Origin of the sequence: Pseudomonas sp. EZ-C24 (assembly GCF_014525325.1) — a bacterium.
Lineage (GTDB): Bacteria > Pseudomonadota > Gammaproteobacteria > Pseudomonadales > Pseudomonadaceae > Aquipseudomonas > Aquipseudomonas shirazensis.
In genome coordinates, this window is record NZ_JACDIU010000006.1 from 1 (window position 1) to 110,126 (window position 110,126).

The window sequence follows — 110,126 nt, forward strand, 5'->3', positions numbered from 1 at the left end:
GTGGGGTCTCCCCATGTGAGAGTAGGTCATCGTCAAGATTCATTTCGCAAAACCCCTATCTGCGCAAGCAGGTAGGGGTTTTGTCTTTTCTGCGATCCATAAGATCCAGAGCTGCTGCGCAGCCTAAAATTGTCGCTCCAGCTACCATTCCCGGCACTTTTTACCCCATCCAGCGCTCATAACGAAGTGCCAGTATGCTTATGTCTCGCATCAGGGCGGCCACGCGTCTCCCACAATGCGAGCCAGAACACTAGAATAGAGCCCACGCTTCCACTCAGACGCCCATATGCCCAACCCTGCCGACCCCGAAGTGCTGGCCAATCTGCCGCTGGACGACCTCATCGCCTGCCATGAGTGTGACCTGCTGCTGCGCAAGCCGCCCCTGCAGCACAATGAGAAGGCGCTGTGCCCACGTTGCGGCTACGAGCTGTACGCCCACCGCCATAACGTGGTCAATCGCAGCCTGGCGCTGGTGCTGGCTGCGCTGCTGCTTTATATACCCGCCAACTTCTTGCCGATCATGCAGCTGCACCTGCTCGGGCAGACCTCCGACGATACCGTCTGGAGCGGTGTGCTTGGCTTGTACAACTCGCAAATGCACCTGATCGCCGTGGTGGTGTTTCTCTGCAGCATGGCCATCCCCTTGCTCAAGCTGCTGTGTCAACTGGCAGTGCTGCTTAGCATCCGTCTGGACATCGGTCGCAGCTACGGCTTGCTGATCTACCGGGTGTACCACCACCTGCGCGAGTGGGGCATGCTCGAGGTGTACTTCATGGGCGTGCTGGTGGCCATGGTCAAGCTGCTCGACCTTGCCCAACTGAATATCGGTATTGGCCTGGTCTGCTTTATCAGCCTGCTGCTGGTGCAAGTCTGGTTGGAGGTGGTGATGTCGCCACATCAGATCTGGGTGGCGTTGTCCGGGGAGGATCTGCATGCGGGCGATTGATGCCGGGATTCTGGTGTGCAATGAATGCCACGAGCTGAACCGTCAGGAAGGCGATGACGCCGGGCAGACCTGTGTCCGCTGCGGTGCCATCGTCCACCCTCGACGGCCTAACAGCATCGTGCGCACCTGGGCACTGCTGATCACTGCTTTCATCCTGTACATCCCAGCCAACCTGCTGCCGATCATGACGGTCAGCTCGCTGGGCAAGGGCAGCCCCGACACGATCATGTCCGGGGTCATCACGCTGATGCACCACGGCATGCTGCCTATCGCAGCCGTGGTGTTCATTGCCAGTATTCTGGTGCCGACCTTCAAATTAGTCGGCATCGGCCTGCTGCTGTACTCGGTGCAAAGACATCAGCCGCTGTCGGCCCGGCAGCGCATCTGGATGTACCGCTTTATCGAATTCATCGGGCGCTGGTCGATGCTGGACATCTTTGTCATTGCCATTTTGGTGGCGGTGGTCAATTTTGGCCGGATTGCCAGCGTCGAAGCTAATCTGGGCGCCATCGCTTTCGCCTGCGTGGTGATCCTGACGATGTTTGCTGCCTTAACTTTCGATCCCCGACTGATCTGGGATAACACGGAGTCGGATGACGACCATGAGTGACGTGCCTACGGCAAAAACCCGCCCTGCCTCGAACTGGTCGGCCATCTGGATCCTGCCCCTGATCGCGTTGATCATCGGCGGCTGGCTGGGCGTTCAGGCCTACCGTTCTGCGGGGGTGGAGATCCAGGTGCGCTTCAAGACTGGTGAAGGGATCGTCGCCAACAAGACCGAGGTGATCTACAAGGGTATGCCAGTCGGCAAGGTTACCGAACTGGAGCTGGATGCCACCGGCAGCAACACCGGGGTGATCGCCACCATCGAGATGAACAAGGCGGCAGACACCCAGCTGACCACCGGCACGCGCTTCTGGCTGGTCAAGCCGAGCGTTACCCTGGCGGGCATCTCCGGCCTGGAGACACTGGTATCGGGTAACTATATTGCCGTTGACCCGGGCAAAGGCGAGCCGACCAAAAGCTTCAAGGCGCTGGCCTCGGCGCCGCCGCTGTCTGACTCCGAGCCCGGCCTGCACCTGACCCTCAAGGCCGATCGACTTGGCTCGCTCAATCGCGACAGCCCGGTGTTCTACAAGCAGATCCAGGTCGGTCGGGTGAAGAGCTACAAGCTGTCCGAGGATCAGGGCACCGTTGAGGTCAAGGTGTTCATCCAGCCCGCCTACGCCAGCCTGGTGCGCAAACATACTCGCTTCTGGAATGCCAGCGGCATCAGCATCGATGCTGACCTGTCCGGGGTCAAGGTGCGCAGTGAGTCGCTCAGCAGCATCGTTGCCGGTGGTATTGCCTTTGCTACCCCTGAGCACCGCAAGGACAGTCCGCCGACTGATCCAAGCTTGCCATTCCGCCTCTATGAAGACTTTGACGCTGCCCAGGCGGGTATCCGCATCAAGGTCAAACTGACTGATTTTGAAGGCCTGCAGGCAGGGCGTACGCCAGTATTGTACAAAGGCATTCAGATCGGCTCGCTGAAGACCCTGAAGATCGAAGACGACCTGGCCAGTGCCTCAGCCGAACTGACCCTTGACCCTCTGGCCGAGGATTATCTGGTCGAGGGCACGCAATTCTGGGTGGTCAAGCCGTCCATTTCCCTGGCGGGCATCACTGGCCTGGAGGCGCTGGTGAAGGGTAACTACATTGCCATCCGTCCAGGTGACAAGGGCGCACGGCCACAACGCGAGTTCGAAGCACGGGCCAAGGCGCCGCCGCTCGATCTGAAGTCGCCAGGGCTGCATATGGTGCTGTTTGCCGACAGCCTCGGCTCGCTCGAGGTCGGCAGCCCGGTGATGTATCGCCAGGTCAAGGTCGGCAACGTGCAGAGCTATCAGTTTGCCCGCAACAGCAAACGCATCCTGATCGGTGTGCACATCGAGAAGGAGTACGCCAACCTGGTCAACGGCTCAACGCGCTTCTGGAATGCCAGTGGTATCACCCTGACCGGCGGCCTGTCCGGGATCAAGGTCAAGAGCGAGTCATTGCAGACCCTGATGGCGGGCGGCATTGCCTTCGATACGCCGAAGCCGGATGTGCCGCTCAAACGTCATATCCCGCGCTTCCGTCTGCATGAGAGCGAAGAGGCAGCCAATCGCGCCGGTACCCTGATCACCATCCGTGTCGAGCGCGCTGATGGCCTCAAGCCGGGCACGCCGATCCGCTTCCGCGGCCTGGAGGTGGGCAGTATCGAGAGTACCGACCTGACCGACGATCTGCAGGCGGTACTGCTGCGTGCGCGCATCAACGAAGCTGCCGACCGCATCACCCGTGTCGGTACGCAGTTCTGGGTGGTCAAGCCAGCATTGGGGCTGGTCAAGACCGAGAATCTCGATACGCTGATCGGTGGGCAGTACATCGAGGTGCAGCCAGCCGCCAGGAGCCAAGGCTCACAGCGTGACTTCATCGCTCTGGCCGAGGCGCCAGAGGTGAAAGGCCAGGAGATCGGCTTGCCGATTACCCTGAGTGCTCCGCGACGTGGCTCGATCAAGCCGGGCGTGCCGGTCACCTACCGCGAGGTGGCGGTGGGCAAGGTCACTGGCTTTGAATTGGGACAGAACGCTGATCGAGTGCTGATCCACATCCTCATCGAACCGCGCTATGCCGGGCTGGTGCGCGGTGGCAGCCGGTTCTGGAACAGCAGCGGCTTTGGCTTCGACTGGGGCTTGTTCAAGGGGGCAACGGTGCGTACCGAGTCGCTGGAGACGCTGATCGACGGCGGCATTGCTTTTGCCACGCCAGAGGGCGAGCAGATGGGTAACCCGGCACGACCGAAGCAGACCTTTGCCTTGTTCGACAAGCCTGATGACGTGTGGCTGCAGTGGGCGCCGAAGATCCAGTTGGGCAAGTAAGCAATATGGCTGCGCTGCAGATCTTGCAGCAGCGGCCTTGTGTCGCGAAAGGGGGGCGCAGCGCCCCCCAGCAGTTCTGCGGCGTTGCCTAAATCGCGGGGCCGCTGCGCGCCCCTTTCGCGACACAAGGCCGCTCCTACAGGGGTCGCATCCAAGCGGGGATAAATCGCAGGCAATAAAAAACCGACCCTAGGGTCGGTTTTTAACAAGCGCGTCGCTTAGGCAGCTGCAGTTTCTTTCAGCGCCTTGATGTGGCCATTCAGACGGCCTTTATGGCGAGCAGCCTTGTTCTTGTGGATGATACCTTTGTCGGCCATACGGTCGAGGACAGGCACAGCCAGGGTGTAAGCGGCTTGCGCTTTTTCGGCGTCTTTTGCGTCAATGGCTTTAACTACATTCTTGATGTAGGTACGAACCATGGAACGCAGGCTGGCGTTGTGGCTGCGACGCTTCTCAGCCTGTTTTGCGCGTTTCTTGGCGGAAGGTGAGTTGGCCACCGTCGAGCTCCTTGAAAGACTTTAGGGAAATAGCAAACAAAATAGGCCGCGAATCATGCCGATGCGTACGACAGATGTCAAGGCCACCTGCAAGGTTCCGCCGAGTGGTGGGTCCGCGAGAGGGAAATATTCCTTTCTGCGCCGCGACCTGTAAACTCGGGAATTTTGGCTCCCCTGCGAAGGCGCGGGAGTATCGCACATCTTGGCGGCTTTAGTAGCGTCCTCCGTCCCCAGCGTGAAAATTTTTCGATGAACCTGCTCAAATCCCTGGCTGCAGTCAGCTCCATCACCATGATTTCACGGGTGCTGGGCTTTGTCCGCGACACCATCCTGGCGCGCGTATTCGGTGCCGGCGCGGCAACCGATGCGTTCTTCATCGCCTTCAAACTGCCCAACCTGCTGCGGCGTATCTTCGCTGAGGGCGCATTCTCGCAGGCCTTCGTGCCGATCCTGGCCGAGTACAAGACCCAACAGGGCGAAGAGGCGACGCGCACCTTTATTGCCTACGTCAGTGGCTTGTTGACTCTGGTACTGGCAGTTGTTACTGCGCTGGGCATCTTCGCCGCGCCGTGGATCGTGTGGGTCACGGCGCCGGGCTTTGCCGCCGACGCCGAGCGCTTCGCCCTGACCACCGACCTGCTGCGGGTGACCTTCCCTTATATATTGCTGATCTCGCTGTCATCGCTGGCAGGGGCGATCCTCAATACCTGGAACCGCTTTGCGGTACCGGCGTTCACCCCGACCCTGCTCAACGTGGCGATGATCGCCTTCGCCCTGCTGCTGACGCCGTACTTCGAGCAGCCGATCATGGCCCTGGCCTGGGGTGTGTTGGCGGGCGGCCTGGCGCAGTTGCTGTATCAGCTGCCGGCATTGAAGAAGATCGGCATGCTCGTGCTGCCGCGCCTGAACCTGCGCGACAGCGGTGTATGGCGGGTGCTCAAGCAGATGCTGCCGGCGATTCTCGGCGTGTCGGTCAGCCAGATCTCGCTGATCATCAACACCATCTTCGCTTCCTTTCTGGTGGCCGGATCGGTGTCGTGGATGTACTACGCCGACCGCCTGATGGAGCTGCCCTCAGGCGTGCTCGGGGTAGCGCTCGGCACTATCCTGTTGCCGACCCTGGCCAAGACCTACGCCAATCGCGACCGCCACGAGTACTCGCGGATTCTCGACTGGGGCCTGCGCCTGTGCTTCCTGCTGGTACTGCCGTGTACCCTGGCCCTGGCAATTCTGGCCGAGCCGTTGACCGTGTCGCTGTTCCAGTACGGCAAGTTCAGCGCATTCGACGCGGCCATGACCCAGCGCGCCTTGATCGCCTACTCGGTCGGCCTGCTGGCGATCATCCTGATCAAGGTGCTTGCGCCGGGCTTCTATGCCCAGCAGAACATCCGCACGCCGGTAAAGATCGCCATCTTCACCCTGATCTCGACCCAGCTGCTCAACCTGGTGCTGGTCGGCCCGCTGGCCCATGCCGGGCTGGCCCTGGCCATCAGCATCGGCGCCTGCCTCAACGCCGGCTTGCTGTACTGGCGCCTGCGCCGCCAGGACCTGTTCCAGCCGCAACCAGGCTGGGCGCGGTTCCTGCTCAAGCTGATCCTCGCGGTCAGCCTGATGTCGGCCGTGTTGCTGCTGGGCATGCATTACATGCCAGCCTGGGAAGAGGGCGGCATGCTCGAGCGCTTCCTGCGCCTGGGTGCCCTGATCGGTGCCGGCGTCGTGACCTATTTCGGTTGCCTGTTCGCCTGCGGCTTGCGTCCTCGGCAGTTTGCCCGCAATGCCTTGCATTAAGGTGCCAGGCGGCCAGGCGTCGGTTTTACACATTAGTCGCCACCCCAGGGCGCTGCTGCCTGTCACCAGCGCCCGGGTGTGGTTATAATCGACCACTTTATGAGCAAGAAGCGCGTTATGCAGCTGGTTCGAGGTCTTCACAACCTGCGCCCCGAGCACCGGGGGTGTGTCGCCACCATTGGCAACTTCGACGGGGTTCACCGTGGCCACCAGGCAATCCTGGCGCGCCTGCGCGAGCGCGCCCGGGAGTTAGGCCTGCCCACCTGCGTGGTGATCTTCGAGCCACAGCCGCGCGAGTACTTTGCCCCCGAGACTGCGCCGGCACGCCTGGCGCGGCTGCGTGACAAAGTGCAGCTGCTGGCCGCCGAAGGCATCGACCTGGTCCTGTGCCTGGCCTTCAACCAGCGCCTGAGCCAGCTCAGCGCCGATGAATTCGTCAAGACGATCGTGGTCGATGGCCTCGGCGTGCGCCACCTGGAGGTCGGTGACGACTTCCGCTTTGGCTGCGACCGTGCCGGCGACTTTGATTTTCTGGTCGAGGCCGGCAAAAAGTACGGCTTTACCGTCGAGGCCGCCAACACGGTCGTGCAGGACGGCTTGAGGGTCAGCAGTACCAAGGTGCGTACCGCCCTGGCCAATGCTGACTTTGCCCTGGCTGCACACCTGCTGGGCCGCCCGTATACCATTACCGGGCGCGTCCTGCACGGCCAGAAGCTGGCTCGTCAGCTCGGCACGCCGACCGCCAACATCCAGCTCAAGCGCCGCCGCATCCCACTCAGCGGGGTCTACTTGACCAGCGCCGAGATCGACGGCAAGCGCTGGCCGGGTGTTGCCAATATCGGGGTACGACCCACCGTTGCTGGTGATGGTCGTCCTCACCTGGAGATTCATCTTCTTGATTTTGCCGGCGACCTGTATGGCCGGCGTCTGACGGTGGAGTTCCACCAAAAGCTGCGCGAAGAGCAGCGATTCGCCTCCCTGGAGGCGCTGAAGTCGGCGATCGACGCGGACATCGCCGCCGCACGTGCCCACTGGCACGCTCAACCGCTAACCAAGAGCCTGAAATGACCGACTACAAAGCCACGCTTAATCTTCCGGACACCGCCTTCCCGATGAAGGCCGGCCTGCCCCAGCGCGAACCGCAGATCCTGCAGCGCTGGGACAGCATTGGCCTGTACCAGAAGCTTCGCGAAATTGGCAAGGATCGTCCCAAGTTCGTCCTGCACGATGGCCCGCCCTACGCCAACGGCAAGATCCACATCGGTCATGCGCTGAACAAGATTCTCAAGGACATGATTGTCCGCTCCAAGACCCTCTCCGGTTTCGACGCGCCGTACGTCCCGGGTTGGGACTGCCACGGCCTGCCGATCGAGCACAAGGTCGAGGTCACCCATGGCAAGCACCTGAGCCCGGACCAGACCCGTGAGCTGTGCCGTGCCTATGCCGCCGAGCAGATCGAAGGGCAGAAGACCGAGTTCATCCGCCTGGGTGTGCTGGGTGACTGGGACAACCCCTACAAGACCATGAACTTCGCCAACGAAGCGGGCGAAATCCGCGCGCTGGCCGAAATCGTCAAGCAAGGCTTCGTGTTCAAGGGCCTCAAGCCTGTGAACTGGTGCTTCGACTGCGGCTCGGCCCTGGCTGAAGCCGAAGTCGAATACGCCGACAAGAAGTCCTCGACCATCGACGTCGCCTTCCCGATCGCCGACGCCGACAAGCTGGCCAGCGCCTTTGGCCTGGCCGCGCTGGCCAAGCCTGCCGCCATCGTCATCTGGACCACCACGCCGTGGACCATTCCCGCCAACCAGGCGCTGAACGTCCACCCGGAGTTCACCTACGCCCTGGTCGACACCGGCGAGCGTCTGCTGGTACTGGCCGAAGAGCTGGTCGAAGCCTGCCTCAAGCGCTGGGACCTGCAAGGCTCGGTCATCGCCACCGCGCCAGGTTCGGCGCTGGAACTGATCAACTTCCGTCACCCGTTCTACGAGCGTATGTCGCCTGTCTACCTGGCTGAATACGTCGAGCTGGGCGCCGGTACCGGTGTTGTCCACTCGGCACCTGCCTACGGCGAAGACGACTTCGTGACCTGCAAGCGCTATGGCATGGTCAACGACGAAATCCTCACCCCGGTGCAGAGCAACGGCGTCTACGTGCCATCGCTCGAGCTGTTTGGCGGCCAGTTCATCTGGAAGGCCAACCCAGCCATCGTCGACAAGCTGCAGGAAGTCGGTGCGCTGCTGCACACCGAAACCATCAGCCACAGCTACATGCACTGCTGGCGCCACAAGACCCCGCTGATCTACCGCGCCACCGCGCAGTGGTTCATCGGTATGGACCGCGAACCGGCCAGCGGCGACACCCTGCGTGAGCGTGCGCTCAAAGCCATCGAAGAAACCAAGTTCGTGCCGGCCTGGGGCCAGGCGCGCCTGCACTCGATGATCGCCAACCGCCCTGACTGGTGCATCTCGCGTCAGCGCAACTGGGGTGTGCCGATTCCGTTCTTCCTCGACAAGCAGAGCGGCGAGCTGCACCCGCGTACAGTCGAGCTGATGGAAGAGGTCGCCAAGCGCGTTGAACAAGAGGGCATCGAAGCCTGGTTCAAGCTCGACGCCGCCGAACTGCTCGGTGACGAAGCCGGCCAGTACGACAAGATCACCGACACCCTCGATGTCTGGTTCGACTCCGGTACTACCCACTGGCACGTACTGCGTGGCTCGCATGACATCGGTCACGCCACCGGCCCGCGCGCCGACCTGTACCTGGAAGGCTCCGACCAGCACCGCGGCTGGTTCCACTCGTCGCTGCTGACCGGCTGCGCGATCGACAACCATGCGCCGTACCGCGAGCTGCTCACCCACGGCTTCACCGTCGATGAGAACGGCCGCAAGATGTCCAAGTCGCTGGGTAACACCATCGAGCCGCAGAAGGTCAACGACACCCTCGGCGCCGACATCATGCGTCTGTGGGTTTCGGCCACCGACTACTCCGGTGAAATGGCCGTCTCCGACCAGATCCTCCAGCGTAGCGCCGACGCCTACCGGCGAATCCGCAATACCGCGCGCTTCCTGCTGTCGAACCTGTCCGGCTTCGATCCGGCCCGCGACCTGCTGCCGGCCGAAGACATGCTCGCTCTGGACCGCTGGGCCGTCGACCGCGCGCTGCTGCTGCAACGCGAGCTGGAAGAGCACTATAGCGAATACCGCTTCTGGAACGTCTACTCCAAGGTGCACAACTTCTGTGTGCAGGAGCTGGGCGGGTTCTACCTCGACATCATCAAGGACCGCCAGTACACCACCGGCGCCAACAGTGTTGCCCGGCGTTCGTGCCAGACCGCGCTGTACCACATCAGCGAAGCGCTGGTGCGCTGGATCGCGCCGATCCTGGCGTTCACCGCCGACGAGCTGTGGCAGTACCTGCCAGGCGAGCGCAACGAGTCGGTGATGCTCAACACCTGGTACCAAGGCCTGACCGAACTGCCAGAAGGCTTCGAGCTGGACCGCGCCTATTGGGAGCGGGTCATGGCGGTCAAGGCAGCGGTCAACAAGGAACTGGAAAACCAGCGTGCGGCCAAGGCCATCGGTGGCAACCTGCAAGCCGAAGTGACCCTGTTTGCCGAAGAAAGCCTGAGCGCCGACCTGGCCAAGCTTGGCGACGAACTGCGCTTCGTGCTGATCACCTCGGCTGCGAGCGTGGTGCCGTTCGTGCAGGCGCCGGCCGATGCCGTGGCCACCGAAGTCGAAGGCCTCAAGCTGAAAGTGGTCAAGTCCGGTCACGCCAAGTGTGGCCGTTGCTGGCACTTCCGCGCCGATGTCGGCGCCAACCCTGAGCATCCGGAAATCTGCGCACGCTGCGTCGACAACCTGAGCGGTGCGGGCGAGGTGCGTCACTATGCCTAATCCTGCAGTGGGGCGCTTCGGGCGCCTCGCCTGGCTGTGGTTGAGCCTGCTGATCGTGGTGGTCGACCAGGTGACCAAGCTGTACTTCAACAGCAACCTGAGCATGTACCAGCAGATCGTGGTCATCCCTGACTACTTCAGCTGGACCCTGGCCTACAACACCGGCGCTGCATTCAGCTTCCTGGCCGACGGCGCCGGCTGGCAGCGCTGGCTGTTTGCCCTGATCGCGATCGTGGTCAGCGCGGTGCTGGTAGTCTGGCTCAAACGCCTTGGCCGTAGCGAAACCTGGCTGGCAGTTGCCCTGGCGCTGGTACTCGGCGGCGCGCTGGGTAACCTGTACGACCGTGTCGTGCTCGGTCATGTGGTCGATTTCATCCTGGTCCACTGGAAGAATACGCATTACTTCCCGGCATTCAACGTTGCCGACAGTGCCATTACCGTGGGCGCGATCATGCTGGCGCTGGATATGTTCAAGAGCAAGAAGTCCGAGGAGCCTGCGCATGACTGAGACCCGTATCGGCCAGAACAGCGAAGTCACTCTGCACTTCGCCCTGCACCTGGAAAACGGCGACACCGTCGACAGCACTTTCGACAAGGCTCCGGCCGTGTTCAAGGTTGGCGATGGCAACCTGCTGCCGGGTTTTGAAGCCGCGTTGTTCGGCTTCAAGGCCGGCGACAAGCGCACCGTCAGCGTGCCCCCGGAAAACGCCTTCGGCCAGCCGAACCCGCAGAACGTGCAGATCATGCCGCGTTCGCAGTTCGCTGACATGGAGCTGTCCGAAGGGTTGCTGGTGATCTTCAATGATGCAGCCAACGCCGAGCTGCCTGGAGTGGTCAAAGCCTTTGACGAGCACCAGGTGACGATCGACTTCAACCACCCATTGGCTGGCAAGACCCTGAGCTTCGAGGTGGAGATCCTCGCGGTGAAGGCCTTGTAAGCCTGGAGCCGAGCATGCAAATCAAACTCGCCAACCCTCGCGGCTTTTGTGCGGGGGTCGACCGGGCGATCGAGATCGTCAACCGTGCCCTGGAAGTGTTCGGCCCGCCGATCTACGTGCGTCACGAAGTGGTGCACAACAAGTTCGTGGTCGAAGACCTGCGCAACCGTGGCGCGATCTTCGTTGAAGAACTCGACCAGGTGCCGGACGACGTCATCGTCATCTTCAGCGCCCACGGCGTCTCCCAGGCTGTCCGCCAGGAGGCCGCAGGCCGTGGCCTGAAGGTTTTCGACGCCACCTGCCCGCTGGTGACCAAGGTCCACATCGAGGTGGCCAAGTACAGCCGCGATGGCCGTGAGTGCATCCTGATCGGCCACGCCGGCCACCCGGAAGTCGAAGGCACCATGGGTCAGTACGACGCCAGCAACGGTGGCTCCATCTACCTCGTCGAAGACGAGAAAGATGTGGCCAATCTGCAGGTGCGCGACCCTGATCATCTGGCCTTCGTCACCCAGACCACCTTGTCGATGGACGACACCAGCCGGGTTATCGACGCCCTGCGCGCGCGCTTCCCCAACATCGGCGGGCCGCGCAAGGACGACATCTGCTATGCCACCCAAAATCGCCAGGACGCGGTCAAGCAGCTGGCTGACGAGTGCGATGTGGTGCTGGTGGTCGGCAGCCCGAACAGCTCCAACTCCAACCGCCTGCGCGAGCTGGCCGAGCGTATGGGCACTCCGGCGTACCTGATCGACGGCGCCGAGGACCTGCAGCAAAGCTGGTTCGACGGCATTGGCCGGGTGGGTGTCACTGCCGGTGCTTCGGCACCTGAAGTGCTGGTGCGCGGCGTGCTTGAGCAGCTCACGGCCTGGGGCGCAACCGGTGCCGAAGAGCTCGACGGGCGCCCGGAGAACGTGACCTTCTCGATGCCCAAGGAACTGCGGGTGCGCTCGCTGCTCTGAGCCACCCCTCAGGGGCCTGCGCACAATGGCTCAACGGCCATGTCCGTGCGCAGGCGCACCCTGCCGCTGGGCGCCAGGACGATCTGGCGTGGTTGCCCGCCTTCTGCGTGTGGGCATATCTGCAAACTCCCGCCGTGAAACCCGCCGTTACCGCGCAACGGTACGCCCTGTGCGCTGAAGCGCACACCGTCAGCCAAGTTGCCAACGATCCGTACCCGCTGCGGTAAACGTTGCTCAGCCAGTAACAGCCCGCTATCCGCGTCCACCACGCGCCAACCCACTCCCCAGCCTGCCTCCAATGGCTCGACCCGCACGGCCTGCTGCTGCAACAAGGCCTGGCTACGTGCTGAGCGAAAGGCCTGGAGCAGCTGTTGCGCCGCTGCCGCCCGTTGCAAGTCCTGGCTGAGCGCGGTGTAGGACGGCGTCGCCAGCTGCGCCAGAACCGCGACCAGCGCGAGCGCCAACATCATTTGTATCAGTGTTGCCCCGTGTTGCCACACCGTGCATTCCTCCCTGGAAGTGCTTCGCTGTAGCTTCAGGCACGGCGGACATGAGGTCCAGTCGGCCACTTGGCTGGCACATTGCGGGAAATTTCCCAAGGAGCGCATGGATGCGCAAAGGACAGCAGGGCATCACGCTGCTCGAGGTCGTGCTGGGCATGCTGGTGCTGGCGCTTGGCCTGTTTGCGGCAGCGGCTTTACAGGTCAAGGCATTGCAGGCTACCGCCAGCGCTCGGCAGCACAGCCAGGCGACCTATCTCGCCAAGAGCCTGCTGGAGCAGGCGAGGGCGGGCGGGTCAGTGGAGGATTTAGGACAATGGCAGGCGCAGGTAAGGCTGACCCTTGGCGCGCAGGCCGAGGGCTGGGTGCGAAGTTCAGGGTCATCGCTGAAGGTCATCGTCGACTGGCCCGATGCGCGTGACCCGGAGCATCAGGGCGTAAGCCTGCAGGGCTGGCCATGAACGGCAGTCAGGCGGGTTTCAGCCTGCTCGAAGGGCTGCTCGCGCTGGCCTTGGGCTTGATGCTGCTGGCCGCAGCGAGCCAAGTGTTTGTCGCTACGGTGCAAGCCTGGCGCTTGCAGGGCGCGCTGGCGCAGCAGCAAGAGGATGCCCGCCTGGCGCTGCAACGGATCGCCCAGGATATCCGCATGACCGGTATGTTCGGCTGTTTGCGCTTGCACGCCAGCGACTTCGACTCACCCAGCGCAGCGGCCGCCTTTGCCAGGCCTGTGCAAATCAGCCAGGGCGGCGCACAACTGAGTCTGTTGGTGGGGCAGTTGCCCGGCAGCGGTAGCCGGGCCGACTGGACGGTGTTGAGTGATTGCCGCAGTTGGGCTCAGGTCAGGGCCGACGTCCACGAGGGTGACGAGCAGACCCTGGCCTTGCCGGTCAGCCGCATCACCTACGAGCTGCGCGATGGCAGCCTGCGGGTGGTGCGCCGAGGCTCGCCGCAGGGTTTGATCGACAATGTGCGCAGCCTGCACGCTAGCCTGGTAACGAACGCGCAGGGCCAGCGGGTCGACCTGCAACTAAGCCTGTTCGACCCACAGCACGATCTTGAACAGCAGTACGCCATCAGCGTCGCTCTACGCAATCGGCTGCCAGAACAATGAAGCGCCAACGCGGCATGGTGCTGCTGACCGCTCTCATATTGAGCCTGCTGCTCGGTCTGCTCGCCGCCGCCGCCCTGCGCGAAGCAGCGCTGCAGACACGCATGGCCGGGCTTTTGCTGGCCAGCAGCCAAGCGCTGGAGCAGGCCGAGGCAGTCTTGCTGGAGGGCGCAGCGCGGCTCGCCGTGGCGCCACCCAACGAGTGCCAGCCCTGCTCGCCGCCAGCCGACTCCCATGACGTAAACGCCGCTGGTGGCGACTGGCAGGCAGCCGGGCAGGGCTGGTTCAACCTGCAGAACCTTGGCCAAAGCGACCGGGCTGCGCACCTGCCCGTGGGCACTCAGGCCACCCTCTACCGAGTGACCGCAGTCAGCCAGCAAACCCGCGCGCGGCATGTGCTCGAAGCCGTATACGCGCAGCCCGTAGACCCGTCGCAGGCACCGCAAAGAATCCTCTGGCGGCAGAGAGTGCAGGAGCCATGACATGCAGCAAGGCCTGAGCCTGATCGAGTTGTTGATTGTCGTCGCCGTCAGCGGCATTCTGGCAGCCATTGCCTACCCCGCTTACAACGAACAATTGCGCCGCGCCGCCCGCAGCGAAGTGGTCGGCCTGCTGCACGACGCTGCGTTGCGTCTGGAGCGCCACCATGCGCGCAGCGGCCAGTACAGCGACACTGACCAGCATCAATTGAGCTTGCCCGCCGACAGCCGCTATTACCGCCTGCAGTTGCAACGCGATGACGCCAGCTTCCGCCTGCAGGCGCAGCGCTTGTCGACCGGTTTGATGGCGCAGGACCAGTGCGCTGACTATCAGCTCGATCAGGCGGGTGTGCGTAGCAACCCGGGCAGCCAGGACGCTGCGGGTTGCTGGAGCGGTTGACGGGGTAGCTCGGTTTTTTCAGGTATTGGATCGACAGATGAACAAGCAAGTAGTGGTTGTCGGCGGTGGCGTGATCGGCCTGCTGACTGCGCTCAACCTGGCAGCAAAGGTCGAGCGGGTGGTGGTGTGTGATCAAGGCGAAGTCGGCCGCGAGTCGTCGTGGGCCGGTGGCGGCATCGTCTCGCCGCTGTATCCGTGGCGCTACAGCCCGGCAGTCACGGCGTTGGCGCATTGGTCACAGGCGTTTTATCCACAGCTGGGCGAGCGCCTGTTCGCCAGCACCGGCGTCGACCCCGAGGTGCACGTCACCGGCCTGTACTGGCTGGACCTTGAGGACGAAGCCGAGGCGCTGGCGTGGGCGGTGCGTGAGCAGCGGCCGTTGACGGCTGTGGATATCTCGGCGGCATATGACGCCGTGCCGGGCCTCGGCGCCGGCTTCACACGGGCGATCTTCATGGCTGGGGTGGCCAATGTGCGCAATCCACGGCTGGTCAAGTCGTTGAAAGCAGCGCTGGCGGCTCTGCCCAATGTCACTCTGCGCGAGCACTGCCAGATCACCGGCTTTGCCCAGCAAGACGGGCGTATCAGCGGTGTGCACACGGCCGATGGCCTGCTCGAAGCCGATGACGTGGTGCTCAGCGCGGGCGCCTGGAGTGGTGACCTGTTGGCCACGCTGGGCCTGACCTTGCCGGTCGAACCGGTCAAGGGCCAGATGATCCTCTACAAGTGCGCCGAAGACTTTTTGCCGAGCATGGTTCTGGCCAAGGGCCGCTACGCGATCCCGCGGCGCGACGGGCATATCCTCATCGGCAGTACGCTGGAGCATGCCGGCTACGACAAGACCCCGACCGAGCATGCACTGGAGAGTCTCAAGGCCTCCGCCGTTGAGCTGTTGCCCGGGCTTGCTGACGCCACGCCGGTGGCGCACTGGGCCGGTCTGCGTCCAGGCTCACCCGAGGGTGTGCCGTATATCGGCCCGGTGCCGGGGCATGCCGGGCTGTGGCTGAACTGCGGGCATTACCGCAACGGCCTGGTGCTGGCGCCGGCTTCGTGCCAGCTGTTTGTAGATTTGCTGACGGGCGTTGAGCCGATCATTGATCCCACCCCATATGCCCCGGCCGGGCGGCTGGCTTGAGATTTTGGGGCTGCAAAGCAGCCCCCGGCGCCCCTCAGCCGATAACCGGTGCCTGCAGATGGCGAGTCGGGTAATGCTGCTCGTACGCCTTGCACACCCGCAGCACCTGCTCATCGGCGAAGCGCCCGGCCACCACCTGCAGTCCCACCGGCAGCCCTTCGCGGGTGAAGCCACACGGCACCGAGGCCGCCGGTTGCTGGGTCAGGTTGAACGGGTAGCTGAACGGCGTCCATTCCATCCACTGCTCCAGCCCAGAGCCCGGCGGCACATTGTGCCCGGCGGCAAACGCCACCAGCGGCATCATTGGCGACACCAGCACGTCGTAGCGCTGATGGAAGGCGTTCATCCGCGCCACCAGCTCAGCCCGTGCTTCCAGCGCTGCGGTGTACTGCTCGAGACTGATGGCCGCGCCTTGCTCGGCAATCCAGCGCAAGCCCGGATCGAGCAGCTCGCGCTGGGCTGACGTCAACTGGCTGGCCAGCCGCGCCGCGCCGGCGAACCACAGGGTATTGAAGGTTGCCAGCGGGTCGGCAAATCCTGGGTCGACTTCTTCGACCTGCGCCCCTAATCGCGCCAGGCGCTGCACTGCCTGAGCGGTCAGAGCGTGAATCTGCGGGTCGACGCTGACGTAACCGAAGTCGGCGCTGTAGCCGATGCGCAGCCCGCTCAAGTCCTGCTCTGCGGCCAGCCAGGGTCGCTGGCGCGGTGCTCCGGCGAGACCGTCGCGCGGATCGGGGCGAGCCACACAGTCGAGCATCAGCACAGCATCGTCGACCGTGCGCGTCATCGGCCCCAGGTGCGAGAGGATGGTCATGGCACTGGCCGGCCACTGCGGCACATAACCAAAGGTTGGTTTGATGCCAAAGGTGCCAGTGAACGCGCAGGGGATGCGGATCGAGCCGCCGGCATCGCTGCCCTGGTGCAACACGCCGAGATTGAGCGCCGCTGCCGCCGCCGCACCGCCCGATGAGCCGCCGGCAGTCAGGCGCGTATCCCACGGGTTGCGCGTGATGCCATACAGCGGGTTGTCGGTGACACCCTTCCAGCCGAACTCAGGCGTGGTGGTCTTGCCCAGCAGCACCGCGCCGGCTTCGCGCATGAACCCGCTGAACGGTGCGTCGATGTCCCATGGCCCAACTGCCGAAGACGTCAGCGAGCCCTTGCGGGTGGGCATGCCACGGGTCAGGGTCAGGTCCTTGATCGAGGTCGGCAAGCCATCCAGGCGGCCACAGGGCTCTCCGCGCTGCCAGCGCTGTTCGCTGGCGCGAGCGGCGGCGCGGGCGCCTTCGGCATCGACATGGCAGTAGGCGTTGACGGCCGGGTTGTGCTGGTCGATGCGGGTCAGCACGTCATCTATCACCTCGAGCGGAGACAGCTGGCGCCGTTGATACAGGTCGAGCAGCTCGATGGCGGTGAACTCGCCGATAGCGGTTTTGCCGGTCATCTCAATGGGCTCCCTGATTGGCGGCCTGGACCATTGCCCGCAGCAGTACATCACAGCCATCGGCGAGGTCCTGCGGCGCAGCGTTTTCGATTTCGTTGTGGCTGATGCCGCCTTCGCACGGCACGAAGATCATCCCCGCCGGGCCCAGCTCGGCGACGAAGATCGCATCGTGGCCAGCGCCGCTGACGATATCCAGATGGCTCAGGCCCAGCGCGACTGCGCCCTGGCGCACAGCGTCGACACACTGCTCGGCAAAATACAGCGGCGGGAAGTCAGCGGTTGGCGTCAGCTCGAAGCTCAGGCCATGCTTGGCCGTGGTGGCTTCGATCACCGCGCGCACCTCGGCGACCATCGCATCGAGCTGCTGCGGGTCGAGGTGACGCAGGTCGATGGTCATGTGCACCTGGCCGGGGATCACGTTGCGCGAGCCAGGATGCAGGCTCAGGCAGCCGACCGTGCCGCAGGCATGCGGTTGATGGGCATGGGCGATGCGGTTGACCGCGCTGACTACATCGGCGGCGCCGACCAGTGCATCCTTGCGCAGGTGCATCGGCGTAGGCCCGGCGTGGGCTTCGACGCCGGTCAACACCAGGTCGAACCACTTCTGCCCGAGGCAACCCTGCACCACGCCAATGGTGGTGCGCTGGTCTTCCAGCACCGGGCCCTGTTCGATATGCGCCTCGAAGTAGGCGCCGACCGCATGGCCGGTGGGCACACGCGGGCCGGCGTAGCCGATGCGCGTAAGCTCGGCGCCGACTGACAGGCCTTGCTCGTCGCGCTTGGCCAGGGTCTCGTCGAGGTCGAACTTGCCGGCAAATACCCCGGAACCCATCATGCATGGCGGGAAGCGCGAGCCTTCTTCGTTGGTCCACACCACCACTTCCAGCGGTGCTTCGGTTTGCAGGCCGAGGTCGTTGAGGGTGCGGATCACCTCCAGCCCGGCCATCACCCCGTAGCAACCGTCGAACTTGCCGCCGGTGGGCTGGGTGTCGATATGGCTGCCGGTCATCACTGGCGCCAGGTCCGGGTTGCGCCCCGGACGGCGGGCGAAAATATTGCCGATGGCATCGACACTGACGCTGCAGCCCGCCTCGGTGCACCATTGCACGAACAGGTCGCGCGCCTGGCGGTCGAGGTCGGTCAGAGCCAGCCGGCACACGCCGCCCTTGGCGGTGGCACCGAGGCGGGCGAGGTCCATCAGCGACTGCCAGAGGCGCTCGCGGCTGATCAAGGCGCCCTGGCCGAGTGTTGCTTGCGTTGGATCGATAGGGTTTTGGCTGTTCATGGTCGGTCTCCTTCAGGCGCTCAAGGCCAGGTAGCGGTTCTTGATGCTCGGGTCGGCGCGGAACTGCTCGGCGCTGCCCTGATAGGCCACGCGGCCTTGTTCCAGCACGTAGTGACGGTCGGCGAGGGCGTCGCAGACCTTGAGGTTCTGCTCGACCAGCAGGATCGACAGGCCTTCGTCCTTGATCCGCCGCAGGATCTTCACCAGTTCGTCGACGATCACCGGGGCCAGGCCTTCAGTCGGCTCGTCGAGGATCAGCAGCTTGGGCCCATTGAGCAGCGCGCGGGCAATCGCCAGCATCTGCTGCTCGCCCCCGGACAGGGCAAAGCCGCTGTTGCGGCGACGTTCCTTGAGCCGCGGGAACATCGCGTAAACGTCCTCCAGCTGCCAGCGGCTGTGCTTGCGCGCGGCGATCTTGAGGTTCTCTTCGACGTCCAGCTGGCGGAAGATGCCGCGGTGCTCCGGCACCAGCGCGATGCCTTGGCGGGCGATGTCAAAAATCTCGCGACCGACCAGCGGCTGGCCGTTGAAGTGAATCTGGCCCTGGCGCGGGCGGACGATGCCGAGAATGCTGCGCAGGGTGGTGGTTTTGCCGGCGCCGTTACGCCCGAGCAGGGTCACCAGCTCACCGGCCTCGACCTTGAGCGAAACGCCCTCGAGCACATGGCTCTTGTCGTAGTAGGAATGGATCGATTCGACGCTGAGCATCAGGCGGCCTCTCCAAGGTAGGCGGTACGCACGCGTTCGTCGTTGCGCACCTGATCCGGGGTGCCTTCGACCAGGATCTGGCCGTGGCTCATGACGGTAATGCGTTGGCTGATCGACATGACGATGCTCATGTTGTGTTCGATCAGCAGCACGGTGTGGTCGCGGCCCAGGTCGCAGATCAGGTCGGTCATCACCGGGATGTCATCGATGCCCATGCCCGAGGTGGGCTCGTCAAGCATCAGCAAGGTGGGCTTGGCGCAGATCGACATGCCGACTTCCAGCACCCGCTGCTGGCCGTGCGACAGCTCGCCAGCGAAGGTCTCGGCGCGGCCGTTGAGCTTGAGCCGTTCGAGCACCTGGTCAGCGGTGTCCCAATGGCTGCGCTTGTGCTCGACGCTGCGCCAGAAGTTGAGCGCGCCAAGGCCATCGCGGCCCTGCGCGGCCAGGCGCAGGTTCTCGCGCACGCTTAGGTTCTGGAACAGGCTGGTGAGCTGGAACGAGCGCGCCATGCCCAGAGCGACGCGGCCGTGAGACGGTTTGCGGACGATGTCCTGGCCGTTGAGGAGGATCTTGCCGGCGGTGGCCTGGCGCTCACCGGTGAGGCAGTGGAACAGGCTGGTCTTGCCGGCGCCGTTGGGCCCGATCACGGTGTGGATGGTGCCGGCACGGACTTTCAGGTCGACACCATCGACGGCATGGAACGGCCCGTAGGCCAGTTGCAGGTTGTGTGTTTCGAGGAGGAATTCGCTCATTACAGCTGCTCCTTGGTTTTGCCATCGACGGCAGGCGAAGGGCGCAGGCGCTTGGCCAGATCAGCCAGGCCACCCCACAGCCCACCGCGCATGAACACCACCACCAGAATCAGGATCACCCCCAGCAGCATCAGCCAGCGCGGCCACAGCTCCGACAGCACGTCCCCGAGCAGCACGATCGCGCCGGCGCCGAGCAACGAGCCGAACAGCGAGCCGGTGCCGCCGACGATGGTCATGATCAGGATGTTTTCACTCATCATCAGGTCGATGTTCGACAGCGGGGCAAAGTGCAGCAGCATCGCGTACAACGCCCCGGCGATACCGGTGATGGCGCCAGACAACATGAACACCAGGATCTTGAAGTGGCGAATGTCATAGCCGATGGCCGCAGCGCGGGTTTCGTTTTCGCGGATCGCCAGCAAGGTGCTGCCGAACGGTGAGCGGATCACCCGCAGGGCGCCGGCAAAGATCAGCAGGAACAGCACCGCGACAAACGCGTAGAAGTGGCGCGGGTCGGCAAGGTCGAGCAACACATGCCCGGCAACCGTGATGTTCGGCCGTGGCACGTCGAGCAGGCCGTTGTCGCCGCCGGTCCAGCCGCTCAGGGTGTAGGCCAGAAAGTACGCCATCTGGCTGAAGGCCAGGGTCAGCATGACGAAGTAGATGCCCTTGCGCCGAATCGCCAGCGCACCGACCAGCAAGGCCAGCAGCGCGCCGAACAGCGCCGCGCCAACCAGAGCGCCGAGCATGCCCCATTGCAGGTGAATCATCAGCAGCGCCGCGCCGTAGGCACCGGCACCAAAGAAGATGCCCTGGCCGAACGAGAGCAGGCCGGTGTAGCCCAGCAGCAGGTTGCAGGCCAGCGCGGCCAGGCCAAAGATCAGGATCTCGGTGGCGAGGGTGGTCGACGGCAGGATCAGCGGCAAGCCGATCAGGGTCACAAGCAGCAACAGCAGCAGCGCCGGGCCATGCCCTTTGGCCACGGCCAGTGGATTTTTCTCAGTCATGTTCATGCTCTCCCGAACAGGCCGTAGGGACGAACCAGGATCACCGCCGCCATCGCGCCGTAGATCATCAGGCTGGCGCCTTGCGGCCAGAGGCTGCTCATCATGCTTTGCACCACCCCGACCAGCAGGCCGCCAACCAGCGCACCGCCAAACGAGCCCATGCCGCCGATCACCACCACGACGAAGGCGATGCCGAGAATCTCCGGGCCAACGAACGGCTGCGCCCCGCGCAGTGGCGCAAACAGCACCCCGGCCACGCCCGCCAGGCCCACGCCAAGGGCAAAGGTCAGAGAGAACAGGCGGAAGATGTTGGTGCCCAGCAGCGACACCGTCTCGGTGCTTTCACTGCCGGCTCGCACCAGGGCGCCGAAGCGGGTGCGCTCCAGCAGCAGCCACAGACCAAGGCCGATCAAGGCGGCGAAGCCGATCAGGAACAGGCGGTAATAGGGGTAGATGAAGTCGCCGATGATCAGCACCCCGCGCAGCTCCGGCGGCACCGCGATGTGCTTGCCGACCGGGCCCCAGATCAGCACCGAGGCTTCCTGGATGATCAGCGCGATACCAAGGGTGACGAGAATCTGGAAGGTGTGCGGCAAGTGGTAGATGCGCTTGATCAGCACCCGCTCAACCACCCAGGCCAGCGCGGCTACCGCCAGCGGCGCGATCAGCAGCGCCAGCCAGAAGTTGCCGGTCAGCGCCACGGCGGTGTAGCACAGGTAGGCACCCAGCAGAAAAAACGCACCGTGGGCGAAGTTGACGAAGTTGAGCAAGCCGAAAATGATTGTCAGGCCCACGGCAATGAGGAAGTAGATCATCCCCAGGCCAAGGCCGTTGAGCAGCTGGAACAGGTACAAATCGAGCATGAACGTGCCCTCTGCAGCGCGCCGCGCGCCTGCAATTTTGTCGAGTGGGAAGGCGTGGCGTCAGGCCAGGGCGCAACCGGTTTGAGAGACCTCGATGAACGAACGGCCGGCGTGCAGCACTTCGGCCAGATCATCGTCATCTCGCATCTGTGCTTGAGGTTTGCCGCGCAGCAGGTAGTAGTCCTTGAGCACCTGATGGTCACCCGGGCGGATCAGCTCGTCGCCGGTCGGGCCCTGGAAACTCATGCCCTGCAGGGCTTTGGACACTGCGGCGCCGTCGAGGCTGTTGGCCTTGATGATGGCTTCGAGCATGACCCGGGTGCCGATGTAGTCGGCCGCCAGCGGGTAATTGGGGTTGATGCCGTAGGCCTTGCGCGTGGCCGCGACCAGCTCGCGGTTGAGCGGGGTGTCAACCTGATGCCAATACTGCGCGCCGAGGTACACGCCTTCCAGTACATCGCTGCCCAGCTCCTGGAATTGATCGAGCCCGGCCGACCACACCAGCAGCACTTTCATCCGATCCTTGATGCCGAAGTTGACCGCCTGGCGCAGTGCATTGGATGACTGGCTGCCGAAGTTGAGCAGCACCAGTACGTCCGGCTTGGCGGCAATGGCGTTGGTCAGGTAGCCGGAGAACTCCTGCTCCTGCAGCGAGTGGTAGCTGTTGCCGATGTGCTCGATGCCGTGTTCGCTGAAGACCTTGCGTGCATTGTCCAGCAGGGCATCGCCAAACACGTACTGCGGGGTGATGGTGTACCAGCGCTTGGCCTCGGGCAGCAGCTTGATCAGCGGCACCAGGGTTTCGCGAATGGCGCCGTAAGTCGGCACCGACCAGCGGAAGGTAGAACTGTTGCAGTCCTTGCCGGTGATCTCGTCGGCGCCGACCGGGGTCATGAACACGCCGCCGGCCTTGTTGATTTCCTTCGACACCGCCAGCGCCGAGGACGACAGCGTGCAGCCTTGAAAGAACCGCGCTCCGTCCTGGCCGATGGCTTCCTGGACCTTGCGTACCGCCTTGCCGGCGTTGCCCTCGGTATCGATGACCTTGTACTTGAGCGGCTGACCGAGCAGCTGCGGGTGCTCGGCAATCGCCAGGCGCGAGCCCATGTCGGCATATTTACCGTAACTGGCAAACGGCCCGGACATCGACTTGAGGCCATAGAAGGTCAACGGTTGCTCGGCGAACACCCGCGACGCTCCCAACGGGAGGCTGCCGAGGGCGCCGAGGGCAAGGCCTGCTTTGAGCAGGGTACGTCTTTGCATGAGTAACTCCTTGTTTGTGGTTATTAGGCAGGAGTGGCAATGACAAAGCGGGTACGGCCGGGCCTGTGTGCAGGCCTCTGTCCAGGCGAATCAGTGGTTGTGGCTGAACTCCAGGAGGAAATTGCGGGCGACTTCGCCTTCCAGCGCAGTCATGTGGTGTTCGGCGTCGCACATGTGCTCGTGCATCAAGCGGCGCACGGCGGCTTCATCGTTGGCGCGCAGGGCGTCGAGCAGCTGCTTGTGATAGTCGATGTTGGCCGCGGCGAACTGCTGGCGCTTGGGCAGGTAGGCTTTTTTCAGCACCACCAGGTCGCGCAGCAGGTCGTTGAGAAACACTGCCATGAAGCTCAGCAGCGGGTTGGCGCAGCGCCCGGCCAGCAGGGTATGAAACTCAAGCTCGGCCAAACGCTGCTCGCGCTGGCCTTCTTCGCTGTCTTCCGGGGTGCTGCAGAAATCGATGTTGGCTTGCAGCGCGGCATAGTCGGCGTCGCTGAGGCGGCCCATCACTGAAACCGCCAGCTCGACCTCGATGACTTTGCGCAGTTGGTACACCTGCTCGCCATCCAGGTGCTGAAAATGCAGGTAGTTGCGCAGCGCACGGCTGGCCGGTTCGGTGCCGACTTCATTGAGGTAGGCGCCGCCGCTCGGGCCGGTGCGGGTGCTGACCAGGCCCTCGACCTCGAGCGCCTTGAGCGCCTCGCGGGCGGTGCCCTTGGAGCATTCGAAGTGCTCCATCAGCTCGCGCTCGGTTGGCAGACGGTCACCGGGGTGCAGCGCCTCGGTGACGATCGAGCGCTTGACCGACTCGACGATCATGTCCGACAGCTTCTGACGTTTGCGCTTGGGTTTGAGCATGCGGGCTATTTTTCATATTTATGCGGATAAATAGGATTTAGCGAATTTGCCGCCGGTGGGTCAAGAGTTGAGGCGGGGAGGGGGTCGTAAATGGAGCGGATGGGTCGGCTACGGGTATGTGTGTTCAGCGGGCGGACATGAAAAAGCCGCTGTAACCGGGTTACAGCGGCTTGGCCGGAGCAGACCGTTGATCAGTCTTTCGGGCCTTGCTCCAGATGGGCTGGGCTGCAGTACCACTGACTGCCACGGTGCAGCGCCCGGTCATTGGGCAGGTGCACGCCGCAGTGCGCGCAGCGCACCATGGTCAGCGGGTCATCCAGGCGCTGCGCGGGGCGCGCCTGCTGGCTGAGCTTGAATTTGCGCCACAGCCAGAACGCTGCGGCGATCAGGGCGATCCAGAAAAGTAGGCGAACCATGGTGTCCAGCTTGGTCGAGAAGAAGAGCCGACAGTCTAGGACGCGGGCAAAAAAAAAGGGAGGCCTTGGGCTTCCCTTTCTTTTTTGTTTTTCCGACATCGTGCTTGCTGTGTGTAGGAGCGGCCTTGTGTCGCGAAAGGCCTGCGCAGCGGGCCCAGCAATTCTGCGGCGCTGCGTAGATCGTGGGGCCGCTGCGCAGCCCTTTCGCGACACAAGGCCGCTCCTACAAGGGCAGCCTGTATCAAATCAATCAAACAGACCAAAGGTTGCGTAGCTGAACCACGAACGGCTCTCTTCGGCTTCTTTCGGACCGGCCGGCAGAATCGGATCACCGTCTTCATCTTTAGGCAGCAAGTCTTGCGGAATCTCCGAACGGGCATCCTTGAACTGGCGAACCACGTCCTGATTGGCGCGGGTCTCACCTGGCGGCAGCGGCGTGTCGGTCTCGATCAGGCCCAGGGTCGCCTTGGACAGCCACGAACGCTGATCACCATCAGCTTGCTTGGGCTCGAAGCTGCCGTCGACCAGGCTTGGGTGATCTGGGTAGTTGAGCTTGAGGGTTTCCAGGCTGGTATTGGCCAGCTCGTCCAGGTGCAGATGCTGGTAAGCCTCGACCATCACCGCCAGGCCGTCACCGACCGATGGGGTTTCCTGGAAGTTCTCGACCACGTAACGGCCACGGTTGGCCGCAGCGACATAGGCCTGGCGGCTCATGTAGTAGTCGGCAACGTGGATTTCGTAGGCGGCCAGCAGGTTGCGCAGGTAGATCATGCGCTGCTTGGCGTCAGGCGCGTAGCGGCTGTTGGGGAAGCGGCTGGTCAGCTGGGCGAACTCGTTATAGGAGTCGCGGGCAGCGCCCGGGTCACGCTTGGTCATGTCCAGCGGCAGGAACCGCGCCAGCAGGCCACGGTCCTGGTCAAACGAAGTCAGGCCCTTGAGGTAGTAGGCGTAGTCGACGTTCGGGTGCTGCGGGTGCAGCCGGATGAAGCGCTCGGCAGCCGACTTGGCAGCCTCTGGCTCGGTGTTCTTGTAGTTGGCGTAGATCAGCTCGAGCTGGGCCTGGTCGGCGTAACGACCGAACGGGTAGCGCGATTCCAGGGCCTTGAGCTTGTTGACGGCACTGGTGTAGCTCTTGTTGTCCAGGTCGGCCTGCGCCTGCTGGTACAACTCGGCTTCGCTGAGGTTCTCGTCAATCACTTCCTTGTTCGAGGAACAGGCAGCGGTAAGCCCGAGGAGGGCGATCAGCAGCAGGTGTTTCACTTGCATGGCGGCTTGCGTCCTTTGACGGCCGCTGTCTTGGGCGGTGCCGTCCTGTTATGATGAGCGCCCCCGGGTTGACCCCAGGGCAAAAGAAGCCGTATTTAACCACAAGCGCGCAGTTGAAACCAAAGGCTGTGCGCCAGCCGAATCGAGCATGTCCGAGATCATCCAACTTAGCGAAGAGGTCCCGTCCGAAATGGGCGGCCAGCGCCTCGACCAGATCGCCGCCCAACTGTTCGGCGAGTACTCGCGTTCGCGCCTGACCACCTGGATCAAGGACGGCCGTCTGACGGTCGACGGTCAAGTCGTGCGTCCACGCGATCCGGTCTATGGCGGTGCCAAGCTGGTCCTTGAGGCCGAGCAGGAAGCCCAGGGCGAGTGGATCGCCCAGGACATCCCGTTGAACATCGTCTACGAAGACGAGCAGATCCTGGTGATCAACAAGCCTGCCGGGCTGGTTGTCCACCCGGCTGCCGGGCATGCCGATGGCACCCTGCTCAATGCCTTGCTGCACCACGTGCCAGACATCGTCAATGTGCCGCGTGCGGGCATCGTCCACCGCCTGGACAAAGACACCACCGGCCTGATGGTGGTGGCCAAGACCCTGCAGGCGCAGACCAAGCTGGTCGAGCAGATGCAGAGCCGCAGTGTCAGCCGCATCTACGAGTGCATCGTGATTGGCGTGGTCACCTCCGGTGCCACCATCAACGCCCCGATCGGCCGCCACGGTGGCTCGCGTCAGCGCATGGCGGTGACCGAGACCGGCAAGCCTGCCGTCAGTCACTACCGCGTGCTCACCCGCTTCCGTTCGCACACCCATGTGCGGGTCAAGCTGGAGACCGGCCGTACGCACCAGATCCGCGTGCACATGGCCCACGTCGGCTATCCGCTGATTGGTGATCAGACCTACGGCGGTCGCTTCCGCATCCCGCCTGCGGCCGAGCCGGAAATGGTCACTGCGCTGAAGACCTTCCCGCGTCAGGCCCTGCACGCACGCTTCCTCGCCCTCGATCACCCGCTCACGGGTGAGCGGATGCAATGGAAGTCGGCCCTGCCGGAAGACTTCGTCGGCTTGCTGGAGCTGCTCCAGGAAGACCGCGACAGCTTTATCGGATGAACGGTCTGACGCAGTTGCTGCGCCCTGATTGGCCAGCCCCGGCCACAGTGCGCGCCTGCGTCACCACTCGTGCGGGTGGCATCAGCCTGCCGCCGTACGACAGCTTCAACCTCGGCGATCATGTCGGCGACGACCCGGCTGCCGTCAGTGAAAACCGCCGACGCCTCAGTGAGCAATTCGACATTCATCCCGCCTGGCTCAAGCAAGTCCACGGCGTGGTGGTGGCTGATGCTAACCCGGCGCAGGTGATGGAAGCCGATGCGAGCTGGACCGACCAGGCGCACATTGCCTGTACGGTGATGACCGCCGACTGCCTGCCAGTGTTGTTCTGCGATCGCGCCGGTACCCGCGTTGCCGCAGCCCATGCCGGCTGGCGCGGGCTGGCGGGCGGCGTGCTCGAGGCTACCCTCGAGCGCCTGGCAGTGCCGGCCGATCAGGTGCTGGTCTGGCTCGGCCCGGCCATTGGCCCGAGCGCATTCGAAGTAGGCGAAGAAGTCCGTGACGCCTTCACTGCCGAGCACCCGCAAGCCGCCGAAGCATTCGTGCCGGGTGAGCGCCCGGGCAAACTGCTGGCCGACATCTACCAGCTGGCACGCATCCGCCTTGCGGCGCGCGGCATCACTGCTGTCTATGGTGGTGGCCTGTGCACGGTCAGCGACCCACGCTTCTATTCCTATCGGCGCACCCCGCAGGGTGGGCGCTTCGCTTCGCTGGTTTGGCTCGATCCGCTCTGCGTCTGATTTGAGAGCGCCGGGGCTGCGTTGCAGCCCTTTCGCGACACAAGGCCGCTCCTACAGGGGACCGCGTACTACCTGTAGGAGCGGCCTTGTGTCGCGAAAGGGGCGCAAAGCGCCCCAGCATTGCCAGCTCCTCATGCAGTCATCGTTCTTGTAGGACATTCCCGTAACTGATCTCGATCAACCCCGCTAAGCTTGAAACTCCCAGAATAAGCCTTATCTATTAGTCATCTCTGGCAGGTTTCTTCATCAGGTGTGTCCATCGCTCCGGCCTGCCCTTATTTAGGAAGGTATCCCCATGCGAATAGACCGATTAACCAGCAAACTGCAATTAGCGTTATCTGACTCGCAATCCCTAGCGGTGGGCATGGACCACCCGGCCATCGAACCGTTGCACCTGCTGCAAGCACTGATCGACCAGCAAGGTGGTTCGATCAAGCCGCTGCTGATGCAGGTCGGCTTTGACGTCAACAGCCTGCGCAAGGCGTTGAGCAAAGAGCTCGACCAACTGCCGAAAATCCAGAACCCTACCGGCGACGTCAACATGTCGCAGGACCTGGCGCGCATGCTCAACCAGGCCGACCGTCTGGCCCAGCAGAAGGGTGACCAGTTCATCTCCAGTGAACTGGTGCTGCTCGCGGCCATGGACGAGAACAGCAAGGTCGGCAAACTGTTGCTCGGCCAGGGCGTGAGCAAGAAAGCCCTGGAAAACGCCATCAATAACCTGCGTGGCGGTGCGGCCGTCAACGACGCCAACGTCGAAGAGTCGCGTCAGGCCCTGGACAAGTACACCGTCGACCTGACCAAGCGTGCCGAAGAAGGCAAGCTTGACCCGGTGATCGGCCGTGACGACGAAATCCGCCGCACCGTGCAGGTATTGCAACGCCGGACCAAGAACAACCCGGTGCTGATCGGCGAGCCTGGCGTGGGTAAAACCGCCATTGCCGAAGGCCTGGCCCAGCGCATCATCAATGGCGAAGTGCCGGACGGCCTCAAAGGCAAGCGCCTGCTCGCCCTGGATATGGGTGCGCTGATTGCTGGCGCCAAGTACCGCGGCGAATTCGAAGAGCGCCTCAAAGGCCTGCTCAACGAGCTGTCCAAGCAGGAAGGCCAGATCATTCTGTTCATCGACGAGCTGCACACCATGGTTGGCGCTGGTAAAGGCGAGGGCGCCATGGACGCCGGTAACATGCTTAAACCGGCCCTGGCCCGTGGCGAGCTGCACTGCGTTGGCGCCACCACGCTCAACGAGTACCGCCAGTTCATCGAGAAGGACGCGGCGCTCGAGCGACGCTTCCAGAAGGTGCTGGTCGAGGAGCCGAGCGAGGAAGACACCATCGCCATCCTGCGCGGCCTGAAAGAGCGCTATGAAGTGCACCACAAGGTGGCCATCACCGACGGTGCGATCATTGCCGCGGCCAAGCTCAGCCACCGCTACATCACCGATCGCCAGCTGCCGGACAAGGCCATCGACCTGATCGACGAAGCGGCCAGCCGCATCCGTATGGAGATCGACTCCAAGCCTGAGGTGCTCGACCGTCTCGACCGTCGTCTGATTCAGCTCAAGGTCGAATCCCAGGCGCTGAAAAAAGAAGAAGACGAGGCGGCGAAAAAACGCCTCGAGAAACTTCACGAAGAAATCCAGCGGCTGGAGCGCGAGTACTCCGACCTGGAAGAGATCTGGCAGTCGGAAAAAGCCGAAGTACAGGGCTCGGCGCAGATCCAGCAAAAGATCGAGCAAGCCCGTCAGGAGCTTGAAGCTGCCCGCCGCAAAGGCGACCTGAGCCGCATGGCCGAGCTGCAGTACGGGGTGATCCCGGACCTGGAGCGCAGCCTGCAGATGGTCGACCAGCACGGCAAGAGCGAAAACCAGCTGCTGCGCAACAAGGTCACCGAGGAAGAGATCGCCGAAGTGGTCTCGAAGTGGACCGGCATCCCGGTGTCGAAGATGCTCGAAGGCGAGCGCGACAAGTTGCTGAAAATGGAAGCGCTGCTGCACCAGCGCGTGATTGGCCAGCACGAGGCCGTGACCGCCGTGGCCAACGCCGTGCGCCGTTCGCGGGCCGGGCTGTCTGACCCGAACCGGCCAAGTGGTTCGTTCATGTTCCTTGGCCCGACTGGCGTGGGTAAGACCGAGCTGTGCAAGGCCTTGGCCGAGTTCCTGTTCGACACCGAAGAGGCCATGGTGCGTATCGATATGTCCGAGTTCATGGAGAAACATTCCGTGGCTCGCCTGATCGGTGCTCCACCAGGCTATGTAGGTTACGAAGAGGGCGGGTACCTGACCGAAGCCGTGCGCCGCAAGCCGTACACAGTGTTGCTGCTGGACGAGGTCGAGAAGGCCCACCCGGATGTATTCAACGTGCTGCTGCAAGTGCTTGAAGATGGTCGCCTTACCGACAGCCATGGCCGTACGGTGGACTTCCGCAACACGGTCATCGTGATGACCTCCAACCTCGGCTCGGCACAGATCCAGGAGTTGGTCGGCGACCGTGAGGCGCAGCGTGCGGCGGTAATGGACGCGGTGGGTAACCACTTCCGGCCGGAGTTCATCAACCGGATCGACGAGGTGGTGGTGTTCGAGCCGCTGGGCCGTGAGCAGATCGCCGGTATCACCGAGATCCAGTTGGGCCGCCTGCGCAGCCGTCTGGCCGAGCGCGAGCTGTCGCTGGAACTGAGCCCGGAGGCGATCGACAAGCTGATCGCGATTGGCTACGACCCGGTGTATGGCGCACGTCCACTGAAGCGCGCGATCCAGCGCTGGATCGAAAACCCGCTGGCGCAGTTGATCCTGGCAGGGCAGTTCATGCCGGGGACGACGATTACCGCCAAGGTCGAAGGCGAAGAAATAGTCTTCGAATAAAAAATAATCTTGAGCCCCGCACGTGCGGGGCTTTTTTTTGAAAATTTTCTGGGTTTTTTTACCCAAAAACAGCTTTGACCCTGAGAAAAACGCCTGCCACGACGATTATTCTGCCCATCCCGAAGCGAGATTCAGCAGCGTTTTCTGCCCTCCAGTTGGCTCGTATGGCGCTCGTAAGCTACTGATAATCCCGGCAAAACCCCCAATTTACGGGGGCTCGCGGTAAGCCCGTAAAATTATTGAAATTTATGCTTGCATCTAAAATCGAGTGCTCCTAATATACGCCCCGCTGTCAGCCACTAAGCAGATCGCCAGCGGTAACGACGATCTGAAAACAGTTTGCAAATCAGTAAGTTGAATGCAAATTGGGGGTTGACAAGCAAAACGAAGGATGTAGAATAGCCGGCCTCAGAGACGCAAACGCAGAAATGCAGAGTGTTGAAGAGATCGAAGCTTAAACAGCCTTCGAGATCGGAAGATCGAAGTTTAGTTCCGCGATAGCTCAGTCGGTAGAGCAAATGACTGTTAATCATTGGGTCCCTGGTTCGAGTCCAGGTCGCGGAGCCATTTCGGGGTGTAGCGCAGTCCGGTAGCGCGCCTGCTTTGGGAGCAGGATGTCAGGAGTTCGAATCCCCTCACCCCGACCATATTCCGGGTCGTTAGCTCAGTTGGTAGAGCAGTTGGCTTTTAACCAATTGGTCGTAGGTTCGAATCCTACACGACCCACCATGTAAGAGAAGGGCACCTCGACTGAGGTGCCCTTTTTCTTTGTCTGGATTTTATCTCTGCAGGTTTTCCCGCCTGCCCCCGCCACCTTGCCGACCTGCCTGCACAGCCTTTCCAGGGCGTGCTCCGACGGCGAGCGCCAGCAAGATCAGCAGCATCGACGCCAACCCCAATGTACTTGGCCATTGCCCCAGTATCAGCATCGAACTGACGATGCCGAACAGCGGGATCAGCAGCGACAGCGGTGCTACCTGTGATACAGGGTATTCGCGCAGCAGCAGGTTCCAGCCCCAGTAGCAAAACAGCGTCGCGCCGTATACCTGAAACGCCAGCGAAAACAAGGTAAACCCGTGCAACTGGGCCGGCAGCGCGGTGAATGGTGCTGAGCCGTGTGCAAGCCAGGTCAGCAGTAATAGCGGGATTGGCGGGAACAGGCTGGCCCAGACCACAAAAGCAAAGATTTCCTGCACCTTCGACTTTTTGATCAGTACATTGCCAATACTCCAGGCCAGGGCGCTGGCGATTACCAGCGCTAAACCGACAGTGCTGACGGTGCCTGAGCCATCCACCAGCACGCCGAACAGGCCAAGAGCCGCCAAGCATATGCCGATCAGTTGTGGCCGATTCAGGCTTTCGCCAAACCACAATACGCCCCAGCCCAAGGTGAAAAACGCACTCAGCTGAATCAGCAGCGAGGCACTGCCAGGTGGTACGCCCAAAGCGATGCCCTGGTTGATAAGCGCCCACATGGCCACGCCGAAGATCAAGCCGTAGCCGGCCAGCCAGCGAAACCTTACCTGCGGCCGCTTGACCACGAATACCCAAGGCAGGGCGGCAAGGCTGAAGCGCAGCGCGGTCAGCAGCAGCGGATCGATCTCGGCCAGGCCGAGCTTGGTGATGGGGAAGTTCAACCCCCAGATGGCCGTGACCATGACGGCCAGGCACAGGTGCTTTTTCTGCATTGTCAGACTTTTCCCGGAACAACGAGCGCACAGGCGCGAGAGCGGGAAATACGCGAGAAATGGCGCTGGCCTGCTTTCAGCTTGAGGCCAACTATCATTAAAATCAGGCCATGAAAGAATCTCTCGGTCTTGATCCTTACCAGAACGTCCCGCGTGATGCGGTGGTGACGGTGCGTGATTACGCCGACGGCCAGGTATTTGCCGCGCACAGCCATCAGCGCGGGCAGTTTGCCTACGCCTCATGTGGCGTCATCACCGTGTTTACCGACAGGGGTAATTGGGTGGTGCCGCCCCAGCGGGCTATCTGGGTGCCGGCGCGGCTGGGTCATGCCATGCACATGCGTGGCCCGGTCACCATGCTCAACACCTATATCCGCGAGCCTGCTGCACTGGCTTTGGGCTTGCCGGAGGAGTGCCAGGTGTACGGTGTATCTGCACTGCTACGGCAGTTGCTGGACAAGGCGATTGAGGTCCCTGCGCTGTATGCCGCAGAGGGGCGTGATGGCCACCTGATGGGCCTGTTGTTGCATGAGATCGCGGCCATGCCGGCGCTGTCGCTGAATGCGCCACTGCCGCAAGAGCCGCGGCTGGCGCAGGCCTGCCGCGAGTTTCTCGAGCAGCCTTCACTGGAGGTCGGCATTGATGCCATGGCCCAGCGCACGGCCATGAGCCGGCGCACGTTCACTCGCCTGTTCAGGGCGCAGACCGGCATCAGCTTCATCGAATGGCGGCAACAGGCTTGCCTGCACGCGGCGGTGATCAGGTTGGGCAACGGCGAGCCAGTCACGCAGGTGGCAATAGCGCTTGGCTACAGCAGCTCAAGTGCCTTTGCGACTGTTTTCAAGCGGGTGCTGGGCGAGGTGCCAAGCCGTTATATGGCGGAGTCAGCAAGCGGCAGGAGAGGCGGTTAGCGAGGCGTAGCCACCGGGGCCGCAAGGCTGCGGCCCGGCAGTTTTTACATCAGTGCAGCTTGAGTCGCGGTTCGGTGCCGCGGCCGATCTTGCTGCCAATCATCAGCATCGCCGTGCGGAATGCGCCATACAGCGCCATCTGGTGCATGCGGTACAGCGACACATAGAACATCCGCGCCAGCCAGCCTTCCAGCATCACGCTGCCGGTCAGGTTACCCATCAGATTGCCCACTGCCGAGAAGCGCGACAGCGAGACCAGCGAGCCGTAATCCTTGTAGGCATAGGTTGGCAGCGGCTTGTTCTCCAGGCGCGCTTTCAGGCTCTTGGCCAGCATTGAGGCCTGCTGGTGCGCAGCCTGCGCGCGAGGCGGCACATTGCGGTCGCTGCCCGGTTGTGGGCATGCAGCGCAGTCGCCAAAGGCGAAGATATCGTCATCCAGTGTGGTCTGCAGGGTAGGGCGCACCACCAGCTGGTAGATCCGGTTGCTTTCCAGGCCGTCGATATCCTTGAGGAAGCCCGGCGCACGAATACCTGCCGCCCATACTTTGAGGCTGGCCTGGATCACTTCGCCGGAGGCGGTTTTCAGGCCATCTTCGGTCACTTCACTGACCGAGGCGTTGGTCAGCACCGTTACCCCGAGTTTTTCCAGGGTCTTGTGCACCGGTACGCTGATGCGCTCAGGCAATGCCGGCAACACGCGCGGGCCGGCTTCGATCAGTGTGATGTGCATGTCTTGCGGCTGAATCTTGTCCAGGCCGTAGGCGGCCAGCTCGTGCGCGGCGTTGTGCAGCTCAGCGGCCAGCTCGACGCCCGTGGCGCCGGCACCGACAATGGCCACGCTGATTTTTTCGCCCGCTGCATTACCGGCATGGGCGCGCAGATAGTGATTGAGCAGCTGCTGATGGAAGCGCTCGGCCTGCTTGCGGCTGTCGAGGAACAAGCAGTGCTGCGCCGCGCCCAAGGTACCGAAATCATTGGTATTGCTACCAACTGCAATTACCAGGGTGTCGTAGCCCAGGGTGCGCGCTGGCAGCAGCTCGCGGCCGTCTTCATCGAGGGTGGCCGCCAGCTGGATCTGCTTGCTCTCACGCTCCAAACCACTCATGCGGCCGAGCTGGAAGTTGAAGTGGTTCCATTTGGCCTGGGCGACGTAGTTGAGCTCGTCTTCCGAAGAGTTCAGCGAGCCGGCCGCGACTTCGTGCAGCAGCGGTTTCCAGATGTGGGTCAGGTTGGCGTCGACCAGGGTGATTTCGGCCTTTTTGCTCTTGCCCAGGCTTTTACCCAGGCGGGTCGCCAGTTCCAGGCCGCCGGCGCCGCCGCCGACAATCACGATGCGATGTGTCATGGAGATATCTCATAAGGTTAAACGAATGCTTGGCCCTGAGGGCCGGCGTCGTGGCCGAGGGGAGGGCGAGCGCAACGCAGCTCATAGCACCAGTCCACTCAACAAACGACTCAAGAGGCCCAGACCGATGGTCACTGCCACCACCAGCGCCAGGAGCAGCCATGGCCGAAAAGGCCTGCGCTCGACTTGGTGCTGAGGGGCTTTGAGATACTCATCGACGCGACGCTGATCTTCAGGATTCAGGCGGCTGGTCATGGTGGGCCTCGTCAGATAGACGCTTGAGACTGCACGAACGCTACAGGGTTCGTGCACCAGGCAGCGACGAATGATAATACTTTCTGTCTATGCCGCCGAGTGTACGCCGCTGCAAAGACTCTCGGCAGTGGATCAAAGACTGATCCCGACATCGAAAACGATACTGCGTCCCAGGTTACCGCGCAGAAAATCCGGCGCGTCCGGGTGGGCGAACAGCACCCGGGCAAAGGTTGGTCCGACCAGCGACAACGACCGCCAGCCCTGGCGCAGGTATTCGGTCGGCGGCGGGAAATGGCTGTTCAGGTCGAGCACTTCACGCTTGAGGCTGGCAAAAGCGATGATATCCAGCTCGTTCAGCTCCAGGCCGCGCTCGCGGTAATTGTGGGCTTTCTTGCGCAAGGTTGGTGCCAGGCGCAGCAGCAATTCCTGCGCGCTGATGCGTCTGGGCCGGGCTTCGCGGCGTACCAGCTGGCTCAGCGAGAAAGCACTGCGCCGCCGTTGCAGCTCTTCGCGCCACTCGTCATTCAGCCGCCGACCCTCATCCAGCACGAAAAATACCTCGAATGCCGCGTCGCGAAACAGCACGTCCGGCGGCTCCTGCCCGGCGGGGGTGAAGTCTTCGTTGCGGTAGGGGATGTTCAGCCCCTGCAGCAGGCGCTGGCAGACCCAACGCTCGCGTTCCCATTTGCGGGCATTGGACAGAAAGGCATTGGCCTGTTCGGCCTGGATAGTAAGCAGGCGCAGGTAATCTGAGTCATCCATGGCTCAAGCTTAGCCGCTAATCTGTGAAGGTAAGATGTTGTTTACCGATGTAAATCAGCCCACCTCCAGGTCAACGCGGTCCCGTAGGAACGGCCTTGTGTCGCGAAAGGCCAGCGAAGCTGGCCCGGCGATATCAGCGGCGAAGCTGAAAATGTGGGGCCGCTGCGCAGCCCTTTCGCGACACAGGGCCGCTCCTACGCCGAGCGCGCCAGGTTTGGAAGAATGGATAGTCAACACAGGAGACATCAAACGTGATCAGCGCACAGGTCCTGTCCACCACCAGCCTCACCCTCGGCTGGCTGGCCTACCTGCCACTGCTGCTCTGGGCCATATCGCGCAGCAGCTGGATCGAACTGTGCAGCGATCGTCGCCGCCAACACCTGCTGTTCGGCGCGATATTCGCCTTGTTTGCGTTATGGCTGGTTCGTCGCGACTTCGACACCGGCGTCTCCTACCACTTCATCGGCATGACTGCCGTAACCCTGCTGCTCGACTGGCCGTTGGCGATCATCGCCGGCTTCATCGCTCAACTCGGGCTGTTGTCGCTCGGCCGGCAGGATTGGGCCGCGCTCGGCATCAACGGCCTGCTGATCGTCGGCCTGCCGGTGCTGGTTACCGAAACCTGCGCGATCCTGGTCGAGCGGGCGCAGCCGCGTAACCTGTTCATCTATATATTTTCAGGCTTTTTCGCCGCTGCGCTGTCAGCCCTGCTGTGCCTGACGGCTGCGCTGGGCCTGCTCTGGGTCGATGGCCTGTTCGCCATGCCCGAGTGGCTGACGGACTTTGTCGGGTACCTGTGGCTGATGATGTTTCCCGAAGCCTTTATCAACGGCATGGTCATCAGTGCACTGGTGGTGTTCTGCCCGGAATGGCTGGAGACCTTCAACCGCACCCGCTACCTGCAGGCGCCGCGGAAGGATGACGAGCGCTGAGGCCCATCACCCAGGCATGGACTCAGTGACGCGGCTCCAGATCAGCCGAATACAACTCATCTTCCGATTCCGGCGCGCCGGCAATCTTGTGTTCCTCAGCCGCCCAGGCGCCAAGGTCGATCAATTTACAGCGGTCGGAGCAAAACGGCCGGTTGACGCTGGCCTCGGTCCATTCCACAGGTGCGCCACAGGTTGGGCAATCAACGGACAACGGCTGGCTCATGGCTGGCCTCCTCGTAAAGTCAGGTAAAAGTGGTGCAACTGGTCGATCTGCTCGTGCAGCCAAGGCACATCGCGATCATTCACCAGCACATCGTCGGCATGCCGCAAACGCTCCTCGCGGGTCGCCTGAGCCGCCAGAATCGCCTGCACCTGCTCAGGGCTGGTGCCGTCGCGCTGCAATGTACGCTGCACTTGTAGCGCCTGCGGCACATCGATCACCAGCACGCGCTGGGTCTTGCGATACTGCCCCGACTCGATCAACAGCGGCGAAACATACACCGCATAGGGCGACTCGGCCTTGGCCAGGTAGCTGAAGATCTCCTGCCCGATCAACGGGTGCAGCAACGCTTCAAGCCAGCGCCGCTGTTCAGGGTCGGCAAAAATCAGCTGGCGCAGTGCCGCTCGATCGAGCTGGCCATCGCCTTGCAGCACGCCCGCGCCAAAGCGCTCGACGATACTGGCCAACGCTGGCCGCCCAGGCTCGACCACCCAGCGCGCAGCCTGATCAGCGTCGACCAGGTGCACACCCAGCTCGACAAAACGCTCGGCCGCAGCGCTCTTGCCACTGCCGATGCCGCCGGTCAGGCCCAGGATCCAAGGGGAAAACGCCGCAGTGGTCATCAGATTCCAAGCAGTTGCAGGTAAGAGGCGTACATTTCATCACCCCAGAGCACAGCAATCCACCCCGCAATTGCCAGATACGGACCAAACGGCATCGCCGTGCCCAGCGAAGCGTTACGCCAACGCAGCAAACACAGGCCGATCAACGCCCCCACCAGCGACGACAACAGCAGCGTCAACGGCAGCACCTGCCAGCCACCCCAGGCGCCGAACAACGCCAGCAGCTTGAAGTCGCCATAGCCCATGCCGTCCTTGCCGGTCACCAGCTTGAATAGCCAGAACACCGTCCACAGGCTCAGGTAGCCCATCACCGCTCCCCACAGCGCGTCCGGCAACGGCACGAACATGCCCGTGGCATTGAGCATCAAACCGATCCACAGCATCGGCAGCACCAGCACATCGGGCAGCAACTGATGCTGGCTGTCGATCAAGCTCAATGCCAGCAGGCACCAGGTCAGTAACAGCGCAGACAGCGCCTGCAGCCCAGGCCCGTAGTGCCATGCCACCACCAGCGACAGCCCGGCGCAGGCCAGCTCCACCAGCGGATAACGCACGCTGATCGTCCCCTTGCACCCTGCACAACGTCCCCGCAGCAGCAGGTAACTGAGCACAGGAATATTCTCCCAAGCCCGGATCCGATGCCCACAGTGCGGGCAATGCGAAGCCGGCAGCGCCAGATCAAACCGCCCATGTTCGGCGACCGGCAACTCCAGCACCTCCTGCGCTTCACGCTGCCACTGCCGTTCCAGCATGATCGGCAAACGGTGCACCAACACATTGATGAAGCTGCCCACCAGCAAGCCCAGCAGTGTCGCCAAACAGGTGAAATAAACCGGCTGTGCGGTCAAAAGCGTCCACAGATTCATATTCAGACCAAACTACCCAACTGGAAAATCGGTAGATACATCGCCACCACCAAACCACCGACCAGTACCCCGAGGATCAGCACGATGGCCGGCTCGAGCAGGCCGGTCAACTGATCCAGCGCCTGGCTCACCTGCTCTTCATAATGACTGGCGGCCTTGCCCAGCATCTGGTCCAGCGTGCCACTGGATTCGCCGATGGCCGCAAGCTGCACCAACAACGGCGGAAACAACCGATCCGCACTCATCGCCTGATGCAACCCCAGCCCATTGGCCATGCCCTGACGCAAACGCAGGATCGCCTGCTCATGCACCACGCCACCACTGACCGACGCCACTGTCGCCAACGCATCCAGCAATGGCACCCCCGCTGTGTACGCTGTGCCCAAACTGCGGGCAAAACGCGCCAGTGCCGCCTTCGCCAGCAACCGCCCCAGCACCGGCACCTCAAGTACCCGCAAAGATATCCACAAGCGCGCCACAGCGTTGTGCCGATACAGCCAACGCAGCGCCACTGTGGATAACACCATCAATGCCCCCAGCCAAGGTGCATGCCGCGCCAGCCCTGTGGACAAGTCCAGCACCCACTGGGTGAACGCCGGCAAGCTCTTGTCAAAACCGGCAAACAACCCCTGAAAGCGCGGCACCACCTCCAGCAGCAGCAGCGCCGAAACCCCCAGCCCCGTCAGTAACAGCAGCAGCGGATAAATCATCGCCTTGCGCACCCGCCGCTGCAGCGCCTGACGCTGCTCAAGCATGTTCGCCAGCTCCTCCAGCTGCCCATCCAGCTTGCCCGACTGCTCACCCACCCGCACCAGGTTGCAGTACAGCCGATCAAACCAAACCGGCTGGCGCTGCAACGCATCCGCCAATCCCAACCCCGCTGCCACATCCTGCTGCAATTTCACCAGCAACCGCCCCAGGCCCTCGTCGCCACCACTGCGCCCCATCACCTCAAACGCCTGCAACAACGGCACCCCCGCCTTCAGCAGCGTCGCCAACTGCCGACTGAAGCCCGCCGCATCCGGCTTACCCCGCCGCTGCGGCCAACTCAGCTGCCAGCCACCAACCGGACGCATCCGCGCAATGCTGATGCCCTGCCGCACCAGCCCAGCCCGCACCCACGCCGGGCTGCGCCCCTCGCACTGGCCGCTGACCCGGGCACCGCTGCGGTCGGTGCCCTCCCAGGTGTAAATACGCGATGTGGTACTCATGCACAGCTCCTTGCGGCTGATGCGACAAGCCCGGTAACAGCTTGCCGCGCCCATCCATGGGCGGGTTGTGAAGATGCTCACTAGAGTAGTTCAGCGAACATGACGTCCAGCCGAGCAGGGGTGACAAAAGGTGTCTGTTGAGGCCTACTGCGCGCCTGAAAGGCTGACGTCCACAGTGGATGAAGGCTCAGCCGAATCAACAAGGAAACGCGTTCATGAAAGCCCAACAAGGCATCACCCTGATCGAACTGATGATCGTCGTCGCAATCATCGGCATCCTCGCCACCATCGCCGTGCCGATGTACACGAATCACCAGGCCCGTACCAAAGCCGCGGCTGGGTTGCTGGAGATATCCGCGCTGAAGACCGCGATGGACTTGCGTTTGAATGAAGGCAAAGACGTGCCCGATGTGGCCTCGCTGGGCGGGCAGGCGACCACCGCGCATTGTGCGATTGCGGCCAGTGGCGTTGCGGCCAGTGGGGTGGGGAGTATTGCCTGCACGCTGGTGGAAGCGCCGGGGAATGTGGTGGGCAAGGTGATTACCCTGAGCCGGTCGGCGGCGGGGTGGGTTTGTAGTACCGGTATTGAAGAGGATTTGGCGCCTTCGGGGTGTAAGGCTGGCTGAGGCCGTGCTTTGGTCTGTTGCCCTCGGCGCGGGCGGTCTTGAGCTGTGAATCGCGCCTGCGGGATTGAGGAGAAGTAGGGGTTTGCCTAAGCGTTGCGGCTAGTGGTACGTTCGCAACACGCCGGTGTAGCTCAGTCGGTAGAGCAGCGCACTCGTAACGCGAAGGTCGCAGGTTCGATTCCTGTCTCCGGCACCATGACATCAGATTACAGAAGTCTGAAACTCTCCAAGCAATACCCAAGAGCCCGCCTACTGCGGGCTTTGCTGTTTCTGATGTCCTCGTTTAGAAGTCTGTTCACGGAGCCGCCGGCCTGCGCAGGCCAGCAAGTTGAAGTGCTGGCGTCTGTCCACACCCACCGGCCAGGAGTCCGTTTTATGCCTACAGATCTGGACGCGTTGCCTTCAAGTAGTCACGACTGCAAAAGTTACGAAGCGAGGAGGCAGCATCCGGTCGCTACTTTTTCAAAGCCTGTCAGCCAGGGGTATGACTGCAAGTCGTTGAGGAAAGACCAGAGATCTAGAGGAAGACGTCGTAAGACAGTTTGCTGATCAGGATCAGTAATAACACCAGGAATAGCGCTCGGACAAAAGGCACGCCTTTGTGAACCGCCAGCCAGGTGCCAGTGAGCGCTCCGAGAATGTTGAACGCAGCCATGGGGATCGCGATCAGGTAGAGCACGTTACCCGTCGGAATGAAGAACATCAGTGCCGCGATATTGGTAGCGATGTTCACGAGTTTCGCCGATGCCGAGGCGTGCAGAAAGTCGAAGGCGAAGCAGCGGATAAACAAAAAGATCAGGAAGCTGCCAGTGCCCGGACCGAACAGGCCATCGTAAAAACCGATGGCGCCGCCGATGACGATCGCCAGCAGTTTTTCCCTGGTACCGATGCGCATCGGTTTATGCAGGGCGCCGAAGTCTTTTTTCCAGAAGGTGTAGATCGCCATCAGCACAATCATCACCAGCACTGCCGGCCGCATCACTGACTGCGGTACGAACGATACCGTGGCGGCGCCGAAGAAGGCCATGACAAAGGCCGCACAGGCCGCGGGGATCACAAGCCCCCAGTCGATTACCACTTTGCGTATGAAGGACCGGGCCGCGAATGCGGTGCCGCAGGCGGCAGCGACCTTGTTGGTACCCAGCAGCGCTGCCGGTTGGGCGCTGGGCAGTAAGTTGAAAAGGGCGGGTATCTGGATCAGTCCGCCGCCGCCCACCGCCGCATCGATCAGGCCGGCAGCGAAAGCGAACACGCAAAGGATGACAATATCGACCATGAACTAAGGCTCTGACTATCTAGGTGGGTGGCGCATATCGCTGCAACCAGAGGACATGCTGATCTGGGCTGACGGGAAGGTTAACGGAAGGGCTTTTTCTGTGTTGCAATGCCGCATTGTGAAAAGTGCAATGAGGTGGAGCGTGGCATTGAACATGTTGGCGGAACTTGAAGCCTTTGCGGCCGTGGCTCGCAAGCGCAGCTTCGTCGCTGCGGCACGTACCTTGGGACGCTCCCCTAGTGCACTGACCCGCGCCATTCAGGCCCTGGAGGAAAGTGTCGGGCTCAAGTTGTTCAATCGCTCGTCCAATACCGTGAGCCTGACTGAGGCGGGTGAGTGCTTGTTATCCCACGCCTACAAAATGCTCGAACTGCAACGCGAGGTGGATGAAGACCTGGCCGGTCTCAGCGGCCTGGCCTCCGGCTGGATCCGTTTTTCCGCCCCCGAGGTACTTGGACATGGGGTATTGCCTAGGTTGATCGCGCAGTACTGCGAGCGTTATCCGGACGTCAACATCGATGTGATTTTCACCGATGAGCTCCTCGATCCGGCCAAGAGCAAAATGGACTTCTCGATCCGCGGGGCATTTCCACAATCCAGCGACTTGATCGGTTTCGCGCTTTGGAGTTACTCACGCCATCTGTATGCCGCCCCCGGGTACCTGGAGCGCAAAGGCGTGCCCGACTGTATCGAGGCGCTGGAGTCGCATTCGCTGATCCTGCATACGGCGCCGCGGATTCTCAAAGAGTGGAATTTTCGCTGCGACGGGCAGGCCATCAGCTTTCGGGTTCATCCCAAATTTCGTTTTAGTTCTGGTCTGGCGGTCTTCCAGGCAGCCTTGGCGGGCGTCGGGATCGCCCGCTTGGCGGATTGGATGGCTGAGCCCGAAGTGGAAGCGGGGCGCTTGGTGCGGGTTTGCCCTGACTACAAACTCACCTCCAGCAGCGGCGAGAGCCCACAGATGCATGCGGTTTACCCGGCCGGAAATCTGCCGCTGCGGGTGAGGGCGTTGCTGGAAATGATTCGTGGCGTGGGTGGAAGCCCGGAGTTCAACGCGGTACAGCACTGATATGAGTTTACGGCGCGTTCAGCCCATCAGGCGCTAGTACGGATGTGATCAAACATGATCTGATCTTGTGATCTCCGGGCCTGAGGTCATAGTCTAGACGTTGGAAAAAGGAGCCCTTCTGGTCATCGATAGCAAATGTTCGGTCTTTATCGCAGCAAGTGTCGACGGTTTCATCGCCAGGAAGGATGGAGATATTGAGTGGTTGAACCGCCCTGAATATGAGTGCCCTGTACTGAACGGGCTAACTTATGATGAATTCATGACGACGGTCGATGCGCTGGTCATGGGACGCAAGACGCTGGAGAAAGTGTTGTCCTTCACAGATTGGCCCTACGAGAACACACCCGTCGTGGTGCTTTCACAGGGGCAGGTATCGATACCAGCAAAGCTACGAAGCAAAGTCGAGGTCATGGCCGGCGATCCGGTGCTGATCGTGGCGCAGCTCGCGGCTCGGGGTCTCAAGCATCTCTATATCGATGGAGGTCAGACCATCCACAACTTCCTCGCTGCCGGATTGATCAACGAGATTACGATTACGCGTGTACCGGTATTGCTAGGCACAGGGATTCCATTGTTCAGCCAGTTGGGGGCTGAGCTCGATATGCGGCTGATTGATTCATCAACGTCGGATAACGGGTTTGTGCAGAGTCGTGATCAGGTGGTGTTATAGGCTAACCAGTCGTGTATGACTTGTCCCAGGTGCCTGTCCCGATTGCCAGGGCGACACGATCATCATTAAGCCGCTTGCGTTAGGAGGCTGAGCTGCTGTGCAAAATCCGTCGGTAGTCCAGTACCGGTTTTTCCCCTCTGAAGCTATTAATCAGCAGTACATTGCCGGTTCACGCACAGTGCAGTGTGGTAATCGGCATTAAGATGCTGATTAAAGGTCTGGACACGTCGTTCAGACTCACGATCCAAGCTTTTGCCGACGGTGCATGGCGTTACCCGATCTGCTGATCGCTGCGCCTTAACTGATGCGCAATGCAGCCCCGATACCTGTGAGGTCCTGCCGCAGCTAAAGCGAACAAGGCAATGTCGAAAGCGACCTCGCCACGGGCACGGGAAGCCAGTCCGGAAAAAGTTAGATTGATGCGGGATGCACATCAGGATCAATCTCTCACCATGGGCTTTTGAGAAATTTCCCACAGCCCTGAAACTTGCACCCATTGTTCCGGGCAGCTAGATTAGCCAAGTCGCGGCCAATTCCGCGATCGGGTTTGGCGACTCGGACAACTTGGCGCAACAGCGCCCCACACGATTTGCAGGCGCTTTTTTTGCGTCCGCAGCTTCGTGCTCTGGCGGCTGTGCGTGGGAGACCTTCGGGTCTGCCGGGTTCCAAGTTCCCGGTTCGCCAACCTGCGTACAGCTGCCACCCACTCGTTTGGCGACGGTGCGTGTCAGCTCCATCAAACTTGGAGTCTCATGCATGCAAACGCGCATCCCGAGCAAGATCCCCGCATCCGTTCCCCTCCGCGACAATATTCAAATGCTGCGCCCTCAGCAGTTGTGCTGCATTCCCACGCTGGGCCTACCCGACTCAAGGTCGAAGCAGGTATTCGCATGACCAACCAAGAACGCCTGTCGACAATCCAGAGCTACGCCTGGACCCTCGAACTTCTCGGTGAGGCCCTCGTCCAGCACGACGATGTGCTTGAGTGCGAACACAACCCACAACTGAGCTTTCGCAACACAGCGGGCATCCATCAAGCGATGCGCATCATCAGTCGCCTGGCGGCTGAGCAGTGTGGGAAATTGCTTGAGGACAAAGACCCGGTACTGGCCGAGGAACGCTAAACTCGATGGAGCGAGGTGAGAAGGGCTGCTTGCGTGAGACCAAGCTGTCCTGCTCTGAGTGGGCTTTTCGGAGCGCCGCACTGCCGCGAAGCAGTCAGCGCGATGGATGGCATCGGCTGCGCCGATGTTCGCGGGCAAGCCCGCTCCCACAGGATTTTCGAGCAAGGCAGTTGCTCTTGGATAAATGCCGTCATGCGGAACACGACGGGTTCGATGGCGCTTAGTCCGGCCCGATTCACAGGGTGCGCTGCACTTCCACTCAATGCAGCACCTGACTCAAGAACAATCGACTGCGCTCATTCTGTGGATTCTCGAAGAACTCCCTGGGCGTAGCCTCCTCAACAATCTCCCCTTGATCCATGAACACCACCCGATGCGCCACCGTCCGGGCAAAGCCCATCTCATGCGTCACGCACACCATGGTCATGCCGTCTTCGGCCAGGTCGACCATGGTCTGCAGCACTTCCTTGACCATCTCCGGGTCCAGCGCCGAGGTGGGTTCGTCAAACAGCATGATCTTTGGCTTCATGCACAACGCCCGGGCAATCGCAACGCGCTGTTGCTGGCCGCCTGAAAGCTGGCCGGGGTATTTATGCGCCTGTTCGGGAATGCGCACCCGTTCCAGGTAATGCATCGCCACCGCCTCCGCCTCCTTGCGCGGCATCTTGCGCGCCCACATCGGGGCGAGGGTGCAGTTCTGCAGGATGGTCAGGTGCGGGAACAGGTTGAAGTGCTGGAACACCATGCCGACTTCGCGGCGGATGGTTTCGATCTGTTTGGCATCATTGGTCAGCTCGGTGCCGTCGACGACGATGCGGCCTTGCTGGTGTTCTTCGAGGCGGTTCAGGCAGCGAATGGTCGTCGATTTTCCCGAGCCAGATGGGCCGCACAGCACGATGCGTTCACCCTGGCGTACGCTGAGGTTGATGTTCTTCAGTACCTGGAAATCGCCATACCATTTGTTGACTTTCTCCATCTGGATCATGGTCTGTGCGCCCAGTGGATCCAGGGCTTTGCCGGTCGCTTGACTCATTTGAAACTCCTTGCCGGAGCACAGGCGCGCCGTCCCGGTGGAGGCGGGCACGCCGGGTGTGGAAGAGGATGTTGAAGTCAGTGCAGGACGCTTTCCAGAAACTGCCGGGTGCGAGGCTCCTTCGGTGCGCTGAAGATTTCCGCCGGCGGGCCCATTTCGATGATCTTGCCGCCGTCGAAGAACACCACGCGGTCGGCCACCTCACGTGCGAAGCCCATTTCGTGAGTGACGACGATCATGGTCATGCCCTCGGCCGCGAGGCCTTTCATCACGTTCAGCACGTCACCTACGGTCTCCGGGTCGAGCGCGGAGGTGGGCTCGTCGAACAGCATCAGCTTGGGTTTCATCGCAAGAGCCCGCACGATCGCCACCCGCTGTTGCTGGCCGCCGGACAGCTCCGCCGGGTAGTGCTCGGCCTTGTGCCGCAGGCCAACGCGGTCGAGCAGGGCGAGGGCGTGAGCCTGGGCTTCTTGCTTGCTCGAGCGCTTGAGCTTGACCGGGGCGAGCATCATGTTCGCCAGCACGCTCATGTGCGGGAACAGGGTGTAGTCCTGAAACACCATGCCCACCTCTTCGCGCAGCCTGGCCAAAGCCTTGCGGTCACCGGCATTGGCCGAGTCGCCATTGGCGATTACCACGGTACCGAGGGTCGGCTCTTCCAGGCTGTTCAGGCAGCGGATGAAGGTCGACTTGCCCGAGCCGCTGGGGCCGATGATGACCACCACTTCACCTTGGCGAACGTCCATGTCCACGCCCTTGACCACCTCGTGCGCGCCGAAGCTTTTGTGCAGGTCGCGAACCGTCAGGATCGTGCTCATACGCCCGCCTGTGCCCGGGTCAGGGTTTGCAGGTTGAGGTTGGCCGCGCTGAGGCGCTCGCGGCGCTGCTGGTTGGCAGTGCGCTCGGCATTCAGTCGCTCGTCGGCGCGGGCCAGGCTGGGCTTCAGCGAGCCGAGCGAGGGGCCGCCTGCTGAGCTGCGACCTTGCACGTTGCTGACCGGGTCGAGGCAATCACGGACTTTCTGCTCGGGCAGGTTGAGGGCGTGGCCGAGTTGTTCGAGAGCGCAGGCATCGACCATCTGCGTGGTGATCTGGTTGGCCGGCAGGCCCTGGTCCATGGCCATGCGAACCACGCCGCCGACCACATGGTGGGCTTCGCGGAACGACAGGTCGACTTCGCGCACTATCAGGTCGGCAAGGCCGGTGGCGGTGGAGAAGTCTTCACCGGCGCGGCGTACCGCCAGGTCGATGTTGGGCGTTGCGGTGCGCAGCACCAGGTCGAGCAGTTTCAGGCAGCGTAGGGTTTCTTCGGCGGCTTCCCAGAAGCCACGGGTGCCTTCGCGGTTGCCGTCACCGGTGTGGGAGAAGTTGGTGCCCTTGATGCTCACGCTGGCGCCCATCAGCAGGCCGACGATGTGCCCACTGCGGCCCTTGAGGTACTCGAGCACGGTGGGGTTTTTCTTTTGCGGCATGATGCTGGAGGTGGCGGCGACGCTGTCGGGGAAGTCGATGAGGTTGAACTCATGGGTGCTCCAGACAAAGTAGTCCTGCGCGACGCGGCTCCAGAACACCGCCAGGTGGCTCAGGTGCGACAGGCTTTCGAGCAGGAAGTCGCGTGAGCCGATGGCGTCCAGCGCGTTGTCCAGGTAGCCGTCGAAGCCGAGCAGCTCGGCGGTGCGTGCGCGGTCGATGTCGAACGGCGTGCCGGCGAAAGCGGCTGCGCCGAGTGGACACTGGTTCATCGACTCCAGAGTCTGGATCAGGCGTTTGCTGTCGCGCTCCAGCGCCTGTTCCACCGCGCTCAGGTAGTAGCCGTAGGTGATCGGTTGCGCCGGCTGCAGGTGGGTGTAGCCGGGCATCACCACTTCGGCGTACATCGCAGCGCAGCGCAGGGCCGTGGCGCGCACGGTCACCAGTTCATCGATCAGGTCCATCAACAACTCGCGGCAGCGCAGGCGGTCGAGTGTGGCGAGGATGTCGTTGCGGCTGCGACCGGTGTGCAGGCGCCCGCCGATGTCGGCGCCGATCTGTTCGATCAGGTGCGCTTCGTAGTTGAAGTAGGCGTCTTCGCGGGACGGGTCCAGCTCGACCGCATCCGGCCCGGCCTGCTCCATGTCCAGCACACCCTTGGCCAGCGCACTGGCATGTTCGCCGCGAATCAGCCCCTGTTCGGCAAGCATCAGGATGTGCGCCTTGTTGACGTTGCCCAGGTTGGCGAAACCGCTTGCGAAGCCTTCCAGGCGCGGGCGATAGATGTACTCGTTGACTTCCGGCGCGGTGCTTTCTTTCAGACGCCGACTGACTTTGGATTCTTGCATGTTGGAACCTCTCCAATAGAAGTGCGTACCGCCGGGCGACCCAGACGACGTTCGAGATAACGGCTAAGCCAGGTCAGTGCCGAGCAGATGACGAAGTACACCAGCAACACCACGGCGTAGACCGAGAAGGCCGGGCTGACGCCGGTCATGACGGTTTCCCGTTCGATGATGATCTGGCCGACCTTGAGGAATTCGCCTACGCCGACCAGGGCGCCCAGCGACGTCGCTTGCACGAGGATCGTCAGCAGCCCGGTATAGGCCGGCAGAATGGCTTTCATCGACTGCGGCACGATCACGTGCAGGTAGATCTGCCATGGGCGCAGGCCCAGGGCCCAGGCGCTTTTCCACTGGTGTCGGGACACCGACTCCAACCCGCCCCGCACGATCTCGATACCGTTGGCGCTGCCCCACAAGGTCAGGCCGACGGTGACCGCGGCGAACGGGCTTAGATCGACGCCGAACATCGGCGCGCCGAAGAAGATGAAGAACACGTTGACGATCAGCGGAATGGAGCGGAACAGCTCCACATAGGCATGAATCGTCCACCACAGCACACGGTTCCTGACCGTGGCCAGCACGCCGAGCACGGCCGAGATCAGCGTGGTGAACAACAGCACCACCAGCGCCAGCTGCAGGGTCATCAACAACCCTTTTAAAACGAAGCTCCAGTTTTCGAAGATGAAGTTCATGCTCGCCTCACTGCCGGAAAGGGCGTTGTAAGTGGGCGGAAAGGCGCGCAGTCAAAAGCGCGAGCACGCCGACCAGCACCAGGTACATGACGCAGATGGCCGTGAACATCTCGATGGCGCGAAAGTCCGTGGCGATGCGGTCCACCGCGACGAAGGTCAATTCCGCCAGGCCGATGGCCTGCAGGTACGAAGAGTTCTTCAGCAGCGAGATCGCGGTGTTGAGCATCGCCGGCAGGCTGGTGCGAAACGCGATCGGCAGGGCGATCAGGGCAAAGTACTGCGCCGGCTTGAGGCTGAGTGCCAGGCTCGCCTCGCGCATGCCGCGCTCCACGGTGGCCAGGCCGCCGCGGATGTTCTCGATCTGATAAGCCCCAGCCCACAGTGACAGGCACACCACCCCCGACCAGAACAGCGACAACCCTAAGCCAATGGCCGGCAGACCGTAGAAGATGAAGAACAACTGCACCAGGATCGGCGTATTGCGGATCAACTCCACGTACAGCACCACCGCCTGCGACAGCACCGGCACTTTCATCACCCGCACCGCGCCGCCCAGCACACCGATCAGCATTGAAAAGAAGATGGCCAGCGCGGTGATCTTCAGCGTCATCAACACGCCGTCGAGCAGCGCAGGCCACTGCGCTATCAAGTAATGGATGTCGAAATCCATGATCGCGGCCGATCAGAGCGATTCGGCAGGTTTGGCCTGCTCGAACACACTGATGTAATAGCCCTGGATATTCTTCGGTACGAACTGCTCTACCCAGCCGCGGTACAGGTGCTCTTCACGCATGCGCAGCACCGCCGCGCTGAGGAAGTCGCGCCACTGCTCTTCGTTCTTGCGCACACCGATGGCCGCGTCGGAGATCTGGAACGGTTCGCCGATCAGGCGCGCGTCCTTGTCGTTGTCGGCCACCACCACCAGCGTTGCGGCGTCGTGGGTGTAGGCATCGGCGCGGCCTTGGCGGAAGGCTTGCAGGGCATCGGCGGCGCTGTTCATGCGCAGGGTTTTCACGTCGGGCATGTGGTCTTCGAACCACTTGGCCTGCACCGAGCCCTTGAGCGTGGCGAGGGTCTTGCCCTTGAGGTCGGCGATCTTCTGTGCCGGGCTGTCCTTCTTCACCACCACGTCACTCGCCCCCCAGCGGTAGGGCGTGGTGAAGTCGATCACGCGCTGACGCTCCGGGGTCACGCCGAGGGTGGCGATGAGGAAGTCGACCTTGCGCCCCAGCAGTTGCGGCACTCGGTTTTCGGCAGTCACGCAGGTAAAGCTGACCTTGTCCGTGGAGCCCAGGGCCCACAGTGACACCTGCTTTGCCATCTCTACTTCGACGCCGGCAAAGTCGCCCTTGTTGTCTTGATAGCCATAAGGCGGCTGGTCGCAACGCACGCCAGCTCGCAGCTGGCCTGCCTCTTTGATAGCTGCAGGAACGGCCGGCAAGTCGACGGCCTGTGCGGTGGACACCGCTGCCAACGACACGCACGAAAGGGCCAGTGCAGCGCTTAGTTTTTTATACGAGAACGACATGATGCCTCCTGATTACCGGGCTGCATCGCCCCACTGGCGTGCGGCGAAACGATGAGTACAAGGGCAGAGCTGAAATGAAGCTTGAGCACCGGTTTTGTTTTTGTTGTTGCGGGTATGCGCTCGGTTGGCATCGCGCTGCATCGGGGCAGACGTCGATGTGGATCTAGTTATAAAATCTTCGGGTCATGCAATCAAATGACAATCCATCAACCAGTCATGCAGAAATGATATGGCCATTAACTTCAAGCAGATCGAAACCTTCCGCGCGGTGATGGTCAGCGGCTCCATGACGGCGGCGGCGCAGGCGTTGCACACCTCGCAGCCGAACGTCAGCCGCCTGATCGCGCAGCTCGAACGGGCCAACGGCTTCAAATTGTTTGAGCGGGTGGGCGCGCGATTGGTGCCAACCGATGAAGGCGCGCAGTTCTTCGCCGACGTCGAGCGTGCCTTCATCGGCCTGCACAGCCTGGAAAACTCCGCCCAGCACCTCAAGCGCGGCGGCACCGGGCGCTTGCGTATCGGCGCGGTGCCTTCACTGACCCACGGCCTGCTGCCGGCGATCATCCAGCGCTTTCGCCAGCAGAACCCACACGTGCATATATCGATCCACACCAACGACTCGCCCAACGTCGCGCACTGGGCGGCGACCCGTTTCTGCGATGTATGCCTGGTGTCCTACGTGGCTGAAGACATGGCCGGTGTGCAGTCGGAAATCATCTGTGATGTGCCTGGCGTGTGCATTTTCCCCAAAGGGCATCGGCTTGGTGCCTTGGAGGTAGTGACACTGGCAGATTTGAAGGGCGAGGAGTTCATCTCGCTGTCGCACACCGACGGCTCGCGCACGCGGCTCGACCGACTGTTTGCCGAAGAAGATCCTCGCGTGCTGAACATGGATGCGACCCATGCTGCCACTGTCTGCTCACTGGTCGGGCTTGGGCTGGGCGTCAGCGTGGTCAGCCCGCTGGTGGCCAACGAGTACCTGCATACCGATATCGACATCCGGCCTTTCGAGCCTGAGTTGCGGTTTTATACGTATTTGCTGCTGTCGTCCGACCGGCCTGAGAACGTGCTGACGCAGAGGTTTCGGGTGTTGGCGGGGGAGATGTTGAGGGAGGCGGCGCGGGGGAGTTTGGAGAGGGAGCGGTAGGCAACGTGGCTTCCTGGCCCGCTAGATAAAGCAAGTATTCAGAGTTGCCTTGAGCTATTGTTAGTTGCGCAAAAAATTGCCTGATGCACTTTTTCAAGGATTGAAATGAAAGTTCTATTGCTTGTGCTATCGACCTTGCTCCTGCTTTCCGGCTGCTCCACGCCGCTCACCGCTACCAAGGCCAGCCCCTCGATCGCCGAAACCAAATCGGTGCAGTTCGGTGGGAAGACGTTTGTCCTCAAGTTCCAGAAGCAGGGGCTGTGGGAGTATTTCCCTGAAGACGAAAGCATGGATGCCTGGACCGAGATGGTCGACTTTACTGTCGTGCCTCGCGAGATGAACCGCTTCAAGCCCCTCGACCTGGCCAGACGTGCCATCCAGCTGCATCAGCAGGAAAACCCGAACATGCCGGCAGTCCTGCTGACAAAAAATAGAACCGGGATCGACTACGCGATGATGTACTACCCCGATTCAGTCCGTAAGGACGGGCAGTTTTCGGAGATTAGTTACTTCAAGTACTACACCGATGGCACCACTGGCCAGACCATAATTTTTCACTTCGCCCGGACCATCCCAAAACCGAACGATCCCACCGAGAGCGCAACAGCGATGGGGCAGGAGATCCCGCCGCTGATGGAAGCATTCCCGCTGTACCGGCCGTGACACCCTCAGTGTTAGGCCAGGCGGTGAAAGGGCGCTAATTAAAATTTCATCCCTTTCAAGCAACATTAATTAAAATCTCTGTTTTAGGTTAGCCATGAAAAATCTACTGATTGCTTTCATCCTGTTGGGTTCGGCGGTGTCTGTTAAGGTTTTAGCGAACACGCTAGAGGTCGAGCATCATCGGATTGAGCAACGCTGGTATTCGTTCAGCGAGGTAGTAGAGAAAAGAAAGAAATATGACCGAGTGGATATTTCTCGAGGGTATATCGAATACTACTTCGAGGGTGAAAACCATGCCTCCAACGCTCCGGAGGAACGCCTGTCGCCGCGTGAAAAATTCTACGCCAATCATGCAACCGTTGGCACTTATGCCGTTGCTGATTACGCGACCGCGCTGGACAAGGCGTGTGTAGATGTGGTCTCTGAGTCGCTGGGATCGTTCAGAGGCAGCTATGAAAACGCTAAGAGACCTGACAGGCAACAATATAAGAGAACGGTCGTTGGTATCAGGTCATTAAGCTACAAAGGTCCTGAGTTTAATTTCAAGAGTCCTGCCTCTTGGTCGTCCATAGAGTTGCCCAAGGACAAGAGAAGCCTTCTGTGTGAGATTTATGAAGTCAAGGATGAGGCCAATGACGTGAAATACATCGTCTACGCTGCATCGGTGACAACCGCTATGTTCGACGAAATTCATTCGGCACCACTGCCCGCTAACAAACCGAATAATTAGTTTCTTTGCGACAATGCTGCGGCACCTAACGCTGTGGCATCAAGCAGATCAGCTTTGAGCCTTGGCACGCTCAGTAATTGTCTGCCAATCGACCCATTTTGCTGTCGGCCAACGCCACGGGTTTGCCTGGCTCCGATCCATGTGGAAGCTGTCTGACAGCCGCCGTACAGTTAGATCACGACCAGCGGATACGGGCAATTTCTGCGTCGCTCATCTGGCGCCAATCATCCTTGCTGATCCCGTAATCCTGCTCGGCGGATTCCAGAGCCTGCTCCAGCGTAATCATCAAATGATCGCCTTCAATCTGCTGGCGGGCGTAGTCCACGAAGCGAATCTCCATGTATACCGGCGGCTCGTGCTCCCCCGCGACCTCAAGACCAAACAACACGATCGTCGAGACGCTGGGGCGGTATGCGCAAGGTACTTTCACATCGGCAACCAAGTGCAACGGTTGTGGCTTCATCTGGATACCTGGGGCGCTGGGCATGTGTGTAGCCGCTATCTGACGTCTGTGCTGGGGTACAGCTCGGGTGGTGGCTGGTAGTCAGGGTTTTCGAATTGACTGTTGGTGTAGAAGGTCTCGGCGGTTGGCCCGGCATTCTTGTAGGTCACATTTTCGTTACGGACCAGATGCCAGCCCGTACCTTCTTTGTCACGCTCGATCAGAGTTGGGGACAGCGTGCACTTCCCACTGGAACCTGAGGTGAGGGAGAACTGATAGTAGCGCCCGGCTTCAGGTGTGAATTGGGTTGTGACAAAGCAGGTCCTGGTACGCGAGCCCTCCCATGTCATATACACAGTCGTTTCCAGGCCCGGCCGAATCGTTGATTCGTAGTAGTCCCGGGTCAGGTCTTGACCCGCTTTGGGCATGCCAATGTCTTGGGTATGGGTAAAGGGGAGAGGCCCGGTACGCACCACACCGCCGGTCCTCACACCGTTGTCGGTCTGGTAGATTGCCGCATGCTGGGTGAAATTGACGACACGAATCCAGGCCGGATTCGGCTCATTCGCGGGTGCGACAAAGTAATCGGTGTGGGGGAAATACTTGCAACCTGCGAACATTGGCAACAGCACTAAACAGAATCTCAAGCGTGTCGTCATTGATCCATTTCTCTGCAGAATTTTCGCTATGACCGCGTCTGCAGGGGTTTATTCGTCACCCGCACTGATTTCCTCGGGGTGGATGGCTACTGGTCTGCGTGCCTGATCACGAGCTTCTGGAACGAGCCAGGCAACTTCCCCTGACCCCAAATGCGCCCCGCTATCGCGGGGCTCAACACAGAGGGAGGCTCGTAGTCAGAACGACTCGACTGGCTTCTGGGCTTGTTGAACAAGCTTGTTTCCATCCAGTTTCGGGAAGGAAAAATTAATGATGATACTGGACTCGTCATCCACGCCAGAGATGACTAAATCAGCACCCCTGACATTGGCAGGTGCTGACTTCATCAGGCTCTGAAGGTTGGTGGCCGCTTTGTCGAGGGTGAGCCCTTCAACGAAAGAGTAGGTCAAATCGTTGGCGGCCAACGCAACACTCTCGTAGTTCGTGAGTTTGGCTGTGTAGTCATCCTTGTTTTTTGTTTTGCGCGCGGTATCAACCAGATCCAGCACGGATTTCCCGTCAGTGAGCGCCACCAAGGTAAATGTCTTTGCAAGCGCTCCAATGACGCGAGCGTACAGGTCACGATCATAGGGTGCAAACAGCGAAACCGACGCCAGTTTGTCACTGCTGAAAACCAGGGCTACCGTGAACTTCTGATCCAGAAAGTCCACATCGTCCACACAGCGTGCAGGAGCTCCAATATCAGCTGTACAGTCGTAGTAGCCTGCTACCCCGGTGTATTTCGCGATCGGCGCGTCGTAAGCATATGTTTTGAACAGGTTGTCTGCGGCTACCGCATTCTGCATGCCGGTCAACATCGCCGTGGCGGCCAGCGCTGCAGAAATAGCTTTCTTTGACATGGATTCCCTTCCTGAATGAGCATCGAGATGAATAGCCAGATGCTATCAGTCAGGTATGCACTGCTCAACACCGGCACTCCATTTGGTGACGCCGCAGGCCATATCTCGGTCTCTTGAAAGACGGTCGGGTCTGCCGGGCGCCGTTTCTTCGATTCGCCAACCCAGTGCAGCGACAACACCGATACCAGCTTGCATGCTGTGATCAATCCTGTCGCTACCGCAGTCAGTTCACCACGTGACCGTTTAAAGAGCCGCTTCCGGACTACGCCCGAGTACCCGGTTGTACTCCAACTTCGCAGTCTTCTCGGTGAACTCCCCGGACCACTTCGATACCACTACTGTCGCCACACTGTTGCCAATGGTATTGCACGTCGCAATCGCCATCGACATGAAGCGGTACACGCCAAACAGCAGCGCCAAACCTTCTACCGGCAGGTTGCCAATGGCGGTCACGGTCGCGGCGAACACCACGAAGCTGCCGCCCGACACCGCTGCCGCACCCTTGGAGGTGACCAGCATGACGGCGAGGATACCCAGCTGTTGTTCCCAGCTCAGGGGCACGCCATAGGCGTTGGCAATAAACAGTACGCACAACGACATATAGATGGAGGTGCCGTCGAGGTTGAACGCATAGCCAGTCGGCAACACCAGGCCAACGCTCTGCTTGGAGCAACCGAACTTCTCCAGTTTCTGCAGCAGGCGCGGCAGCGCGCTTTCCGACGAGGCGGTGCCCAGTACGATGAAGATTTCATCCTTGATGTACTTGAGGAAGCGCCACAGGCTGAAGCCCGATACACGACACACCACGCCCAGTACGACGAAGATGAAGAACGCGATGCAGACGTAGAACATCAGCACCAGGTTGGCCAGCGACATTAGCACCGCAGTGCCATTGCTGCCCACGGCATAAGCGACCGAGCCGAATGCACCCAGCGGGGCGAACTTCATGATCAGGTTGATGAACTCGAAGAAACACTCCGAGACGCGGTTCAAGCCGTCTTCGATGACTTCACGACGCTCAGGCTTGAGCGCCAGCAAGGCGAAGCCGAACAGCACCGAGATCACCAGCACTTGCAAGAGCTGGCCTCCGGAGAAGGCGCCGACGAAGTTGTCCGGGAAGATCGCGTAGATGAAGTCCAGGGTCGAGGCCGGCGCGTGGCCTTTGGCAACTGCTGCAGCCGAGGCCGCAGTGGCTGCGCTGCTTGAGTGGGCGTCGTGCATGCCCGAGCCGATTTGCAACAGGTTGCCCCACAGCAGGCCGATGGCCAGGGCAATTGTGGACACCACTTCGAAGTAGATCAACGCACGTACACCAACCTTGCCTACGCGCTTGATGTCGCCGGCGGAGGCAATGCCATGCACCACGGTGAAGAACACCAGCGGCGCGACAGCGGTCTTGATCAGTTTGAGGAAGATATCCCCGAGGATCTTGAACTTGGCGGCCAGCTCCGGCGCGATGAAACCAAATGCAATGCCCAGCAGCATGGCGGCAACGACCTGAAAGGTCAGGTCCTTGTAGAACGGTTTTTTAGCGGTAGCATTCATGACTGCGATCTCGTTGTTTTTATTCGTAATCGATAGGCAGCGGGATGCGGCGCACCCCGGGAACATTCAGCGTTTGACCTTGCCCTCGCGGGCCAGGGCGATGTCGACCATCTGCGGCGCCAGGCCGATGTAGCTGGTCGGGTCGGTCAGGCGCTTGAGTTCTTCGATGTTCAGCTGTGCCGTGGCTTCGCCTTGCGCCAGCAGCGCGTCAAGCAGGCTGGTGCCTTGGTCGTTGGCCATGCGGCAGGCGGCATAGACCACGTCGTGGGCTACCTGGCGACCCAGCGCCGGGGCCAGGCCCATCATCACGGCTTCGGCAACGATCAGGCCTTGGGTCATGTCGAGGTTCTTGAGCATGCGCTCGGTGCGTACTTCCAGGCCGGCCAGCATGAATTTCGCTTGGCCCAGCGACGCAGCGCTCAGGGCGAAGGCTTCAGGAATGGCGATCCATTCGGCCTGCCATGGGCCGGTGGAGCGTTCGAAGTCCTGGATCATCGCGTCGAGCATCAGCCCGGCTTGCTGGCGCACACCTTTGGCGGCGGCGTACATCAGCTCGCAGGAAATCGGGTTGCGTTTCTGAGGCATGGTGCTGCTGGCGCCACGGCCTTTGACGAAGGGTTCGTACACCTCGCCCAGCTCGCTGGTCATCATCATCATCACGTCGAGGGCGACCTTGCCCAGCGAGCCGGTGACCAGGCCAAGGAAGTTCAGGGTCTCGGCCAAGCCGTCGCGGGCGACGTGCCACGTGGCTTGCGGTACGCCCAGGCCGAGTTCGGCCATCATCGCTTGTTGTACTTCCAGGCCCTTGTCACCCAACGAGGCCAGGGTCCCGGCAGCGCCAGCAAACTGGCCAACTTCGACCCGTGGGCGCAACTCGACCAGGCGCTCGGCGTGACGGTCGAACATGCTCAACCAGACCGCGCATTTGTAGCCGAAGGTGATCGGCAGCGCGTGCTGCAGGTGGGTACGGCCTGCCATCGGCGTGTCACGGTATTTTTTCGCCAGATCTGCGAGCAGGCCACGCACGGCCTGGATATCACGCTCGACGATCGCCAGTGCCGCACGCACCTGTAGCACTACGGCGGTGTCCATGATGTCCTGGGTGGTAGCGCCCCAGTGCACGTAGCGGCCGGCTTCGCCGCACGTCTTCGACAGTTGTTCCACCAGCGGCAGGATCGGGTAGCCGACGATTTCTGTCTCGTGCTGCATCAGCGCCAGGTCGAGGGAGTCGTAGGTCGACAGCTTGGCGATCTGCTCGGCAGCTTCGGCCGGGATCACGCCGCAGCGCGCTTCGGCACGGGCCAGAGCGACTTCCACTTCGATGTAGCGCTCGATCAGGGCTTTGTCGGAGAACACGTTGCGCATTTCGGCGGTGCCGAACATGTCGCGGAACAGGGCGGAGTCGAAGACGGTGCTGGACATGGAGTAATCCCGATATGTTTGTTATTGGTCGGACATATTGTTAATGTCCGTACATAATTCTTACGTCCTCGCTGGTACACTGTCAACTCGCTTAAACCAGTGGGCTGATTGAAGGTATGAACCAGACGCGTTATGCGCTCGTTGCCAAGGACTTGATGGAAGGGATTGCCAGTGGCCGATTCCCTCTAGGCAGCCTGTTGCCGACCGAATTCGAGCTATGTGAGCTGTACGCGGTCAGCCGCCATACCATTCGCGCTGCGATTACCCAGTTGCAGAACCAAGGGCTGGTTTCGCGGCGCAAGCGCGTGGGTACGCGGGTCGAGTCGGTGTCGCCCAAGGGCGGGTACTCGCAGTCGCTGGCCTCGGTGACCGACCTGGTGCATCTGGCCGAAACGCAGATGCGCAGCATCCAGCACGTCAGCCATTTTGTGGCTGACATCGCCCAGGCGCGGCGCTTGGGAATGGAGCCGGGCGGGCATTACTTCTGCGTATCGAGCATCCGCGTAGATGCCGACAACCGCCGTGCGCCGCTGTGCTGGACCGATGTGTATGCGCAGGAGTCATACGCCGAGGTGATTGCCTTGGCCGAGGAGCATCCGGACGAGTTGATTGCTGCGCTGATCGAGCGCCATTTTGGTCGCCATATCGACGTGGTCGATCAGCAGGTGCGCGCGGTGCTGTTGACCCCGGAGGTTGCCAAAAACCTCAATGCCGAGCCGGGTTCGCCGGGTTTGAACATCATTCGTCAGTACCGTGATGGCGACGGCGCGCTGATGGTGGTTTCGGAAACCGTGCATCCGGAAGATCGGTTTACGCTGGTGTCGCAGATGAAGCGGGAGCGGTAGAGCCTGTATCGCATTGGCCCGCTGTAGGAGCGGCCTTGTGTCGCGAAAGGGGGGCGAAGCGCCCCCAAAAATTTCAGCTCCGCCGCTGACATCGCCGGGCCCGCTGCGCGCGCCTTTCGCGACACAAGGCCGCTCCTACAGTTGACCACGTATGGCGCAGTCGGCAGCTTCAGTTATCCAGCTCGGCAACTTTGACCGCCGCCGGTTGAAACCACACCGGCCACGAGCTGCGATGCCGCGCTTTCTTTTCGCTCCGAGTAGCGATCCACCAGGTAGCTCTCACGACCGCGAACCAGCAGAGTGAATTTCACCAGTTCCTCCATCACATCGACTACTCGGTCGTAGTACGGTGAAGGCTTCATTCGATCTGCCTCGTCGAACTCCAGATACGCCTTGGGCACAGACGACTGATTCGGGATGGTCAGCATGCGCATCCACCGACCCAGAACCCGCATCTGGTTCACTGCATTGAAGGACTGCGAGCCGCCGCACACCTGCATCACCGCGAGAGTCTTACCCTGTGTGGGGCGTACGGCACCCATGGTCAGAGGAATCCAGTCAATCTGCGCTTTGAACACCGCAGACATCGCTCCGTGTCGTTCCGGGGAGCACCACACCTGACCGTCTGACCACAGCACCAGATCGCGCAGCTCCTGCACCTTAGGGTGATCGACTGGCGCGTCATCCGGCAACGGCAGTCCGGACGGATCGAAGATCAGCGTCTCGGCACCCATTTGTTGGAGCAGACGTGCAGCTTCATGCGTCAGCAAACGGCTGAACGACCGCTCTCTGGTCGACCCATAGAGCAGGAGAATGCGTGGTTTGATGTTCGAACCATCTGGGAAACCCAATTTTTCAGTGCTTGGCATATCCATCAGCGACAGATCAAGAGCTGGAAAAGTATCGACAGAGTCCATATCAAATTCGCTCATCACAGGGCTCCGATCCGATCCAGAGCCTGCTTCAGATCAGCGCCCTGAAGCGTTTTCAGATTCAAGGTGAAGAGCGCGGTAAATCGCCTCTTGATACGTTCAACGGTCGCATCAAATGCGGCCTGAACCTCCTCATCAGAGCCGTCGACCTCAGACGGGTCGGACAGCCCCCAGTGGCTTTTGATGGCCTGGCCGAAATACACCGGGCAAGGTTCGCCGCCCGCCTTGTCGCACACGGTGATGACGATATCGGGTGGTGTGTCTACGAAGACTTCCGAGCCTTTGCTGTACAGGCCGGACGTGTCGATTCCCAATCCTTGCAGAGTGCTCACCGCTCGCGGATTGAGTTTGCCGCTCGGGAAGCTGCCCGAACTGATGGCCGTGAAGCCGTCTGGGGCGACATGGTTGAACAGCCCCTCGGACAGGACGCTACGACAGCTATTGGCCGTACACATGAACAGAATCTTCATAAAGCAACTCCTAAGCGCTGATGCTCAAGCGCACGGCAAGTGCTGCCAGTGTCGTAAGCAAAATGGGAAAGGTGAGTACGCAGCCAACCTTGAAGTAGTAACCCCAGGTGATGCGGATGTTTTTCTGGGCCAGGACGTGCAGCCAGAGCAGCGTGGCCAAACTGCCGATGGGGGTGATCTTCGGGCCGAGGTCGCAGCCAATGACGTTGGCGTACACCATGGCCTCGTGTGCGAGTCCCGATACCCCACTGCCCTGGATCGACAAGGCACCGATCAGCACGCTGGGCATATTGTTCATCACGGATGACAGCAACGCGGCGGTGAAACCGGTACCCAGCGTGGCAGCCCACAGGCCATGGTCGGCGAAGGTGCCAAGCAGCGAGCTGAGTCCTTCAGTCAGCCCGGCATTCTTCAGCCCGTAGATCACCAGATACATGCCAAGCGAGAACAGGACGACTTGCCAGGGGGCGTTGAACATCACTTTGCGTGTCGAGATTACATGCCCCTTTGCGGCAATGATCAGCAGCACCGAGGCGCATGCGGCGGCGACAGCACTGACAGGAATACCAAGCGGCTCAAGGACGAATAACCCGAGCAACAGAAGTACCAGCACCCACCAGCCTGCAAGGAACGTATGGCGATCTTTGATGGCTTTTTCTGGCCGCCTTAGTTGCTCGGGCGAATACGCCTGCGGCACCTCCTTTCGATAGAACAACCAGAGCATGCTCAGGGTCACCACGACACTGACCAGATTCACCGGCCACATGATCGAGGCGTACCGGGCGAATCCGATATCGAAAAAGTCGGCAGAGACGATGTTCACCAAGTTCGAGACAACCAGCGGCAGGCTGGCAGTGTCGGCAATGAAACCGGCAGCCATCACGAAAGCTAAGGTCGCCGCTGGACTGAAGCGGAGCGCGGTCAGCATCGCGATCACGATGGGAGTCAGTATCAATGCTGCGCCGTCATTGGCAAACAGGGCCGAAACCGCTGCCCCCAAGAGCACCATCAGTGCAAACAGGCGTGCGCCGCTGCCTCCTCCCCAGCGAGCCACATGAAGTGCTGCCCACTCGAAAAAGCCCGCCTCATCCAGCAGAAGGCTGATGATGATCACCGCGATGAACGTTGCCGTGGCGTTCCACACTATGTGCCAGACCACGGGGATATCGCTGAGCGTGATGACACCGGTCAACAATGCGAGTACCGCCCCGGCAGACGCGCTCCAGCCAACGCCAAGTCCACGGGGTTGCCAGATCACCAGTACCAGCGTGACCAGAAATATTGAAATTGCCAACAGCATGTCAGTTCTCCAGAAACACTTAGCAGCAGGAAGCCTGGCGTACTGGGCGACCTTCCATCGAAGCAAGGCGACCTTGGTCATCGCCGAGCCAGGAACGGTTAGCCTCAAGGGTCGTTTGGAGCACCTCCACTGCCCACTGAGGGAGTTCTGGATGAAGGCGGTAATAGATCCATTGGCCCTGACGGCGATCTTCCAGCAGCCCGCAGGTGCGCAATTGAGCGAGGTGCCGGGACACTTTTGGTTGGTGATCGTCGAGCGCCCAAATCAATTCGCAGACACATAGCTCCCCCTCGGCAGCGAGCATCAGCATGATTCGGGCGCGAGTTTCATCACCGAGGCATTTGAAGAACGTGTGGGGCTGAAAGGACATGGCCAACCTGTATATTTGTTTATTCGTATATTCGAATTTACAGATATGAATACCTCAGTGGAAGCAGCTTTTTTGCTTAAGCCGAGCAAGCGTGCGGATGCAGGTCGTGCAGATTGCTTGCTTGGTGAGTTGGCAACCGCGTCAGTACGTCCTTCAGGTATCTGTACGGATCATGCCCGTTCATGCGCGCCGACTGGATCAAGCTCATGATAGCCGCCGCTCGTTTACCACTGCGCAGCGAACCGGCGAACAACCAGTTGGAGCGACCGTCGATAGGCACAGCACCATCATCAAGCTCCGCGCAGCGCATTCACCAAGGGCTGGAGCTGCACGCCGGTTTGCCCTACCCATTGAGCCAGTGTTGAACGCGGGATGGCCAAGCCTGCTCGGCCAAAAGATCCTTTCTTGCCGGTACAGCGGCAGATGGTCGGAGAACTTGGCGCTGGAGTTGGCAGCCGCAGACACATTCGGTGCTCTCCGGCTCGGCACCAATTCCCCTCAGCTTCAGCTGGCAGCCAACTGCCTCAACCTGCGACTCAACCCAGGCGTGGTACCCGTAACTCGCTTGAACGCCCGACTGAAGGCCGCCTGGGACGTATAGCCCAACCGCTGCGCGACCTCTTCAATAGGTACTCTTTCCAGCGTCAGCCACTGGCTGGCGAGCCGCATTCGCACTTCGGTAACGTAGCGCAGTGGGCTCATGCCAATCGTCAGTTGGAAGCGCTCGGCAAAGACCGAGCGGGAGGTATTGCATTGCTCCGCCAACTGCTCGACGGTCCAGTCTCGGCCCGGTTGCTGATGAAGCGCCAGAAGTGCACCTGCCAGCCGCGGATCGCGCAGAGCGGCAACCAGGCCGGAGGCGTTGCCGCAGGCGCACTCGACCCAACCGCGAACGACCATGGCGGCGACCACATCGGCCAATCGCGCGAGGATGCCGGCGAAGCCAACGCGTGCGGCGCTGACCTCGCGCTCCATGGTGGTGAGAATAGGCACCAGCCCGGGGTAACGCTGGCCGCCGGCATCAATAAGCATCAGGCCCGGCATCAGCTTGCCAAGGCCATGGAGGCTGCCCAATTCGAATTCCATGCATCCACTGAACAACAGCGTGGTCGGCATGGAGCCGGGATCGGTTCCGGTGTCCACCGCGCTTACGGTTTCGCCGAGAGGCTCGCCGTCCAGCAGATCAATGTCCTGCACGGGTACCTGCGTATGCGAGAGCAAGTGATGGGCCGCGCCATGGCAGATGAAGACGGCGTTACCGGCTGACAGCGCATAGGTCGTCCCGTCTTCCATACGTAGCACCGCGTTGCCGACCGCCAGGAAGTGGAACCAAGCATGCCCGGGTTTGGCAGCGAAGGCCAAGCCGAAGGCTGGGCCCGCCTGGATACGGCGGTACTCGACACCGCGCAGGCGCATGCCGCGCAACAGCTCGTTGATGAGGTCGGAAGAGAGGGCAAATTGGTCTGTCGACATCGGTTCGGTGTTTTAATCAAAAAATTGAGTTTTTCGATCATAGATCATCCGGAATCTCGCGCCTAGACTACCGGTCGCAATTGAAGATTGGGAGATCCATGCAGTGACTGACCTTTTATGCAATGCCGTACCCGACAGCCGTCGCGGCGCCGCGCCGGATGCAGAACCTACAACTCCAGCGTGGATGGCCGTATTCTCGTTGGCGATGGGCGTGTTTGGGTTGCTGACCGCTGAGTACCTTCCGGCCAGCCTGTTGACGCCGATGGCAACCGAGCTGGGGGTGTCCGAAGCGCTGGCTGGCCAAGCGGTAACGGTGACAGCGGTGGTGGCGCTGTTCGCTGGCCTGTTGGTGCCAGGCCTGACTCGAAGTATCGATCGGCGCTGGGTGTTGCTGGGGTTTTCCACGTTGATGATCGCATCCAACCTGCTGGTCGCCGTTTCCTCCAGTTTCGCGGTGCTGTTGTTGATGCGTATCTTGCTCGGCATCGCGCTTGGTGGGTTTTGGAGCATGGCGGCAGCGGTGGCGATGCGCTTGGTGCCCGTGGCTTTGTTGCCGCGAGCGCTCTCGATCATTTTCAGCGGCATCGCCGTCGGGACGGTGGTCGCGGTCCCGCTGGGTAGTTATCTGGGCGGGCTCTATGGCTGGCGCAGCGCGTTCTATGCAGCGGCAGCAGTGGGGGTGGTGACCCTGATTTTCCAGTCGCTTACGCTGCCGAGCCTTGCGCCACGTCGGCCGGCACGCCTGCGTACGGTGCTTGAAGTGTTGCAGCGCCCAGGCATTGCTATGGGGATGTTCGGTTGTGTGCTGGTGCACAGCGGCCACTTCGCGATGTTCACGTATATTCGGCCATTCCTCGAAGATACGACCGGCATTGGCCCGCAGGGCCTGTCGCTGATGTTGCTGGGTTTTGGTGTGGCGAACTTTGTCGGCACGTTGGTGGCCGGGTGGATGCTCACTCGTCACCCATTGGCCACCCTGGTGTTGATGCCAGCGTTGGTAGGCGTTGCGGCACTGGCGCTGGTCTTGTTGCCAGCTTCGGTGCCAGGGCAGGCTGTACTGCTGGCGGTCTGGGGCCTGGCCTTTGGGGGTGTGCCGGTGGCATGGTCGAACTGGGTCGCCAGCGCGGTCCCTGATCAAGCGGAGAGCGCTGGCGGCATGGTGGTAGCGTCTGTGCAGTCGGCCATCGCCACAGGCGCAGCCGCGGGTGGGGCAATGTTCAGCCTCGGTGGCAGCGCAGGCGTATTCGTGGCGGCGGCCGTGCTGATGCTGCTGGCCGCGTTGCTGATTGCACTGCGTGTGCGAGTTCCTGCGGTAGATGGGGCTGTGCTGAAAGGGGTTTTGCCTTGATGGGCATTTTCGCCACAGTTTTATCTCGCTACCTGTACCAGCGGCCCGGCGGGGCTTTGGATGAGCTGCGCGTTGTCATCAAGATACTGAAGGTTCGTTAGCCAGCTTCGCATGGGTGGCCAGCTCTTCAGTGATGAAGGCCGAAATCATCGCACGATAGACCTGCTCCACGACCTCAGCCGAGGCGCCAGTTTCGTCAGCCATTTCACGAACCTTCCTTATCACTTGCTCGACCCGAGCAGGCGCACGCACATCATCGGTGGTTTTCTTGAAAGCCGCTGCTTGCGTCACGAGTCGGCCCCGTTTGGCGAGAAGCGAAACAAGGTTGCGGTCAATTTCATCGATCCCTTGGCGGACTTCGTCCAGAGAGGTGGAAGGTACATCCATTTGCCTGACTTCCTTTTCATGAGCCTGCGTCTTGTTAGGGCAGGCAGTGGCTGGTGATTCTGGGCTGTATTGTAGCGGCTGGTGACTGTCCGCAATGAGTCGATATGTCCTACAGAACCGGCTCGCAGCAGTGACGCCAGAACCATGTCCTTCCTTGCCCCTCTAACCGTGATCGGGTATTGAATCTTCATCATTGATCCGAACCATGCCCTCAATGCCTGATCTATTCTCAGTGGCAGGTGGTGCGGATCATCACGGCCTGGCCTTTGCTGTACGAGATCGAGATAAGAATGACTCTGCAAAAGCGCAACAACGTAAACATCTCCGGCAGCGGCAGCGCGACCTTGATCCTTTCGCACGGCTTCGGTTGCGACCAAACCATGTGGAAATTGCTGCTGCCGCACCTTGCTTCGCGTTTTCGGGTGATCAGCTACGACTTGGTTGGTGCGGGCCAGTCGGATCTTGCTGCTTACGAACCTGAGAAGTATTCCTCGCTGTGGGGCTACGCATCTGACCTCAACGAGCTTATCGACGCGTACGCCGAGGGCCCGGTTATTCTGGTTTGCCATTCTGCAAGCGCAATGATCGGTACCCTGGCTCAGCGCCAGCAGCCAGGGCGCGTCGCGGCGATGGTCATGATTGGCGGATCGCCCAGCTATATCGACTCGGGCGACTATGCCGGTGGCTTCCTGGCTGAGGAGGTCGATGCGTTGCTCGAGGCCATCGACGACAACTATCAGGGCTGGTCAACCACCATGGCGCCGGTGTTGATGGGCGAACCTGGGGAGCCTGCGCTGGGTGAGGAGTTGCTCAGCAGCTTCAAGCGTACCGATGGGCAAATCGCTCGGCATTTTGCGCGGGTGATCTTCTTGGCTGACCACCGCGCCGACGTTGTCGGGCTGGACACGCCTACGCTGATTCTGCAGTGCACACGCGATCCGGTTGTGCCGGTTGCGGTGGGTAAGTACCTGAATCGCGTGCTGCCCAACAGCCAACTGAGCCTGATCGAGGGCATGGGCCATTACCCGCAATTGAGCGCGCCGAGTGCGTGCACGGCGGCCATCGATGGCTTCCTTGCCCAGCTCGATTTCGACCATGGATGACACCCTCCTGGTCTGTGACGAATCGTTGTTCGAGCGCGCGCCTTGCGGGCTTGTCGTCATGACCGTGGAAGGCACGATATTGCGTTGCAACCAGACGTTCAGCCGGTGGCTTGGCTATGACATGGCCACGTTGAACGCGCAGAATTTTCATGACTTGCTGACGGTGGGCGGGCGCTTGTTCCAGCGCACCCACTGGGGGCCGTTGCTCAACAGCCAAGGCTCGGTGGCGGAGGTCAAGCTAGAACTGCGCCATCACGATGGCCATGCGCTGGCGATGCTGCTCAATGGCGTGCGCCGAGAAACCCGCGAGGGTGTGCGTTACGAGCTGGCGCTGTTCGGCACTGCCGAGCGCGATCGCTACGAGCGCGCGGTGCTGGCGGCTCGGCAGCGTGCCGAGGAATTGCTCGCGCAGAAGATCGCTGCGGAAGCGGCGTTGCAGGAGGCCAAGGCAGAATTGGCCGAGGCATTCGAGAAGGCGCAGCGGCGTGCCGCCTTTGCTGAGCAGATGGTCGCGATTGCCAGCCATGACCTGAAGAACCCGATGATGGCCATCAAGATGGCCGCGCACATGCTCGAGCATGGGCAGCGCTCCGAACGGGAGCAGCGCCTACTTGATGGCATCAGCACCTCAGCCGAGCGGGCGCAGCGGATGATTGTTGACCTGCTGGATTTTGCCTCGGTGCGGATTGGGCAGGGCATCAAGATCAGCCGGCATCAGGTCCCCCTCCCTGAGTTTGTGGACCAGTGTGTAGGTGAGCTGAGGATTGCCTTTGCTGATGCGCACATCCGGCATCTGTCGCGCGGGTGCGGCACGCTTGAAGTGGATCAGGATCGTCTGCAGCAGATGATCGGTAACCTGGTTGCCAACAGCGTTGCTTATGGTGATCTGAGTTTTCCGATCACCTTGAGCACTGACCTGTCCGCAGCAGGCGCGACCTTGAGCGTTCACAACCATGGCGAGCACATCGCCGAGGCGGTGATCCCGACGTTGTTCGAGCCCATGATGCGGGCCAATGAGTATGACGGTTCGATTCGGTCGGTCGGACTGGGGTTGTTCATTGTCAAGCAAATTGCCGAGGCGCATGGCGGGACGGTGAGCATGGTTTCGGATGCTGTGGCGGGGACTGCGTTCACGGTTAGCTTGCCCGTGCAGGCCGCTACAAGTTAGTGGGCTGCCAAACCTGGCCCTAGCGCCAGTTGCATCAAAACCGCTCCTTTTGTCGTAACGTGCTATGGCCTGCAAGGCCGCAGTCGACGGCGTCAGTTATCCACCTCAGCAACCGCTACCTCACGCTGAACAGACTCCGAACCTGCAGCCCGCCGCACCGCAACCACCGGCTCAACCTTGACCACCGGCGCCGGTTGAAACCACACCGGCCACGAGCTGCGGTGGCGGTTCTCGACTTCGACGCAAGGGATCAATCGCTCGCGCAGCACATCGGTCTCGCCCACAGTCTTGGCCACGCGGTACTTCACGCCATGCACGCACTCGCGATCACCGAACTCGCAGCGGTTCAGCGAGGTGCCGCCGCAGGGGCCGTTGGCGAGGCCTTTGGGGCAGGATTCTGGGCAAATGTAGAGGGTGTCTTGAAGGCGACAACTGCCGCAGGTGTCGCAACCAACCAAGGGTCTTTTGATGCCGCGCTCAAGGCCATGCAGCAGGCTTGCTGCGCCAGGTTTCGACCACAAAGGTCTAGTCACAGCCCAGCCAAACGCACGACTGGCCCAGTTCTCGCGGTCGAATAACAACCCGTGCATGCCCGACAACAAGTGATAGCGAACCCGCTCCCGCGGGCTGGCGCTGACCCGTGACTGGTCAAGCCGCCAGTTCGCGCCGGGCGGGGTGAAGGTCACCGCGGGCAGGTCCGGCATCTGCCAGCTGGCGGTCCAGGCAGGCGCCCATTGTTCCAGGGTATGAACCCTTGCCAGCACTTGCTCCAGCTCATGCTCCAGCGCTTGCAACTGGGTAATTTCATGCACACCGGACAGGTGCACGCCGGCATACCCCATCAATTTCAAACCCACCACCTGCAACGCCAGGCGCTGAATACTGCGCGCCTGGGCATACGCCTTGGACAGCGCCAGCTCGGCAGCCAGTACATCGCGCATCGATGGCGTGACGACGGCGCCGGCAACGTGTTCGAGCATCTGCGCGCGGCCGTGGGTGAGCGCCATAAGGCAGGCGATCAGCGGTTTCGGTGTGCGCTGACGAGCCATCCACTGCAGCGCTTCCTGATGTTTTTGATCGTCGTAGCCGAGCTGCAGGGTGAGGAAGTCAGCACCGGCACTGAGCTTTTTCTCAGCCTTGAGATACTGCGCAGCGCCTTCTTCTTCGCGGTACTTGAACGGGTTCAGGGCTGCACCGAGCAGCCAGTCGGGTCGGGCCTGGCGGGCGATCTGCAGGGCGGCGACGGACTCGAGGTAGCGCACCGGCTGTTGGCCGGGCGTGTGACCGGGCAGACGATCGCCGGTAAGGATCAGCAACTGGTCGAGGCCGGCGGCGTCCATGTGTTGCAGCTGGCTGAGCAGGTCGTGGCGCTCGCGGGCCTTACCGGAGAAATGCAGCAGGGCGGGTACGGGTGTGGCAAGCGAGTTGAAGGCGTCCAGCGGTGACATATCCAACGGGCTGCCGACGCGGTCGCCGATGGACACGGTCAGTGGCCAGCCGCACAGCTGTTTGCGGGCCATGATCGCTTCAAGCGCGGCGAAGCGCTCGGCAGAGGGCTTGGGCACGAATTCCATGATGCAGACGAAGGCGTGCTCATGCAGCGCGGTTTTCAGCAGGCTCATGCGGGGCTCGGCACCGGCAGTGGATCTGGCCGGCATTGTGCGGCAGATGGGTGAGATTGGCTTGTCTGATTGCGCTGGTGACAGGTGTGGAAAAGACATGCCATGGCGCGGCTGGGCCAATCTTAAGTCGGTGTACGTCAAAGCGCTGTATGAGAATTTCTTGAGATGATCATAAATTATATGAGTTTGTCTCAGCATCGCATTGCGCACAGACTTGCCCCATTGAAATTCAACGGCAAGGAACACCTCACATGGCACTGGCACACAACCTCGGCTTTCCACGCATCGGCTGTGATCCCGAACTGAAGAAGGCCCAACAGGCGTTCCTCACGGGCGCGCTGGATGACGCCGGCCTGCGTGCGGTGGGCCGTGAGTTGCGGGCCAAGCACTGGCAGCTGCAGAAAGATGCCGGCATCGAGCTGCTGCCAGTCAGCGACCACGCGCTGGAGCTGACCCAGTGGTTCGACAGCAACAGCCACCACCTGGCCCCGCAGCTCAGCGTTGATCAGCAGTTCGCCCTGAACTGGGAGCAACTGCTTGAAGAGGTAAACGAGGCCAAAGCGCTCGGCCATGCCGTCAAGCCAGTCGTGCTCGGCCCGCTGACTTACCTGTGGCTGGGTGAATGCCAAGGTGGCGACTTCGACAAACTGGAATTGCTCGATCGCCTGCTGCCGCTGTACGACCAGATCCTCAACCAGCTGGCTGCGCAAGGTGTGGAGTGGGTACAGATCGATGAACCGATCCTGGCGCTGGAACTGCCGCAGGCCTGGAAGAATGCCTACGAGCGGGTATACAACATCCTCCAGCGTGCGCCGCTGAAAAAGCTGGTCGCGACCTACTTTGGCGGCCTGAACGCCAACCTCGGCCTGGCCGCCAATCTCCCGGTCGACGGCCTGCATATCGACCTGGTGCAGGCCCCTGAACAATTCCCGACCATTCTTGATCGCCTGCCGGCGTACAAGGTGCTTTCGCTGGGCGTAGTCAGTGGCCGTAACAGCGGGCACTGGAATCTGGACGATGCGCTGCACGTCCTGCGCCTCGCCGCCGAGCGCCTGGGCGACCGGTTGTGGGTAGCTCCGTCGTGCCCGCTGCTGCACAGCGCTGACGAGCAAGACGATGCCGAGCTCAACAATGAGCTCGCCCTCGCCGCCGACAAGTGCCAGCAGGTAGCCCTGCTGACCAAGGCGCTCAACCACACGGACGTAGCCCAGGCTCGTGCCGCGTAGCAGGCGAGCCACTGCTCATATCCAGATACAACCTGGCTTTGCCGCACCGGCCGTGTTCTGTTTCGATGCCGCTCGGCTATCCGGCCTACAGGGAGTGTTGGGATGAAAGTTCTAGTGGTGGGTGCCAGCAAAGGGCTGGGCAAGGCATTGATCGACGGGCTGGGAGCAACGGGCGATACGCTGATCGGGGTGTCACGCACGCAGCCTGAACCGTTGCCGGTTCGCGATGGCATTGCAGTGCAGTGGATCGCAGCGGACATGGGCCAGCCCAAGTTGGCGGCCCAGCAGATTGCACATGCAGTAGAGGCGGGCGGTATCGATGCCCTGATCTACAACCTTGGTTTGTGGGAAACGCAGGCGTTCGAAGCCGGCTACAGTTTTGCAAGCGACGATGATGAGCAACTGGAGCACATGGTCAGCTGCAATATCACCGCGACAATCCTGCTGATCAAACGTCTGCTGCCGGTTCTGTTGCGCAGCCAAGCGCCGCGAATCATTCTCACCGGCTCGACCTCCGGCCTGAGTCAGAGCGGTCGCCCCGAAGTTACCTTTGGCGCATCGAAATTCGCCTTGCGCGGTATCGCCGAAGCGCTGCGCGAAGGCTACCGAGATCAACAGCTCGGCGTCACTTGCCTCAATCTCGGCTACCTGAATACCGAAGACGGCCTTGAAGTGCCGTTGGCCGAAGCCGCAGCACGCGGGGCAGGGGAGTTGATTCCGGTGCACGATGTGGTGCTGATGGTGCGCACATTGCTCAGCTTGTCGCCAGCCAGCTACGTGCGTGAGCTGACTCTGCCAGCCATCGCTGACGAGCGCTTCTGAACCTTCTTGAGCAACCAGGCTGCCGGCACGCGCCGCCAGCCCGGTTCACGCAAACGCCGACCTAGCGCTCGATCGCCAGCGCCACGCCCTGACCACCACCAATGCACAGGGTCGCCAGGCCTTTCTTGGCATCACGCTTGATCATCTCGTGCAGCAGGGTCACCAGCACGCGGCAACCGGATGCGCCAATTGGATGACCGAGGGCAATGGCGCCGCCGTTGACGTTGACCTTGTCGGCATCCCATTCCAGCGACTTGCCCACCGCCAGCGCCTGCGCGGCGAAGGCTTCGTTGGCTTCGATCAGGTCCAGGTCGGCCAACTGCCAGCCGGCTTTGGCCAGGCAGCGCTGGGTGGCCGAGACCGGGCCAATGCCCATGATCGCCGGGTCGACCCCTGCACTGGCGTAGCTGGCAATCCTGGCCAGCACCGGCAGGCCCAGCTCGGTGGCTTTGGCCGCGCTCATCAGCAGTACCGCCGCAGCGCCGTCGTTGAGGCTGGAGGCGTTGCCGGCGGTGACGCTGCCGTCTTTCTTGAACGCCGGGCGCAGTTTGGCCAGTGCTTCGGCGGTGGATTCGGGGCGGGGTTGCTCGTCGCGCTCGACCACCTTTGGCTCGCCCTTTTTCTGCGGCAGCACGATGGGCGTGATCTCGTCCTTGAAACGCCCGGCTTCGATGGCGGCGACGGCCTTGCGCTGGGATTCGGCGGCAAAGGCGTCCTGCTGTTCACGGCTGATGTCGAACTTTTCGACCAGGTTCTCGGCTGTGATGCCCATGTGGTAATCGTTGAAGGCGTCCCACAGGCCGTCGCTGATCATGCTGTCGATCAACTGGCCATGGCCCATGCGCTGACCGGTGCGGGCCGAGGGCATGACGTAGGGCGCCAGGCTCATGTTCTCCTGGCCGCCGGCTATGACCACATCGGCATCGCCACAGCGAATCGCCTGGGTCGCCAGGTGCAAGGCCTTGAGGCCCGAGCCGCAGACTTTGTTCAGGGTCAGCGCCGGCACGCTGAACGGCAAGCCGGCCTTGACCGCAGCCTGACGCGCCGGGTTTTGTCCGGCACCGGCGGTCAGCACCTGGCCAAGGATCACCTCGTCGACTTGTGCTGGGTCGAGCCCGGTCTGCTCGAGCAGGCGCTTGATCACCGCAGCGCCCAGATCGACGGCTGGCACGCTGGCCAGAGCGCCCTGGAAACTGCCGATGGCGGTACGGGTGGCGGCGACGATGACGACTTCATGCATGTTGTTGTTCTCCGATGAAGGTGGCGCGACGAGGCGACGCAGTACCACCCAGCATCGGTGCAAACGGTTCATTTGTTAAGTTTGTTTTTCTTTGGCATTGATTCGCAAAGCTAATCAATCACCCCGTTAGACGGCAGGGCACTGATGAGTGACGCAGTGAATGTCACCGCCGCCTGCGGCAATCGCGTCGATGCGCAGCGGCGCAGGGTTTACTGCAGGCGTTGTCGGCGCAGCGGGTCAGGGGCCCGGCGTGGGCGTGCCTGGTGCACCGCGACAGCCAGGATGACCCGCTGGCGCGGGCCTTCATGCAGTGGCTGCGTGAGCAGCTGGGGCGATCTGCGGTTGGAACCACCCCCGTCAGCCCGTAATATGTGTCGGATAACTTGCGGGGGTAGTCTCACCCTCAGATCAAACGGAACCCGCCCGCGCGGCGCGGCTCCCTAGCCTAAACCTGACGAGGTACAGACATTGGCCATCATTCATCCCAAGGTTCGCGGTTTCATCTGCACCACGACCCATCCGAAGGGCTGCGAGCTCAACGTCCGTGACCAGATCGAAGCCACCCGCAAGCTGGGCGTGCGCGATGATGGTCCGAAAAAGGTCCTGGTGATCGGTGCTTCCAGCGGCTACGGCCTGGCAGCACGCATCACTGCAGCCTTCGGCTTCAAAGCCGACACCCTCGGCGTGTTCTTCGAAAAGCCAGGCACCGAAAACAAGCCAGGCACCGCCGGCTGGTACAACGCTGCTGCATTCGACAAGTTCGCCAAGGCTGAAGGCCTGTACAGCAAGTCGATCAACGGTGACGCCTTCTCCGATGAAGCCCGCGCCAAGGTCATCGAGCTGATCAAGAACGAAATGGGCGGCAAGGTTGACCTGGTCATCTACTCGCTGGCCTCGCCTGTGCGCAAGCTGCCAAAGACTGGCGAAGTGATTCGCTCGTCGCTCAAACCAATCGGCCAGCCGTACAAGTCGACTGCCATCGACACCAACAAAGACGTGATCACCGAAGCCTCGATCGAGCCGGCCACCGAGCAGGAAATCGCCGACACCGTCACCGTCATGGGTGGTCAGGACTGGCAGTTGTGGATCGACGCTCTGGCTGATGCCGGCGTGCTGGCCGAGCAGGCGCGTACCGTCGCGTTCAGCTACATCGGCACCGAAATCACCTGGCCGATCTACTGGCACGGTGCACTGGGCAAGGCCAAGCAGGACCTGGACGACACCGCCCTGCGCCTGGACCAGAAGCTCGCCAGCGAGATCAAGGGCGGCGCCAACGTTGCCGTGCTCAAGTCGGTGGTCACCCAGGCCAGCTCGGCGATCCCGGTAATGCCGCTGTACCTGTCGATGGTGTTCAAGATCATGCAGGAAAAGGGTGTGCACGAAGGCACCCAGGACCAGCTCGATCGCATGTTCCGCGACCGCTTGTTCCGGGAAGACGGCGCGCCGGCTGAAGTCGACGAAAAAGGCCGCCTGCGCCTGGACGACTGGGAACTGCGCGACGACGTCCAGGATGCGTGCAAGGCCCTGTGGCCACAAGTGACCACCGAGAACCTGTTCGAAATGACCGACTACGCCGGTTACAAGAAGCAGTTCCTCAACCTGTTCGGCTTCGAACGCGCTGACGTCGACTACGACGCAGACGTGGCGACAGACGTCCAGTTCGACTGCGTTCAGCTGTAATCAGCGAAGCGTGTGTCTGGTGATGGCGTGGGGCTGAAATTTTGCTAGCGTGAGCGGACTCCAACAAAGAGTCCGCCATGAGCAGCCTGACCCAACCCGCCAGCGCCCTGCGCCACAAAGCCGCCGATGGCTACAGCCTCGGCGGTTTTGTCTGGCGCCATGCTCGACCTGATCCTCAGCGCCCGCTGGTGATCATCAACCCGGCCACTTCGGTGCGCTGCGCTTACTACTCGCGCTTTGCCGACTACCTGTTTGCCCAGGGCTGTGATGTGCTGTGCTTCGATTATCGCGGCATCGGCGAATCACGGCCGCCGTCGTTGCGTGGCTTCACGGCGTCATGGAGCGATTGGGGGCAACTGGATTTCGAGGCCATGCTGCAGTATGCGGCCGAGCACTTCCCCGGGCAGCCAGTGGATGTGGTCGGGCACAGCTTCGGCGGTTGGGCGGTAGGCCTGGCGCCCTCGGCGCAGCAGGTGCGGCGGGTGGTGATGGTCGGTGCGCAGTTTGCCTATTGGCGCGACTATGCGGCTGCGCAGCGCTGGCGCTTGTTGGCCAAATGGCATGTGGCAATGCCGCTGCTGACCAGGGTGATGGGCTATTTCCCGGGCAAACGCCTGGGTTGGCTGGAAGATACCCCAGCAGGGGTTGTTGCTGACTGGAGTACGCCCACGCCTGCGTACGAACAGCGTCCTAGCGGGCGCTTGCTGGCGACAAGGCCATTCGCTCAGGTGCATGCGGCAACATTGGCGATCAGCTTGAGCGATGACCCGTTCGGTACGGTGGCTGCTACCGAGCGTTTACTGGCTTATCTGAGCGAGGCGCAACCCGCGCATCTGCGGATTGCCCCGGCGGACATACAGGTCGCCGAGATCGGCCACTTTGCCTTCTTTCATGACCGCTTCAGGCAGACGCTGTGGCCGATTGCACTGGAATGGTTGCAACACGGCCAGCTGTCACCAGGCACGCCCGGCCAGCGGCTGCGCTGACGCCGCAAGCCAAGGGGCTACGCAGGCAGCCCCTTTGTCATCAAGCCAGGCGCTTGAGCGGCTGCTGGGCAAACTTCACCCCAGCCAGGCCATACGCGATCAACGCACGGATATTGCCGTGGTCGCTGCCATCTGGCGTGGCGACCACGCTGCGGTAATGCTCACCAAAGGCCAGCAACGCTTCGCGGTCGCTCAAGCCTTCCAGCACGGCCATGCCGAGGGTCTTGCACGAGCCTTCGTTCTGCCCGGCGGCGTTTTCCACGTCACCGTTGGTAAACGCCTGCGGCTGATAGCTGTAGTGCTCGGCGATGAACGCAAGGGTGTCGGCAAAGGCGTGTTCGCCGCTTTCGAGGCTGGCGCGCAGGGTGTTCAAGTCAGTCACGGGGTTTTCCTTGTTCGAACGCCGCTTGCTGATCGGCGCTGGCTTCTTTCTGGTATTGGGCTTTCCATTCGGCGTAAGGCATGCCGTACACCGCTTCGCGGGCGTCATCCAGGCTGATGTCGACCTGCTGCTCATCGGCAGCCGCCTTGTACCACTTGGACAGGCAGTTGCGGCAGAAACCAGACAGGTTCATCAGGTCGATGTTCTGCACATCGGTGCGTTTTTGCAGGTGATCGACCAGCCGGCGAAACGCGGCGGCTTCGAGTTCGAGCTGTTGTTGTGGGGTCATGGGCTTCTCTCAGATCATGCGGTTCTTCAGGTGGCGGCCACCGTTGATGACCACCTGGCTGCCGGTGCTGTAGTGGCTGTCGAGCAGGTACTTGACCGCCTCGATCAGCGGCCCGGCGCCGGGTTCGAATTCCAGCAGGGCCTTTTTCAGGGTCTGCTGGCGGTAGGCTTCGTCGCCGCCTTCCTTGAGGATCAACAACCCCGGCAGGATACCGTTGACGCGCACCGTCGGCGCGTACTTTTCGGCAAACGACAGCACCATGTTCTGCAGTGCGGCCTTGGTCGCGGCGTAGCCGATATGGCTCTTGCTGCCGCGCGAGGAGGTTTCGTCGCAGATGTGGATGATGTCGGCCTTGTCGACCTTGCGCAGCATGTCGCCAAGGGCCAGGTTGAGGTGATAGGGCGCCTCGACGTGCAGGCGGAACATCAGCTCAAGATTTACCAGGTCGTCATCCAGCCACACCGAGGCGTTGTGGATGATCGCGCGCAGGCCGTCGTAGTGGCTGCCCAGGTGATCGATCAGGGCGTCGCGGTCGGCCTGCTGGCACAGATCGGCGCGAAACTGGACGATGTTCGGGTGCGCAGATTGCGCATGGACATGGCGACTGGCAGCGACCACCGTATGGCCGGCCTGTGCCAGTTCAAGTGCCAGAGCCAGCCCTACGCGTTGGCTGGCTCCGGTGATCAGAATGGGGCTGTTCATGTTCAGGGCGGTCTACTTGTCTGTGCAGGCAGTGATGCCCCAGCATACCCGAACTGCTTCCCTCTGGGGGGCGCCTCAGCGGCTGCGCAGCCCGCGCGTGGGCTCTGCGCTGGCGGCTGGCGCCGGGTGTAGCCAGCTGGCCAGCAGCCGCGTCGACAGCGGGATGAATACATAGACCATGACTGGCGTCAGGCCCAAGGTGCTGAGCAGCACCCGCGGCAGCAGGTCGAGTGCGCTGAGCCAGTGGCCGAAGACCAGGTTGAACAGCAGCGAGACCGGGAAGAACGCCAGCCAGATTGCCACGGCCTGCTTCCAGCGCGGCGGCTTTTGCACTGTATTGGCGCCGAACCAGTCGTCGATGCCGCTGACGCGCTGCTCCCTGGGGCGTTCGAACAGGCCGTCGCCGCGTTGCAGCCAGGCGCGGCGCGAGGCCGAATGCTCCCAGGCATGCATGGTCTGCTCGCTGGTGAAACGGAAGATGATCTGGAATTCGTCGCCATCACCGGGCGGGGCGAGGATGCCCGAGCCGAGGTAACCGGTGAAGTCAGTGGCCAGCTGCTCGCCTTCATGCAGCCAGGTCAGCAGGTCCTGGTAGCGGCCATGGGCGGCGCGGCGCGACACCATCAGGGTAACGGGTGGGGTAGACATTGTGTATCTCCTGGCGACAGGACTGGCGGGTAGCCGGCCCTTAGGCTTGCGCGCCCGGGGTGGTGGGCGACGCAGGCATGCATGCAAGAATCAGGCGCGGATTATCGCGGATAAACTGTGACTCGTCAGTGTCAGCGGGCGAACGGTTGGTTATTTGTTTGCCCGTCCCGGCGTAGAATGTGCTTTGTTTAATCGAATCCGGGTTTTCACCACGCATGAACGAGCAGGCACTCCCTATAGCCGATCTGGATCACCAAGAGCTGTTTCCAATCCGCGAGGTTTCGCGCCTGACCGGGGTCAACCCGGTGACGCTGCGTGCCTGGGAGCGTCGCTACGGCCTGATCCAGCCAACTCGCACCGACAGCGGCCACCGCTTGTACTCGCAGGCCGACGTCGACGCGGTACGCAGCATCCTCGGCTGGCTTGAGCGCGGTGTGGCGGTGAGCAAGGTCGGCAGCATTCTCGCCCGTGGCCAGGCGCTGGCGCAGGACAGCAGTGCTGCAAGCAATGCCGATGACCTGGCCAGGTGGCGTACCCAGGTACGCGAGGCAGTGCAGTGCTTTGACGGCGCTGGGCTCGACCGTTTGTTCGATCAGGTATTTGCCAGTACTACCCAGGAGCGGGTGTTCAACGACGTATTCATGCCGGTTTGGCACACCCTGCGCGGGGCGCCGCGCGGTTTTGGCCAGGCCAGCGAGTGGGGTTTTCTCGACCAGTTCTTGCGCGGGCGGGTGCTGATGCGCCTGCAGCTGGCGCGGGCACCGCGGCGCCAGCGCGTCGTGCTGGCGCCGCTGTCAACCGCGCTGCAGGAGCTGGAGTTGCTGGTGGCCGGGCTGCTGCTCGGCAGCGAAGAAGTCGGCGTGGTACTGCTGCCGGCCAGTCAGCCGCTGCAGGAGCTGGCGCTGATCTGTCGGCAGCTGGAGCCGGATGCGGTGGTGCTGTTCTCCAATCAGCGGCCAACTGCCGAGTTGGGTAAGCGCCTGGCACGTTTAGGGTTGGGTTGCCCGTTACTGCTGGCGGGGGAGGCGGCGGAGTTTGCTCAGGACACGCTGGCCGGCAGTGCGGTGGTCTGCCTGGGAGCCGAGGTCAGCCTGATGCGCCGACGCTTGCGCCAGTATCTGGCCGGTCAGCTCGATACCTGAAGCTTAAGCGTGCAGTTCGGGATGGGCGCTACGGTGGGCCTGGAGGATGTATTCGCGCAAGCGCTCGATCTCTTCTGCCGGGCTGCGGCTGAGGTCGTACGCGGCCAGGTTTGCACCGATACGCCGGCGCAGCACGCCGTGCAGGCCGATCGGCGCGATGCCGTCAGGGGCGAAGCTCAGGTCGAAGCGCTTGGGCGCCTGTTTCAGGCCGCGCACTTCAAGCAATACACCCTTGAACGAGATGTCCCGGACCCACAGGTTGCTGCGTTTGCCTTTGCTTTCGAGCAGCGCCGAGGGCTCTTCGAGTGACAAGCGCCATGGCCGCAGTTGCGGCCCGTCTTCCTCGTAGATTTCCGGGGAGCCAAGCTGCAGGTGCAGGGCGTGGAATTCGTCTTCGACCAGTTGCAGCGGGAAGCTGATCTGCTGGTTGTTGAAATGCGCCTGCAGGGTAACCTGATCACTGGCCGCAAGGCGCGTCAGCAAGGTCTGCAGCTGGCGATCGCCGTTGACCAGCAGGCCGGACATAGGGTCAGCCAAGTTCAGTTGCGGCGAATGCTGCAAGTCTTGGATGAAGCTCATCTCGGCCTGGGTGAGCAGGGTATCTGCTTGCATGGTCGCATCCGAATGTGGCGATTTTTTCAACAGTGACAGGATGGACAGCGGCGGCGGCGGTTGGTTCATTTGAGCAGCTCGGATTTCAGATCGGCGAACTGCGCCTGGCATTGTTCCAGGCTGCGCTGCAGTTCGACCTGGCGGCTGACGTCCTTCTGGATACCAATGAAATAGCGGCGCTGGTCGGCTTCGTTGTACACCGGCGTGATAGACAGCTCATTCCAGAACGCGCTGCCGTCCTTGCGGTAGTTGAGCAACACTTCGCGGCACGGTTTGCCGTCGAGCATGGCCTTGCGGATGCGTACGCGGGCCAGTTGGTCGCGGTCATTGCCCTGCAGAAAGCGGCAGTCCTGATAGAGGATTTCGTCGCGGCTGAAACCGGTCAGGCGCTCGAAGGCGGCGTTCACGTAGATCAGGATGGTGTCGTCACCTTCCTGTTCACAGACTACGATGCCGTCATTGGAGGCATCGACCATCGATTGCAGCAGTTGAGCGTTGATCATGTGCGGACCAGAGATTGGATAGCGGCGACTTACGCCTCAAGCGGCCTTTTGCCATTGCAGGATGCTAGTATCCTACGTTTTTACTCAGTTTCGGAATCCTCCCGCAGATGAAAGTCGTCATTATTTCCGGTTCAGTGTATGGCACCGCCGAAGAAGTTGCCCGTCATGCCGAGGCGTTGCTCAAAGCCGCTGGCCTTGAAGCCTGGTACGCGGCGCGGGCCAGCCTGGCCGACATCGAAGGCTTTGCCCCGCAAGCCCTGCTGGCTGTGACCTCGACCACCGGCATGGGTGAGCTGCCGGATAACCTTATGCCGCTGTTCTGCGCTATTCGCGACAGCCTGCCAGCGGCATGGCGCGGCCTGCCCGGCGCAGTGATCGGCCTGGGCGACTCCAGCTACGGCGACACCTACTGCGGCGGCGGCGAGCAGATGCGCGAGCTGTTTACCGAACTGGGTGTGCACGAAGTGCTGCCGATGCTGCGTCTGGATGCCAGCGAAACGGTCACCCCGGAGGCTGACGCCGAGCCGTGGTTGGCCGAGCTGGCCGCCGCACTGAAGGCCTAAGCTTGCTCGCGCAGCAATCCCAGCCAGGCTTGCGCTGCGCGTGACAGATACGCGCCGCGGCGCCAGATAAAGGCAATGTCCCAGCGCAGCGCCTCGGGTGCCAGTAATGGCAGACGGACCACCCCAGGGCGCTCCAGCGCGCGGGCGACTACCCGCGGCAGCAGCACCACGCCTTGGCCTGCTGCCACCAGTGCCGCGAGAAAGTCCGCCTGACCGCTGCGCCCGCCTTCCTTGGGGGTGAAACCCAACTGCTGGCAGGCGCTGAGCAGGCGGTCGTTGAGGACGAAGCTGCGCTGATAGAGCAAGAACGGCGTCTCGGCCAGTTGGCCCAGGTCAACCTCGGTCAAGCCTGCCAGGGCGTGTCCGGCGGGCAGCAGGGCATCCAGCGGCTCGTTGCAGAAGGGCTGAAAGGCGAAGGCGTCGTCGTTTGGCGTCAGGCTGCCGCCCAATTCCAGCTCACCGCTGCGTACCGCCTGCTCAATGGTGCGGCTGCCGCCCTCGAGCAGGTGAATGACGATGTTCGGATGGCGCCGCCGGTACTCGGCGAACAGCCCGGCAAACAGCGCATCACTGCCCAGCAGTGGCAGGCCCAGGCGCAATTCGCCACGGTGCATCTGGCTCAGATCATCCAGCTCGCTCAACAGCTCCTGGCGCTGGCGCAGCAGTGCTTCGCCGCGCTCGAGGACGATGCGCCCGGCGGCGGTCAGGTGCATCTGCGAGCCCTGCCGTTCGAGCAGTTGCTGGCCGATGTCATCCTCCAGCTGAGCCACCTGCTTGCTCACCGCTGACTGGCTGATATTCAGCGTCTGCGCGGCCTGGGTAAAACCACCGCGATGAACCACTTCGACAAAGCTGCGTAGCTGCTTGAATTCCATCGCCTGAATTCCTTTTTGGAATGGCAGGCAGTCTAACAATTCGCTTCTGGCCTAGGCACGGCAAATTTACAATGGGCACCCGTCGAGGAACCCATTGATGAACGCTGTACTGCTTAAAAAACTCACTAGGCTGATCTGCGAGCTGGCGGTGCTGTTTGCCTTGTTCCTGTTCGGCAGCCAGCTTGCGGCCTGGTCTGGCTGGCCCATTCCGGGTGGTGTGTTCGGCCTGGCCCTGCTCTTGATCCTGTTCGCCAGCGGCCTGCTGAAACCGGCAATGCTCCAGGCCGGTGCGGGCTGGCTGATGGCCGAAATGCTGTTGTTCTTCATTCCGGCGCTGATGAGCCTGCTCGATTACGGCAGCCTGCTGCGCGATGAAGGCTGGCGCATCCTCCTGGTGATTGCGGTGAGCACGCTGCTGGTAATGGTGGTCACTGCCGTGACGGTCGAGCTGGTGTGCCGCTGGAGCCTGCGCCATGAGCCTTGAACCGATGCCGCTGTTCTGGCTGGCGCTGACACTGGCCGCTTATCTAGGCAGCCGCTGGCTGTACCGGCGCAGCGGGCGTTATCTGCTGTCGCCGCTGATCCTGGTGCCGGCTTTGCTGCTGGCGGTGGCCGTGCCACTGCACACCGCCTATGCCGAGTACGCGCGCAATACCCATTGGCTGATGGCCGTGCTTGGCCCGGTGACGGTGGCCTTTGCCGTGCCGATCTGGCAGCAACGGGGGTTGCTCGCGCGGCATTGGCCGGCGTTGCTGCTGGGCATGCTGGCCGGCAGCTGCGTGTCGATCGGCAGCTCCTGGGGCCTGGCACACCTGATGGCGCTGGACGATGCAGTCAGCCTGTCGCTGCTGCCGCGCTCGATCACCACCCCGTTTGCCATGCCGCTGGCCCACGATCTGGGCGGCGTGCCGGAGCTTACTGCGGTGTTCGTGATGTTCACCGGGGTGCTCGGGGCACTGTTCGGCGGCACCTTGCTGCGCTGGCTGCCATTGCGCACGCCACTGGCCCGTGGCGCGCTGTTTGGCGTCGGCGCACATGGCGCTGGCGTCAGCCGGGCGCAGGAAGTGGGCCGCGAAGAAGGTTCGGTGGCCGGCCTGGTCATGGTCCTGACCGGCTTGCTCAACTTGTTTGCCGCGCCATTGCTGGCGGCGTTGCTGTGACCGTTCGTGCCACTGACCTGTACGGTCATCAAGCTGGCTGCCAAGGCGAGTTCCGACGACCGAGGCGCTGACTATGCTGTGCAGGACGCAACATAAAGAGCACATGTAAGTGCCAAGGTGACATGCAATGAGCGCAGCCTTGCCGTATTCGACCCACGCAGCTTTGATCCAAGCTACTACTCCAGGACAACTCTGATGCCTTTGGCCGAAATTCCATTGTGCGTCTGGCGTACCCGGGGTCAGGATTTCTCATTCCAGGGCCAGAGCATCCGCTACTGGACGGCAGGGCAAGGCGAGCCTCTGCTGCTTCTCCACGGTTTCCCCACGGCCAGCTGGGACTGGCACTATTTATGGGGGCCATTGACCCAGCGCTTTCGCGTAGTGGCCTGCGACATGCTCGGCTTTGGCGACTCGGCCAAGCCGCTCGGCCATCGCTACAGTCTGATCGAGCAGGCCGATCTGCAGCAGGCCTTGCTTGCTCACTTGGACATCGACGAGCCAGTGCACCTGCTCGCCCACGACTATGGCGGCAGCGTCGCTCAAGAGTTGCTCGCACGGCACTATGAGCAGCGCAGAAACATCGCCAGCTGTGCCTTCCTCAACAGCGCGCTGTTCCCCGAGCATTGCCCGCTGCTGCTGGTGCATAAGCTGTTGCTCAGCCCGCTTGGCTGGCTGATCGGCCGCTCGTTCGGCCGGGATGACCTGGTGCGTACCGTCACCCAGATCTACGGGCCCTGCACCCACCCCAGCGAAAGCGCTCTGGACGACAGCTGGAGCCTGATCACCGCCAACCGTGGCACGCATATCCTGCACCGGCTGATCAATTATGTGCATGAACGGCGCCAGCAGCGTGAGCGTTGGGTAGGCGCGCTGCAGGGTGATGGCGTGCGTTTGCGCCTGATCAACGGCTCGGTTGATCCACTGTGCGGTGCCCACATGGTCGATGCCTTCCGCCAGCTCGTCGTGGATGCCGATACGGTGCAGTTGCAGGGCATTGGTCATTACCCGCACATCGAAGCGCCGGTGCAGGTGTTGCGCCATTACCTGAGCTTTCGCGAGCAGCCGTTGAGCTTTGTGCCGCAGAAAGTGGCCTGGTGTTGATGGAGCCGCCGGGCTGAAAAACAAAAAACCGATGTCAGCGAACTGACATCGGTTTTTCATGCAGCCTGGTTTTCAACAACAAAAAGCGACAGGCTGGATCAGGCGTGGATCAGTTGCCGTAAACCGGCAGCTTTTTGCAGATGGCCTTGACCTTCTCACGTACCGCGTCGATCACGGCCTGGTTGTTCAGGTCGGCGAGGATGTCGCAGATCCAGCCAGCCAGCTCGCGGCATTCGGTTTCCTTGAAGCCGCGGGTGGTCACAGCCGGGGTGCCGAAGCGCAGGCCCGAGGTGACGAACGGCGAACGTGGGTCGTTCGGTACCGAGTTCTTGTTGACGGTGATGAAAGCGTTGCCCAGGGCAGCGTCAGCATCTTTACCGGAGATGTCCTGCTTGATCAGCGAGAGCAGGAACAGGTGGTTTTGAGTACCGCCGGACACCACGTCGAAGCCGCGCTCGATGAACACCTCGGCCATGGCCTGGGCGTTTTTCACCACTTGCTGCTGGTAAGCCTTGAACTCAGGCTGCAGCGCTTCCTTGAAGCAGATCGCCTTGGCGGCGATGACGTGCTCGAGCGGGCCGCCCTGGGCGCCTGGGAACACTGCCGAGTTGAGTTTCTTCTCGATGTCGGCGTTGGCACGGGCCAGGATCAGGCCGCCACGTGGACCGCGCAGGGTCTTGTGGGTGGTGGTGGTGACCACGTCTGCGAACGGCACCGGGTTCGGGTACACGCCAGCGGCAACCAGGCCAGCAACGTGGGCCATGTCGACGAACAGGTAGGCACCGACCTTGTCGGCGATGGCGCGGAAGCGCGGGAAGTCGAGAACCTGCGAGTAGGCCGAGAAGCCGGCTACGATCATTTTCGGCTTGTGTTCAACAGCCAGGCGCTCGACTTCGTCGTAATCGATCAGGCCATTGCCGTCGATGCCGTACTGCACGGCGTTGTACAGCTTGCCCGACGAGCTGACGCTGGCGCCGTGGGTCAGGTGACCGCCGTGGGCCAGGCTCATGCCCAGGATGGTGTCACCGGCCGACAGCAGGGCCAGGTAGACCGCAGCGTTGGCCTGGGAGCCGGCATGCGGCTGGACGTTGGCGTAATCGGCGCCGAACAGCTCTTTGGCGCGATCGATAGCCAGTTGCTCGACCACGTCGACGTATTCACAGCCGCCGTAGTAGCGCTTGCCTGGGTAGCCTTCGGCGTACTTGTTGGTCAGTACCGAACCTTGGGCTTCCATCACCGCGGGGCTGGTGTAGTTTTCCGAAGCGATCAGCTCGATATGCTCTTCCTGACGCTGAGCTTCTTGCTCCATGGCGGCAAAGAGATCGGCGTCGTACTTGGCAATGGTCAAATCACGGCTGAACATGGCGGTCCTCAAGGATCGGGGCTGAATTGGGTGTGCATTCTAACCGATTGGCCGAGGCGTGGCATATGAACTGGCGTCATGTCGCAGACCAATGCCATTCACGTCGTAAAATGACCGGGCGGACATGCCGCTCGGCTCACTGGAACATGAACAGCGTCTCGTTGCTGAACTGCGCTTCGAACTGCTGCGGCGGCATTGGCCGGCCGAACAGGTAGCCCTGCACTTCGTCGCAGTCGTGCTCGCGCAGAAACTCAAGCTGCTCGTGGGTTTCGACACCCTCGGCGATCACCGCCAGGTTGAGGCTGTGGGCCATGGCGATGATCGCCCGGGCGATCTGCGCATCTTGCTCGCCGGAGGGCAAGCCGTCGACGAAGGTGCGGTCGATCTTGAGCACATCGATGGGGAACTGCTTCAGGTAGTTGAGCGATGAGTAGCCAGTGCCGAAGTCATCCACGGCGATGCTTAGGCCAAGGTTTTTCAGGCTGTCGAGAATCTGCATGGCCTCATGCACTTCGCGCATCAGGATGCTTTCGGTCAGCTCCAGCTCCAGGCACGCCGGCGGCAGCCCAGTTTCTTCAAGAATGGTCGCGATGCGCGTGCCCAACTGGCCGTCGGAGAACTGCCGCGCCGAGATGTTCACCGACACTTTCGGTACGCGCACCTTGGCCTGATGCCAGGCCTTGAGCTGGCGGCACGACTCGCGCAACACCCAGTCACCGACATCCACCACCAGCCCGACCTCTTCCAGCACCGGGATGAAATCGCCCGGCGGCACCAGCCCGCGGCGTGGGTGGCGCCAGCGCAGCAGCGCTTCGGCGCCGGTCAGGCGTTTGCCGTCGCCACTGAATTGCGGCTGGTAATAGAGGATGAATTCGTTCTGTTCGAGGGCATGGCGCAAATCGCTTTCCAGTTCCAGGCGCTCGAGGGCACTGGCGTTCATCTCGGTCTGGTAGAACTGGAAGTTGTTCTTGCCGCGCTCCTTGGCGTGGTACATGGCGGTGTCGGCGTTTTTCATCAGCTGGCTGAGTTCGCTGCCATCCTGCGGGCTCAGGGCGATGCCGATACTGGCGGTGACGAAGAACTCGCGGTTCTCCAGTACGAACGGCCGCACCAGGCTGCCAAGAATGCTCTCGGCAACATGAATGGCGCGGTTCAGGGCTTGCTCGCGGCTGGCGCGCGGCTGCAGCAGCAGGGTGAATTCGTCGCCGCCCATGCGCGCTACGGTGTCGTCGTCATCGACGCACTCGAGCAGCCGCTGGGCCATGTCCTTGAGCATGCGGTCGCCGGCGGCGTGGCCGAGCGAGTCGTTGATCGGCTTGAAGCGGTCCAGGTCGAGGAACATCAGCACCACCCACGACTTCTGCCGCTCGGCCTGCTGCAGCGCCGTGTACAGGCGGTCCTGGAACAGGGTGCGGTTGGGCAGGTGGGTCAGGGCGTCGTAATAGGCCAGGCGGTGAATGCGCTGTTCGCTGGCCTTGCGCTCACTGATATCGGTGAAGAAACACACGTAGCTGGCCAGGTCGCCCTCGTCGTCGAGCACCGCGGTGATGCCGACCCAGGCCGGGTAATGCTCGCCGTCACGGCGTTTGAGCCAGACTTCGCCCTCCCAGCTGCCGCGCTGGTTGAGTTGCTTGAGTACGTAACGCAGGTGCGATTCCTGCTGGTCCTCGACGGTGAGCAGGCGTGGCAGTTGGTCGAGCACTTCGCTGACCGCATAACCACTGACCCGGCTGAAGGCGTCGTTGGCCTGAACGATGTAGCCGGCCGGGTCGGTGATCAGAATCGCCGAGGTCGAGTGCTCGAATACCGTTGCCGCCATGCGCAGGTCTTTTTCTGCACGGCGTTGCTGGCTGATGTCGCGGCCGACCCCAAGGATGCCCTCGAAGCGCTCGTGCTCATCCCACACCAGTACCAGGCGCAGCTCAATCGGGATCTTGCGGCCATCGGCGCGCAGGCAGTCGAACAGGAACAGCTGGGTCGGCAGCTCGGTGCGCAGCAGGGCCAGTTGCGCGCGGTCATCGATCGCTTTGCTGACCTGCTCCATCAAGCTGTAGACACCGCTCAACTGGGCCGGGTTGGCGACCACCGACTGCCAGCCATTGGCGAATATCCACTCTGCCTCATAGCCGAGCACCGCACGCACCGACGGGCTGACGTAATTGAGCAGCAAGCGGCTGTCGGTGGAGAAGATCACGTCGCTGATGCTCTCGGCGAGCATGCGGTAGCGTTGCTCGCTGTCACGCAGCGACGCGCTGGCCTCGATCTGTACGGTGACGTCCTTGCCGACGCCGACGATGCGCGTGACTTGGCCATCGTTGTCGCGGGTCAGCACCTGCTCGCGGATGTCATAGCAACGCCAGCCGCCGTCATGGTGGCGGAAGCGCAACTGGCAGTGCAGCGCCTCGCGGTGGCCGCTGTCGCGTTGCAACTGCAGCTGGCTGCGATAGTGCGCGGCGTCTTCGGGGTGCAGCAACAGCTCCCAGAAGCGCTCGCCCATCTGCGCCAGCTCGGCGCGGTCATAGCCCAGGGTCTGGCCCAGATGCCGGTTGCTGAAGATCATCCGCTGGCTGGCCACGTCCTGCACGTAGAGCTGATCGGGCACGGTACGGACCACGTCCGACCAGAAGCTTTCGCGCTCCAGCAGCGACAACTCGACCTGCTTGCGGCTGGTGATATCGCTGATGCTGAGGATCACCGCCTGATAATCGCGGCGTTGCTGTGGCAGGCGCACCATCAGCCACAGGTGCAGGTCGCCTCCCAGTGGCGCCGGCAGGCAGACTTCCAGTTCAAGCACGCCGCGCTGTTCGATCAGGGCGTCGATCAACTGCATGCCGACGCTCTCGCGGCCATGCCCGGACGCCTCGATCAGGCGCTGCCAGGCGCCTTCGTGGCATTCGACACTGAGCAAGTGGCGCGCCACCTGGTTGATCTCGGTGATTTTCAGCTCCTGCAGCAACGAGCGGCGCAGGTTTGGTTCCAGCGCCAGGCTCTGCCTCAGTGCAGCCAGGTTGCGCAGGTGATAGCGGTCGAGCTGACCGGGCAGGCTCGACAGGTCGAGCACGCACAGGGCAACCCCGGTGCCTTCGAAAATCTCGTGATAGCGGCGGCGGTCTTCCTGCAGCGCGCGCTGGCGCCGGCGCATGTTGATCAGTGCCAGCAACGGCAGCAACGCACAGATCACCACCAACAGGCACTTGCCCAGCATTGGCAGCAGCAGTTGCTGGCGAGTCAAGCCTTCGTCATACAGGCCGCGCAGTTGCCAGGTACTGTTATCGAGGAAGGCGAGCATCACGCTTTGTAGCGGTTCACCGCTGGAAGCGGCGGGCTCATGGCGCTCCAGCACCGCACCGTCGCGGCTGCTTTCCAGCAGCCAGAGCGGGTGGTCAGGGCCGTCCAGATGCTCGGTCAGCGCCGGGTAATAGTCAGGGCTCAGACGCAGCAGCCAATACCCGACGCCTTGTTCCGGCGTTTGCCGCAGCAGCAGATAGATCGTGCCGTTGTCCGCAGCATTGGCAAAGAAATGGCTGCGGCCGCGATTCAATTGCAGCAACTCGTCAATCAACTGGCGGTCAGGGCTGCCGACCAGGCTGTCGGCCACGACCTGGCCATTCTGGTTCAACCAGGCCACATGGCGCAGGCTAGGCAGGCGCGTCTGCAGGGTTTGCAGCAGCGACGGCAATGCTTCAGGCGTCGGCGCTTTGACGTAGGGCTGGACCAGGTTCAGCGCTTGCTGAGCCTTGAGCGCCAGATTCAGGTTGAGGTTGTCGGCCAATTTGGCGCTGGCGACAACCGTGTGTTCGCGCATTTCAGCCTGGGTATGGCGGAACTGCGCGAACAGCTGCCACAGCAGCAAACCCAGCAAAACCAGCGCAAGCATGGCCAGCGCGCCCTTGAGCGAGCCGCGCAGGGACACACTGCTCGAAGTGGGAGCAGGGCGCAAAACGGGCGGTTGGTTGAGATTGGTCAAGCGATGGTCCTGCAATTGGGCGGCGACGGCAGGGGCGCAACATGCATGGGTCGTGCCTGAGCCTGGAGTGGCGCGCACTTATAGTTGTGGACACATGAAGGCGGCTAGCATGCCTGCAATTGTGGCGAAGTGCCAGCTCCGCATTCAGCCTGTCGCCGATGCGTTGATCGGGTCCGGTTCGGCAACCCCAGGCTGGCTGTGCGAGAATGCCTGCCGCTCGACTGTTTATGCTTCTGGAGATGTACGGTTTTGGTTACCCACTATTCCCTCAACGGCCTCGATTCCGCCTGCGGGCGCAGCAGCCAGACCCTGGTCAGCACCGGTGTGGCCGATGCCGTCTCGTGTAAATCCTGCCAGCGCTCGCTGGTCAAACCTGATGCCAACGCGGCAGTGGTGCGCAAGAGCCCGTCGCTGGCTGAGCTGCGCAAGTCGGCGAAGGCTGCCAAGGCTGCCAGTGAGCCTGGTTTTGCGGTCGCCTCAGTGGTGTTGCCTGCAGCGGCTCCTTCGGTAGCCACGCCGCAGGTCAATCCTGCGCTGGCGTCGGTGCTCAAGCAGCCAGTGTCGAACCAGCCAGCGCCTGCGGCCAGCTTCAATGCCAAGGCCGCCTGGGCGGCGCAGCTGGTCAAGCAGGCCGGCAATCGCCCGCCGCGAGGCAAGCAGGCCAAGCAGCGGCGTGGTTGAGGCTGCTGGCTTGACAGCTGTGTGATTGGGGCTGCAAAGCAGCCCCTGCACCTCAAGCCCTGACATCTGGCCAACGCCCGCAGTTGGCGTAGAATGGTCGCCTTTGTTCACTGACACCCTGTAAGCACATCCCCCTGGCATCAGCCGGGTAGTTCGGATGTCTTCACCTATCTATAGAGGGCTTGGTTTTGGCTCAATACGTCTACACCATGCATCGGCTGAGCAAGGTCGTGCCGCCGAAGCGCGAAATCCTGAAGAACATTTCGCTGTCGTTCTTCCCCGGCGCCAAGATCGGCGTGCTCGGCCTCAACGGTTCGGGCAAATCGACTTTGCTGAAGATCATGGCTGGCGTCGACAAAGAGTTCGACGGTGAAGCCCGTCCGATGCCTGAACTGAACGTCGGCTACCTGCCTCAGGAGCCGCAGCTGGACCCAACCAAGACCGTGCGTGAAGTGGTCGAGGAAGCGGTCAGCGTGATCAAGGACGCCCAGGCGCGCCTGGACGAGGTCTACGCTGCCTACGCCGAACCGGATGCCGACTTCGACAAGCTGGCTGCCGAACAGGCCAAGCTCGAGTCGATCCTGCAGGCCGCCGACGGCCACAACCTCGAGCGTCAGCTCGAAGTCGCTGCCGATGCCCTGCGTCTGCCGGCATGGGATGCCAAGGTCGAGCACCTCTCCGGTGGTGAAAAACGCCGCGTCGCTCTGTGCCGCCTGCTGCTGTCGGCCCCCGACATGCTCCTGCTCGACGAACCAACCAACCACCTGGATGCTGATTCGGTGGCCTGGCTCGAGCGCTTCCTGCACGACTTCCCGGGCACCGTGGTCGCGATTACTCACGACCGGTACTTCCTCGACAACGTTGCCGGCTGGATCCTCGAGCTCGACCGCGGCGCCGGTATCCCGTACGAAGGCAACTATTCGGGCTGGCTGGAAGCCAAGTCGGACCGTCTGGCGCAAGAGTCCAAGCAGCAGAGCGCTCACGAAAAAGCCATGAAGGAAGAACTGGAGTGGGTGCGCAAAGGCGCCAAGGCCCGCCAGTCCAAGTCCAAGGCCCGTCTGGCACGCTTCGAAGAAATGCAGTCGCAGGAATTCCAGAAGCGCAGTGAGACCAACGAGATCTATATCCCGGCCGGTCCGCGTCTGGGCGACAAGGTCATCGAGTTCAAGAACGTCAGCAAGAGCTATGGCGATCGCGTGCTGATCGAGAACCTCTCATTCGCCATGCCTAAAGGCGCCATCGTTGGCGTGATCGGCGGTAACGGTGCCGGTAAGTCGACCCTGTTCCGCATGCTGATGGGCAAAGAGCAACCGGACTCGGGCACCATCGAGATCGGCGAAACCGTGCAGCTGGCCTGTGTTGACCAGAGCCGCGAGGACCTCGACGGCAGCAAGTCGGTATTCCAGCAGATTTCCGACGGCTCCGACCAGATCCGCATCGGCAACTATGAGATCCCGGCGCGTACCTATGTTGGCCGCTTCAACTTCAAGGGCGGGGATCAGCAGAAGTTCGTCAAGGACCTGTCCGGTGGTGAGCGTGGCCGTCTGCACCTGGCGCTGACCTTGAAAGAAGGCGGCAACGTCCTGCTGCTCGACGAACCGTCCAACGACCTCGACGTCGAAACCCTGCGTTCGCTGGAGGAAGCGCTGCTCGACTTCCCAGGCGCAGCCATTGTGATCTCTCACGATCGGTGGTTCCTGGACCGTGTCGCCACGCACATCCTCGCCTACGAGGACGACTCCAACGTGCTGTTCTTCGAAGGTAACTACACCGAGTACGAAGCTGATCGCAAGAAACGCCTCGGCGATGCAGCGGCCCAGCCGCACCGTGTTCGCCACAAGAAGCTGGCGCAGTAACAGCTTCATCCGCTGCACAAGATTGGGGCTCTGCGGGGCCCCTTTTTTGTGCCTGCTTAAGCTAAGGTCAGGCTGCTTTCACAAACATTCCGCGTGGTCCTTTGTATACATTTATATAAAACGCACCAATTTATTTCAAAAAAACGACATTTCGCCCTGTTGCAGTGCGAGCGGTTCTTGATAGAGTCGGGAAAAAATATAAGTCCAACCCTCTCTTGGTGAGATGTCTAGCATGATCGAATCCGTCGACGATTTCCTCGCGCGCCTGCAGCAGCGTGACCCAGGCCAACCCGAATTCCACCAGGCAGTGGAGGAGGTCCTGCGTACGCTTTGGCCCTTCCTCGAGGCCAACCCTCACTACCTGCAAGCCGGCATTCTCGAGCGTATCGTCGAGCCTGAGCGCGCGATTCTGTTCCGTGTCTCCTGGGTCGATGATCAGGGCAAGGTCCAGGTCAACCGCGGCTACCGCATCCAGATGAACAGCGCCATCGGCCCCTACAAAGGCGGCTTGCGCTTCCATCGCTCGGTCAACCTCAGCGTGCTCAAGTTCCTCGCCTTCGAGCAGACCTTCAAGAACTCGCTGACCTCGCTGCCCATGGGCGGCGGCAAGGGCGGCTCGGACTTCGATCCAAAGGGCAAGAGCGACGCTGAAGTGATGCGCTTCTGCCAGGCCTTCATGAGCGAGCTGTACCGCCACATTGGTGCTGATTGCGACGTGCCGGCCGGTGATATCGGCGTGGGTGCACGCGAGATCGGCTTCATGTTCGGCCAGTACAAGCGCCTGGCCAACCAGTTCACCTCGGTGCTGACCGGCAAAGGCATGACCTACGGCGGCAGCCTGATCCGCCCGGAAGCGACCGGCTACGGCTGCGTGTACTTCGCCGAAGAAATGCTCAAGCGTCAGGGCCTGCGTATCGACGGTCGCCGGGTGGCCATCTCCGGCTCCGGCAACGTGGCTCAGTATGCAGCGCGCAAGGTCATGGACCTGGGCGGCAAGGTCATCTCGCTGTCCGACTCGGAAGGCACGCTGTACTGCGAAGCCGGCCTGAACGATGCCCAGTGGGATGCATTGATGGAGCTGAAAAACGTCAAGCGTGGGCGTATCAGCGAGCTGGCCATCCAGTTCGGCCTGGAGTTCCGCAAGGGGCAGACGCCATGGACCCTGGCCTGCGACATCGCCCTGCCATGTGCTACTCAGAATGAGCTGGGCGCCGAAGACGCGCAGACTCTGCTGCGCAACGGCTGTATCTGTGTGGCAGAAGGCGCCAACATGCCGACCACGCTCGAGGCTGTGGATATCTTCATCGACGCGGGCATTCTGTATGCACCGGGTAAGGCTTCGAACGCCGGCGGCGTTGCCGTCAGCGGCCTGGAAATGTCGCAGAACGCCATGCGCCTGCTGTGGACCGCGGGTGAAGTGGACAGCAAGCTGCACAACATCATGCAGTCGATCCACCATGCTTGCGTGCATTACGGCGAAGAAGCCGACGGTAAGGTCAACTACGTCAAAGGCGCCAACATCGCCGGCTTCGTCAAAGTCGCTGACGCGATGCTGGCGCAAGGCGTGGTCTGACATACGCTTGTGTAGGAGCGGCCTTGCCGGTCCGGCGCCCCGGCAAGGCCGCTCCTACACAGCGTCCGGCGTTATGGCGGTAATAACGATCATCTGGTCCCCGGCCGGGCGCCGCCACAGGACTTCATCCCCCGGCGCCGCGCCTAGTAATGCGCGCCCCAATGGCGAACCCCAGTTGATCAGGCCTTGCCTGGCGTCTGCTTGATCCTCGCCGACCAACTGCACGCTGTGTGGTTGCTCATCCTCATCGATAAACATCACGCAGCTGCCAATCTGCACCTTCTGCTCGGAGGTCGCCGGTGGCACCACCTGTGCGCTCTGCACGCGCGCGGCGAAGTAACGCAGTTCGCTTTCGGTGTTTGCCACCTGCTGCTTGTCGGCACGCTCACCCTCTGCCAGCAGTTGCTCTCGCTGGGCGTTCAGCGCGGCCACGCGCTGCTGCAGCAAGCGCAGGCCAGCAGCGGTGACGTAGTTGGGTTGCTCGCTGACCCGTCGCTCAACCGGCTGTTCGGCCTGGGCAGCGGCGTGGTCTTCGTTGACAAATGCTCGGCTCATGCTCGGCCCTCCTCAGGCATGAGACCTCTGCCACAGGCTGGTCGTTTCAGTTGAAGGCAGTTCGGGGCCTAGTTATGACGGTAGGCCCGCGCGGTGTCGCGATCCTTTTCCTGCTGCCAGTCGCGGTCACGCTCGTTCCAGTAGTGTTCGCGGTAGTCACGCAAATCCTGATTGGCCTGCATGCTCTGGCACTGCCGAAAGCCATCGTCCCATCCGGTTTCATACTGGCGCTCGGCGAGATAACGCGGCACGTTCTTGCGAAAGTCCCCGACCATCAAGCCCGCCGCCTGGCGGCCGCTGCTGCAGCCGTCGCCGTAACCATCGGCGTAGGCGGGCGGATAGCCGTGCTCGATCATCTGCTCGTGAGCTGACTGGCAGCCCGTGAGCAACAATGCTATTCCGATTCCAAGCCAGTACCGCGACATGTGCCAGACCTCCACGTAATAGAGAGAGTCTAGGCGCCGGATTGTCGCGCTGATGTCAAAACAGTGTTGGATTGCTGTACGGCCAAACCCGGCCTGAACGCAACCCTGTGCGCTCAGACCGGGGCCGGCTGCATCAGTAGTGGTACCACTTCAACTCGAGCATCACCTCGTTTTGCGCAGTGGCCAGGTGGCTGTATTCACGCTTGGCGCTCAGGCGCAGGCCCAGGTCCTGGCTGATTTCCCACTGCTGATTGAGGCTGAGGCTGCGGCGCACTTCGCCATTGGTGAAGTAATCGCCCTTGGCTTCGACGGTCATGTTGCCCAGCCCATTGCGCCAGAGCAGGCCACCATTGAAGCCTGCAGCCGGGCTGATGAACTCGGCAAAGTCGTTGTGGTGTTCGACCCGTACCGTGCCCAAGGCAAAGCCGAGCAAGCCGTCGGCCAACTGCCAGGTGCCGCCGGCGCCGCCGTTGACGTGGCTGACCAGCACTTCATCGTCATGCTTGCCCGGTACCCGCTCAAGGCCACCGGCAACCTGCCACGACAGCGGTTTGAGCAGCTCGTTGCGCGGCGTCAGGGAGCGGATGGTGGCGAGGTCGAGTTGCTGTACCTGCCAGTCGTTGCCTTCGTACTGGCGCAGCTTGAGTTGGAGAATCTCGATCTGCGCGCCGAGTGGGAAGCCGTAGGCGTTGTCGTTGAGGTCGTGGTAAGCCATGCGCAGGCCGTACTCGGCAAAGGCGCGGTCTTCACGGGTGCCAACGCCAACCTGCCAGGTGCGCGACTGGTGGCCGTTTTCAGGCAGGCCCGGGCGTTCTACTTCGAGTGGCTCAGGTGGATTGCGGTTGATTGCCTGCAGCAACTCGAAACTGCGCTTGGCCTGAGCCGGGTCGCGTTCCTGGCCGTTGGCGCGATAGCGCTCCAGACGGTAGGCGGCGTCTTGCACCAGGGCCTGACGCGGCTTGGGCAGGGCGTTGAATTCGGCGCTCTGCAGCTGCGCAGTGTCGGCGCTGATGGCCAGCACTTGCTGTTTTTCCTGATGATCGAGCGAATCTGCGCGGGCCAGCAGTTCACGTTCACGCGAGGGCCGGTAGCGAACACTGGAAACCAGCCCGGATTGCTTGACTGCCTTGACCGTGTCGGTAGGGATCGCGGTCAGCGGGAACTGCGAGGTCAGGTCCAGCCCGGGGCGGGCGACCTGCAGCAGTTCGAGCAGGCGATACGAGCAGTTTTCGTCAAAGAAGAAATAGTCGAACTGGACCTGTTTGAGTTCCCACACGTGTTCGACCATGCGCCCGGTCTCGGTCGGCGTCAGGTCCAGCTGGTACTCCCACAGGTCGCGGTTTTCCAGGCTGCGATACTCGGACAACTTCTCCTGGTACGGCATCAGGGCGAATAACCCGGGGTAGCCGCCTGCCAGGCCTTTCCAGGCATAGAGAATGCTGTTGTCGCTGCCTTCGATGTAGGCCCCGAAGTTGATCGCGTAGCTGAGCAGGGTGGTGTCGTCGTCGCGGGTCTTGGCCTGGTCGATACGCAGCAGGGTATGGCCGAACATCGACGACGGGCTGTTCAGGTAAGCCGCGGGGAATATCAGTACTGCGCTGTGCGGGTCTACCGACTGATACCACTGGCGGAATTCGGCGCAGTCGGGCTGCGGCAGGTCTTGCAGGTCGAGTTGCTCACGCAGCCAGCGGGTGCGCGCGGGGTAGACGCATTGGGCGTGCTTGTCGCCGAGGCCGGCCGGGGCGTACAACGCTTGTACAGTGGCCGCCAGTTCGCGGTCGGGATGGTGCCCGCCGTCTTCGGCGAGGAAGAATTTGGCATCGTCGACATAACTGCGCCAACCGCCCAGTTTGCCGGTCTCGTAGTGGCCGAGGGCAATCCAGTAGGGCGTGGCCGCCAGCTGTTGCAGGCGCGCAGGGTCGATGTGGGGTGCAGCGTTGAGCTGGGCGCTGCCAAGCAGAGCCAGAAGGGCAAGGCGTTTGAGCATGTCGGGCAACTACTTCTTGAAGGATGCCGATGATGATGCCAGTCCCGCCCCGGTGAGGGGCGGGAAGGGCCGGACTCAAGCCTCGGTAGCGTACTTGGCCAGTTGCGGGTCGCTTTTGAGCACCGCGAGGGTGTTGTTGTGCACGGTTTCAGCAGTGGCGTCGGCGCTGTTGAAGATCTCGCCGAAGTGCTGGTGGGTAACCGCGGCGAAGTGCGCGCGATCTTCAGGTGCAACGCCGAGAACCACGGCGTAGGTGGTCAGAGCTTCGCCCTGGCCTTGCGCCATATCTTCGGAAAGCTCGTTCATCATGCCGTTCATGGCGAACCAGGACTTGCCGCCGTAGGTCAGCGAGGCCTTGGTCGAGCAACCGTTGGTGCCCGAGGTCATGCCGAAGGTGGCGTTGCCGGAAGTACCGTTGGTGGTGGAAGCCAGGAAGTGAGCAGGAGTCCCGCGCTGGCCTTCGAACAGCATGTTGCCCCAGCCGCAGTTCGGGCCACCAGGCGCTTCTGCCATGGCGTTGATCGAGATTGCGGTGAACAGAGTACCCAGAAGAATCCGTTTCATAGCTTCGTTCTCTTTCTTAGTAGACTTACCAATGGTCAGGGGTTCTGGCAATTCCTTGCCAGCTCGGAACAGCTTAATGCTACCCCGCGCAATGTTGGAGTTTAGGCACGATCCAAAGGTTGCGTGGCTTATTACAAAAAATTGCATGAGTAATTGCCAGAGGTTGGCTGCGACATAAAGTCCCGGTGAGCCTTGCAACGTGCGGTCAGGCAGCGCCAGAATGCTTTCATCGCCCCGCCGAAGTAAGGAAACCCAATGCCCGATCCTGTCGCTGCGCGCCTGCGTCTTGCGCCTGAAGCCCTGACCCGGCGTTTTTCTCCCGAGCAGTTTGCTTTCACCAATACTGACGATCTGGAACCGTTTCGCGGCGTCCTGGGCCAGGAACGTGCTGTCGAGGCCCTGCAATTCGGTGTGGCCATGCCGCGCCCTGGTTACAACGTGTTTGTCATGGGCGAGCCGGGTACCGGTCGCTTCTCTTTCGTCAAACGCTACCTGCGCGCCGAGGGCAAGCGCCAGAAGACGCCGGCTGACTGGGTCTACGTCAACAACTTCGAGGACATGCGCGAGCCGCGTGCGCTGGAGCTGCCGTCGGGCACTGCCGGCGAGTTCATCAGTGACATGAACGGTTTGATCGACAACCTGCTGGCGACCTTCCCGGCAGTGTTCGAGCACCCGTCCTACCAGCAGAAAAAAAGCGCCATCGACCGCGCCTTCAACCAGCGCTACGACCGTGCCCTGGACGTTATCGAACGCGCCTCGCTGGAAAAGGACGTGGCCCTGTACCGCGACGCCAGCAACGTTGCCTTCACGCCGATGAGCGACGGCAAGGCACTGGACGAAGCGGAGTTCGCCCAGTTGCCGGACGAAGTGCGCGAGCGCTTCCACGACGACATTTCGCAGCTTGAAGAGCGTCTCAACGAAGAGCTTGCCAGCCTGCCGCAATGGAAGCGTGAGTCGAACAACCAACTGCGCCAGCTCAACGAAGAAACCATCACCCTGGCACTGCAGCCGCTGTTGGCACCGCTGTCGGAAAAATACGCTGAAAACGCAGCAGTCTGCGCCTATCTGCAATCGGTGCAGTTGAACCTGCTGCGCACCGTGGTTGAAGAACTGGTCGATGACGCCAAGGCCGACCCGGTCGCGCGCAAGATGCTCGAGGAGTATTACGCGCCAAGCCTGATGGTCGGTCACCCCAACAGCGGTGGCGCGCCGGTAGTGTTCGAGCCGCACCCGACCTACGACAATCTGTTCGGTCGCATTGAATACAGCACCGACCAGGGCGCGCTGTACACCTCCTACCGCCAGCTGCGTCCAGGTGCCTTGCACCGGGCCAATGGCGGCTTCCTGATCCTTGAAGCAGAGAAGATGCTCGGTGAGCCGTACGTCTGGGACGGCCTCAAGCGTGCGTTGCAGTCGCGCAAGCTGAAGATGGAATCGCCGCTGGGTGAGCTGGGCCGCGTAGCCACGGTCAGCCTCGCGCCGCAGATGATCCCGCTCAACGTCAAACTGGTGATCATTGGCTCGCGTCAGCTGTACTACGCGCTGCAAGACCATGACTCGGACTTCCAGGAGATGTTCCGGGTGCTGGTCGACTTCGACGAAGACATGCCCATGGTCGACGAGAACCTTGAGCAGTTCGCCCAGTTGCTGCGTACCCGCACCAACGAAGAGGGCATGGCGCCGTTGACCAGCGACGCGGTTGCGCGTCTGGCCACCTACAGCGCCCGCCTGGCAGAAAACCAGTCACGCCTGTCGGCGCGCATCGGCGACCTGTTCCAGTTGGTCAGTGAGGCGGACTTCATCCGCCAGTTGGCCAACGGCGAAATGACTGATGCCGGGCACATCGAACGAGCCCTGAAAGCCAAGGCGACTCGTACCGGGCGCGTCTCGCAGCGGGTGCTCGACGACATGCTGGCCGGGATCATCCTGATCGACACAGAAGGTGCGGCGATCGGCAAGTGCAACGGCCTGACCGTGCTCGAGGTGGGTGATTCGGCGTTCGGTATGCCGGCGCGGATCTCGGCCACCGTGTATCCGGGGGGTAGCGGTATCGTCGACATCGAGCGTGAGGTCAATCTGGGCCAGCCGATTCACTCCAAGGGGGTGATGATCCTAACTGGGTATCTGGGCAGCCGGTACGCCCAGGAATTCCCTCTGGCGATCTCGGCGAGCATCGCACTTGAGCAGTCCTACGGCTATGTCGATGGCGACAGTGCGTCGCTGGGCGAGGCGTGTACGCTGATCTCGGCGCTGTCGCGCACGCCGCTCAAGCAGTGTTTCGCCATCACCGGCTCGATTAACCAGTTTGGCGAGGTGCAGGCGGTTGGCGGGGTCAACGAGAAGATCGAGGGCTTCTTCCGCCTGTGCGAAGCGCGCGGCCTGACCGGCGAGCAAGGGGTGATCATCCCGCGCGCCAACGTCGCCACGTTGATGCTCGATGAGCGTGTGCTGCAGGCAGTGGAGGCGGGTCAGTTCAATGTCTACGCGGTCAGCCAGGCGGACGAAGCGTTGAGCCTGCTGGTCGGCACCGATGCCGGTACGCCGGATGAGAACGGTGAATTCCCCGAGGGCAGTGTCAATGCCCGAGTGGTCGAGCGGCTCAGCGAGATTGCCGAAATGATCAGCGAGGAAGACATCAAGGACGCTGAGAAGGAGCGTATGGAGGAGATGATCGCTCAAGCTAAACCGGCGTAAGTCAAAAAAACGGCGCTGAAGGCAATGTGCTACCGTTCGGCGCCGGTTTTCCATCTTTTTCCGTTGATCTTCTATGCTGGAACTTAGGGAGAGCAACAGCGTTCAGGATGGAAACAGCCTGCAGTGATTGGCTGAAATGGTTACCTCGGAGGGGACGCCGCCATGCGCAACCTCAGCCTCACCCGCCAGTGCCTTGGCCTGGTGACTCGTATTGAATGCAGCATTCGTCCGCTGTCTGGCGACAACGGCATGTGGACGCTGCTGTTTGCGGCCGGCATGGCCGGTGAACAGCCCTCGGCGATCAAGGCCCAGGGGCCGTTCCATGGACCGCTGGTGGCCGAGTCGGTGCTCAACGCGATTGTCGACAGCCTGACCTTGCATGGTTACCACGTTGCTGAAGACCCGCAGATCTGGTGTGTGCACCTGCAAGGGCAACTGCGCAAGATCAACGGTGAACGCTGCCGCAATCTGGGCGACTATCAGTTTCATCCTGAAACCTAACCCGCCCGCTTGAGCGATTTGTACCCTGCGGCAACCGACCGCAGGCTTTTGCTGTAACAGGTGGGTGGCTATACTCGCGATCGCTTTCCGCTCACCTGACGAGTTTTATCCTCCATGGAACGTTTTCTCGAGAACGCGATGTACGCATCGCGTTGGTTGCTTGCCCCGATCTACTTCGGCCTGTCGCTTGGCCTGCTGGCGCTGGCGCTGAAGTTCTTCCAAGAAGTCCTGCATGTACTGCCCAATGTGTTCGCTCTCAGCGAGGCCGACCTGATCCTGGTCATCCTGTCGCTGATCGACATGTCGCTGGTTGGCGGCCTGCTGGTGATGGTGATGATCTCTGGCTACGAGAACTTCGTCTCGCAGCTGGACATCGACGACAGCAAGGAAAAGCTCAGCTGGCTGGGCAAGATGGACTCGACCTCGCTGAAGATGAAAGTCGCCGCGTCGATCGTGGCAATTTCTTCGATTCATCTGCTGCGGGTGTTCATGGATGCGCAGAACATCTCCACCGACAAGCTGATGTGGTACGTGATCATCCACATGACCTTTGTCATTTCGGCATTTGTCATGGGTTATCTGGACAAGCTGACCAAGCACTAAGCATTGCTCTGCCGCATTGCCCATGCCGCCCGACCGTTGCCCAACGGCCGGGCGGTTGTGTATCTGCGGTGCGCAGTGGCCCGGTAGCTGATCTGCTGCGCTGCAGTGTGCTAGGCTGCTCGCCCTTTTGATCAAGGGCGCGGCTGCACTGCGCCCTGCTGCGGAGCAAGTCAATGTCCGAACTCATTCTGTCCACCGACGAAACCCGCGTCAGCTACGGCATTGGCCGTCAGCTCGGCGGTCAGCTGCGTGACAACCCGCCACCAGGCGTCAGCCTGGAAGCCATCGTCGCCGGCCTGACCGACGCCTTCAATGGCGTTGAAAGCCGGGTCAACGAGGCCGACCTGTCGGCTGCGTTCAAGACCATCCGCGACATCATGCAAGCCGAAGCCGCTGCCAAGGCTGAAGTCGCTGCTGCTGTGGGCGTCGAGTTCCTGGCTGAAAACGCCAAGCGCGAAGGCATCACCACCCTGGCTTCGGGCCTGCAGTTCGAAGTGCTGACCGCCGGTGTTGGCGCCAAGCCAAGCCGCGACGACACTGTACGCACCCACTACCACGGCACCCTGATCGACGGCACTGTATTCGACAGTTCCTACGATCGTGGTCAGCCTGCTGAATTCCCGGTTGGTGGCGTGATCGCCGGCTGGACCGAAGCTCTGCAGCTGATGAATGCCGGCAGCAAATGGCGCCTGTATGTGCCGAGCGAGCTGGCTTACGGCGCTCAAGGCGTTGGCAGCATCCCGCCGCACAGCGTTCTGGTGTTCGACGTCGAGCTGCTCGACGTTCTGTAAGACCGTCTGGGCCGCCTGGTGCGGCCCTTTCGCTTGACCTTCAGTTCCAGTCCGTCCCGCCAGGGCGCAATGCCCGTGCATAGCAGAACAGAAACAAATTGCGTACCAGCTCCTTGAGCACCACCGGCTCGCTTGAATTAAGCCCATGCAGGTCCAGGTCACCCTGGTCGCGTAGCTCGTTGAGGGCGTCCTGTTCAAGTACCGCGCACACTTCACCGGTCTCGCGGTGGAGGATTCTCAGGTAGGGATGGGGGCGGTCCAGCCAGGCGTCGATCAGATAAGTCATGGCTACTCTCCTTGGATAGCTGTTTCCAATGAGAATAATTCTTATTATCAAAATAGCAAGTAACTATTGGTTTTTTTCGCCAATGGTCGGTCGATCCTGTTGCAGGATCTGTCGGGGCCACCGAGGGCAGCCCCAGACCAGAGCAAGTCAGACCTTGCGCACGAACTCGGACTTGAGCTTCATCGGGCCGATGCCGTCGATCTTGCAGTCGATGTCATGGTCGCCGTCGCATAGGCGGATGTTCTTGACCTTGGTGCCGACCTTGACCACCAGCGAGGTGCCCTTGACCTTGAGGTCCTTGATCACGGTGATGGTATCGCCGTCCTGCAGGACGTTACCGACCGAATCCTTCTTCACCACGTCATCGCTGGCTGCTTCGGCATCGCCGCTGGCCGACCACTCGTGGGCGCATTCAGGGCAGATCAGCTGGGTGCCGTCTTCGTAGGTATATTCGGAATTGCATTTGGGGCAGGCAGGCAGAGTGCTCACTACGGGTCCTTTGGCAGGGCTGGAAAAGCCTACATTGTATAAGGTTTTGCCCGTGAGCGGGGCGATGAGATTCGCTCTCATCGCCCTCTGCTGGCGCGATCCGTGTTGGAGCGCCCGATTAGTGAGTACGGGCTACCGCAAACTCGCTGAGTTCGACCAGTGCATCGCGGTATTCGCTGGCTGGCAGTACTTCCAGGCAGGCGATGGCGCGGGCGACGTAGTCGCGGGCCATCTGCGCGGTGTAGGCGAGGGCGCCTGAGTCGTGCACGGCAGCGCGAATCTGCTCGAGATCTTCCAGGCCACCCTTCTGGATCGCCTTGCGCACCAGTGCGGCCTGCTCGGGCGAGCCTTCGCGCATGGTGTAGATCAGCGGCAGGGTCGGCTTGCCTTCGGCCAGATCGTCGCCGACGTTCTTGCCCAGAGTCTCCGAGTCGCCCTGATAGTCGAGCAGGTCGTCGACCAGCTGGAAGGCCACGCCAAGGTGATCACCAAAGGTGCGCAGCGCTTCACGTTGCTCGTCGCTGGCACCGGCCAGCGCAGCGGCGCTGTGGGTCGAGGCTTCGAAGAGCATCGCGGTCTTGCCGCGGATGACTTCCATGTACACCTCTTCGCTGGTGCTCGCATCACGCACCCGCGACAGCTGCAGCACTTCGCCTTCGGCGATCACGCGAGTGGCCTTGGCGAGGATCTGCATCACCGACATCGAACCCAGTTCGACCATCATTTCGAACGAGCGCGAATAAAGGAAGTCGCCCACCAGCACGCTCGGCGCGTTACCCCACAGCGCGTTGGCGGTGGAGCGGCCACGGCGCATGCCGGACATGTCGACCACATCGTCGTGCAGCAGGGTGGCGGTGTGGAGGAACTCGATGGTCGCTGCCAGCAGGCGCAGGTCGTCGCTCTCGCGACCCAGCGCCTTGCCGCAGAGCAGTACCAGCAAGGGCCGCAGGCGTTTGCCGCCGGCCGACGTGATATAGTCGCCGATCTTCGATACCAGCGGCACGCGCGAGGTCAGCTGCTTCTTGATGATCTCGTCGACGGCGCTGAAATCATCAGCTACCGCGCGGTAGAAGGTTTGGGGTTGCATCGGCTGCTCCATTGGGGTTGCGCGGCATGCTAGGTCGAGGGTTGCGGTGTGTCAAGGCACGCTGCCTGCCGCGCCGGGGCGGGACTTGCAAGGCCATCCTGGGTTGCGTACAATCGCGCACCCTAACTTTCCTGGGCAGCACCTGCCTTACGCAATTGCGCCGGGCCGTTCCAGCCTTGTGCAGCCATGCCAGCCAATACTCAATATATAAAGAGCTGGGTGAGCAGGATTATCGGAGAAATACCATGTCTTACGCAGTAATTGTTACCGGCGGCAAGCAGTACAAAGTCGCTGAAGGTGAATACCTGAAGATCGAGAAACTGGAAATCGCCACTGGCGAATCCGTGACCTTCGATCGCGTCCTGCTGGTTGCCAATGGCGACGCAGTCACCATCGGTGCTCCAGTTGTTGCTGGCGCTACCGTGGTTGCCGAGGTCATCTCGCAAGGCCGTCACGACAAGGTTCGCATCATCAAGTTCCGTCGTCGTAAGCACCACATGAAGCGTATGGGCCACCGCCAGTGGTTCACCGAGATCAAAATCACCGGCATCCAGGCTTAATTTCCTAGATCCCCTGAATTTATTTGGAGAATTGAACCATGGCTCACAAGAAGGCTGGTGGTAGTACTCGTAACGGTCGCGACTCAGAATCGAAACGCCTTGGCGTGAAGATGTATGGCGGCCAGGTCATCAAGGCCGGCAACATCATCGTCCGTCAGCGTGGCACCCAGTTCCACGCCGGCTACGGCGTTGGCATGGGCAAGGATCACACCTTGTTCGCCAAGATCGAAGGCGTGATCAAGTTCGAGAAGAAAGGCGAATTCAACCGCCGTTACGTGAGCGTCGTCGCGGGCTAATCGCGCTGTCGCTGGAGAAGCCCCGTCACGCGACGGGGCTTTTTCGTTTGTGGTGAGCCTCTTGCAAAGCTGTTTGTCTGGGCTGCCGGCGTCGGTCTCTGCGTCTCGGGGTCGCCGCGCTCATTTTTGCAAGAGCCTCATGTTTTTGAGTCATTTCAACTCGTCTGCTGACGAGAGGCGGTTTCTATGAAGTTTGTTGACGAAGTATCGATCCGGGTCAAAGCCGGTGATGGCGGTAACGGTTGCATGAGCTTCCGCCGCGAGAAGTTCATCGAGAACGGTGGCCCCAACGGTGGTGATGGCGGCGACGGTGGCTCGGTGTACATGATTGCCGACGAAAACCTCAACACCCTGGTCGACTATCGCTATACCCGTCACTTCGACGCCCAGCGCGGCGCCAACGGCGGCAGCACCGACTGCACCGGCAAGAAGGGCGAAGACATGATCCTGCGGGTGCCGGTTGGCACCACCGTGATCGATGCCTCGACCCAGGAAGTGATCGGCGACCTGGTCAAGGCCGGGCAAAAGCTGATGGTCGCCCAAGGCGGCTGGCACGGCCTGGGCAACACCCGTTTCAAGTCCAGCACCAACCGTGCGCCACGCCAGACCACCCCAGGCAAGCCGGGTGATCAGCGTGACCTGAAACTGGAAATGAAAGTCCTCGCTGACGTCGGCCTGCTCGGCCTGCCCAACGCTGGCAAAAGTACCTTCATCCGTTCGGTATCGGCCGCCAAGCCGAAAGTCGCCGACTACCCGTTCACCACCCTGGTGCCAAACCTGGGCGTGGTCAGCGTCGACCGCTGGAAGAGCTTCGTCATCGCCGACATCCCCGGCCTGATCGAAGGCGCCTCGGAAGGTGCCGGCCTGGGTATCCGCTTCCTCAAGCACCTGGCGCGTACTCGCATCCTGCTGCATCTGGTTGACCTGGCGCCGCTGGACGAGACCAACTCGGCCGACGCTGCCGAAGTCATCGTCAACGAGCTGACCCGCTTCAGCCCGTCGCTGGCCGAGCGTGAGCGCTGGCTGGTGCTGAACAAGTCGGACATGCTGATGGACGACGAGCGTGACGAGCGGGTCAAGGAAGTGGTCGAGCGCCTGCAGTGGAAGGGCCCGGTCTATGTGATCTCGGCAATCTCCAAGCAGGGTACCGAAGCCCTCAGCCGCGACATCATGCGCTACCTCGAAGACCGCGCCGACCGCCTGGCCGCCGACCCGGCCTACGCCGCGCAGCTGGCCAGCCTCGATCAGCGCATCGAAGACGAAGCGCGTGCTCAGTTGCAGGCCCTGGACGATGCCCGTACCTTGCGCCGCACTGGCGTCAAGAGCGTGCACAGCGTTGGCGAAGACGATGTCTGGGATGATGATTTCGAGGACGACGAAGACGGCCCGGAAATCATTTACGTGCGCGACTGATCGCTTGCAGTACACTAAACGCCGCTCTCAGGAGCGGCGTTTTAGTATCTACGAATCGACATGGGTTGGATGAAGATGCGAAGCAAGGTGACGGGCGCGAAGCGCTGGGTCGTGAAGATCGGCAGCGCCCTGCTGACCGCCGATGGCAAGGGCCTGGACCGCGGTGCCATGGGCGTTTGGGTCGAGCAGATGGTGGCCCTGCGTGAAGCAGGGGTGGAGTTGGTGCTGGTCTCTTCCGGGGCCGTAGCAGCGGGCATGAGCCAGCTTGGCTGGACCAAGCGACCGAGTGCCATGAACGAGCTGCAGGCCGCCGCCTCGCTGGGCCAGATGCGCCTGGTGCAGGCGTGGGAGTCGAGCTTTGGTGAGCACGGCAAGCACACCGCGCAGATCCTCCTGACCCACGACGATCTGTCTGACCGCAAGCGTTACCTGAATGCCCGCAGCACCCTGCGCACTCTGGTCGATCTGGGTGTGGTGCCGGTGATCAACGAGAACGACACGGTGGTCACCGACGAGATCCGTTTCGGCGACAACGACACCCTTGCAGCGCTGGTGGCCAACTTGGTCGAGGCGGACCTGCTGGTGATCCTCACCGACCGCGATGGCATGTTCGATGCCGACCCACGGCACAACCCCGACGCCAAGCTGATCTTCGAAGCGCGCGCCGATGACCCGGCGCTCGACGCAGTGGCCGGCAGCACCGGCGGTGCGCTGGGCCGCGGCGGCATGCAGACCAAACTGCGTGCGGCGCGCCTGGCGGCGCGTTCCGGTGCGCACACCATCATCATTGGCGGGCGCATCGAGCGCGTGCTGGATCGGCTCAAGGCCGGTGAGCGCCTGGGCACGCTGCTGTCGCCAGAGCGCGGCATGCTCGCGGCACGCAAGCAGTGGCTGGCAGGCCACCTGCAGACCCGCGGCACGCTGGTGCTCGACGAGGGTGCCGTGCAGGCACTGCGCCAGGCCAACAAGAGCCTGCTGCCGGTTGGGGTCAAGACTGTTCAGGGCAGCTTCCGTCGCGGCGAGATGGTGATCTGCGTCGGCCCGGACGGCCATGAAGTGGCCCGCGGGCTGGCCAATTACAGTGCCTTGGAAGCGCAGAAGATCATCGGCCAACCGTCCGATGCAATCGAAGCGTTGCTTGGCTACAGCGCGGAGCCCGAGCTGGTGCACCGCGACAACCTGGTTCTGGTGTAAGGGGATGACTGTGCTGAAAAAGCTGTTTGCCGTGGCGGTGTTGATGCTGCCGATGGTCGCGGGCGCTGAAGAAATCGGCCAGGTCTCGACCGTGTTCAAGTTTGTCGGGCCGAATGACCGGATCGTCGTCGAAGCCTTCGATGACCCCAAGGTCGAGGGTGTGACCTGCTACCTGTCGCGGGCCAAGACTGGCGGCGTCAAGGGTGGCCTGGGCCTGGCCGAGGACCGTGCAGAAGCCTCGATCGCCTGCCGTCAGGTTGGGCCGATCAACTTCAAGGGTGAACTCAAGGACGGTGACGAGGTGTTCAAGGAGCGCACCTCGCTGGTGTTCAAGACTATGCAGGTGGTGCGTTTTCTCGACAAGAAGCGCAACACCCTGGTGTACCTGGTCTACAGCGATCGCATGATCGAAGGCAGCCCGCAGAACGCGGTGACCGCGATTCCGATTCTGCCTTGGGCGCAGTAGCAGGTAGTACGTATTTCGGGGCTGCTTTGCAGCCCTTTCGCGACACAAGGCCGCTCCTACAACAGCAGATCGCTGCTTTCCTGTAGGAGCGGCCTTGTGTCGCGAAAGGGCCGCGCAGCGGCCCCACTAGCGCAGATCACAGATCAGGCCAACTCTTCGGCCACATCCTCACGCACAATCGCCTTCTCTGCATCGATCCGGCTGATGTACTTCCAGTCCGATTCGTCGATGTAGATGCCATTCGGTCCGCTACCACCTTCCAGATCGATCGCCACGTGCGCCGACACCTGTGGCTTGACGCTGGCCAGAATCGGCACGAAGCCCAGCTGCTGGCTGGTCTCGAGCAGCGCCGCCTGGTTGCGTTCGTCGATGTCGGCGGCCTCGTCGAGGTAGTACGGCAAGCGAATGCGTCCGGCCAGGTCGCGGTCCATCAGGTGCAGCAACAAGTACATGTTGGTCAGCGCCTTGATGGTCATGGTGGTGCCGTTGGAGGCAGCGCCATCGATGTCGGCGTGGATCACCGGCTGGCTGTTGATCTTGGTGATCTCGAACGCCAGCTCGAACAGGTCCTTGAGGCCCAGTTGGTTGTGGTTGGCTGCCACCAGCCGGGCCAGGTACTCCTTGGCCTCTTCGTTCTTGTGATCCTGGTCGCTGCTCTGGGTCAGGTCGAACACCGACAGGGTCTCGCCTTCTTCGTACTGGCCAGCGCTGTGGATGATCTGGTCGATGTGCTTGAGCGCTTCCTTGTTCGGCGCCAGCACCACGCGGAAGCTTTCCAGGTTGGACACCTGGCGCTTGTTGATCTCGCGGTTGAACAGCGCCAGCTGGTGCTCGAGGCTGTCGTAGTCGCTACGGATGTTGCGCAGGGTCCGGGCGATGTCGGTAACCGCCGCACGGCGCGCCTTGGCCAGGGTCAGGGCTTCTTCGGTGCGGTGCGAGTAGGCGTTGATCAGCAGCTGCAGGCGGCGCTCCATGTCGTCTTCGCTGTCGAACTTGGCCACCCCTTTGAGGCGTACCTGGGCGTACAGCGCCTCGATCTGGTTATCCGCCCGTTGCAGCGCCTGCCAGCTGTCCTGGTAGTCATTGAGCAGCGGCAGCAGGTTGTCCATCGAGTCGTCCACCGCTTCCATGAACGGCGTGCCGAACGGCATGTCGTTGGGTAGCAGCTGACGGCGGCGCAGGGCATCTTCGAGGGTGCGCTGCTTGGCTTCGAGGTCGGCCAACTGACGGCCGACCAGTTGCAGCTTGGCCGACAGTTGCTGTACGCGCTCGGTGAAAGCGTCGCTGGAGCGCTTGAGCTCGTCCTGGGCGGCTTCAAGCTGGGCCAGTTGCTCAAGCTTTTCTGGCTCTTCGGCGGCCAAGGTTTCGCTGCGGCGGAAGTCTTCCAGGGCCTTTTGCGCATCCAGTACCTGCTGGTACAGGGCTTCGGTCTGGGCTTTGCTGGCGGTGCGGTCGGCGGCGACCGCCTGCTGGGTCTTGAGCTGCTTGAGCTCGCGGTCGAGGCGGTCTTTCTGGTCGCGCAGGGCCGCGCGGTCAGCCAACGCTTGCAGCGCCGGCGGCTCGATGTGCGAGAGGTCGATGGACAGGCCCGGGGCTTCGAAACGCTCGCCTTTGAAGCTGTCGAGCACCGCTTCCAGTGACTTGACCCAAAGGTCGCTGTCATCCAGTTCGATGCCGCGCTCGCCCAGCGGCAGGCTGAACAGTGCGCCGTTGAACAGGCGCATCAGGCGGTCGACGTCGCCTTGCGAGAACTCTTCGCGCAGGCGTGCGTAGCTGTTGTTGTCGGCATGATCGAGCTGCTGCTTGACCACCTTGACCCGCTTCTCCAGATCCCGCACACGTTCGTCGAGGTCTTCGGTGGAGAACTGCCGCGATTGCGCCAGGGCGCCGGCAAGTTCGTCGTGGGCGTCCTTGGCGGCAAGCAACTGCTGCTCGAGGACGCGTACATCATCGACCAGCGCAAAGCGATTCTTCAGCACCGACAGTTCGCCCAGCCAGCGCTGGATACCGCTGATCTCGCGCTCCAGGCGCATCAGCTCCTGGGTACCGCCGCGTTGGTCGTTCTGCAGGCGGTCCTGCTCGCTGCGGTAATGCTCGGACTGGATCAGCAGTTCTTCTTTACGCGCCATGGCATATTCCTGCCAGGTGCCGAGCAGGTTATCCAGCAGCGGCGACAGGCGATGCAGCTTGCCACGCAGGATGTCGCGCTGGGCGACGCCGCCGGCCAGGGCTTCGACCAACGGCCCGGCGGCGACCAGGGCGTTGTAATCGCCTTCCATGCGGCGTACGTCGCGGAAGGCCTCTTCGCAGGCAGCGATGTAGTCGACGCTGCCCGAGCGCAGGCTGTGCTCGAAGGCATCGAGGAACAGCTGCTTGAGCTTGGCCGCAGTGATTTCGCGCATGTGCAGCAGGTTGATGAACAGGGCGCGGAAGGTCTTCAGGCTCTGCTCGCTGGTCGAGCGCAGCGGGATCAGGGTCAGGTCCAATGGCACCGAAGTATGGCCACCGACCAACAACCGGCGCAGTTCGTCGGGCTTGAGCTCGTAAGCCTTGAGGCCATTGCGCTCAAGGTTGGTGAACAGCTCCTTCTGGCGCAGGCAGGTGTCGTCTTTCTGGTAGTGAGCCAGGTCCAGCTGGCCTTGGTAGGCAAAGAACTGGTGACCGAAGCCGCCGCCCGGGCCGCGGCCGACCACGCCAATCACGTGTGGGCCATGGGGCAGGTCCAGCTCGCAGAGGATGTAGCTGGTGTCGCTGGCGAAGTAGAAGCGGCGCGACTGCTCGAGGCTGTACTTGCCGAAGCTCATGTCCGACATGCGCGCCAGAATCGGGAACTGCAGGGCGTTGATCGACGCCGACTTACCCAGGTTGTTGGCGCCATAGACCGACAGCGGGTGCTCCAGCGGGAACAGGCCGAGGCTGTAGCCGGCGGTGTTGAGCAAGGCGAAGCGGCGGATGCCGTAGCGTGGCTGGCTCATGCGTCAATCTCCTGTTGCTCTTCGCGGATGGCGCGGGCAAGGGCGTCTTCTTCGCTCTCGTCGCCGGCAAACGGGCTGAGGTCGAGCGGGTCGTCGGTTTCCAGTTGCTCGGCGCTGTCGTCGTCGGCCAGCACCGGTACCGGCAGTGGCAGGGCGCTGTGCAGGGTCGCGGCCAGGTCGCGGTCCTGCTGCACCGACAGGCACACATCGATGAAGCGGTGCATCGGCGGCAGGAAGCGGTAGATGCCGCCTTCTTCATGGGCGAAGCCCAGTTGGGTCATACGCCGGAGGATCTTTTCTTCAAGCTCGTCGACGGTCTGTACTTCGGCCTGGATGAACAGGTCGCGGTACTTTTCCAGCAGCGACGGCAGCTCATCGCGGCCGATGCTGCCGCCATCGAGCACGGCGATCGGGTCGCGGCCCTGGTCAGCCAGGTGCTCGACCAGGATGAAGGTGAACAGCGAAAGGCGCTGGGCGGTCTTGTTGACCTGCGCCGCGGCCAGCTCTGGCACGAAGTAATAGAAACCGCGGGTATCGCACACCAGCTCGAAGCCAAGCGCCTTGAACAGGGTGCGGTACTGGTCCTGGAAGTTCGACAGCTGGGCGTACAACTCGGGGTCGCGGCGGCTGACGTGGAAACCTTTGAACAGCTCGCGGAAGATCGGCGCGAGCTGGGACAGTTCGGAGAGATCAAGATGCATTGGCTGGGCTCGCAGTGGATGCAGGCGATGATTCGGTCAGGGCGAAGGAGCGCAGACTCACCCGGTGTTCGGCGGTGAGATAGTCGCGCCGTTCGAGGCGCTCGCGGCTGAAGCGCTTCTCGCGCGACAGGCGCGAGAACCAGTACAGCAGCTCGTCGGTGGCGCCTTCGGGCTCCTGCTCCAGCAGCCAGACCATCAGGTCGGGCAGCGGCAGGGCGCTGGCACAGCGTTCGAGCATCTCCTTGACCGTACGCGGGGCACGTGGCGTCGGGCCCTTGTCGGTGCGGTGGGCCTTGGGGAAGCGCGCCGGCTTGGGCTCGAAGCGGGCCAGCGCGTAAACGTAGGCCTCGACCTGGCTGGCGCTGCCGAGAAAGGTGCTTTGCGGTCGAGTGAACATCGGCATGGCCGCGTGCGGCACGGCATCGATGCCCTTGCGCCGGATCACCGACAGGGCCAGCGCTGCGCCCCGGGTCACGGCGTTGTGCCGGCGCGCTTCTTCGCGCAGCGGCAGCAGCAGTTCGCGGGCATGGCGCAGGGTCAGCTGGGCGCTGGTCTGCATCTCGAGGATGCGCGCATGGGTGCGCAGGAGCATGTCGTCGTCGACCAGGTGGCCGAGCCGCGCCTGCTCGCCGAGCAGGCGCAGCAGCACTGTCTCGACCTTGCGCACGCCTTGCTCGAAGGCGCCGTCGGCGTTGACCAGCTGGATCATCGGCTCGACGTACTCGTCCCAGGTTGCCAGTACTTCGGCGTAGCGCTGGCGCAGCGGGATCTGCCGGTTGCTGGTCTTGGCCCGTTCGGCTACCGCGACCAGCGCCTGCTCGTCGTTGTCGAGTTTCTTCAACACGTCGCGCACGCGCATGTCGAGCAAGCGCAGCTGGCGCGCCAGGTCATCGCTGTCGCGGTTATCGAAAGCGTCCTGAATATGCCCGGCCAGGCGCTCCAGGTGGCGCAGATAGGCTTCGATTTCCAGGCACAGGCCAAGCCGGTGCTCGCGGCGCAGGTAGGCCAGGAAGTCATGGATCTGCGCATTCAGCTCGAAGCGGTTCGGGCTTTTTGCCACCGGTACCAGAATATCCAGGCGGATCCACACATCGAGCAGCTGGGTGATGTCCTGCGGGGTGCTTTCTACCTGCTGGCGGCCGAGTTGCTGGCGCAGTTCGATCAGGCTCAATGTGCCCTGGTCGAAACGCTCGCACAGCGGCTCGATCAATGCCCAGTGTTCGGCGAGGGCGCGCAGGACGCGCTTGGGTTCGATCATTGGCGGGTCGACTCGTTGCCAAATTAAAGCCGGCGATTGTACTGCATCCGGGGGGGAGGAATTCACCCCTTGGTCTGTAATGAGATTGCGTCAGGGATTTACCGGATTGGCTCAGGGTTTTGCCGGCTGGCAAATTTCCGCCAACCTGTAGCGGCGCGG

110 protein-coding genes, 4 tRNA genes and 2 pseudogenes are annotated in these 110,126 nt (G+C 61.8%); 55 read left to right on the forward strand and 61 right to left on the reverse strand.

From position 1 onward, the window contains the following. The first annotated feature begins 286 nt into the window (after positions 1–286). From IDM28_RS02300 to IDM28_RS02310, 3 genes are read left to right on the forward strand one after another with little or no spacing between them, the layout of a single operon-like run. A complete protein-coding gene (locus IDM28_RS02300) occupies positions 287–946 on the forward strand; it encodes a paraquat-inducible protein A (protein WP_103435947.1) in 660 nt (219 codons plus the stop codon). Beyond that, complete coding sequence (locus tag IDM28_RS02305) at positions 933–1,556, forward strand: paraquat-inducible protein A (protein WP_150569964.1); 624 nt, start codon at positions 933–935, stop codon at positions 1,554–1,556. The genes IDM28_RS02300 and IDM28_RS02305 overlap by 14 nt, the downstream gene beginning before the upstream one ends. Continuing rightward, the gene (locus tag IDM28_RS02310) at positions 1,549–3,849 is read left to right on the forward strand and encodes a PqiB family protein (RefSeq protein ID WP_188035278.1); all 2,301 of its coding nucleotides are present in this window, start codon (positions 1,549–1,551) and stop codon (positions 3,847–3,849) included. Before IDM28_RS02305 ends, IDM28_RS02310 begins: the two co-directional genes overlap by 8 nt. Before the next feature lie 218 nt (positions 3,850–4,067). Here IDM28_RS02310 and rpsT read toward each other — a convergent pair whose 3' ends face one another. Continuing rightward, the gene (gene rpsT, locus IDM28_RS02315) at positions 4,068–4,346 is read right to left on the reverse strand and encodes a 30S ribosomal protein S20 (RefSeq protein ID WP_101316189.1); all 279 of its coding nucleotides are present in this window, start codon (positions 4,344–4,346) and stop codon (positions 4,068–4,070) included. A 249-nt stretch (positions 4,347–4,595) separates the two neighbouring features. Here rpsT and murJ point away from each other — a divergent pair, with 249 nt between their 5' ends. From murJ to ispH, 6 genes are all read left to right on the forward strand, one after another. Next, the gene (gene murJ, locus IDM28_RS02320; RefSeq protein ID WP_101316193.1) at positions 4,596–6,134 is read left to right on the forward strand and encodes a murein biosynthesis integral membrane protein MurJ; all 1,539 of its coding nucleotides are present in this window, start codon (positions 4,596–4,598) and stop codon (positions 6,132–6,134) included. 117 nt (positions 6,135–6,251) lie between these two features. Continuing rightward, on the forward strand, positions 6,252–7,202 hold the full coding sequence (ribF, locus tag IDM28_RS02325; RefSeq protein ID WP_150569966.1) for a bifunctional riboflavin kinase/FAD synthetase: 951 nt from the start codon (positions 6,252–6,254) through the stop codon (positions 7,200–7,202). Further along, the gene (gene ileS, locus IDM28_RS02330; protein WP_188035279.1) at positions 7,199–10,030 is read left to right on the forward strand and encodes an isoleucine--tRNA ligase; all 2,832 of its coding nucleotides are present in this window, start codon (positions 7,199–7,201) and stop codon (positions 10,028–10,030) included. The genes ribF and ileS overlap by 4 nt, the downstream gene beginning before the upstream one ends. Beyond that, positions 10,023–10,538, forward strand: coding sequence for a signal peptidase II (gene lspA / locus IDM28_RS02335; protein ID WP_103435953.1), 516 nt, complete (start codon positions 10,023–10,025; stop codon positions 10,536–10,538). The genes ileS and lspA overlap by 8 nt, the downstream gene beginning before the upstream one ends. Then, complete coding sequence (gene fkpB, locus IDM28_RS02340) at positions 10,531–10,968, forward strand: FKBP-type peptidyl-prolyl cis-trans isomerase (protein ID WP_103435954.1); 438 nt, start codon at positions 10,531–10,533, stop codon at positions 10,966–10,968. The genes lspA and fkpB overlap by 8 nt, the downstream gene beginning before the upstream one ends. Before the next feature lie 14 nt (positions 10,969–10,982). Continuing rightward, positions 10,983–11,930, forward strand: coding sequence for a 4-hydroxy-3-methylbut-2-enyl diphosphate reductase (ispH, locus tag IDM28_RS02345; RefSeq protein ID WP_101316204.1), 948 nt, complete (start codon positions 10,983–10,985; stop codon positions 11,928–11,930). Between the two features lie 8 nt (positions 11,931–11,938). Here ispH and IDM28_RS02350 read toward each other — a convergent pair whose 3' ends face one another. Further along, a complete protein-coding gene (locus tag IDM28_RS02350) occupies positions 11,939–12,397 on the reverse strand; it encodes a GspH/FimT family protein (protein ID WP_224786408.1) in 459 nt (152 codons plus the stop codon). A 143-nt stretch (positions 12,398–12,540) separates the two neighbouring features. Here IDM28_RS02350 and IDM28_RS23775 point away from each other — a divergent pair, with 143 nt between their 5' ends. Genes IDM28_RS23775 through thiO form a run of 5 tightly spaced genes read left to right on the forward strand, consistent with a single transcriptional unit; the run spans position 12,541 to position 15,552 of the window. Further along, on the forward strand, positions 12,541–12,891 hold the full coding sequence (locus tag IDM28_RS23775) for a prepilin-type N-terminal cleavage/methylation domain-containing protein (protein ID WP_262499965.1): 351 nt from the start codon (positions 12,541–12,543) through the stop codon (positions 12,889–12,891). Next, positions 12,888–13,541, forward strand: coding sequence for a PilW family protein (locus tag IDM28_RS02360; RefSeq protein WP_188035280.1), 654 nt, complete (start codon positions 12,888–12,890; stop codon positions 13,539–13,541). Before IDM28_RS23775 ends, IDM28_RS02360 begins: the two co-directional genes overlap by 4 nt. Next, positions 13,538–14,020: a hypothetical protein gene (locus tag IDM28_RS02365; RefSeq protein ID WP_188035281.1), complete on the forward strand. Its 483-nt coding sequence runs from the start codon at positions 13,538–13,540 to the stop codon at positions 14,018–14,020. The genes IDM28_RS02360 and IDM28_RS02365 overlap by 4 nt, the downstream gene beginning before the upstream one ends. A gap of 1 nt (position 14,021) precedes the next feature. Next, a complete protein-coding gene (locus IDM28_RS02370) occupies positions 14,022–14,417 on the forward strand; it encodes a type IV pilin protein (RefSeq protein WP_188035282.1) in 396 nt (131 codons plus the stop codon). A gap of 37 nt (positions 14,418–14,454) precedes the next feature. Continuing rightward, on the forward strand, positions 14,455–15,552 hold the full coding sequence (gene thiO / locus IDM28_RS02375; protein WP_188035283.1) for a glycine oxidase ThiO: 1,098 nt from the start codon (positions 14,455–14,457) through the stop codon (positions 15,550–15,552). 34 nt (positions 15,553–15,586) lie between these two features. Here the strand turns inward: thiO and IDM28_RS02380 are convergent, their stop codons facing one another. From IDM28_RS02380 to IDM28_RS02425, 10 genes are all read right to left on the reverse strand, one after another. Next, entirely contained in the window at positions 15,587–16,996 is a 1,410-nt protein-coding gene (locus IDM28_RS02380; protein ID WP_188035284.1) for an amidase, read from the reverse strand. 1 nt (position 16,997) lies between these two features. Next, positions 16,998–18,281: a Zn-dependent hydrolase gene (locus IDM28_RS02385; protein ID WP_259407013.1), complete on the reverse strand. Its 1,284-nt coding sequence runs from the start codon at positions 18,279–18,281 to the stop codon at positions 16,998–17,000. 12 nt (positions 18,282–18,293) lie between these two features. Continuing rightward, entirely contained in the window at positions 18,294–18,989 is a 696-nt protein-coding gene (locus IDM28_RS02390; protein WP_101316221.1) for an ABC transporter ATP-binding protein, read from the reverse strand. Beyond that, on the reverse strand, positions 18,989–19,741 hold the full coding sequence (locus IDM28_RS02395; protein WP_188035285.1) for an ABC transporter ATP-binding protein: 753 nt from the start codon (positions 19,739–19,741) through the stop codon (positions 18,989–18,991). Before IDM28_RS02395 ends, IDM28_RS02390 begins: the two co-directional genes overlap by 1 nt. Further along, entirely contained in the window at positions 19,741–20,748 is a 1,008-nt protein-coding gene (locus IDM28_RS02400) for a branched-chain amino acid ABC transporter permease (protein WP_101316225.1), read from the reverse strand. The genes IDM28_RS02395 and IDM28_RS02400 overlap by 1 nt, the downstream gene beginning before the upstream one ends. Before the next feature lie 2 nt (positions 20,749–20,750). Continuing rightward, on the reverse strand, positions 20,751–21,611 hold the full coding sequence (locus IDM28_RS02405; protein ID WP_101316227.1) for a branched-chain amino acid ABC transporter permease: 861 nt from the start codon (positions 21,609–21,611) through the stop codon (positions 20,751–20,753). 60 nt (positions 21,612–21,671) lie between these two features. Next, positions 21,672–22,874, reverse strand: a complete 1,203-nt coding sequence (locus IDM28_RS02410) for an ABC transporter substrate-binding protein (protein WP_101316229.1) — start codon at positions 22,872–22,874, stop codon at positions 21,672–21,674. A 90-nt stretch (positions 22,875–22,964) separates the two neighbouring features. Further along, a complete protein-coding gene (locus IDM28_RS02415) occupies positions 22,965–23,729 on the reverse strand; it encodes a FadR/GntR family transcriptional regulator (RefSeq protein WP_150572773.1) in 765 nt (254 codons plus the stop codon). A 191-nt stretch (positions 23,730–23,920) separates the two neighbouring features. After that, on the reverse strand, positions 23,921–24,145 hold the full coding sequence (locus IDM28_RS02420) for a PP0621 family protein (RefSeq protein ID WP_188035286.1): 225 nt from the start codon (positions 24,143–24,145) through the stop codon (positions 23,921–23,923). Between the two features lie 246 nt (positions 24,146–24,391). Further along, positions 24,392–25,411 (reverse strand): outer membrane protein assembly factor BamD, encoded by a 1,020-nt coding sequence (locus IDM28_RS02425; RefSeq protein WP_101316235.1) that lies wholly within the window; start codon positions 25,409–25,411, stop codon positions 24,392–24,394. Positions 25,412–25,559: 148 nt separating this feature from the next. Between IDM28_RS02425 and rluD the strand changes: the two genes are divergently transcribed. The 6 genes from rluD to IDM28_RS02455 all read left to right on the forward strand — a co-directional run bounded on the left by rluD (position 25,560) and on the right by IDM28_RS02455 (position 30,851). Further along, positions 25,560–26,522, forward strand: coding sequence for a 23S rRNA pseudouridine(1911/1915/1917) synthase RluD (rluD, locus tag IDM28_RS02430; RefSeq protein WP_101316237.1), 963 nt, complete (start codon positions 25,560–25,562; stop codon positions 26,520–26,522). Then, positions 26,519–27,262, forward strand: a complete 744-nt coding sequence (gene pgeF / locus IDM28_RS02435) for a peptidoglycan editing factor PgeF (RefSeq protein WP_150569976.1) — start codon at positions 26,519–26,521, stop codon at positions 27,260–27,262. Before rluD ends, pgeF begins: the two co-directional genes overlap by 4 nt. 295 nt (positions 27,263–27,557) lie before the next feature. Continuing rightward, positions 27,558–30,122 (forward strand): ATP-dependent chaperone ClpB, encoded by a 2,565-nt coding sequence (gene clpB / locus IDM28_RS02440; RefSeq protein ID WP_101316241.1) that lies wholly within the window; start codon positions 27,558–27,560, stop codon positions 30,120–30,122. 491 nt (positions 30,123–30,613) lie between these two features. After that, positions 30,614–30,689: transfer RNA gene (locus IDM28_RS02445), tRNA-Asn, on the forward strand. A 3-nt stretch (positions 30,690–30,692) separates the two neighbouring features. Next, positions 30,693–30,769 (forward strand) — tRNA-Pro (locus tag IDM28_RS02450). A 6-nt stretch (positions 30,770–30,775) separates the two neighbouring features. Continuing rightward, positions 30,776–30,851 (forward strand) — tRNA-Lys (locus IDM28_RS02455). Between the two features lie 50 nt (positions 30,852–30,901). On the opposite strand, the gene IDM28_RS02460 is transcribed toward IDM28_RS02455, so the two are convergent. Then, positions 30,902–31,810, reverse strand: a complete 909-nt coding sequence (locus IDM28_RS02460) for an EamA family transporter (RefSeq protein ID WP_188035287.1) — start codon at positions 31,808–31,810, stop codon at positions 30,902–30,904. Positions 31,811–31,920: 110 nt separating this feature from the next. Here IDM28_RS02460 and IDM28_RS02465 point away from each other — a divergent pair, with 110 nt between their 5' ends. Next, the gene (locus tag IDM28_RS02465) at positions 31,921–32,721 is read left to right on the forward strand and encodes an AraC family transcriptional regulator (RefSeq protein WP_181089066.1); all 801 of its coding nucleotides are present in this window, start codon (positions 31,921–31,923) and stop codon (positions 32,719–32,721) included. Between the two features lie 49 nt (positions 32,722–32,770). On the opposite strand, the gene IDM28_RS02470 is transcribed toward IDM28_RS02465, so the two are convergent. From IDM28_RS02470 to IDM28_RS02480, 3 genes are all read right to left on the reverse strand, one after another. Further along, positions 32,771–34,066, reverse strand: coding sequence for an NAD(P)/FAD-dependent oxidoreductase (locus IDM28_RS02470; protein WP_188035288.1), 1,296 nt, complete (start codon positions 34,064–34,066; stop codon positions 32,771–32,773). A gap of 81 nt (positions 34,067–34,147) precedes the next feature. Further along, on the reverse strand, positions 34,148–34,321 hold the full coding sequence (locus tag IDM28_RS02475; RefSeq protein ID WP_101316250.1) for a DUF3094 family protein: 174 nt from the start codon (positions 34,319–34,321) through the stop codon (positions 34,148–34,150). Between the two features lie 132 nt (positions 34,322–34,453). Beyond that, positions 34,454–35,083: a DUF1780 domain-containing protein gene (locus tag IDM28_RS02480; protein WP_101316252.1), complete on the reverse strand. Its 630-nt coding sequence runs from the start codon at positions 35,081–35,083 to the stop codon at positions 34,454–34,456. Between the two features lie 251 nt (positions 35,084–35,334). Here IDM28_RS02480 and IDM28_RS02485 point away from each other — a divergent pair, with 251 nt between their 5' ends. After that, positions 35,335–36,015, forward strand: coding sequence for an energy-coupling factor ABC transporter permease (locus IDM28_RS02485; protein WP_188035289.1), 681 nt, complete (start codon positions 35,335–35,337; stop codon positions 36,013–36,015). A 22-nt stretch (positions 36,016–36,037) separates the two neighbouring features. Here the strand turns inward: IDM28_RS02485 and yacG are convergent, their stop codons facing one another. The 4 genes from yacG to IDM28_RS02505 are packed head-to-tail and all read right to left on the reverse strand — an operon-like array spanning position 36,038 to position 38,935. Then, on the reverse strand, positions 36,038–36,238 hold the full coding sequence (gene yacG / locus IDM28_RS02490) for a DNA gyrase inhibitor YacG (RefSeq protein ID WP_101316256.1): 201 nt from the start codon (positions 36,236–36,238) through the stop codon (positions 36,038–36,040). Then, a complete protein-coding gene (gene coaE, locus IDM28_RS02495) occupies positions 36,235–36,858 on the reverse strand; it encodes a dephospho-CoA kinase (RefSeq protein WP_101316258.1) in 624 nt (207 codons plus the stop codon). The genes yacG and coaE overlap by 4 nt, the downstream gene beginning before the upstream one ends. Beyond that, a complete protein-coding gene (locus IDM28_RS02500; RefSeq protein WP_188035290.1) occupies positions 36,858–37,724 on the reverse strand; it encodes a prepilin peptidase in 867 nt (288 codons plus the stop codon). Before IDM28_RS02500 ends, coaE begins: the two co-directional genes overlap by 1 nt. A gap of 2 nt (positions 37,725–37,726) precedes the next feature. Further along, positions 37,727–38,935 (reverse strand): type II secretion system F family protein, encoded by a 1,209-nt coding sequence (locus IDM28_RS02505; protein WP_188035291.1) that lies wholly within the window; start codon positions 38,933–38,935, stop codon positions 37,727–37,729. A 215-nt stretch (positions 38,936–39,150) separates the two neighbouring features. Between IDM28_RS02505 and IDM28_RS02510 the strand changes: the two genes are divergently transcribed. Next, positions 39,151–39,561: a pilin gene (locus IDM28_RS02510; protein ID WP_188035292.1), complete on the forward strand. Its 411-nt coding sequence runs from the start codon at positions 39,151–39,153 to the stop codon at positions 39,559–39,561. A gap of 120 nt (positions 39,562–39,681) precedes the next feature. After that, a tRNA-Thr gene (locus IDM28_RS02515) sits at positions 39,682–39,757 on the forward strand. Between the two features lie 321 nt (positions 39,758–40,078). On the opposite strand, the gene IDM28_RS02520 is transcribed toward IDM28_RS02515, so the two are convergent. Continuing rightward, positions 40,079–40,837 carry a sulfite exporter TauE/SafE family protein gene (locus IDM28_RS02520; RefSeq protein ID WP_188035293.1) on the reverse strand — a complete coding sequence of 253 codons (759 nt, stop codon included), beginning with the start codon at positions 40,835–40,837 and terminating at the stop codon, positions 40,079–40,081. A gap of 142 nt (positions 40,838–40,979) precedes the next feature. Between IDM28_RS02520 and IDM28_RS02525 the strand changes: the two genes are divergently transcribed. The 3 genes from IDM28_RS02525 to IDM28_RS02535 all read left to right on the forward strand — a co-directional run bounded on the left by IDM28_RS02525 (position 40,980) and on the right by IDM28_RS02535 (position 43,700). Continuing rightward, entirely contained in the window at positions 40,980–41,906 is a 927-nt protein-coding gene (locus IDM28_RS02525) for a LysR family transcriptional regulator (RefSeq protein WP_188035413.1), read from the forward strand. A 124-nt stretch (positions 41,907–42,030) separates the two neighbouring features. Further along, on the forward strand, positions 42,031–42,576 hold the full coding sequence (locus IDM28_RS02530; RefSeq protein WP_188035414.1) for a dihydrofolate reductase family protein: 546 nt from the start codon (positions 42,031–42,033) through the stop codon (positions 42,574–42,576). 890 nt (positions 42,577–43,466) lie between these two features. After that, positions 43,467–43,700, forward strand: a complete 234-nt coding sequence (locus tag IDM28_RS02535) for a hypothetical protein (RefSeq protein ID WP_150572787.1) — start codon at positions 43,467–43,469, stop codon at positions 43,698–43,700. 259 nt (positions 43,701–43,959) lie between these two features. Here IDM28_RS02535 and IDM28_RS02540 read toward each other — a convergent pair whose 3' ends face one another. The 6 genes from IDM28_RS02540 to IDM28_RS02565 all read right to left on the reverse strand — a co-directional run bounded on the left by IDM28_RS02540 (position 43,960) and on the right by IDM28_RS02565 (position 49,267). Next, the gene (locus IDM28_RS02540) at positions 43,960–44,733 is read right to left on the reverse strand and encodes an amino acid ABC transporter ATP-binding protein (RefSeq protein WP_188035294.1); all 774 of its coding nucleotides are present in this window, start codon (positions 44,731–44,733) and stop codon (positions 43,960–43,962) included. A 77-nt stretch (positions 44,734–44,810) separates the two neighbouring features. Next, positions 44,811–45,551, reverse strand: coding sequence for an amino acid ABC transporter ATP-binding protein (locus IDM28_RS02545; RefSeq protein ID WP_150572790.1), 741 nt, complete (start codon positions 45,549–45,551; stop codon positions 44,811–44,813). Further along, positions 45,548–47,050 carry an argininosuccinate lyase gene (gene argH, locus IDM28_RS02550; protein ID WP_188035295.1) on the reverse strand — a complete coding sequence of 501 codons (1,503 nt, stop codon included), beginning with the start codon at positions 47,048–47,050 and terminating at the stop codon, positions 45,548–45,550. Before argH ends, IDM28_RS02545 begins: the two co-directional genes overlap by 4 nt. Further along, positions 47,020–47,739 (reverse strand): amino acid ABC transporter permease, encoded by a 720-nt coding sequence (locus tag IDM28_RS02555; RefSeq protein WP_188035296.1) that lies wholly within the window; start codon positions 47,737–47,739, stop codon positions 47,020–47,022. The genes argH and IDM28_RS02555 overlap by 31 nt, the downstream gene beginning before the upstream one ends. A gap of 7 nt (positions 47,740–47,746) precedes the next feature. Further along, positions 47,747–48,409, reverse strand: a complete 663-nt coding sequence (locus IDM28_RS02560; RefSeq protein ID WP_101316298.1) for an amino acid ABC transporter permease — start codon at positions 48,407–48,409, stop codon at positions 47,747–47,749. Positions 48,410–48,421: 12 nt separating this feature from the next. Beyond that, complete coding sequence (locus IDM28_RS02565; RefSeq protein WP_188035297.1) at positions 48,422–49,267, reverse strand: transporter substrate-binding domain-containing protein; 846 nt, start codon at positions 49,265–49,267, stop codon at positions 48,422–48,424. A 229-nt stretch (positions 49,268–49,496) separates the two neighbouring features. Between IDM28_RS02565 and IDM28_RS02570 the strand changes: the two genes are divergently transcribed. The 3 genes from IDM28_RS02570 to IDM28_RS02580 all read left to right on the forward strand — a co-directional run bounded on the left by IDM28_RS02570 (position 49,497) and on the right by IDM28_RS02580 (position 51,807). Continuing rightward, positions 49,497–50,414 (forward strand): LysR substrate-binding domain-containing protein, encoded by a 918-nt coding sequence (locus IDM28_RS02570; RefSeq protein ID WP_223175846.1) that lies wholly within the window; start codon positions 49,497–49,499, stop codon positions 50,412–50,414. 105 nt (positions 50,415–50,519) lie between these two features. Continuing rightward, positions 50,520–51,077 carry a hypothetical protein gene (locus IDM28_RS02575; RefSeq protein WP_188035298.1) on the forward strand — a complete coding sequence of 186 codons (558 nt, stop codon included), beginning with the start codon at positions 50,520–50,522 and terminating at the stop codon, positions 51,075–51,077. A gap of 94 nt (positions 51,078–51,171) precedes the next feature. Continuing rightward, a complete protein-coding gene (locus IDM28_RS02580; protein ID WP_150572792.1) occupies positions 51,172–51,807 on the forward strand; it encodes a hypothetical protein in 636 nt (211 codons plus the stop codon). A gap of 175 nt (positions 51,808–51,982) precedes the next feature. Here IDM28_RS02580 and IDM28_RS02585 read toward each other — a convergent pair whose 3' ends face one another. From IDM28_RS02585 to IDM28_RS02605, 5 genes are all read right to left on the reverse strand, one after another. Beyond that, positions 51,983–52,270: a hypothetical protein gene (locus tag IDM28_RS02585; RefSeq protein ID WP_150572793.1), complete on the reverse strand. Its 288-nt coding sequence runs from the start codon at positions 52,268–52,270 to the stop codon at positions 51,983–51,985. A 35-nt stretch (positions 52,271–52,305) separates the two neighbouring features. Further along, a complete protein-coding gene (locus tag IDM28_RS02590; protein WP_188035300.1) occupies positions 52,306–52,908 on the reverse strand; it encodes a hypothetical protein in 603 nt (200 codons plus the stop codon). Between the two features lie 195 nt (positions 52,909–53,103). Then, positions 53,104–53,766 carry a hypothetical protein gene (locus IDM28_RS02595; protein WP_101316310.1) on the reverse strand — a complete coding sequence of 221 codons (663 nt, stop codon included), beginning with the start codon at positions 53,764–53,766 and terminating at the stop codon, positions 53,104–53,106. A 243-nt stretch (positions 53,767–54,009) separates the two neighbouring features. Further along, positions 54,010–55,311, reverse strand: coding sequence for a C4-dicarboxylate transporter DctA (dctA, locus tag IDM28_RS02600; protein ID WP_188035301.1), 1,302 nt, complete (start codon positions 55,309–55,311; stop codon positions 54,010–54,012). Positions 55,312–55,377: 66 nt separating this feature from the next. After that, positions 55,378–56,733 (reverse strand): adenylosuccinate lyase family protein, encoded by a 1,356-nt coding sequence (locus IDM28_RS02605; RefSeq protein WP_188035302.1) that lies wholly within the window; start codon positions 56,731–56,733, stop codon positions 55,378–55,380. A 116-nt stretch (positions 56,734–56,849) separates the two neighbouring features. Between IDM28_RS02605 and IDM28_RS02610 the strand changes: the two genes are divergently transcribed. Beyond that, positions 56,850–57,578, forward strand: a complete 729-nt coding sequence (locus IDM28_RS02610) for a GntR family transcriptional regulator (protein WP_150569996.1) — start codon at positions 56,850–56,852, stop codon at positions 57,576–57,578. A gap of 173 nt (positions 57,579–57,751) precedes the next feature. On the opposite strand, the gene arsH is transcribed toward IDM28_RS02610, so the two are convergent. From arsH to IDM28_RS02640, 7 genes and pseudogenes are all read right to left on the reverse strand, one after another. Further along, positions 57,752–58,495 (reverse strand): arsenical resistance protein ArsH, encoded by a 744-nt coding sequence (gene arsH, locus IDM28_RS02615; RefSeq protein WP_410524654.1) that lies wholly within the window; start codon positions 58,493–58,495, stop codon positions 57,752–57,754. A gap of 14 nt (positions 58,496–58,509) precedes the next feature. Next, complete coding sequence (locus tag IDM28_RS02620; protein WP_188035304.1) at positions 58,510–58,980, reverse strand: arsenate reductase ArsC; 471 nt, start codon at positions 58,978–58,980, stop codon at positions 58,510–58,512. A gap of 10 nt (positions 58,981–58,990) precedes the next feature. Further along, positions 58,991–60,280, reverse strand: coding sequence for an arsenic transporter (locus tag IDM28_RS02625; protein ID WP_188035305.1), 1,290 nt, complete (start codon positions 60,278–60,280; stop codon positions 58,991–58,993). Between the two features lie 19 nt (positions 60,281–60,299). Continuing rightward, entirely contained in the window at positions 60,300–60,650 is a 351-nt protein-coding gene (locus IDM28_RS02630; RefSeq protein WP_181089084.1) for a metalloregulator ArsR/SmtB family transcription factor, read from the reverse strand. Positions 60,651–60,726: 76 nt separating this feature from the next. Further along, a pseudogene (locus tag IDM28_RS02635) lies at positions 60,727–60,945 on the reverse strand (transposase domain-containing protein); the annotation flags it as partial. After that, a complete protein-coding gene (locus tag IDM28_RS24125; RefSeq protein WP_410524652.1) occupies positions 60,941–61,117 on the reverse strand; it encodes an IS66 family transposase in 177 nt (58 codons plus the stop codon). The pseudogene IDM28_RS02635 and the gene IDM28_RS24125, both read right to left, overlap by 5 nt. Positions 61,118–61,154: 37 nt before the next feature. Then, on the reverse strand, positions 61,155–62,123 hold the full coding sequence (locus IDM28_RS02640) for an AraC family transcriptional regulator (protein WP_188035306.1): 969 nt from the start codon (positions 62,121–62,123) through the stop codon (positions 61,155–61,157). Positions 62,124–62,226: 103 nt separating this feature from the next. On the opposite strand from IDM28_RS02640, the gene IDM28_RS02645 reads away from it, so the two are divergent. Continuing rightward, positions 62,227–63,471 (forward strand): MFS transporter, encoded by a 1,245-nt coding sequence (locus IDM28_RS02645; protein ID WP_188035307.1) that lies wholly within the window; start codon positions 62,227–62,229, stop codon positions 63,469–63,471. Between the two features lie 78 nt (positions 63,472–63,549). On the opposite strand, the gene IDM28_RS02650 is transcribed toward IDM28_RS02645, so the two are convergent. After that, positions 63,550–63,858 carry a chorismate mutase gene (locus tag IDM28_RS02650; protein WP_188035308.1) on the reverse strand — a complete coding sequence of 103 codons (309 nt, stop codon included), beginning with the start codon at positions 63,856–63,858 and terminating at the stop codon, positions 63,550–63,552. A gap of 290 nt (positions 63,859–64,148) precedes the next feature. Here IDM28_RS02650 and IDM28_RS02655 point away from each other — a divergent pair, with 290 nt between their 5' ends. Further along, positions 64,149–64,961, forward strand: coding sequence for an alpha/beta fold hydrolase (locus tag IDM28_RS02655; protein WP_188035309.1), 813 nt, complete (start codon positions 64,149–64,151; stop codon positions 64,959–64,961). Beyond that, a complete protein-coding gene (locus tag IDM28_RS02660; RefSeq protein ID WP_188035310.1) occupies positions 64,954–66,129 on the forward strand; it encodes a PAS domain-containing sensor histidine kinase in 1,176 nt (391 codons plus the stop codon). The genes IDM28_RS02655 and IDM28_RS02660 overlap by 8 nt, the downstream gene beginning before the upstream one ends. Positions 66,130–66,221: 92 nt before the next feature. On the opposite strand, the gene IDM28_RS02665 is transcribed toward IDM28_RS02660, so the two are convergent. Then, positions 66,222–67,751: a methylenetetrahydrofolate reductase C-terminal domain-containing protein gene (locus tag IDM28_RS02665; protein WP_188035311.1), complete on the reverse strand. Its 1,530-nt coding sequence runs from the start codon at positions 67,749–67,751 to the stop codon at positions 66,222–66,224. 251 nt (positions 67,752–68,002) lie between these two features. Here IDM28_RS02665 and IDM28_RS02670 point away from each other — a divergent pair. Together IDM28_RS02670 and IDM28_RS02675 are read left to right on the forward strand one after the other, a co-directional pair. After that, positions 68,003–68,974 (forward strand): annotated as a pseudogene (locus IDM28_RS02670) (5-methyltetrahydropteroyltriglutamate--homocysteine S-methyltransferase); the annotation flags it as partial. Positions 68,975–69,079: 105 nt separating this feature from the next. Continuing rightward, a complete protein-coding gene (locus IDM28_RS02675; RefSeq protein ID WP_188035313.1) occupies positions 69,080–69,799 on the forward strand; it encodes an SDR family NAD(P)-dependent oxidoreductase in 720 nt (239 codons plus the stop codon). Positions 69,800–69,860: 61 nt separating this feature from the next. Here the strand turns inward: IDM28_RS02675 and IDM28_RS02680 are convergent, their stop codons facing one another. Next, on the reverse strand, positions 69,861–71,039 hold the full coding sequence (locus IDM28_RS02680; protein WP_188035314.1) for an acetyl-CoA C-acetyltransferase: 1,179 nt from the start codon (positions 71,037–71,039) through the stop codon (positions 69,861–69,863). A 468-nt stretch (positions 71,040–71,507) separates the two neighbouring features. On the opposite strand from IDM28_RS02680, the gene fabV reads away from it, so the two are divergent. Next, on the forward strand, positions 71,508–72,719 hold the full coding sequence (gene fabV / locus IDM28_RS02685; RefSeq protein ID WP_188035315.1) for an enoyl-ACP reductase FabV: 1,212 nt from the start codon (positions 71,508–71,510) through the stop codon (positions 72,717–72,719). Between the two features lie 77 nt (positions 72,720–72,796). Next, positions 72,797–73,705, forward strand: a complete 909-nt coding sequence (locus IDM28_RS02690; RefSeq protein WP_188035316.1) for an alpha/beta fold hydrolase — start codon at positions 72,797–72,799, stop codon at positions 73,703–73,705. Positions 73,706–73,745: 40 nt separating this feature from the next. Here IDM28_RS02690 and IDM28_RS02695 read toward each other — a convergent pair whose 3' ends face one another. From IDM28_RS02695 to IDM28_RS02710, 4 genes are all read right to left on the reverse strand, one after another. After that, positions 73,746–74,087, reverse strand: a complete 342-nt coding sequence (locus tag IDM28_RS02695) for a HopJ type III effector protein (protein ID WP_178080741.1) — start codon at positions 74,085–74,087, stop codon at positions 73,746–73,748. Continuing rightward, a complete protein-coding gene (locus tag IDM28_RS02700) occupies positions 74,080–74,376 on the reverse strand; it encodes a DUF1244 domain-containing protein (protein ID WP_150570009.1) in 297 nt (98 codons plus the stop codon). Before IDM28_RS02700 ends, IDM28_RS02695 begins: the two co-directional genes overlap by 8 nt. A 9-nt stretch (positions 74,377–74,385) precedes the next feature. After that, on the reverse strand, positions 74,386–75,078 hold the full coding sequence (gene folM, locus IDM28_RS02705; protein WP_101316349.1) for a dihydromonapterin reductase: 693 nt from the start codon (positions 75,076–75,078) through the stop codon (positions 74,386–74,388). 75 nt (positions 75,079–75,153) lie between these two features. Continuing rightward, positions 75,154–75,726, reverse strand: a complete 573-nt coding sequence (locus tag IDM28_RS02710; protein WP_101316351.1) for an antibiotic biosynthesis monooxygenase — start codon at positions 75,724–75,726, stop codon at positions 75,154–75,156. A gap of 215 nt (positions 75,727–75,941) precedes the next feature. Here IDM28_RS02710 and IDM28_RS02715 point away from each other — a divergent pair, with 215 nt between their 5' ends. Beyond that, complete coding sequence (locus IDM28_RS02715) at positions 75,942–76,868, forward strand: MerR family transcriptional regulator (protein WP_188035317.1); 927 nt, start codon at positions 75,942–75,944, stop codon at positions 76,866–76,868. A 3-nt stretch (positions 76,869–76,871) separates the two neighbouring features. Here the strand turns inward: IDM28_RS02715 and IDM28_RS02720 are convergent, their stop codons facing one another. Beyond that, entirely contained in the window at positions 76,872–77,480 is a 609-nt protein-coding gene (locus tag IDM28_RS02720; protein WP_101322937.1) for a hypothetical protein, read from the reverse strand. Between the two features lie 65 nt (positions 77,481–77,545). After that, positions 77,546–77,983, reverse strand: a complete 438-nt coding sequence (locus IDM28_RS02725) for a PAS domain-containing protein (protein WP_101316355.1) — start codon at positions 77,981–77,983, stop codon at positions 77,546–77,548. A 107-nt stretch (positions 77,984–78,090) separates the two neighbouring features. Between IDM28_RS02725 and IDM28_RS02730 the strand changes: the two genes are divergently transcribed. Beyond that, positions 78,091–78,546: a flavodoxin gene (locus IDM28_RS02730; RefSeq protein ID WP_103435991.1), complete on the forward strand. Its 456-nt coding sequence runs from the start codon at positions 78,091–78,093 to the stop codon at positions 78,544–78,546. Here IDM28_RS02730 and IDM28_RS02735 read toward each other — a convergent pair. Further along, positions 78,543–79,421: a LysR family transcriptional regulator gene (locus IDM28_RS02735; RefSeq protein ID WP_101316359.1), complete on the reverse strand. Its 879-nt coding sequence runs from the start codon at positions 79,419–79,421 to the stop codon at positions 78,543–78,545. The genes IDM28_RS02730 and IDM28_RS02735 overlap by 4 nt on opposite strands. A gap of 97 nt (positions 79,422–79,518) precedes the next feature. Here IDM28_RS02735 and IDM28_RS02740 point away from each other — a divergent pair, with 97 nt between their 5' ends. The 3 genes from IDM28_RS02740 (at position 79,519) to IDM28_RS02750 (ending at position 81,682) form a co-directional block, all read left to right on the forward strand. Then, entirely contained in the window at positions 79,519–79,905 is a 387-nt protein-coding gene (locus IDM28_RS02740) for a CidA/LrgA family protein (protein ID WP_101316361.1), read from the forward strand. Next, complete coding sequence (locus IDM28_RS02745) at positions 79,895–80,581, forward strand: LrgB family protein (RefSeq protein WP_101316363.1); 687 nt, start codon at positions 79,895–79,897, stop codon at positions 80,579–80,581. The genes IDM28_RS02740 and IDM28_RS02745 overlap by 11 nt, the downstream gene beginning before the upstream one ends. Positions 80,582–80,776: 195 nt before the next feature. Beyond that, the gene (locus IDM28_RS02750) at positions 80,777–81,682 is read left to right on the forward strand and encodes an alpha/beta fold hydrolase (protein WP_188035318.1); all 906 of its coding nucleotides are present in this window, start codon (positions 80,777–80,779) and stop codon (positions 81,680–81,682) included. 109 nt (positions 81,683–81,791) lie between these two features. On the opposite strand, the gene glyA is transcribed toward IDM28_RS02750, so the two are convergent. After that, the gene (glyA, locus tag IDM28_RS02755) at positions 81,792–83,045 is read right to left on the reverse strand and encodes a serine hydroxymethyltransferase (protein ID WP_101316367.1); all 1,254 of its coding nucleotides are present in this window, start codon (positions 83,043–83,045) and stop codon (positions 81,792–81,794) included. Between the two features lie 136 nt (positions 83,046–83,181). Next, positions 83,182–87,012 carry an EAL domain-containing protein gene (locus tag IDM28_RS02760; RefSeq protein WP_188035319.1) on the reverse strand — a complete coding sequence of 1,277 codons (3,831 nt, stop codon included), beginning with the start codon at positions 87,010–87,012 and terminating at the stop codon, positions 83,182–83,184. A gap of 249 nt (positions 87,013–87,261) precedes the next feature. Between IDM28_RS02760 and IDM28_RS02765 the strand changes: the two genes are divergently transcribed. From IDM28_RS02765 to gdhA, 3 genes are all read left to right on the forward strand, one after another. Then, positions 87,262–87,693 carry a hypothetical protein gene (locus IDM28_RS02765; protein WP_188035320.1) on the forward strand — a complete coding sequence of 144 codons (432 nt, stop codon included), beginning with the start codon at positions 87,262–87,264 and terminating at the stop codon, positions 87,691–87,693. 188 nt (positions 87,694–87,881) lie between these two features. Next, the gene (gene ettA / locus IDM28_RS02770; RefSeq protein WP_103435998.1) at positions 87,882–89,549 is read left to right on the forward strand and encodes an energy-dependent translational throttle protein EttA; all 1,668 of its coding nucleotides are present in this window, start codon (positions 87,882–87,884) and stop codon (positions 89,547–89,549) included. A gap of 232 nt (positions 89,550–89,781) precedes the next feature. Further along, positions 89,782–91,122: an NADP-specific glutamate dehydrogenase gene (gene gdhA / locus IDM28_RS02775; RefSeq protein WP_188035321.1), complete on the forward strand. Its 1,341-nt coding sequence runs from the start codon at positions 89,782–89,784 to the stop codon at positions 91,120–91,122. Positions 91,123–91,176: 54 nt separating this feature from the next. On the opposite strand, the gene IDM28_RS02780 is transcribed toward gdhA, so the two are convergent. The 4 genes from IDM28_RS02780 to IDM28_RS02795 all read right to left on the reverse strand — a co-directional run bounded on the left by IDM28_RS02780 (position 91,177) and on the right by IDM28_RS02795 (position 94,653). After that, the gene (locus IDM28_RS02780; protein ID WP_188035322.1) at positions 91,177–91,677 is read right to left on the reverse strand and encodes a GreA/GreB family elongation factor; all 501 of its coding nucleotides are present in this window, start codon (positions 91,675–91,677) and stop codon (positions 91,177–91,179) included. 68 nt (positions 91,678–91,745) lie between these two features. Next, positions 91,746–92,102: a hypothetical protein gene (locus IDM28_RS02785; RefSeq protein WP_103436001.1), complete on the reverse strand. Its 357-nt coding sequence runs from the start codon at positions 92,100–92,102 to the stop codon at positions 91,746–91,748. 133 nt (positions 92,103–92,235) lie between these two features. Beyond that, the gene (locus IDM28_RS02790; protein ID WP_188035323.1) at positions 92,236–94,089 is read right to left on the reverse strand and encodes a DUF4105 domain-containing protein; all 1,854 of its coding nucleotides are present in this window, start codon (positions 94,087–94,089) and stop codon (positions 92,236–92,238) included. A gap of 75 nt (positions 94,090–94,164) precedes the next feature. Then, positions 94,165–94,653, reverse strand: coding sequence for a DUF3015 domain-containing protein (locus IDM28_RS02795; protein ID WP_101316383.1), 489 nt, complete (start codon positions 94,651–94,653; stop codon positions 94,165–94,167). A 255-nt stretch (positions 94,654–94,908) separates the two neighbouring features. On the opposite strand from IDM28_RS02795, the gene IDM28_RS02800 reads away from it, so the two are divergent. The 4 genes from IDM28_RS02800 to IDM28_RS02815 all read left to right on the forward strand — a co-directional run bounded on the left by IDM28_RS02800 (position 94,909) and on the right by IDM28_RS02815 (position 99,242). Next, on the forward strand, positions 94,909–97,347 hold the full coding sequence (locus IDM28_RS02800; RefSeq protein WP_103436004.1) for a Lon protease family protein: 2,439 nt from the start codon (positions 94,909–94,911) through the stop codon (positions 97,345–97,347). A 162-nt stretch (positions 97,348–97,509) separates the two neighbouring features. Next, entirely contained in the window at positions 97,510–97,848 is a 339-nt protein-coding gene (locus IDM28_RS02805; protein WP_101316388.1) for a hypothetical protein, read from the forward strand. A 114-nt stretch (positions 97,849–97,962) separates the two neighbouring features. Next, entirely contained in the window at positions 97,963–98,451 is a 489-nt protein-coding gene (locus IDM28_RS02810) for a TIGR00645 family protein (RefSeq protein ID WP_101316390.1), read from the forward strand. A 173-nt stretch (positions 98,452–98,624) separates the two neighbouring features. Beyond that, on the forward strand, positions 98,625–99,242 hold the full coding sequence (locus IDM28_RS02815; protein WP_101316392.1) for an FKBP-type peptidyl-prolyl cis-trans isomerase: 618 nt from the start codon (positions 98,625–98,627) through the stop codon (positions 99,240–99,242). A gap of 40 nt (positions 99,243–99,282) precedes the next feature. Here IDM28_RS02815 and IDM28_RS02820 read toward each other — a convergent pair whose 3' ends face one another. The 3 genes from IDM28_RS02820 to IDM28_RS02830 form a co-directional block, all read right to left on the reverse strand. Continuing rightward, positions 99,283–99,528, reverse strand: a complete 246-nt coding sequence (locus IDM28_RS02820; RefSeq protein ID WP_101316394.1) for a hypothetical protein — start codon at positions 99,526–99,528, stop codon at positions 99,283–99,285. A gap of 147 nt (positions 99,529–99,675) precedes the next feature. Continuing rightward, positions 99,676–100,017 carry a zinc ribbon domain-containing protein YjdM gene (locus IDM28_RS02825; protein WP_101316396.1) on the reverse strand — a complete coding sequence of 114 codons (342 nt, stop codon included), beginning with the start codon at positions 100,015–100,017 and terminating at the stop codon, positions 99,676–99,678. Positions 100,018–100,135: 118 nt separating this feature from the next. After that, positions 100,136–101,104 (reverse strand): polyprenyl synthetase family protein, encoded by a 969-nt coding sequence (locus tag IDM28_RS02830; protein ID WP_101316398.1) that lies wholly within the window; start codon positions 101,102–101,104, stop codon positions 100,136–100,138. 245 nt (positions 101,105–101,349) lie between these two features. Here IDM28_RS02830 and rplU point away from each other — a divergent pair, with 245 nt between their 5' ends. The 5 genes from rplU (at position 101,350) to IDM28_RS02855 (ending at position 105,033) form a co-directional block, all read left to right on the forward strand. After that, positions 101,350–101,664, forward strand: a complete 315-nt coding sequence (rplU, locus tag IDM28_RS02835; RefSeq protein ID WP_101316400.1) for a 50S ribosomal protein L21 — start codon at positions 101,350–101,352, stop codon at positions 101,662–101,664. A 38-nt stretch (positions 101,665–101,702) separates the two neighbouring features. After that, positions 101,703–101,960, forward strand: coding sequence for a 50S ribosomal protein L27 (rpmA, locus tag IDM28_RS02840; RefSeq protein ID WP_101316402.1), 258 nt, complete (start codon positions 101,703–101,705; stop codon positions 101,958–101,960). Between the two features lie 186 nt (positions 101,961–102,146). Then, positions 102,147–103,373 (forward strand): Obg family GTPase CgtA, encoded by a 1,227-nt coding sequence (gene cgtA, locus IDM28_RS02845; RefSeq protein ID WP_101316404.1) that lies wholly within the window; start codon positions 102,147–102,149, stop codon positions 103,371–103,373. Positions 103,374–103,448: 75 nt separating this feature from the next. Continuing rightward, a complete protein-coding gene (proB, locus tag IDM28_RS02850; protein WP_188035417.1) occupies positions 103,449–104,567 on the forward strand; it encodes a glutamate 5-kinase in 1,119 nt (372 codons plus the stop codon). A 4-nt stretch (positions 104,568–104,571) separates the two neighbouring features. After that, positions 104,572–105,033, forward strand: a complete 462-nt coding sequence (locus IDM28_RS02855; protein WP_150570020.1) for a CreA family protein — start codon at positions 104,572–104,574, stop codon at positions 105,031–105,033. Positions 105,034–105,176: 143 nt separating this feature from the next. On the opposite strand, the gene mksF is transcribed toward IDM28_RS02855, so the two are convergent. From mksF to mksB, 3 genes are read right to left on the reverse strand one after another with little or no spacing between them, the layout of a single operon-like run. Further along, on the reverse strand, positions 105,177–108,008 hold the full coding sequence (gene mksF, locus IDM28_RS02860; RefSeq protein ID WP_188035324.1) for an Mks condensin complex protein MksF: 2,832 nt from the start codon (positions 108,006–108,008) through the stop codon (positions 105,177–105,179). Then, positions 108,005–108,709, reverse strand: coding sequence for an Mks condensin complex protein MksE (mksE, locus tag IDM28_RS02865; RefSeq protein ID WP_101316410.1), 705 nt, complete (start codon positions 108,707–108,709; stop codon positions 108,005–108,007). The genes mksF and mksE overlap by 4 nt, the downstream gene beginning before the upstream one ends. After that, a complete protein-coding gene (gene mksB / locus IDM28_RS02870; RefSeq protein ID WP_181089112.1) occupies positions 108,699–109,967 on the reverse strand; it encodes an Mks condensin complex protein MksB in 1,269 nt (422 codons plus the stop codon). The genes mksE and mksB overlap by 11 nt, the downstream gene beginning before the upstream one ends. Positions 109,968–110,126: the final 159 nt, after the last annotated feature.

Excerpts from the sequence above, each read along its gene's own strand:
- IDM28_RS02460 (WP_188035287.1), bottom strand. The coding sequence starts at position 31,810 with ATGCAGAAAAAGCACCTGTGCCTGGCCGTCATGGTCACGGCCATCTGG.
- rplU (WP_101316400.1), top strand. The coding sequence starts at position 101,350 with ATGTCTTACGCAGTAATTGTTACCGGCGGCAAGCAGTACAAAGTCGCT.
- IDM28_RS02730 (WP_103435991.1), top strand. The coding sequence starts at position 78,091 with ATGAAAGTCGTCATTATTTCCGGTTCAGTGTATGGCACCGCCGAAGAA.
- IDM28_RS02520 (WP_188035293.1), bottom strand. The coding sequence starts at position 40,837 with ATGGTCGATATTGTCATCCTTTGCGTGTTCGCTTTCGCTGCCGGCCTG.
- thiO (WP_188035283.1), top strand. The coding sequence starts at position 14,455 with ATGAACAAGCAAGTAGTGGTTGTCGGCGGTGGCGTGATCGGCCTGCTG.
- IDM28_RS02815 (WP_101316392.1), top strand. The coding sequence starts at position 98,625 with ATGTCCGAACTCATTCTGTCCACCGACGAAACCCGCGTCAGCTACGGC.
- IDM28_RS02305 (WP_150569964.1), top strand. The coding sequence starts at position 933 with ATGCGGGCGATTGATGCCGGGATTCTGGTGTGCAATGAATGCCACGAG.
- IDM28_RS02475 (WP_101316250.1), bottom strand. The coding sequence starts at position 34,321 with ATGACCAGCCGCCTGAATCCTGAAGATCAGCGTCGCGTCGATGAGTAT.
- IDM28_RS02820 (WP_101316394.1), bottom strand. The coding sequence starts at position 99,528 with ATGACTTATCTGATCGACGCCTGGCTGGACCGCCCCCATCCCTACCTG.
- IDM28_RS02750 (WP_188035318.1), top strand. The coding sequence starts at position 80,777 with ATGCCTTTGGCCGAAATTCCATTGTGCGTCTGGCGTACCCGGGGTCAG.
- IDM28_RS02565 (WP_188035297.1), bottom strand. The coding sequence starts at position 49,267 with ATGTCGTTCTCGTATAAAAAACTAAGCGCTGCACTGGCCCTTTCGTGC.
- fkpB (WP_103435954.1), top strand. The coding sequence starts at position 10,531 with ATGACTGAGACCCGTATCGGCCAGAACAGCGAAGTCACTCTGCACTTC.
- IDM28_RS02420 (WP_188035286.1), bottom strand. The coding sequence starts at position 24,145 with ATGGTTCGCCTACTTTTCTGGATCGCCCTGATCGCCGCAGCGTTCTGG.
- IDM28_RS24125 (WP_410524652.1), bottom strand. The coding sequence starts at position 61,117 with ATGTGTCTGCGGCTGCCAACTCCAGCGCCAAGTTCTCCGACCATCTGC.
- IDM28_RS02380 (WP_188035284.1), bottom strand. The coding sequence starts at position 16,996 with ATGACCGGCAAAACCGCTATCGGCGAGTTCACCGCCATCGAGCTGCTC.
- IDM28_RS02810 (WP_101316390.1), top strand. The coding sequence starts at position 97,963 with ATGGAACGTTTTCTCGAGAACGCGATGTACGCATCGCGTTGGTTGCTT.
- IDM28_RS02310 (WP_188035278.1), top strand. The coding sequence starts at position 1,549 with ATGAGTGACGTGCCTACGGCAAAAACCCGCCCTGCCTCGAACTGGTCG.
- IDM28_RS02350 (WP_224786408.1), bottom strand. The coding sequence starts at position 12,397 with ATGTTGGCGCTCGCGCTGGTCGCGGTTCTGGCGCAGCTGGCGACGCCG.
- IDM28_RS02700 (WP_150570009.1), bottom strand. The coding sequence starts at position 74,376 with ATGACCCCACAACAACAGCTCGAACTCGAAGCCGCCGCGTTTCGCCGG.
- IDM28_RS02655 (WP_188035309.1), top strand. The coding sequence starts at position 64,149 with ATGACTCTGCAAAAGCGCAACAACGTAAACATCTCCGGCAGCGGCAGC.
- clpB (WP_101316241.1), top strand. The coding sequence starts at position 27,558 with ATGCGAATAGACCGATTAACCAGCAAACTGCAATTAGCGTTATCTGAC.
- argH (WP_188035295.1), bottom strand. The coding sequence starts at position 47,050 with ATGCAAGAATCCAAAGTCAGTCGGCGTCTGAAAGAAAGCACCGCGCCG.
- arsH (WP_410524654.1), bottom strand. The coding sequence starts at position 58,495 with ATGGACTCTGTCGATACTTTTCCAGCTCTTGATCTGTCGCTGATGGAT.
- IDM28_RS02855 (WP_150570020.1), top strand. The coding sequence starts at position 104,572 with ATGACTGTGCTGAAAAAGCTGTTTGCCGTGGCGGTGTTGATGCTGCCG.
- IDM28_RS02800 (WP_103436004.1), top strand. The coding sequence starts at position 94,909 with ATGCCCGATCCTGTCGCTGCGCGCCTGCGTCTTGCGCCTGAAGCCCTG.
- ileS (WP_188035279.1), top strand. The coding sequence starts at position 7,199 with ATGACCGACTACAAAGCCACGCTTAATCTTCCGGACACCGCCTTCCCG.
- IDM28_RS02675 (WP_188035313.1), top strand. The coding sequence starts at position 69,080 with ATGAAAGTTCTAGTGGTGGGTGCCAGCAAAGGGCTGGGCAAGGCATTG.
- IDM28_RS02640 (WP_188035306.1), bottom strand. The coding sequence starts at position 62,123 with ATGTCGACAGACCAATTTGCCCTCTCTTCCGACCTCATCAACGAGCTG.
- IDM28_RS02590 (WP_188035300.1), bottom strand. The coding sequence starts at position 52,908 with ATGACGACACGCTTGAGATTCTGTTTAGTGCTGTTGCCAATGTTCGCA.
- IDM28_RS02395 (WP_188035285.1), bottom strand. The coding sequence starts at position 19,741 with ATGAGCGAATTCCTCCTCGAAACACACAACCTGCAACTGGCCTACGGG.
- IDM28_RS02480 (WP_101316252.1), bottom strand. The coding sequence starts at position 35,083 with ATGGATGACTCAGATTACCTGCGCCTGCTTACTATCCAGGCCGAACAG.
- IDM28_RS02360 (WP_188035280.1), top strand. The coding sequence starts at position 12,888 with ATGAACGGCAGTCAGGCGGGTTTCAGCCTGCTCGAAGGGCTGCTCGCG.
- IDM28_RS02830 (WP_101316398.1), bottom strand. The coding sequence starts at position 101,104 with ATGCAACCCCAAACCTTCTACCGCGCGGTAGCTGATGATTTCAGCGCC.
- IDM28_RS02425 (WP_101316235.1), bottom strand. The coding sequence starts at position 25,411 with ATGCAAGTGAAACACCTGCTGCTGATCGCCCTCCTCGGGCTTACCGCT.
- IDM28_RS02735 (WP_101316359.1), bottom strand. The coding sequence starts at position 79,421 with ATGGAATTCAAGCAGCTACGCAGCTTTGTCGAAGTGGTTCATCGCGGT.
- IDM28_RS02370 (WP_188035282.1), top strand. The coding sequence starts at position 14,022 with ATGCAGCAAGGCCTGAGCCTGATCGAGTTGTTGATTGTCGTCGCCGTC.
- IDM28_RS02790 (WP_188035323.1), bottom strand. The coding sequence starts at position 94,089 with ATGCTCAAACGCCTTGCCCTTCTGGCTCTGCTTGGCAGCGCCCAGCTC.
- IDM28_RS02805 (WP_101316388.1), top strand. The coding sequence starts at position 97,510 with ATGCGCAACCTCAGCCTCACCCGCCAGTGCCTTGGCCTGGTGACTCGT.
- yacG (WP_101316256.1), bottom strand. The coding sequence starts at position 36,238 with ATGAGCCAGCCGTTGTCCGTTGATTGCCCAACCTGTGGCGCACCTGTG.
- IDM28_RS02725 (WP_101316355.1), bottom strand. The coding sequence starts at position 77,983 with ATGATCAACGCTCAACTGCTGCAATCGATGGTCGATGCCTCCAATGAC.
- IDM28_RS02690 (WP_188035316.1), top strand. The coding sequence starts at position 72,797 with ATGAGCAGCCTGACCCAACCCGCCAGCGCCCTGCGCCACAAAGCCGCC.
- IDM28_RS02535 (WP_150572787.1), top strand. The coding sequence starts at position 43,467 with ATGACCAACCAAGAACGCCTGTCGACAATCCAGAGCTACGCCTGGACC.
- rpmA (WP_101316402.1), top strand. The coding sequence starts at position 101,703 with ATGGCTCACAAGAAGGCTGGTGGTAGTACTCGTAACGGTCGCGACTCA.
- folM (WP_101316349.1), bottom strand. The coding sequence starts at position 75,078 with ATGAACAGCCCCATTCTGATCACCGGAGCCAGCCAACGCGTAGGGCTG.
- IDM28_RS02620 (WP_188035304.1), bottom strand. The coding sequence starts at position 58,980 with ATGAAGATTCTGTTCATGTGTACGGCCAATAGCTGTCGTAGCGTCCTG.
- IDM28_RS02365 (WP_188035281.1), top strand. The coding sequence starts at position 13,538 with ATGAAGCGCCAACGCGGCATGGTGCTGCTGACCGCTCTCATATTGAGC.
- IDM28_RS02400 (WP_101316225.1), bottom strand. The coding sequence starts at position 20,748 with ATGACTGAGAAAAATCCACTGGCCGTGGCCAAAGGGCATGGCCCGGCG.
- IDM28_RS02650 (WP_188035308.1), bottom strand. The coding sequence starts at position 63,858 with ATGGATGTACCTTCCACCTCTCTGGACGAAGTCCGCCAAGGGATCGAT.
- IDM28_RS02390 (WP_101316221.1), bottom strand. The coding sequence starts at position 18,989 with ATGCTCAGCGTCGAATCGATCCATTCCTACTACGACAAGAGCCATGTG.
- glyA (WP_101316367.1), bottom strand. The coding sequence starts at position 83,045 with ATGTTCAGCCGTGATTTGACCATTGCCAAGTACGACGCCGATCTCTTT.
- IDM28_RS02610 (WP_150569996.1), top strand. The coding sequence starts at position 56,850 with ATGAACCAGACGCGTTATGCGCTCGTTGCCAAGGACTTGATGGAAGGG.
- IDM28_RS02660 (WP_188035310.1), top strand. The coding sequence starts at position 64,954 with ATGGATGACACCCTCCTGGTCTGTGACGAATCGTTGTTCGAGCGCGCG.
- IDM28_RS02595 (WP_101316310.1), bottom strand. The coding sequence starts at position 53,766 with ATGTCAAAGAAAGCTATTTCTGCAGCGCTGGCCGCCACGGCGATGTTG.
- IDM28_RS02510 (WP_188035292.1), top strand. The coding sequence starts at position 39,151 with ATGAAAGCCCAACAAGGCATCACCCTGATCGAACTGATGATCGTCGTC.
- IDM28_RS02710 (WP_101316351.1), bottom strand. The coding sequence starts at position 75,726 with ATGTCTACCCCACCCGTTACCCTGATGGTGTCGCGCCGCGCCGCCCAT.
- lspA (WP_103435953.1), top strand. The coding sequence starts at position 10,023 with ATGCCTAATCCTGCAGTGGGGCGCTTCGGGCGCCTCGCCTGGCTGTGG.
- IDM28_RS02680 (WP_188035314.1), bottom strand. The coding sequence starts at position 71,039 with ATGCATGAAGTCGTCATCGTCGCCGCCACCCGTACCGCCATCGGCAGT.
- IDM28_RS02410 (WP_101316229.1), bottom strand. The coding sequence starts at position 22,874 with ATGCAAAGACGTACCCTGCTCAAAGCAGGCCTTGCCCTCGGCGCCCTC.
- IDM28_RS02630 (WP_181089084.1), bottom strand. The coding sequence starts at position 60,650 with ATGTCCTTTCAGCCCCACACGTTCTTCAAATGCCTCGGTGATGAAACT.
- murJ (WP_101316193.1), top strand. The coding sequence starts at position 4,596 with ATGAACCTGCTCAAATCCCTGGCTGCAGTCAGCTCCATCACCATGATT.
- mksE (WP_101316410.1), bottom strand. The coding sequence starts at position 108,709 with ATGCATCTTGATCTCTCCGAACTGTCCCAGCTCGCGCCGATCTTCCGC.
- IDM28_RS02605 (WP_188035302.1), bottom strand. The coding sequence starts at position 56,733 with ATGTCCAGCACCGTCTTCGACTCCGCCCTGTTCCGCGACATGTTCGGC.
- ribF (WP_150569966.1), top strand. The coding sequence starts at position 6,252 with ATGCAGCTGGTTCGAGGTCTTCACAACCTGCGCCCCGAGCACCGGGGG.
- IDM28_RS02715 (WP_188035317.1), top strand. The coding sequence starts at position 75,942 with ATGAACGAGCAGGCACTCCCTATAGCCGATCTGGATCACCAAGAGCTG.
- IDM28_RS02545 (WP_150572790.1), bottom strand. The coding sequence starts at position 45,551 with ATGAGCACGATCCTGACGGTTCGCGACCTGCACAAAAGCTTCGGCGCG.
- mksF (WP_188035324.1), bottom strand. The coding sequence starts at position 108,008 with ATGAGCCAGCCACGCTACGGCATCCGCCGCTTCGCCTTGCTCAACACC.
- IDM28_RS02570 (WP_223175846.1), top strand. The coding sequence starts at position 49,497 with ATGGCCATTAACTTCAAGCAGATCGAAACCTTCCGCGCGGTGATGGTC.
- IDM28_RS02505 (WP_188035291.1), bottom strand. The coding sequence starts at position 38,935 with ATGAGTACCACATCGCGTATTTACACCTGGGAGGGCACCGACCGCAGC.
- cgtA (WP_101316404.1), top strand. The coding sequence starts at position 102,147 with ATGAAGTTTGTTGACGAAGTATCGATCCGGGTCAAAGCCGGTGATGGC.
- IDM28_RS02785 (WP_103436001.1), bottom strand. The coding sequence starts at position 92,102 with ATGTCGCGGTACTGGCTTGGAATCGGAATAGCATTGTTGCTCACGGGC.
- IDM28_RS02385 (WP_259407013.1), bottom strand. The coding sequence starts at position 18,281 with ATGAACAGCCAAAACCCTATCGATCCAACGCAAGCAACACTCGGCCAG.
- IDM28_RS02560 (WP_101316298.1), bottom strand. The coding sequence starts at position 48,409 with ATGGATTTCGACATCCATTACTTGATAGCGCAGTGGCCTGCGCTGCTC.
- pgeF (WP_150569976.1), top strand. The coding sequence starts at position 26,519 with ATGAACGGTCTGACGCAGTTGCTGCGCCCTGATTGGCCAGCCCCGGCC.
- coaE (WP_101316258.1), bottom strand. The coding sequence starts at position 36,858 with ATGACCACTGCGGCGTTTTCCCCTTGGATCCTGGGCCTGACCGGCGGC.
- IDM28_RS02540 (WP_188035294.1), bottom strand. The coding sequence starts at position 44,733 with ATGAGTCAAGCGACCGGCAAAGCCCTGGATCCACTGGGCGCACAGACC.
- dctA (WP_188035301.1), bottom strand. The coding sequence starts at position 55,311 with ATGAATGCTACCGCTAAAAAACCGTTCTACAAGGACCTGACCTTTCAG.
- mksB (WP_181089112.1), bottom strand. The coding sequence starts at position 109,967 with ATGATCGAACCCAAGCGCGTCCTGCGCGCCCTCGCCGAACACTGGGCA.
- IDM28_RS02585 (WP_150572793.1), bottom strand. The coding sequence starts at position 52,270 with ATGAAGCCACAACCGTTGCACTTGGTTGCCGATGTGAAAGTACCTTGC.
- rluD (WP_101316237.1), top strand. The coding sequence starts at position 25,560 with ATGTCCGAGATCATCCAACTTAGCGAAGAGGTCCCGTCCGAAATGGGC.
- IDM28_RS02465 (WP_181089066.1), top strand. The coding sequence starts at position 31,921 with ATGAAAGAATCTCTCGGTCTTGATCCTTACCAGAACGTCCCGCGTGAT.
- IDM28_RS02500 (WP_188035290.1), bottom strand. The coding sequence starts at position 37,724 with ATGAATCTGTGGACGCTTTTGACCGCACAGCCGGTTTATTTCACCTGT.
- IDM28_RS02300 (WP_103435947.1), top strand. The coding sequence starts at position 287 with ATGCCCAACCCTGCCGACCCCGAAGTGCTGGCCAATCTGCCGCTGGAC.
- IDM28_RS02665 (WP_188035311.1), bottom strand. The coding sequence starts at position 67,751 with ATGAGCCTGCTGAAAACCGCGCTGCATGAGCACGCCTTCGTCTGCATC.
- proB (WP_188035417.1), top strand. The coding sequence starts at position 103,449 with ATGCGAAGCAAGGTGACGGGCGCGAAGCGCTGGGTCGTGAAGATCGGC.
- IDM28_RS02575 (WP_188035298.1), top strand. The coding sequence starts at position 50,520 with ATGAAAGTTCTATTGCTTGTGCTATCGACCTTGCTCCTGCTTTCCGGC.
- IDM28_RS02470 (WP_188035288.1), bottom strand. The coding sequence starts at position 34,066 with ATGACACATCGCATCGTGATTGTCGGCGGCGGCGCCGGCGGCCTGGAA.
- IDM28_RS02720 (WP_101322937.1), bottom strand. The coding sequence starts at position 77,480 with ATGCAAGCAGATACCCTGCTCACCCAGGCCGAGATGAGCTTCATCCAA.
- IDM28_RS02580 (WP_150572792.1), top strand. The coding sequence starts at position 51,172 with ATGAAAAATCTACTGATTGCTTTCATCCTGTTGGGTTCGGCGGTGTCT.
- ispH (WP_101316204.1), top strand. The coding sequence starts at position 10,983 with ATGCAAATCAAACTCGCCAACCCTCGCGGCTTTTGTGCGGGGGTCGAC.
- IDM28_RS02555 (WP_188035296.1), bottom strand. The coding sequence starts at position 47,739 with ATGAACTTCATCTTCGAAAACTGGAGCTTCGTTTTAAAAGGGTTGTTG.
- IDM28_RS02415 (WP_150572773.1), bottom strand. The coding sequence starts at position 23,729 with ATGCTCAAACCCAAGCGCAAACGTCAGAAGCTGTCGGACATGATCGTC.
- IDM28_RS02625 (WP_188035305.1), bottom strand. The coding sequence starts at position 60,280 with ATGCTGTTGGCAATTTCAATATTTCTGGTCACGCTGGTACTGGTGATC.
- IDM28_RS02780 (WP_188035322.1), bottom strand. The coding sequence starts at position 91,677 with ATGAGCCGAGCATTTGTCAACGAAGACCACGCCGCTGCCCAGGCCGAA.
- IDM28_RS02745 (WP_101316363.1), top strand. The coding sequence starts at position 79,895 with ATGAGCCTTGAACCGATGCCGCTGTTCTGGCTGGCGCTGACACTGGCC.
- gdhA (WP_188035321.1), top strand. The coding sequence starts at position 89,782 with ATGATCGAATCCGTCGACGATTTCCTCGCGCGCCTGCAGCAGCGTGAC.
- IDM28_RS02405 (WP_101316227.1), bottom strand. The coding sequence starts at position 21,611 with ATGCTCGATTTGTACCTGTTCCAGCTGCTCAACGGCCTTGGCCTGGGG.
- IDM28_RS02740 (WP_101316361.1), top strand. The coding sequence starts at position 79,519 with ATGAACGCTGTACTGCTTAAAAAACTCACTAGGCTGATCTGCGAGCTG.
- IDM28_RS02795 (WP_101316383.1), bottom strand. The coding sequence starts at position 94,653 with ATGAAACGGATTCTTCTGGGTACTCTGTTCACCGCAATCTCGATCAAC.
- IDM28_RS23775 (WP_262499965.1), top strand. The coding sequence starts at position 12,541 with ATGCGCAAAGGACAGCAGGGCATCACGCTGCTCGAGGTCGTGCTGGGC.